Annotated in this window: 98 protein-coding genes and 3 pseudogenes (2 of these 101 running past the window's edge); 71 read left to right on the top strand and 30 right to left on the bottom strand. The window is 61.6% G+C overall.

Going from position 1 to position 115,343, the window contains the following annotated elements:
• From ACFPN2_RS22160 to ACFPN2_RS22175, 4 genes are all read right to left on the bottom strand, one after another.
• Positions 1 to 1,100, bottom strand: partial view of an MmgE/PrpD family protein gene (locus tag ACFPN2_RS22160; protein WP_380600659.1) — the 5' portion only. Its footprint begins 265 nt before the window's first position; 1,100 of the gene's 1,365 nt are visible here — the first part of the coding sequence; its start codon is at positions 1,098 to 1,100; its stop codon lies beyond the left edge, outside the window.
• Positions 1,101 to 1,239: 139 nt separating this feature from the next.
• Positions 1,240 to 1,845 (bottom strand): Crp/Fnr family transcriptional regulator, encoded by a 606-nt coding sequence (locus tag ACFPN2_RS22165; RefSeq protein ID WP_380600661.1) that lies wholly within the window; start codon positions 1,843 to 1,845, stop codon positions 1,240 to 1,242.
• Positions 1,846 to 1,964: 119 nt separating this feature from the next.
• Positions 1,965 to 2,270 carry a helix-turn-helix domain-containing protein gene (locus tag ACFPN2_RS22170; protein ID WP_380600662.1) on the bottom strand — a complete coding sequence of 102 codons (306 nt, stop codon included), beginning with the start codon at positions 2,268 to 2,270 and terminating at the stop codon, positions 1,965 to 1,967.
• Between the two features lie 439 nt (positions 2,271 to 2,709).
• Entirely contained in the window at positions 2,710 to 2,922 is a 213-nt protein-coding gene (locus ACFPN2_RS22175; RefSeq protein ID WP_380600664.1) for a hypothetical protein, read from the bottom strand.
• 189 nt (positions 2,923 to 3,111) lie between these two features.
• On the opposite strand from ACFPN2_RS22175, the gene ACFPN2_RS22180 reads away from it, so the two are divergent.
• From ACFPN2_RS22180 to ACFPN2_RS22190, 3 genes are all read left to right on the top strand, one after another.
• Positions 3,112 to 4,752, top strand: coding sequence for a M28 family peptidase (locus ACFPN2_RS22180; RefSeq protein WP_380600666.1), 1,641 nt, complete (start codon positions 3,112 to 3,114; stop codon positions 4,750 to 4,752).
• Positions 4,753 to 4,838: 86 nt separating this feature from the next.
• A complete protein-coding gene (locus ACFPN2_RS22185) occupies positions 4,839 to 5,336 on the top strand; it encodes a MarR family winged helix-turn-helix transcriptional regulator (protein ID WP_380600668.1) in 498 nt (165 codons plus the stop codon).
• Complete coding sequence (locus ACFPN2_RS22190; protein WP_380600670.1) at positions 5,336 to 6,658, top strand: S41 family peptidase; 1,323 nt, start codon at positions 5,336 to 5,338, stop codon at positions 6,656 to 6,658. Before ACFPN2_RS22185 ends, ACFPN2_RS22190 begins: the two co-directional genes overlap by 1 nt.
• Positions 6,659 to 6,700: 42 nt before the next feature.
• Here the strand turns inward: ACFPN2_RS22190 and ACFPN2_RS22195 are convergent, their stop codons facing one another.
• Positions 6,701 to 7,612: a LysR family transcriptional regulator gene (locus tag ACFPN2_RS22195; protein WP_380600672.1), complete on the bottom strand. Its 912-nt coding sequence runs from the start codon at positions 7,610 to 7,612 to the stop codon at positions 6,701 to 6,703.
• 113 nt (positions 7,613 to 7,725) lie between these two features.
• Between ACFPN2_RS22195 and ACFPN2_RS22200 the strand changes: the two genes are divergently transcribed.
• The 8 genes from ACFPN2_RS22200 to ACFPN2_RS22235 all read left to right on the top strand — a co-directional run bounded on the left by ACFPN2_RS22200 (position 7,726) and on the right by ACFPN2_RS22235 (position 18,190).
• The gene (locus ACFPN2_RS22200) at positions 7,726 to 8,787 is read left to right on the top strand and encodes an aldo/keto reductase (RefSeq protein ID WP_380600674.1); all 1,062 of its coding nucleotides are present in this window, start codon (positions 7,726 to 7,728) and stop codon (positions 8,785 to 8,787) included.
• Positions 8,788 to 8,874: 87 nt separating this feature from the next.
• Entirely contained in the window at positions 8,875 to 9,168 is a 294-nt protein-coding gene (locus ACFPN2_RS22205) for an Atu4866 domain-containing protein (protein WP_380600676.1), read from the top strand.
• 195 nt (positions 9,169 to 9,363) lie between these two features.
• Positions 9,364 to 12,141, top strand: coding sequence for a TonB-dependent receptor (locus ACFPN2_RS22210; protein ID WP_380600678.1), 2,778 nt, complete (start codon positions 9,364 to 9,366; stop codon positions 12,139 to 12,141).
• 39 nt (positions 12,142 to 12,180) lie between these two features.
• Positions 12,181 to 12,933 carry a hypothetical protein gene (locus ACFPN2_RS22215; RefSeq protein ID WP_380600680.1) on the top strand — a complete coding sequence of 251 codons (753 nt, stop codon included), beginning with the start codon at positions 12,181 to 12,183 and terminating at the stop codon, positions 12,931 to 12,933.
• A 52-nt stretch (positions 12,934 to 12,985) separates the two neighbouring features.
• The gene (locus ACFPN2_RS22220; protein WP_380600682.1) at positions 12,986 to 13,831 is read left to right on the top strand and encodes a hypothetical protein; all 846 of its coding nucleotides are present in this window, start codon (positions 12,986 to 12,988) and stop codon (positions 13,829 to 13,831) included.
• 92 nt (positions 13,832 to 13,923) lie between these two features.
• A complete protein-coding gene (locus ACFPN2_RS22225) occupies positions 13,924 to 14,844 on the top strand; it encodes a hypothetical protein (RefSeq protein WP_380600683.1) in 921 nt (306 codons plus the stop codon).
• A gap of 26 nt (positions 14,845 to 14,870) precedes the next feature.
• Positions 14,871 to 16,892, top strand: a complete 2,022-nt coding sequence (locus tag ACFPN2_RS22230; protein WP_380600685.1) for a hypothetical protein — start codon at positions 14,871 to 14,873, stop codon at positions 16,890 to 16,892.
• Between the two features lie 74 nt (positions 16,893 to 16,966).
• Positions 16,967 to 18,190, top strand: a complete 1,224-nt coding sequence (locus ACFPN2_RS22235; protein ID WP_380600687.1) for a chitobiase/beta-hexosaminidase C-terminal domain-containing protein — start codon at positions 16,967 to 16,969, stop codon at positions 18,188 to 18,190.
• Here the strand turns inward: ACFPN2_RS22235 and ACFPN2_RS22240 are convergent, their stop codons facing one another.
• Positions 18,191 to 19,282, bottom strand: a complete 1,092-nt coding sequence (locus ACFPN2_RS22240; RefSeq protein WP_380600690.1) for a YVTN family beta-propeller repeat protein — start codon at positions 19,280 to 19,282, stop codon at positions 18,191 to 18,193.
• Between the two features lie 143 nt (positions 19,283 to 19,425).
• Here ACFPN2_RS22240 and ACFPN2_RS22245 point away from each other — a divergent pair, with 143 nt between their 5' ends.
• Positions 19,426 to 20,373, top strand: coding sequence for an ATP-binding protein (locus tag ACFPN2_RS22245; RefSeq protein ID WP_380600692.1), 948 nt, complete (start codon positions 19,426 to 19,428; stop codon positions 20,371 to 20,373).
• A complete protein-coding gene (locus tag ACFPN2_RS22250; RefSeq protein ID WP_380600694.1) occupies positions 20,370 to 21,014 on the top strand; it encodes a response regulator in 645 nt (214 codons plus the stop codon). The genes ACFPN2_RS22245 and ACFPN2_RS22250 overlap by 4 nt, the downstream gene beginning before the upstream one ends.
• 40 nt (positions 21,015 to 21,054) lie before the next feature.
• On the opposite strand, the gene ACFPN2_RS22255 is transcribed toward ACFPN2_RS22250, so the two are convergent.
• Positions 21,055 to 21,963, bottom strand: a complete 909-nt coding sequence (locus ACFPN2_RS22255; protein ID WP_380600696.1) for a LysR family transcriptional regulator — start codon at positions 21,961 to 21,963, stop codon at positions 21,055 to 21,057.
• 117 nt (positions 21,964 to 22,080) lie between these two features.
• On the opposite strand from ACFPN2_RS22255, the gene purU reads away from it, so the two are divergent.
• The 14 genes from purU (at position 22,081) to ACFPN2_RS22325 (ending at position 38,348) form a co-directional block, all read left to right on the top strand.
• Positions 22,081 to 22,926 carry a formyltetrahydrofolate deformylase gene (purU, locus tag ACFPN2_RS22260; RefSeq protein ID WP_380600698.1) on the top strand — a complete coding sequence of 282 codons (846 nt, stop codon included), beginning with the start codon at positions 22,081 to 22,083 and terminating at the stop codon, positions 22,924 to 22,926.
• Positions 22,927 to 22,940: 14 nt separating this feature from the next.
• Positions 22,941 to 23,855: a methylenetetrahydrofolate reductase gene (locus tag ACFPN2_RS22265; protein WP_380600700.1), complete on the top strand. Its 915-nt coding sequence runs from the start codon at positions 22,941 to 22,943 to the stop codon at positions 23,853 to 23,855.
• Between the two features lie 118 nt (positions 23,856 to 23,973).
• Positions 23,974 to 25,749: a feruloyl-CoA synthase gene (locus ACFPN2_RS22270; protein WP_380600702.1), complete on the top strand. Its 1,776-nt coding sequence runs from the start codon at positions 23,974 to 23,976 to the stop codon at positions 25,747 to 25,749.
• Positions 25,746 to 26,927: an alpha/beta fold hydrolase gene (locus ACFPN2_RS22275; protein WP_380600704.1), complete on the top strand. Its 1,182-nt coding sequence runs from the start codon at positions 25,746 to 25,748 to the stop codon at positions 26,925 to 26,927. Before ACFPN2_RS22270 ends, ACFPN2_RS22275 begins: the two co-directional genes overlap by 4 nt.
• A 4-nt stretch (positions 26,928 to 26,931) precedes the next feature.
• Positions 26,932 to 28,260, top strand: a complete 1,329-nt coding sequence (locus ACFPN2_RS22280) for an MFS transporter (RefSeq protein ID WP_380600706.1) — start codon at positions 26,932 to 26,934, stop codon at positions 28,258 to 28,260.
• 64 nt (positions 28,261 to 28,324) lie between these two features.
• On the top strand, positions 28,325 to 30,520 hold the full coding sequence (locus tag ACFPN2_RS22285) for a TonB-dependent receptor (RefSeq protein ID WP_380600708.1): 2,196 nt from the start codon (positions 28,325 to 28,327) through the stop codon (positions 30,518 to 30,520).
• Between the two features lie 15 nt (positions 30,521 to 30,535).
• Positions 30,536 to 32,716 (top strand): 3-hydroxyacyl-CoA dehydrogenase NAD-binding domain-containing protein, encoded by a 2,181-nt coding sequence (locus ACFPN2_RS22290; RefSeq protein WP_380600710.1) that lies wholly within the window; start codon positions 30,536 to 30,538, stop codon positions 32,714 to 32,716.
• Positions 32,713 to 33,099, top strand: a complete 387-nt coding sequence (gene ligA / locus ACFPN2_RS22295; protein WP_380600712.1) for a protocatechuate 4,5-dioxygenase subunit alpha — start codon at positions 32,713 to 32,715, stop codon at positions 33,097 to 33,099. The genes ACFPN2_RS22290 and ligA overlap by 4 nt, the downstream gene beginning before the upstream one ends.
• Entirely contained in the window at positions 33,092 to 33,949 is an 858-nt protein-coding gene (locus ACFPN2_RS22300) for a class III extradiol dioxygenase subunit beta (RefSeq protein ID WP_380600714.1), read from the top strand. The genes ligA and ACFPN2_RS22300 overlap by 8 nt, the downstream gene beginning before the upstream one ends.
• Entirely contained in the window at positions 33,946 to 35,250 is a 1,305-nt protein-coding gene (locus ACFPN2_RS22305) for a LysR family transcriptional regulator (protein WP_380600716.1), read from the top strand. Before ACFPN2_RS22300 ends, ACFPN2_RS22305 begins: the two co-directional genes overlap by 4 nt.
• Positions 35,247 to 36,647, top strand: coding sequence for a vanillate/3-O-methylgallate O-demethylase (gene ligM, locus ACFPN2_RS22310; RefSeq protein ID WP_380600718.1), 1,401 nt, complete (start codon positions 35,247 to 35,249; stop codon positions 36,645 to 36,647). Before ACFPN2_RS22305 ends, ligM begins: the two co-directional genes overlap by 4 nt.
• A 7-nt stretch (positions 36,648 to 36,654) precedes the next feature.
• Positions 36,655 to 37,530, top strand: a complete 876-nt coding sequence (locus ACFPN2_RS22315; RefSeq protein ID WP_380600719.1) for an amidohydrolase family protein — start codon at positions 36,655 to 36,657, stop codon at positions 37,528 to 37,530.
• Between the two features lie 132 nt (positions 37,531 to 37,662).
• On the top strand, positions 37,663 to 37,905 hold the full coding sequence (locus ACFPN2_RS22320; RefSeq protein ID WP_380600720.1) for a type II toxin-antitoxin system Phd/YefM family antitoxin: 243 nt from the start codon (positions 37,663 to 37,665) through the stop codon (positions 37,903 to 37,905).
• Positions 37,902 to 38,348 carry a PIN domain-containing protein gene (locus ACFPN2_RS22325; protein WP_380600722.1) on the top strand — a complete coding sequence of 149 codons (447 nt, stop codon included), beginning with the start codon at positions 37,902 to 37,904 and terminating at the stop codon, positions 38,346 to 38,348. Before ACFPN2_RS22320 ends, ACFPN2_RS22325 begins: the two co-directional genes overlap by 4 nt.
• 312 nt (positions 38,349 to 38,660) lie before the next feature.
• On the opposite strand, the gene ACFPN2_RS22330 is transcribed toward ACFPN2_RS22325, so the two are convergent.
• Positions 38,661 to 39,641, bottom strand: coding sequence for an N-carbamoyl-D-amino-acid hydrolase (locus tag ACFPN2_RS22330; RefSeq protein ID WP_380600724.1), 981 nt, complete (start codon positions 39,639 to 39,641; stop codon positions 38,661 to 38,663).
• Positions 39,642 to 40,161: 520 nt separating this feature from the next.
• On the opposite strand from ACFPN2_RS22330, the gene ACFPN2_RS22335 reads away from it, so the two are divergent.
• Complete coding sequence (locus ACFPN2_RS22335; protein ID WP_380600726.1) at positions 40,162 to 40,821, top strand: hypothetical protein; 660 nt, start codon at positions 40,162 to 40,164, stop codon at positions 40,819 to 40,821.
• Between the two features lie 14 nt (positions 40,822 to 40,835).
• Here the strand turns inward: ACFPN2_RS22335 and ACFPN2_RS22340 are convergent, their stop codons facing one another.
• Together ACFPN2_RS22340 and ACFPN2_RS22345 are read right to left on the bottom strand one after the other, a co-directional pair.
• On the bottom strand, positions 40,836 to 42,371 hold the full coding sequence (locus ACFPN2_RS22340) for a PAS domain-containing sensor histidine kinase (protein ID WP_380600728.1): 1,536 nt from the start codon (positions 42,369 to 42,371) through the stop codon (positions 40,836 to 40,838).
• Positions 42,372 to 43,069: 698 nt separating this feature from the next.
• Entirely contained in the window at positions 43,070 to 43,225 is a 156-nt protein-coding gene (locus tag ACFPN2_RS22345) for a hypothetical protein (protein ID WP_380600730.1), read from the bottom strand.
• Between the two features lie 171 nt (positions 43,226 to 43,396).
• On the opposite strand from ACFPN2_RS22345, the gene ACFPN2_RS22350 reads away from it, so the two are divergent.
• A complete protein-coding gene (locus ACFPN2_RS22350; protein WP_380600731.1) occupies positions 43,397 to 44,020 on the top strand; it encodes a hypothetical protein in 624 nt (207 codons plus the stop codon).
• A gap of 25 nt (positions 44,021 to 44,045) precedes the next feature.
• Positions 44,046 to 44,714 (top strand): hypothetical protein, encoded by a 669-nt coding sequence (locus tag ACFPN2_RS22355; protein ID WP_380600733.1) that lies wholly within the window; start codon positions 44,046 to 44,048, stop codon positions 44,712 to 44,714.
• A 198-nt stretch (positions 44,715 to 44,912) separates the two neighbouring features.
• Here ACFPN2_RS22355 and ACFPN2_RS22360 read toward each other — a convergent pair whose 3' ends face one another.
• The gene (locus ACFPN2_RS22360; protein WP_380600735.1) at positions 44,913 to 45,875 is read right to left on the bottom strand and encodes a c-type cytochrome; all 963 of its coding nucleotides are present in this window, start codon (positions 45,873 to 45,875) and stop codon (positions 44,913 to 44,915) included.
• Between the two features lie 48 nt (positions 45,876 to 45,923).
• Complete coding sequence (locus ACFPN2_RS22365; protein ID WP_417774532.1) at positions 45,924 to 48,818, bottom strand: glycoside hydrolase family 9 protein; 2,895 nt, start codon at positions 48,816 to 48,818, stop codon at positions 45,924 to 45,926.
• 185 nt (positions 48,819 to 49,003) lie between these two features.
• Here ACFPN2_RS22365 and ACFPN2_RS22370 point away from each other — a divergent pair, with 185 nt between their 5' ends.
• From ACFPN2_RS22370 to ACFPN2_RS22380, 3 genes are all read left to right on the top strand, one after another.
• A complete protein-coding gene (locus ACFPN2_RS22370; RefSeq protein ID WP_380600737.1) occupies positions 49,004 to 51,412 on the top strand; it encodes an alpha-L-arabinofuranosidase in 2,409 nt (802 codons plus the stop codon).
• 27 nt (positions 51,413 to 51,439) lie between these two features.
• Complete coding sequence (locus tag ACFPN2_RS22375) at positions 51,440 to 51,643, top strand: hypothetical protein (RefSeq protein ID WP_380600738.1); 204 nt, start codon at positions 51,440 to 51,442, stop codon at positions 51,641 to 51,643.
• 138 nt (positions 51,644 to 51,781) lie between these two features.
• Positions 51,782 to 52,417: a pyridoxamine 5'-phosphate oxidase family protein gene (locus tag ACFPN2_RS22380; protein ID WP_380600740.1), complete on the top strand. Its 636-nt coding sequence runs from the start codon at positions 51,782 to 51,784 to the stop codon at positions 52,415 to 52,417.
• 66 nt (positions 52,418 to 52,483) lie between these two features.
• Here ACFPN2_RS22380 and ACFPN2_RS22385 read toward each other — a convergent pair whose 3' ends face one another.
• The gene (locus ACFPN2_RS22385; protein WP_380600742.1) at positions 52,484 to 53,431 is read right to left on the bottom strand and encodes a polysaccharide deacetylase family protein; all 948 of its coding nucleotides are present in this window, start codon (positions 53,429 to 53,431) and stop codon (positions 52,484 to 52,486) included.
• Between the two features lie 124 nt (positions 53,432 to 53,555).
• Between ACFPN2_RS22385 and ACFPN2_RS22390 the strand changes: the two genes are divergently transcribed.
• From ACFPN2_RS22390 to ACFPN2_RS22405, 4 genes and pseudogenes are all read left to right on the top strand, one after another.
• Positions 53,556 to 53,963, top strand: a complete 408-nt coding sequence (locus ACFPN2_RS22390; RefSeq protein ID WP_380600744.1) for a BlaI/MecI/CopY family transcriptional regulator — start codon at positions 53,556 to 53,558, stop codon at positions 53,961 to 53,963.
• Positions 53,964 to 53,965: 2 nt separating this feature from the next.
• A complete protein-coding gene (locus tag ACFPN2_RS22395; protein ID WP_380600745.1) occupies positions 53,966 to 55,558 on the top strand; it encodes a transglycosylase SLT domain-containing protein in 1,593 nt (530 codons plus the stop codon).
• A gap of 713 nt (positions 55,559 to 56,271) precedes the next feature.
• Positions 56,272 to 56,412 (top strand): annotated as a pseudogene (locus tag ACFPN2_RS22400) (glyoxalase superfamily protein); the annotation flags it as partial.
• Between the two features lie 6 nt (positions 56,413 to 56,418).
• A pseudogene (locus ACFPN2_RS22405) lies at positions 56,419 to 56,568 on the top strand (ClpX C4-type zinc finger protein); the annotation flags it as partial.
• 40 nt (positions 56,569 to 56,608) lie between these two features.
• Here ACFPN2_RS22405 and ACFPN2_RS22410 read toward each other — a convergent pair.
• Positions 56,609 to 57,163, bottom strand: coding sequence for a dihydrofolate reductase family protein (locus ACFPN2_RS22410; RefSeq protein ID WP_380600747.1), 555 nt, complete (start codon positions 57,161 to 57,163; stop codon positions 56,609 to 56,611).
• A 67-nt stretch (positions 57,164 to 57,230) separates the two neighbouring features.
• On the opposite strand from ACFPN2_RS22410, the pseudogene ACFPN2_RS22415 reads away from it, so the two are divergent.
• A pseudogene (locus ACFPN2_RS22415) lies at positions 57,231 to 57,392 on the top strand (type 1 glutamine amidotransferase domain-containing protein); the annotation flags it as partial.
• A gap of 155 nt (positions 57,393 to 57,547) precedes the next feature.
• Positions 57,548 to 58,357: a restriction endonuclease gene (locus ACFPN2_RS22420; protein WP_380600748.1), complete on the top strand. Its 810-nt coding sequence runs from the start codon at positions 57,548 to 57,550 to the stop codon at positions 58,355 to 58,357.
• A 48-nt stretch (positions 58,358 to 58,405) separates the two neighbouring features.
• On the opposite strand, the gene ACFPN2_RS22425 is transcribed toward ACFPN2_RS22420, so the two are convergent.
• Positions 58,406 to 59,002 carry a GNAT family N-acetyltransferase gene (locus tag ACFPN2_RS22425; protein ID WP_380600750.1) on the bottom strand — a complete coding sequence of 199 codons (597 nt, stop codon included), beginning with the start codon at positions 59,000 to 59,002 and terminating at the stop codon, positions 58,406 to 58,408.
• 199 nt (positions 59,003 to 59,201) lie between these two features.
• Between ACFPN2_RS22425 and ACFPN2_RS22430 the strand changes: the two genes are divergently transcribed.
• Complete coding sequence (locus tag ACFPN2_RS22430; RefSeq protein ID WP_380600752.1) at positions 59,202 to 60,047, top strand: hypothetical protein; 846 nt, start codon at positions 59,202 to 59,204, stop codon at positions 60,045 to 60,047.
• Positions 60,048 to 60,245: 198 nt separating this feature from the next.
• Positions 60,246 to 60,554: a hypothetical protein gene (locus ACFPN2_RS22435; RefSeq protein WP_380600754.1), complete on the top strand. Its 309-nt coding sequence runs from the start codon at positions 60,246 to 60,248 to the stop codon at positions 60,552 to 60,554.
• Here the strand turns inward: ACFPN2_RS22435 and ACFPN2_RS22440 are convergent.
• Positions 60,525 to 60,947, bottom strand: coding sequence for a hypothetical protein (locus ACFPN2_RS22440; protein WP_380600755.1), 423 nt, complete (start codon positions 60,945 to 60,947; stop codon positions 60,525 to 60,527). The genes ACFPN2_RS22435 and ACFPN2_RS22440 overlap by 30 nt on opposite strands.
• An 87-nt stretch (positions 60,948 to 61,034) precedes the next feature.
• Entirely contained in the window at positions 61,035 to 61,874 is an 840-nt protein-coding gene (locus ACFPN2_RS22445) for a LysR family transcriptional regulator (RefSeq protein ID WP_380600757.1), read from the bottom strand.
• 109 nt (positions 61,875 to 61,983) lie between these two features.
• On the opposite strand from ACFPN2_RS22445, the gene ACFPN2_RS22450 reads away from it, so the two are divergent.
• The 4 genes from ACFPN2_RS22450 to ACFPN2_RS22465 all read left to right on the top strand — a co-directional run bounded on the left by ACFPN2_RS22450 (position 61,984) and on the right by ACFPN2_RS22465 (position 65,930).
• Entirely contained in the window at positions 61,984 to 63,510 is a 1,527-nt protein-coding gene (locus ACFPN2_RS22450) for an MFS transporter (RefSeq protein ID WP_380600759.1), read from the top strand.
• Positions 63,511 to 63,565: 55 nt separating this feature from the next.
• Positions 63,566 to 64,378, top strand: a complete 813-nt coding sequence (locus ACFPN2_RS22455) for a hypothetical protein (RefSeq protein ID WP_380600761.1) — start codon at positions 63,566 to 63,568, stop codon at positions 64,376 to 64,378.
• Between the two features lie 80 nt (positions 64,379 to 64,458).
• Positions 64,459 to 65,091, top strand: coding sequence for a DUF1326 domain-containing protein (locus ACFPN2_RS22460; RefSeq protein WP_380600763.1), 633 nt, complete (start codon positions 64,459 to 64,461; stop codon positions 65,089 to 65,091).
• Positions 65,091 to 65,930, top strand: coding sequence for a DUF2182 domain-containing protein (locus tag ACFPN2_RS22465; RefSeq protein WP_380600765.1), 840 nt, complete (start codon positions 65,091 to 65,093; stop codon positions 65,928 to 65,930). The genes ACFPN2_RS22460 and ACFPN2_RS22465 overlap by 1 nt, the downstream gene beginning before the upstream one ends.
• Position 65,931: 1 nt before the next feature.
• On the opposite strand, the gene ACFPN2_RS22470 is transcribed toward ACFPN2_RS22465, so the two are convergent.
• Positions 65,932 to 66,714, bottom strand: coding sequence for an FkbM family methyltransferase (locus tag ACFPN2_RS22470; RefSeq protein WP_380600767.1), 783 nt, complete (start codon positions 66,712 to 66,714; stop codon positions 65,932 to 65,934).
• Between the two features lie 558 nt (positions 66,715 to 67,272).
• Here ACFPN2_RS22470 and ACFPN2_RS22475 point away from each other — a divergent pair.
• The 6 genes from ACFPN2_RS22475 (at position 67,273) to ACFPN2_RS22500 (ending at position 71,570) form a co-directional block, all read left to right on the top strand.
• The gene (locus tag ACFPN2_RS22475; protein WP_380600769.1) at positions 67,273 to 67,587 is read left to right on the top strand and encodes a hypothetical protein; all 315 of its coding nucleotides are present in this window, start codon (positions 67,273 to 67,275) and stop codon (positions 67,585 to 67,587) included.
• A gap of 77 nt (positions 67,588 to 67,664) precedes the next feature.
• Complete coding sequence (locus ACFPN2_RS22480; RefSeq protein ID WP_380600771.1) at positions 67,665 to 68,135, top strand: hypothetical protein; 471 nt, start codon at positions 67,665 to 67,667, stop codon at positions 68,133 to 68,135.
• A gap of 33 nt (positions 68,136 to 68,168) precedes the next feature.
• Positions 68,169 to 68,405, top strand: a complete 237-nt coding sequence (locus ACFPN2_RS22485; RefSeq protein WP_380600773.1) for a hypothetical protein — start codon at positions 68,169 to 68,171, stop codon at positions 68,403 to 68,405.
• Positions 68,406 to 68,908: 503 nt separating this feature from the next.
• Positions 68,909 to 70,378 (top strand): lysozyme family protein, encoded by a 1,470-nt coding sequence (locus ACFPN2_RS22490; protein WP_380600775.1) that lies wholly within the window; start codon positions 68,909 to 68,911, stop codon positions 70,376 to 70,378.
• A gap of 5 nt (positions 70,379 to 70,383) precedes the next feature.
• Positions 70,384 to 70,944 carry a dihydrofolate reductase family protein gene (locus ACFPN2_RS22495; protein WP_380600777.1) on the top strand — a complete coding sequence of 187 codons (561 nt, stop codon included), beginning with the start codon at positions 70,384 to 70,386 and terminating at the stop codon, positions 70,942 to 70,944.
• Positions 70,945 to 71,441: 497 nt separating this feature from the next.
• Positions 71,442 to 71,570 (top strand): hypothetical protein, encoded by a 129-nt coding sequence (locus ACFPN2_RS22500; RefSeq protein WP_380600779.1) that lies wholly within the window; start codon positions 71,442 to 71,444, stop codon positions 71,568 to 71,570.
• Here the strand turns inward: ACFPN2_RS22500 and ACFPN2_RS22505 are convergent.
• On the bottom strand, positions 71,567 to 72,025 hold the full coding sequence (locus tag ACFPN2_RS22505; protein WP_380600781.1) for a group III truncated hemoglobin: 459 nt from the start codon (positions 72,023 to 72,025) through the stop codon (positions 71,567 to 71,569). The two genes, ACFPN2_RS22500 and ACFPN2_RS22505, sit on opposite strands and share 4 nt — an antisense overlap.
• Before the next feature lie 304 nt (positions 72,026 to 72,329).
• Between ACFPN2_RS22505 and ACFPN2_RS22510 the strand changes: the two genes are divergently transcribed.
• The 7 genes from ACFPN2_RS22510 to ACFPN2_RS22540 all read left to right on the top strand — a co-directional run bounded on the left by ACFPN2_RS22510 (position 72,330) and on the right by ACFPN2_RS22540 (position 80,761).
• Positions 72,330 to 73,643, top strand: coding sequence for a hypothetical protein (locus tag ACFPN2_RS22510; protein ID WP_380600783.1), 1,314 nt, complete (start codon positions 72,330 to 72,332; stop codon positions 73,641 to 73,643).
• Positions 73,644 to 74,057: a hypothetical protein gene (locus ACFPN2_RS22515; RefSeq protein ID WP_380600785.1), complete on the top strand. Its 414-nt coding sequence runs from the start codon at positions 73,644 to 73,646 to the stop codon at positions 74,055 to 74,057.
• Between the two features lie 27 nt (positions 74,058 to 74,084).
• Positions 74,085 to 74,591 (top strand): Sbal_3080 family lipoprotein, encoded by a 507-nt coding sequence (locus ACFPN2_RS22520; protein ID WP_380600787.1) that lies wholly within the window; start codon positions 74,085 to 74,087, stop codon positions 74,589 to 74,591.
• A 163-nt stretch (positions 74,592 to 74,754) separates the two neighbouring features.
• Positions 74,755 to 75,795, top strand: a complete 1,041-nt coding sequence (locus tag ACFPN2_RS22525; RefSeq protein ID WP_380600789.1) for a glycoside hydrolase family protein — start codon at positions 74,755 to 74,757, stop codon at positions 75,793 to 75,795.
• Positions 75,792 to 76,832, top strand: a complete 1,041-nt coding sequence (locus ACFPN2_RS22530) for a family 43 glycosylhydrolase (protein WP_380600791.1) — start codon at positions 75,792 to 75,794, stop codon at positions 76,830 to 76,832. Before ACFPN2_RS22525 ends, ACFPN2_RS22530 begins: the two co-directional genes overlap by 4 nt.
• A gap of 45 nt (positions 76,833 to 76,877) precedes the next feature.
• Positions 76,878 to 79,793, top strand: coding sequence for a glycosyl hydrolase 115 family protein (locus ACFPN2_RS22535; RefSeq protein WP_380600792.1), 2,916 nt, complete (start codon positions 76,878 to 76,880; stop codon positions 79,791 to 79,793).
• A 26-nt stretch (positions 79,794 to 79,819) separates the two neighbouring features.
• Positions 79,820 to 80,761: an alpha/beta hydrolase gene (locus ACFPN2_RS22540; RefSeq protein ID WP_380600794.1), complete on the top strand. Its 942-nt coding sequence runs from the start codon at positions 79,820 to 79,822 to the stop codon at positions 80,759 to 80,761.
• Between the two features lie 52 nt (positions 80,762 to 80,813).
• Here the strand turns inward: ACFPN2_RS22540 and ACFPN2_RS22545 are convergent, their stop codons facing one another.
• The 3 genes from ACFPN2_RS22545 to ACFPN2_RS22555 form a co-directional block, all read right to left on the bottom strand.
• Positions 80,814 to 81,986: a sialidase family protein gene (locus ACFPN2_RS22545; protein ID WP_380600796.1), complete on the bottom strand. Its 1,173-nt coding sequence runs from the start codon at positions 81,984 to 81,986 to the stop codon at positions 80,814 to 80,816.
• A gap of 77 nt (positions 81,987 to 82,063) precedes the next feature.
• A complete protein-coding gene (locus ACFPN2_RS22550; protein WP_380600798.1) occupies positions 82,064 to 83,545 on the bottom strand; it encodes a sulfatase in 1,482 nt (493 codons plus the stop codon).
• A gap of 140 nt (positions 83,546 to 83,685) precedes the next feature.
• Entirely contained in the window at positions 83,686 to 86,406 is a 2,721-nt protein-coding gene (locus tag ACFPN2_RS22555; protein ID WP_380600800.1) for a TonB-dependent receptor, read from the bottom strand.
• 160 nt (positions 86,407 to 86,566) lie between these two features.
• Between ACFPN2_RS22555 and ACFPN2_RS22560 the strand changes: the two genes are divergently transcribed.
• Complete coding sequence (locus ACFPN2_RS22560; protein ID WP_380600802.1) at positions 86,567 to 87,289, top strand: FadR/GntR family transcriptional regulator; 723 nt, start codon at positions 86,567 to 86,569, stop codon at positions 87,287 to 87,289.
• Here the strand turns inward: ACFPN2_RS22560 and ACFPN2_RS22565 are convergent.
• Positions 87,286 to 87,744 carry a YybH family protein gene (locus ACFPN2_RS22565; protein ID WP_380600803.1) on the bottom strand — a complete coding sequence of 153 codons (459 nt, stop codon included), beginning with the start codon at positions 87,742 to 87,744 and terminating at the stop codon, positions 87,286 to 87,288. The two genes, ACFPN2_RS22560 and ACFPN2_RS22565, sit on opposite strands and share 4 nt — an antisense overlap.
• A gap of 236 nt (positions 87,745 to 87,980) precedes the next feature.
• Between ACFPN2_RS22565 and nosZ the strand changes: the two genes are divergently transcribed.
• Genes nosZ through ACFPN2_RS22595 form a run of 6 tightly spaced genes read left to right on the top strand, consistent with a single transcriptional unit; the run spans position 87,981 to position 96,308 of the window.
• Positions 87,981 to 89,921: a TAT-dependent nitrous-oxide reductase gene (gene nosZ / locus ACFPN2_RS22570; protein WP_380600805.1), complete on the top strand. Its 1,941-nt coding sequence runs from the start codon at positions 87,981 to 87,983 to the stop codon at positions 89,919 to 89,921.
• A 56-nt stretch (positions 89,922 to 89,977) separates the two neighbouring features.
• Entirely contained in the window at positions 89,978 to 92,806 is a 2,829-nt protein-coding gene (locus ACFPN2_RS22575) for a 4Fe-4S binding protein (RefSeq protein ID WP_380600807.1), read from the top strand.
• The gene (locus tag ACFPN2_RS22580) at positions 92,794 to 94,065 is read left to right on the top strand and encodes a nitrous oxide reductase family maturation protein NosD (protein ID WP_380600809.1); all 1,272 of its coding nucleotides are present in this window, start codon (positions 92,794 to 92,796) and stop codon (positions 94,063 to 94,065) included. The genes ACFPN2_RS22575 and ACFPN2_RS22580 overlap by 13 nt, the downstream gene beginning before the upstream one ends.
• Positions 94,046 to 94,972 carry an ABC transporter ATP-binding protein gene (locus ACFPN2_RS22585; protein WP_380600811.1) on the top strand — a complete coding sequence of 309 codons (927 nt, stop codon included), beginning with the start codon at positions 94,046 to 94,048 and terminating at the stop codon, positions 94,970 to 94,972. The genes ACFPN2_RS22580 and ACFPN2_RS22585 overlap by 20 nt, the downstream gene beginning before the upstream one ends.
• Complete coding sequence (locus tag ACFPN2_RS22590) at positions 94,969 to 95,793, top strand: ABC transporter permease (protein WP_380600813.1); 825 nt, start codon at positions 94,969 to 94,971, stop codon at positions 95,791 to 95,793. Before ACFPN2_RS22585 ends, ACFPN2_RS22590 begins: the two co-directional genes overlap by 4 nt.
• Positions 95,790 to 96,308: a nitrous oxide reductase accessory protein NosL gene (locus ACFPN2_RS22595; RefSeq protein WP_380600815.1), complete on the top strand. Its 519-nt coding sequence runs from the start codon at positions 95,790 to 95,792 to the stop codon at positions 96,306 to 96,308. The genes ACFPN2_RS22590 and ACFPN2_RS22595 overlap by 4 nt, the downstream gene beginning before the upstream one ends.
• A 37-nt stretch (positions 96,309 to 96,345) precedes the next feature.
• Here the strand turns inward: ACFPN2_RS22595 and ACFPN2_RS22600 are convergent, their stop codons facing one another.
• Both ACFPN2_RS22600 and ACFPN2_RS22605 read right to left on the bottom strand, forming a co-directional pair.
• Complete coding sequence (locus ACFPN2_RS22600) at positions 96,346 to 96,735, bottom strand: c-type cytochrome (RefSeq protein ID WP_380600817.1); 390 nt, start codon at positions 96,733 to 96,735, stop codon at positions 96,346 to 96,348.
• A 93-nt stretch (positions 96,736 to 96,828) separates the two neighbouring features.
• Complete coding sequence (locus ACFPN2_RS22605) at positions 96,829 to 99,045, bottom strand: beta-glucosidase family protein (RefSeq protein WP_380600819.1); 2,217 nt, start codon at positions 99,043 to 99,045, stop codon at positions 96,829 to 96,831.
• Between the two features lie 176 nt (positions 99,046 to 99,221).
• Here ACFPN2_RS22605 and ACFPN2_RS22610 point away from each other — a divergent pair, with 176 nt between their 5' ends.
• From ACFPN2_RS22610 to ACFPN2_RS22635, 6 genes are all read left to right on the top strand, one after another.
• Positions 99,222 to 100,985: an arylsulfatase gene (locus ACFPN2_RS22610; RefSeq protein WP_380600821.1), complete on the top strand. Its 1,764-nt coding sequence runs from the start codon at positions 99,222 to 99,224 to the stop codon at positions 100,983 to 100,985.
• Positions 100,985 to 102,883: a sulfatase-like hydrolase/transferase gene (locus tag ACFPN2_RS22615; RefSeq protein ID WP_380600823.1), complete on the top strand. Its 1,899-nt coding sequence runs from the start codon at positions 100,985 to 100,987 to the stop codon at positions 102,881 to 102,883. Before ACFPN2_RS22610 ends, ACFPN2_RS22615 begins: the two co-directional genes overlap by 1 nt.
• A gap of 23 nt (positions 102,884 to 102,906) precedes the next feature.
• Entirely contained in the window at positions 102,907 to 104,580 is a 1,674-nt protein-coding gene (locus tag ACFPN2_RS22620) for a sulfatase family protein (protein ID WP_380600825.1), read from the top strand.
• A gap of 62 nt (positions 104,581 to 104,642) precedes the next feature.
• Positions 104,643 to 105,143, top strand: coding sequence for an RNA polymerase sigma factor (locus ACFPN2_RS22625; protein ID WP_380600827.1), 501 nt, complete (start codon positions 104,643 to 104,645; stop codon positions 105,141 to 105,143).
• A complete protein-coding gene (locus ACFPN2_RS22630) occupies positions 105,140 to 106,252 on the top strand; it encodes a FecR family protein (RefSeq protein WP_380600829.1) in 1,113 nt (370 codons plus the stop codon). Before ACFPN2_RS22625 ends, ACFPN2_RS22630 begins: the two co-directional genes overlap by 4 nt.
• A gap of 89 nt (positions 106,253 to 106,341) precedes the next feature.
• On the top strand, positions 106,342 to 109,110 hold the full coding sequence (locus tag ACFPN2_RS22635) for a TonB-dependent receptor (RefSeq protein WP_380600831.1): 2,769 nt from the start codon (positions 106,342 to 106,344) through the stop codon (positions 109,108 to 109,110).
• Positions 109,111 to 109,158: 48 nt separating this feature from the next.
• On the opposite strand, the gene ACFPN2_RS22640 is transcribed toward ACFPN2_RS22635, so the two are convergent.
• The 5 genes in view from ACFPN2_RS22640 to ACFPN2_RS22660 are tightly spaced (at most 1 nt apart) and all read right to left on the bottom strand, a layout consistent with a single transcriptional unit that may run on beyond the window.
• Entirely contained in the window at positions 109,159 to 109,857 is a 699-nt protein-coding gene (locus ACFPN2_RS22640) for a fumarylacetoacetate hydrolase family protein (RefSeq protein WP_380600833.1), read from the bottom strand.
• Positions 109,854 to 110,921, bottom strand: coding sequence for a gentisate 1,2-dioxygenase (gene gtdA / locus ACFPN2_RS22645; protein WP_380600835.1), 1,068 nt, complete (start codon positions 110,919 to 110,921; stop codon positions 109,854 to 109,856). The genes ACFPN2_RS22640 and gtdA overlap by 4 nt, the downstream gene beginning before the upstream one ends.
• Position 110,922: 1 nt before the next feature.
• A complete protein-coding gene (locus tag ACFPN2_RS22650) occupies positions 110,923 to 112,545 on the bottom strand; it encodes a sulfatase family protein (RefSeq protein WP_380600837.1) in 1,623 nt (540 codons plus the stop codon).
• Entirely contained in the window at positions 112,539 to 114,239 is a 1,701-nt protein-coding gene (locus ACFPN2_RS22655; RefSeq protein WP_380600839.1) for a glycoside hydrolase family 3 protein, read from the bottom strand. Before ACFPN2_RS22655 ends, ACFPN2_RS22650 begins: the two co-directional genes overlap by 7 nt.
• Positions 114,236 to 115,343: the 3' portion of a sulfatase-like hydrolase/transferase gene (locus ACFPN2_RS22660; RefSeq protein WP_380600841.1), read on the bottom strand. 785 nt of this gene lie beyond the right edge of the window; only the last 1,108 of its 1,893 coding nucleotides appear in the window; its start codon lies off the right edge, out of view; the stop codon is at positions 114,236 to 114,238. The genes ACFPN2_RS22655 and ACFPN2_RS22660 overlap by 4 nt, the downstream gene beginning before the upstream one ends.

The following is a 115,343-nucleotide window of genomic DNA, read 5'->3' on the forward strand; positions in this document are numbered from 1 at the left end:
GGGTCCTCACGCACACTGATCTTGTCGATGACCTCGATGACGCGCGGATCCGCAAGATCAGCCTCGTCATAAGTGGCGCGCGTGATCGTGCCGTCGATCAGCGCTCTCGCCACGGTGTAGGGCAGGCTGTGATCGGCTGTTTCGCGCGTCGTGGGGCGCCACTTCGCCGGGTCCTTTGCGAGAAACTTGAAGCCTACGTCGGTCGTGTCGATCTGGATCGTGGCGATATCATCGAGGCCCGACAGTTGCTCACGCAAATCGATCGCCGCCATCACTGCGGTCTGCATTTCACCGTTGGTCGGATACAGCTTGGTGCGCGCACGCAGGATGTGAAAGTCGCCGTTCTCGCGATTGCCGAAGGCGCGCACGTCGAGCTCGAACGGGCCACTGACCTGATTGAAGAAGCCCATCTCGCCTTCGAAGATGCTGCTCGGACCCGTCATCCCATGCTTTGCGAGATAAGCGCAGAACACTGCGTTGCGCGACGCGTTCGCCGCCGAGGCTCCCTTCCATCCCGAGAGCTCGCCTGAGCGCACCTGTCGCAGCGCTATGTGTCCGTTGAGCGCCATGCCGAGCGCGTGCACGAGTTGCGTCTTCGACAGACCGAGCAGCTTGCCAACGGCCAACGTCGCGGACACGGTGACAAAATTCACATGGTCCCACCCGCGACGAAACAGCGAGGCGACATCTTGCAGGCGCATCTGAATCTCGTAGGCGATGACGATGGCGAGGATCAGGTGTTTGGCAGTCAGGCCTTCAGCCTGCGCCACGGCCAGACAGGCGGGAATGTTGTCGCTCGAGTGCCCTGGCTCGAGACTGAAGTAGCCGTCGTTATAGTCGAGGAACCGCACCATCGTCGCATTTAGAAATGCAGCTGCCTCCGGGGTTGATTTCATTCGATCGAAAAAGAGGGTGGATGGGCCCGCGGGCAAGGTGGCAAGGTAGGAACGGATGCTGCGGACCGGCTCGCTATCCATTGCTCCCAGAGCGCAACCAATGGTGTCCACGAGGCGCTGACGCGTGGCATGGATCACGCCCTCCGGAAGATCGTGGTAGCTGAGTGACACTGTGTAGTCGGCGAGACGTTCGGCAAGCAGCAAGGGAGATCTCCAAGATAGCGGGGCGAGCTCAGGATCGGCCCGACCGATGCTAACGGAGTTCAGAGGGATCGACGTGCAACCGCCGTTGCAGCTTGCGTGGAACTCGAGGTGCGATGCCGGCGCACTAGATCCTCTGGCATCATTGGGCCGCGGCTCTGAGCAAACGAAGATCCGGTACGGACCACCGATCGCCCTTTCTGCGGATCAGTCCCGCTGCGCTCAGCGCGGAGATCTCTCTTTGCACCGCCTGTCGTGTCGCCTCCACGTGATCGGCGATATCGGTATGGGAGATCGGCAGGGTGAATGTTACGTCGCCATGCTCGTCGGTCGACCCTAATTGCTCGGCAAGCGTCGCGAGCATGGTCGCGATCCGGCTGCGTAGCCGCAACGTCCCCTTGAGATCTTGTCGATCGAACTGCAGCCTGACGAGACGCGCGAACTTTCGACAAAGCGCATCCGAGATCTCGCGATGACGCGCATACAGTTCCCAAAAGTCGGTGACCGCCAGACGCCGCACGCGACTCGGTACGAGCGCGATCGTCGTATGGTCGTAAATAGGGCGTTTGGTGATGACCGCTGTTTCACCGAAAGTGCTGCCCGCACTGTACAGCACGATGAACCGCGACCTGCCGTCCGGGAGATGTCGCATCAGCTTCAGATGGCCATGCTGGACCTGAAAGATTGCGGCGGGAGCCTCACCCGCCTCCTTGAGGGTCTGTTGCTTCTCGAGCGGGATCGTCTCCATGCGCGCGAGTATTGCCTGCTGAACGGCATCGGGAACTTCATCGATCCAGCTCTCCTTGTAGATCAGACCGACGGGTCCTCCTGTCGTGCTCGCCGAGCGTGTGTTCGACAACGCTAGCGTCACGGGCGCGCAACGGCAGAACGAACGGTCCTATCCGGTCTCATCGAGTCAGGGGCTTTGAGACACCAGCGTCCTGCGCGCTTTTGCAGGATGCCAGCATCGCTCATTGCGCTCATCTCACGTTGCAGGGCCTGCCGCGTCACCTCCAGATGCTCCGCGATGTCTGTATGGCTGATGGGCACCCGGAACAAACCATCGGGCGGCTCACCCATTCTCTTGAAGGTCATTCCCGCTGGCACGTCCACCGTGCGTACTCGAGCGGGCAACTCGCCGATCCAATTTTCAGGGCTGAGAAATCCGGTCATCGCTCCCTCATCAGGGTCTTGCGCGGGGCGCGGTACGATCAAAAGTCATTTTCTCGGGGAATGCAACCTTGGTTGCAGGCGTTGGGGCGCGCCCGCGGGCAAGCTGCGAGAGCGGCCGAAAGGGGGAATGATCAATGTGCAACCCAAAGCGTGCGCTTTGCGCGACATCAACGCTGGCGCTTTTCATGGCGCCCTCAGCCTTCGCACAATCGTCGGCGGCAACGCCCTGCGATGCGCCGGCCGCCGCGAGGGATCATGGCGGACTGGAGGTGATTGTGGTCACGGCGCGTCGCCGTGAGGAGGACGTTCAGAGCACGCCAGTGACGCTGACTGCGTTTTCAGGCGAGGCCTTGCAGGAGAAGGGCATCTCTCATCGATTTCTACGATATGGAGTGTCGGCGGCGCTTGGCCACGACTTCGGCAAGTTTGCGCTGTTCGGCTACTCAGGCGGCGGCCACTTTGCAGCTTGGAAGCGGAAGCGATCGCCACGCGTCGATTCGGGTGAGAAATCGCCATACATTTGCTCGAAGACTTTCGTGCCTTGCCCGTCGTAGACAGCGACGCCCATGGGTACGCGATGCTCGTTATATGTCTCGCGAGCGGCGCTGTCCACGTCAGTGAATGCGCTGGGAATGATGGGCTCGGACGGCACATCGTCATCGCCGCCGCAACCGGCAACGAAGCGGCCTGCGTAGTCGCAGTAACGTGTAACGCAGCAGCGAGCCGCAGGTTGACCCAGTTCGCGCCGATTGCGTAGTTGCAGGGAGTCGGCCGTTACTGCGCGAGCGCGTCGCGCGCGTATGCAAAACTAGGCACTGCTCATACGAGAAGGAACGACGACGTGGTCGACAACCCCGGACTTCATGCAATTCTCGCAATAGCATTCGTGTTGATCGCCCAGGCGGTAATGGCCGAAGCCGCGACGGTCTCGGGCGCGGCGATCAAAGCGCACACTGCCTTTCTTTCCGACGATCTGCTGGAAGGCAGAGAAGCAGGCACGAAAGGCTACGACATCGCGGCGGCGTATGTTGCCACTCAGTTTGCGTTATACGGCCTGAAGCCTGCGCGTGCGAGCTCGGACTTTTATCAGAAGGTGCCATTGCGTCGACGATCGCTGCAGCCTGATGGCGTGCGCTTCGAGTTACGAACGAAGAGTGGCACACAGCTGTATCAGAATGGCCGGGACATCGCGGTGGATGCCAGTCCTAGTACGCTCGAGGAGGTTATCGATGCGGAGATGGTTTTTGTCGGATGGGGCATCCGAGCTCCCGGTCTGCGGCACGACGACTATGCCGGGCTGAACGTCAAAGGCAAAGCCGTCGTGATTCTGGAAGGAGCGCCAGCCAGCTTTCCTGGTGCGCTACGTGCGCACTACAGTTGGATTCAGCAAAAGGAACGTATGGCCGCGGCGGCCGGCGCAGTCGCTCTACTGACGCTCAAATCACCGGAACGTGAACAGTTCTCGCCTTGGGAGCGGGCACGTCAGGCTCGGCCTTTGCCGGCGCTCGGATGGACCGATCGAGCGCCGAGCGTGAACGGACCGGCGATCAAGGCGACCATCACTCTGGGGCCAGAGGTGGCGCGATCGTTGTTTGCTCGAGCTGGCCACGATATCGATGAGATTTATCAGCAATCGACTTCCTCGCCGCCGCGCGGCTTCAATCTGCCGGCGTCGATGCGGCTGTCTCGACGATCCGTTCACGAAGACTCATCGACTGCGAACGTGATCGGCGTGCTGCCCGGTACGGATGCCAGGTTCAAAGACGAATATATAGTCGTCGCTTCGCACCTGGATGCCTGGGTAGGGCCTAAAGGGGGGGCGGACACCATTTACAACGGCGCAGTGGATAACGCGGGGGGCATTGCTGCGATGTTGGAAGTGGCGCGAGTGTTGAGCACCGGCGACGGCGCAAAGCGCTCAGTACTGTTCTTCGCCACCGCGGCCGAGGAGAAGGGGCTGTTCGGCTCGGAATATTTCGTGGCACATCCTCTGGTTCCGCTGGACGATATCGTTGCGGTCATCAGCGTGGATGGCCTCATGGCATTCCATGACTTCGCGGGCATCGTCGCGCTGGGCGCCGAACATTCCACGTTGGAAGAGATATCTCTTGCGGCCGCCCGATCTGTCGATGCGATCCACATGCCCGACCCGATTCCCGGTCGCGGCAATCTGGCCCTAAGCGATCAATATCCTTTCTTACGCGTCGGCATTCCCGTGTTGTTCCCCAATCCGGCGCGTGGCAACAGCCGGAACGGCAGTGAAGATGTAGCAACGTGGGATGATTATGAGTCTCGTCACTACCACCAGCCTTCCGACGACATGAAGCTGCCTTTGCGCTGGGACGTGGCTCAGCGATCGGGTGAATACATCTACGCCGTCGTTGCCGGCGCGGCGAACAGGCCGCATCGACCTCGGTGGTACGAGGGCGACGAACTCGCGGCCGTATTCGCTCCCACGGCCGATCGAGCTAAACGCCCATAGTCGCTCCACGCCCGGTATGCATCTGAGTATGGCGCGCTTGGCTCCTTACTCTTGCGAAGATGTAACAGTGCTTGTACATTTCCAGCATGCCCGCTCGCCCCACCCCCACGCTGGGTACGTTGCTGAGACATCTGATCGAGAAGCTCGACGGAGCGGTCGAGCAGAGCTATGTCGAATCGGGATTGGCGTATCGCCCTCGCTACACACCTGTCATGCGCGCCTTGATGGAGTCTGGGCCGACCTCGATCCGAAGCATCTCGCGCAGCGCCGGAATCACACATTCCGCCGCTAGCCAGACTGTCGCGCAGATGGTCGAGAAGGGGCTGGTGCAATTGGAGCCGGGTAGCGACGCCCGTGAGCGTATCGTCGCGCTCACACCGGTCGCGAAGGCGATGATTCCCAAACTCGAGCAACATTGGCGCGCCACCAACGACGCCGCCCGGATGCTCGACTCGGAACTCTCGACACCGCTGTCCGATCTGTTGCGGGAGGCCATCGCCGCGCTCGATCGTGCATCGTTCACGCAGCGTATCGATGCGGCGTCGCTGAAACACAAGCGTTCCAAAAGCAGGAAGAAAGCCTGATGTCGACTGTTCCGTTGAATCGTTTCAGCGCGGTGTTGGCCATATGCTGTCTCATTTGCGCCGCGACGCTGGCAGAGCCTCAGCCCGCTCAACCGCAGCTATCGGCTGCCGAGCGAGAGGCGGCACTAAAAGGCATCGTCAGGGCGTTCGAGGAAAAGTATGTATTTCCAGAGATGCGCCCTCGCATCGTCGAACGGCTGCAGGCAGCGGAACGCAGCGGTCGCTACAAGACGGATGATCCTTTAGTTCTGGCAGAACGAGTGACCGAGGATTTGAAGGAGGTGAGCCGGGACAAACATCTGTCGCTGAGCTTCGATCCCGCCGGATATGCCATCGCGAGCAGCAGTGAGGCGGAGGATGGCGGCGAGGAGGCGCTGTGGCAGCGGCTCGCGTTGCGCGAGCATCACGGGCTGACAGAAATGAAAGTCCTTGGCGGCAATGTCCGGTATCTGAGAATCAGCCGATTCGATTGGCTCACTGATCAGACCGGTGCCGCGTACGACGAGGCGATGCGGTTCCTGCGGGACGGGGACGCGGTGATCATAGATATCAGAGGTAACGGCGGCGGCGCCCACGCCGCGGTTCGCTATCTCGTGAGCCATTTCATGGATCCCGACGTATTGGAGATGACCTTCTTGGAAGGGTCGGAAACGCCGGCGCAATCGCGAACGCTGGAACACCTGCCGGCCGGCCGAATGAAAGGCAAGCCTCTGTATGTATTGATCGATCTCAGCGCGGCCTCGGCGGCAGAAGCCTTCGCCTATGACGTGCAACAGTTCAAACTCGGCGAGTTGGTGGGGACGAAGACTGTCGGTGCCGCCAACAACAATACGCTGCTGCCGATCGCGCCAAATTTTATTCTCAGTATCTCGTATGGCCGACCGGTTCATCCCATCAGCAAGACCAACTGGGAAGGAGTGGGGGTCACTCCGAGCATCCAGGCCAGTTCAACGCAGGCGCTGGAAGTCGCGCACTCCGTGGCGCTCGAGCGGCTCATCGAGAAGGACGATGTCAGCGCAGAGAATCGCGCCGAGTACGCGTGGGCCAAGGTCGCGGCCGATGCGAAGCTGAATCCTGTGACGATCCCGCCAGCTCATTTGCAAAGGCTGGCGGCGCGCTATGGGACGATGCGTGTCGAGTACCGGGACGGCACGCTATGGCTGACCCGACCGGATCGCGAACCGGCCCGCTTGTTGTCAATGAGCGTCGATGGCTTGTTTGCAGTTGAAAGAGTGGATGGCCTGCGCGTCAGGCTCACTGGCAAGACAATGGAGTTGCTGCGCGTGGGGGTGGCAAAGCCGCAAGTGGTGCCTCGAGGATAAGTTCGCTCGTGACCTGGCCGGGCTCGGTTGAACGAAACTTCGTTACTTCTTTTTCTGAGCCGACGCGCTCGAGTAACGAACGTGATTCACCAGCGTGCGTAGCTTGGGCGCTAGATTTCTGCGATCCGGAAAATACAGGTAGAAGCCGGCGAAAGACGGGCAGAAGCGTTGCAATAGCGGTACCAGCTCACCGCGTTGCAGATAGGGTCGAAATGTTTCTTCCATCCCGAAGGTGAGACCGCCGCCGGCGACTGCCGTGCGTATCATGACCCACATGTCATTCGTCGTGATTTGCGGGTTCACCGCCACATCGAACGCTCGTCCGTTGTCCTCGAATTCCCAACGATAAGGCTCGGCACGCGGGGCAGGGCGCCAGCCGATGCAACAGTGCTGCGTCAGTTCGCTCGGATGTTTCGGCGCACGCCGGCGCGCGAGATAGGACGGTGCGCCCACGACCAGCTGGCGTTGTTTCGATGAGACCGGCACGGCGACCATGTCCTGCTCGATGACTTCTCCGAGCCGAACGCCCGCGTCATAGCCCTCCGCGACGATATCGAACTCCTCATCGGTGATGGTGATGTCGAGCTGGATGCCGGGATGGCGCTCGACGAAGCTCGCGAATAACGAGCCTGAGATGAATCGCTCCGCGATCGAGGACACCGCAAGCCGTAGCAGGCCCGAAGGCGCAGCGTCGCGGTCCCGTGTCGCTTCGAGCGCAACGCTGACTTCACTGACTGCCGGCGCGACGCGCCGATAAAGCGCTTCGCCCGCTTCCGTCAGGCTCACGCTGCGACTCGTGCGCTGGACCAAGGCAATCCCCAGTCGATCTTCCATCCGACGAATCGTCTGACTGACCGCGGAGCGGGTCACGCCAAGGCGCCTGGCCGCGGTGGTGAAGCTCTTTGCTTCAGCCACCGCCAGGAATACTGCAACTCGATTCAGATCGACTGACATTGGTTAGCGAAACTTACCGGAGCGTCCAGCACGCGGCAAGTTCTCTTTCCCGCCCGTGCGCTCTAACTTATCCGCACAGGACTTGATGTCCGGCTGCTATTGGAGAACTGCAGATGACTTCACTCGATCACTATCGTTTGCTGGGCCGTTCCGGACTGCGCGTCGCACCGCTCGCGCTAGGAACCATGACCTTCGGTAAGGACTGGGGGTGGGGCGCCGATGCGGCGGAGGCGCGCCGCATCTTCGACCTCTACCTCGACCGCGGTGGCAACTTCCTCGACACGGCGGTGAACTACACCGATGGCGCCTCCGAGCGCTTGCTCGGCGAATTCCTGAAAGACAAGCGTGAGCGCGTGGTGCTCGCCACGAAGTTCACGATGGCACGTGAGCCTGGCAATCCCAACGCCGGCGGCAATCACCGCCTGAATCTGCTGCGCTCGGTGGAACAGAGCCTGCGCCAACTCGGCACCGACCGGATCGATCTCTTATATCTGCATGCCTGGGACTTCACTACCCAGCCTGAAGAAGTGATGCGAGCCCTCGATGATCTCGTGCGAGCGGGCAAGATCGTCTATGCCGGGATTTGCAATACGCCCGCCTGGCGCGTCGCGCAGCTCCAAACGCTCGCCGACTTGCGGGGTTGGTCGGCTTTCATCGCGCTCCAAATCGAGTACAGCCTGGTCGAACGGACCGTTGAGTACGAACTTCTGCCCATGGCGCAGGCGTTGGGTCTGGGGGTCCTGCCCTGGTCGCCGCTGGGCGGCGGCATTCTCACCGGCAAGTACGGTCGCGCCGATCTTTCTAATGAGAATGAAGCCAATGTTTCTCAGACCCGGAAGGGCGTGATCGCTTCGACCGGCCACCTCAATGAGCGTTCGCTAGGTATTGCGGAGGTGGTTGGCACGGTAGCGACGGAACTGAACGCATCGCGCTCTCAGGTCGCGCTCGCGTGGACGCTGCTCAATCCCGCGGTTGTGTCGCCGATCATGGGCGCCCGCACGCTCGAGCAGGCGAAGGACAACTTGGGCGCACTGGAGATCTCGTTCAGCGCCGACCAGCGCGACCGGTTGAACCATGCCAGCGCGCTGCCGCCCATCTTTCCGGAGCGGTTCATCGGTCGACCGATGGCTCAACAGCTCATCTTCGGCGGAACGACGATCGAAGGTCGGAGATAACGCGTGGGCCGATGGTGATGACGTCATCATCCATTCGATCGGCGAAGGCGTCGCCCGCGACGGCCGTCCTTATCGGAGCCGCTATGTGTGGATCTTCCGAATGCAGTACCTCACAGCAATGAGAGAGAGAGATCAATGTCACAACAACACCCTTATGTCGGCATGTGGGTCACCACGGACGGCCACATTCGTCAGCAGCTTCTACCGAATGGACGCTATGACGAAGCGCGTGGGTCTCGTGAGAGTGCCTACCAGGGACGATACGAAGTCAAAGGAAGCCACATCGACTACTGGGACGACACGGGCTTCACAGCGGACGGCACGTTCGTCAGCGAGGACGAGCTGCACCACGGTGGAATGATATTCAGGCGGGAGAAGTAGGTGGCATGAGACGAACCTGCTCCGGGGGCGGGCATCGGCAATGCGGCGGCATGACTGCCGGTGTTGCCCCTGTGTCGTGACGGTCAAGGAAAGTTTCCCATCTTCTTCGGGAATTTCTCCGTGGCTTGTCCAGGTGCGGGATGCTTAGACTGCCTGCCACAAGACCTGGGTCGACCGCTGCACAAGGAATGCACGATGTCGGAACAATGCCGGGGAGGGCCGATCGCGGTTGGCTCGCTTCCTTCTCCGATTGCAATTGCGTTCGTGTGCTACGGCGTCGTGCTTTCGGAGATCGCGGCGGCTCAACCATCCGACGATGTCTCGAGCGAGGTCAAACCCGATGTCATCGTGGAGGGCGTGCGCCCGACCGATGCCGGGCCCATGCCAGGCTTGCTGCTGAACCAAGACCAGATCCCTGGCAACGTTCAGAGCTTGGGCAAGCGAGAGATTGCCGAGTCGAGGGCGCTCAGTGTCGGTGAGCTCATGAACGAGAAGATGCAAGGGGTCAGCATCAACGACTACTCGGGCAATCCCTTTCAGATGGATGTGAACTACCGAGGCTTCACGGCCAGTCCGCAGACGGGCACGCCCCAGGGCCTTTCGGTATTTTTCGATGGCATTCGCGTCAATGAGCCGTTCGGCGATGTCGTGAACTGGGATCTGATTCCGATGAATGCGATCGAGCGGCTCGATGTGTTTCCCGGCTCCAACCCGCTCTTCGGACTCAACACGCTCGGTGGCGCGCTCTCCGTGCGTACGCGTAGCGGGTTCTCATCGCACGGAATCGAAGCGAGCGGTCTGACGGGATCTTTTTCCCGTCAGCAGGGACAACTGACGGTGGGCGCGAACAACGGTGTCCTCGGTGGTTTCGCTGCTCTGAACTTTTTCGAGGAGGACGGCTGGCGTGACCATTCACCCTCGCAGGTCCGGCAATTCTTTGGCCGAGCGGATTGGCGAGGTCGGCTGGGCGTGATCACCGCCTCGGCGCTGCTCGCCGACAACGATCTCATCGGCAACGGCTTGATTCCAAGCGAGCTCTATGACGAGCGCCGGGAATCGGTGTTCACCTCACCCGATGAGACTCAAAACAGACTCAGGCAGTTTGCGCTGAGCGGGGCGTACGATGTCTCTGAAGCTCTCAACATCACCGCGCAGGTCTACCGCCGCAGCAGCGATCGGGATGCGTTGCACGGCGATGCCTATGAAGGCTTCGATGATTTCAGTTTCGACCACGATGCGGTCGCGGACCTGACGCAACCCGGACGGTTTCTCGCGCGCAACGGCGCGGTGCAGACACGTCTGGTGGGCGGTATCACCTCGGGTTCGGGCGTGGTCGATGGAACACCGATCGGGCTCATGACGCCGACTACGCTGAGCCAGACGACCTATGGCGGCGCCGTGCAGGCGAACTGGAATCTGCCGAGTCACAAATTCATGGTCGGTGTGTCGATAGACCGCAATCGAGCGGCCTATCGCATGGTTCAGCGTCTGGCACTCATCGACGCCTCGCACCGGGTGTACCTCGATCCATCCAACGTCGCTCCTCAGTACTACGCTGCCGCGAACGATGTGCCTGGCAATGATTTTCGAGGCACCGGGACGACCCGCAGCGCCTATTTCAGCGAAACGTGGTCGATGCTGCCGAGCCTGCATCTGACGCTTGCGGGCCGGTACAACAGGACGGGCGTCGATAGCGATCTGCTCGTGCGTGCAGCGCTGGATGACTTGCACGAGCTGCGCACCGGCAGCGCCATCATCGACCAACTCGTCAACGACCAGACGCGCACCAAGGAATCGTTCGACTACAGCTCGTTCAATCCGCAGGTGGGCATCAATTGGCTGCCGGTTCCCTCGATCAATCTTTACGGGAATGTCAGTCGCGGCGCTCGCGTGCCTTCGGTGGTCGAATTGGGATGTGCGTTCGACGACACGCTGGTCGACATCCCGTTCGGAAATCTCACTTCGCGAGCACCGCGGAGCCTGGTCTCCCCGGGGTGCAGTCTGCCGACCACGCTCTCCGGCGATCCCCATCTGCCGCAAATCCGTTCCGACTCGGCGGAGGCCGGTGCGCGCGGCACGCTGGGACGCCGGTTTCAGTGGAATGCGAGCGTGTTTCGCACCGATCTCCAAGACGATATTTATTTCGTCGGCGTCGGCGATGGCAAGAGTTACTTCGACACGGTCGGCAAGACGCGGCGTCAGGGCTTCGAAGTGGGCGTGGCGGGCGAGGTGGGAATGCTCGAACTGAGACTCGCGTACTCCTATACGCAGGCGACGTTCCAATCGACGTTCTACACGGTGAGTCCCCACAACAGCAGCGCGGACTTCAATCAGAACTCGCAGGCGTCGACCAATCTTCCGGAGCTGGGGGCGTTCAATTCGCTGCCCTCGCCGACAGCGAGCGCCAACGGTGGGCGCGGCACCTATCGCATGATCCGCATCGATCCCGGCGCACGCCTGCCAGGTATTCCCGAGCACAACTACAACGGCACATTGACACTGAATCTCACGCCAGCGTGGAAGATCGGCCTCGAGGCCACCGCGCATTCCTCCTCCTACGTGCGAGGCAACGAGAATAACTTGCATGAGCCCGGCGGCACGGATCAGGAGACCGGGCTCTACTTCTGTTCTCTGGGCGGCGGCTGCGCGACGACCGGTCTCGAGCAGACTTTCGTGCGTCGTGGCCGGCCGTTCACCAACGAGGGACGGACCGAAGGCTTCATCGTCTTCGATCTCGATACGAGCTACCGGATCGGCGAGCGCCTGGTGCTGTTCGCGCGGATCAGCAATCTCTTCGACGAGGATTATTTCAGTGCCGGCCGCCTGGGCGTGAATCCATTCTCGCCCGCGGTCAACGGCGCGATCGGTCCGAGCGGCTGGAACTACAACTCGAGCGAATGGCAGAACTCGACCTATGTCGGGCCCGGAGCGCCGCGCGGGATCTGGTTCGGCTTCACGTATGAATCGAGATGAGGACGTTGCACTAGCAATCACAAGAAAAGGAGCGAACAGATGAAACGGAAGATTCTTTACGGAATGATCGCATCGAGCGCGGGGCTGTGGCTCGCGACAGGCCAGGCGACGTTAGCTGCGGGCTTCGAGCCGCTGTCGAAGGTGGGCGATTCGGTCCTCACCCAATGCAACCCCACGAGCTCGAGCTCGAACCAGCACTGCAAGGTGACGAGCCTGCCCGGCGAGCCGGGCTATACGCTGGTCGCATCGCGTTCGGCACCGCTGATCTACAACGATATCGAAATCGGTACAGTGAACGAGCGGGTCTGGCGCAACGTCGCGAAGCCGAAGCTCTACATCTTCGGCGTGCGCGCGATCATGAATGCGAATCAGTGGGACTCGAGCGGCACCGCATTCAATGTAAACGATCTGTTCCGCCAGACGCGGCCTGGAAAGGCCGTGTCGGTGGCCTACTTTCTGGACGGCGCGACCGAGGCATTGCACGAGGCGGGACGTACCGTACAGGGCCTGAACGAGTTCGAAGGCGATGAGCCGGAACGCGACAACACGTGGGTCGATTTCCGCATCGACGCCAACGCCGCCGATCCGGACGGCACGAGCAGCGCACGCTCGCCCTGGTTGTTGACCAAGACGCGTGCGCCTACCGGGTTCTCGCTCAACGCGCTGGGTCTCAGGGTGTTGAACTCCGATGTCGACGATCCCTTCGATGCGGTCGATTTCTACACGACCAGCTATCAGCCGAACGGCGTGCCGCCCCCAGAGGATGACGACGAAGAGGAGGGCGACGACTAACGCCCTTCGGCGTGCAACGACGCAAGAATTCTCTACAGGAAGGAGACGTACCGTGAACACATCAGATGCTTTGTCATATGCGCTGGTCCTCGGCGCGAGCGCGGCTTTGTTTCATCAGGCGCCGGCGCGAGCGGCCGAGTGCGTGCTGCCCGATACGGGCGAGCCGATCGTCACCGTCAATCCCAAACCCTTCACCGTTCCACCGCCGTCGACGTGTCTCGTGGGTGGCCTGCCCGGCGGGACCGGGGGCCTGGCGGGCTATATTCTGAAAGCCACCCGTACGGCCAACATCACCGTGAGCGGAGTCAACGTCGGCACTCTATACGACCGTGTTTATTGTCTCGGCACTGCGTCCACGTGTGATGCGACCAATACGTTCATCCTCGCCACGCGGGTTCGTATGGCCGCGACGCCGGTGAACTTTCCGGCGCGCAATCCCAATTGCCCGCTATGGAGCGGGACCAGCAACGATTGTTTCGAGATCAACAATCTCTTCCGCAACATCCGCGGTACCGGCGTATCGCTGACAGCTTCGGTCAGCTATTGGATGGGGAGCGGCAGCACCACGGGGACCGATCCCGACAACTCGCTGGCCGTGAAATATCTCGAGTACACCGGCAAGACCTACAAGGGCCTGAACCAGGTCGTGCCGCCGGGAGCCGCGGCCGATCGGGACAACGGCAGAGTGATGTACTGGGCGGACACCAACATCTTCGATCCAGATGGTGTGAACAGCGTTTGGTCGCCATGGCTGTTCGTGAGTCAGAACTGCCCCTTCGGCGGCGCCACCGACCACTACGTACTGACGAACTTCGCCATCAAGTACTGGCAGGGCGGCGAGGAGACGCAGATTCCAACCAACATCCAGGCGCAAGCGTACGCGTGCAAGACGTCCTGATCGGTTGAAGCGGGCGGGCGCCGTCGCCGAACGACGCCCGCCGACTTCGGACCGGACTTTGCCTCGAGGAGATCATGGCTGTGCAGAGGTCAATGCGAACATGGATCGTGCCGTTGCTGGTGGGGACTGTAGCGATCGTCGCGCTTGCTGTTACGAAGCAGGGCGAGGACGTTGAACAGCATCCGATCAACCAGTCCGCCATCACGGCGCGCACCGAACGGATCGAGTCGGCCCCCGCGATCGTCGAGACATCGAAGTCGGCGCGTTCTTGCGCCGGCCAGCAACTCGAAATCGCGATGAACGAGACCATCGAGCCCGTGTGCATGGGCACGTTCGTCACAAAACACAACGGCAGTGTACGCGCCCATCAAATCTCCACGCTCACCGTGCCACAGCGCTGGCTGCGTGTCGAAGTCGCCGGCGGCACCATCCTTTCAACTGCTTGGGGCAGTCACGTGCGGCCGGAGTTCCACTGCCAGGCCGGAGGGTGCAAAGGCATCACGATCAGCAGGCGCGATGCTCGAGGAGTTCGCATGATGACCTTTGAGCATACTGCTTTGATGCCAACGAGCTCGAACGCAACGCCCTCAACGCGAGAGTCTCTGCGCTTGAGCGGACGGATCGAGATCCCTGCGGAGGAACTGTCGGAACTTGCGTGTCCTGACCAGGGCGTCAGCATCGTCACCAGCGACAGTTCCTCGCAGACCTTCTGTCCGCAGGGAGGCGCGGGGTTCGAGGTCGCCGATGACGGCAGCAAGCGCTATCGCTTCAGCAACCTCGATGGCGAATCGATCCTGGTCGCGACCGATCAGAATCAGCAGATCAGGCGGGTCCAGTTCGAAGGCGAGGTTTCGCTGGCATGCCGGACCGGCGAATGCGGCAGCGTGCGAATGTCTGTCGCAGACGCCGAAGGCGCACGCCGCTTCACTTTTTCCGGTACCACATTGATCGACACGGAGAGCGGCCAGAGCAATGCCGTGCTGAACGGGTCGCTCATCCTGCCGCCGATGTAGGCGTCAGTCTCCCGGAAATGAATCACATGCTGGACACAAAGCACGCCCGGCGCTTTGGATCGATTGTCATGGTGTTGGCGATGTTACTCGTCGGGTGCGGCGAAGACGCGCCACCGAAGCAGACCACCGTCGCCACTCCGACACTCACCGGGACGGCTGCGTACGATGACAGAGTCACGGCGGGCCCGGTCACGGCAAAAGGGACCGCCGGCCTGCCCCGAACCGCCAGCAATTCCAGCGGGACCAATCGCTACAGCGTGGACCTGTCGCAGCTCGCCGGGCCCTACGCGTTGCGCTGGATCGGTCCGGACAAAAGCGACCAGCAGGTCTTCCTGTATTCGGTCGCCACACAAGCGGGGACGGCGAACGTCACACCGCTCACGACACTTCTGTTCGCACAACTCATGGGGCAGGACCCGACGGCGGCGTACGCGGCCTTCGGCACCAATGGCAGCGAGATGGTGACCGATGAAAAGATCCGGGCCGCGCAGGCCAAGGTCACGGCCTATCTGCGGGATGTGCTGGGCGTGACGGTCCGCTCGGGCGACGCAAGCTTCATCACCTCACGCTTCGATGCAATCCCTGGCGATCCGATGTTCGATACCATTCAAGCGATCGATGCGGCGTTAGCCGCCCACAGCAGCACGTTCGCGACGCTCACTCAACAGGTCGCCTCGCTGGCCCGCCTGTGTATCGAGGAGCGAGTTTTAATCGACGTCGCAGGAGTGCAGCGAGAGTTCTGCCCGGCGATCAAAACTGCGAATCGCGAAGAGGACGACAACAGCATCATCGACTACGTCTTTTCGGCGCCCACCAATGACACGCTCACCGTCAAGGTACGGGGCGACGACATTCTGAGTGGAGAATACGTGAACGCCGGCCTCAGCTATTTCTGTAGCGGCAGTGCCTGCGGAGGAATCGTGCTGGGCGTCCCCGCCAGCGATCAAACGCGCTCTTTCAATTTCACGACTGCCGCCCTGACGAGCGCCACCGGTAGCGCCGTGCTGGATGGCGTCCTTACCGGGGCCATTCCCGGCGTTGAGCTGCCGGTGCTCCCGTGCACTACCAACAAGTTCTTCGCGATCCTGGAGGACAATACGGTCATCGCCCAATGCGTCGATGCCTTCGATCCCTTGAACGTCGGCGGCACGCTGAACACATCGCGCGGCGCGACGCCTTCACGCGCCGTCTATGTGTTCGCCGACACGAGCGGAGCGGACCCAGCCTATCCGCAAGTCGAGCTGGTGATGGATGGCAACGATGCGGTCGTGAGCGTCTATTTCTTTCAGTACGACCCGGCGACGCTCATTCCGGCCCTTCGTTTCGCGTGCGAGGCGGAGGCGTGCAATGGAATCACGCTCGGCCCCGTGAGTGTCAACACAGATCTGGGTCCGGATCTGCCCGTGCTCGTTCGCAACGTGAGCTTCGCGAACACGATTCTTTCGGGAATGACTGACACGGGCGCGCCGACCGGCACGACTGCGACGCTCAAGGCATCTTTCACGACCGTGTACTTCGTCGATCCCAACACGCCGCTGCTATTTCCATCGCTCGCGGACTGCGATCCAGCGTCCGACACCGTCGCGCTCGATGTGCTGTCAGGGCCTTTCAACTTTTGTTCGGCGGAAGCGAATCGGGAGACGTCGGTGCCGACCGACGCAGATCTGAAGCTCGAGATGCTGGATGATCAGAGTTTCGCGCCGATCGAAGTCGTCCTGCGCGCCGGGTCGGTGGTGAGCGTGACTTACAACACTCCGGTCAGTCAGACTTTTCGTTGTGACGCCGAGTGCCAGGGAGTGTCGGTTTCGCTCCCGGATAATCTTGGCCGCCGCACGGTGACGTTCGCAGGCACCGTGTTGCACGAGGTCCAGTCCTTCCCGCTGCCCGGCACGAGAACGGCCACACTCAACGCCGGTCCCATCGTGTTTCACGCCAGTGACCCCGTGAGGACCGTGTACTGTTCTATCCTGAATATACCGATTCGTGCCGGCTTCCGATGGCTGCGTGGTTCCAAGCAATGCCTCATCGAGTTGTTGCCTATCTACTAGCGGTTTTGGTCGCGGGTTGCACGCATGGATTGCCCCCTGCGTCCTCACGTCTTCCCTCGAAGCCCTGGCTCGACATGCCGGATAGGGCCAGCGGCAACATCCCGCCGGTGTTGTCGCGGACCGGAGTCTTTGCCGAGCTGGGGCAACTCGAGCCCGCCAAGACGTTGCTTCCTTATGATCTCGTGGTTGCGTTCTGGTCCGATGGCGCGCTGAAGACTCGTTTCGTCGCCCTTCCCGAGGGCAAGGTCGGCTTCTCATCGAGTGGCGATTGGACCTTTCCGCCCGGCACGGTCTTCGTCAAGACCTTCGAGTTGCCGACCGACGCAGCCCAGCCACGCCTCAGGCGACGGCTGGAGACGCGGCTACTCGTGTTTGATCGTGCAGGCGGTGTCTACGGCGTCACTTACAAGTGGCGCTCAGATCTGAGCGATGCCGATCTGGTGCCAGCCGAAGGTTTGCACGAGGACATCACGATCCGCGACGCTACCGGAACCCATGTCCAATCCTGGTACTACCCCAGCCGCAAGGATTGCCTCGAGTGTCACAACAGCCACACCTCGGGCGCACTTGGACCCAAGACGCGTCAGATGAATCGCGACGTGAGGTATCCGGATGGGGCGAGCGAAAACCAGCTGCGTCGCTGGAATCGACTCGGTCTGTTCGAGGCCTCGTTGAACGAACCTGACATCGCATCGTTTCCGACGCTGGCGCGCTCGGACGACACGACCCGCAGTCTGGAAGACCGGGCGCGCTCCTGGCTCGATGCCAACTGCGCGAATTGCCACCGCCCCGGCGCAACGGTGGCGAACTTCGATGCGCGCTACGAAACACCGCTGTCGGAGCAACAGCTCATCGACGGTCCCGTGTTGATCGACCAGAACGTCGACCGCGCGCGTGTGATTTCGCCACACGATCCATGGCGCTCGGTCGCCCTGATGCGCATCGATACCAACGACGAGATTCGGATGCCGCCCCTAGCGCGCAATATCATCGATACCCGAGGCGTGAACCTGATGCGCCAGTGGATCGAGAGCCTGCCGGGCCGTGACGTGCTGTCCCCGCCGTCGATTTCACCCAGCGGGGGCACTTTCGAACATCCCGTAAGCGTGACGCTTGCGAGCGACGAACCGGGTGCCGAGATTCGCTATACGCTGGATGGCAGCGTGCCGGGCCCGAAGGATGCTCGCTATGACGGTCCGATTCGCATTGACGGTCCGGCGGTAGTGCGTGCGCGAGCATACAAGGAAGGATTCACACGCAGCATCATTGCGCAGCAGGTCTATCTAATCCGTCCCTAGTCACCTGGCGGTCTTGACGACCGCGAGACCCCAGGGACTGTCGCCTGCCTTCACCTTGGCAATTTCCCGGCGGGCTGCGAGGTCCACGACCGACACGTCGTTGGAAGGGCCATTGGCGGAGAATAAATATTTGCCGTCCGGTGAAAGCACGATGCCCCACGGCCGTTTGCCCACGGTGATGTTGTCGAGCACGGCAAAACTCCTGGCATCTATCACTGCGACCGTGCCGCCGCGACCTGTACTCGCGTAGAGCTTGCTGCCATCGGCAGACGCACGCAGGCGCATCGGGCGCGAGCCTTTGGGCAGAGCGACCGTTTTGACGACCTCGATCTGAGACGTATCGATGACATAGAGATTACCCGCCGATTCGGAGGGGACGACGGCGAGCTTGCCTCCCTCCAGAAACGCGACCGAACGCGGGCGGGGGCCGACCTTGACGTGACCCTTCACCTTGAACGTGGCGACGTCGATAAAGAACACGTCGCCACCGGTCTCGCAGGTGACGATCAGGGTCTTGCCATCGGGAGAGACGGCCACGCCCTCGGGTTCCTGAGTCAGCGGGACGATGCTCTGGACTTTCCCGTTCGCGATGTCGACGGCGCTGGCGGTCTTCACGTCCTCGTTCGAAACATACAGGCGTCGACCGTCCTGGCTGATGTCGAACTCTTCAGGATCCGAGCCGACGGAGATCTTTTTGCGCAGCTGCCGTGTCGCCACGTCCACCACGCCAACGCCGTCGGCCGTTTTATCGGCGTCAACGTCATCGTCCTCGTCCTCGTCCTGATCTCGCTTGAACACAGGATTGCCCTGGGCATCCAGCTCTGGCGGTCCTTCGATGGGCGTACCGCTGAGCGCGACGTACACCGTCTTGCCGTCCGGGCTTGCATGGATGCCACGCGGGCGTTTGCCGACGGGAAATGTCGCGACCGCCTCGAGACTGGCTCCGTCGATGACCGTAACATCGCCAGAGCGTTCGTTGCTGACGAAGATTTGATAGCTCTCCGCCGCCCGCGCCGGGGTGGTCATTGGCAGCAGGGCCACCAGGGCAATGGTGACTAGCAGACGTTTGGTTTTTTGTTGGGTTTCGATCATGGCGAGATCTACATATTGCCGGATATATACATTCGAAAGGCTGACACCGTCTGCCGTAGAATTTCACATCGGGACAAAGAAAGAACAGGGAATTCTTCCCGATCGCGCGTACGCAACCACCTACTCTGACGGGGGATACGGCAGTGGAGTCCGACCTGGACCGAGGTTCGCTCTGGGGAGATCTGTTGATCGTTGCGCTCGTGGTGCTGGCCGCGGCTGGGTTGTTCAGCCAGATCGAATTGAATGAGTGGCTGTTCGCGAGCACGCGAAGATGGGAGGCGTTGCAGGTCGATGAGTTGCCGGCGGTCCTGGTGGTCCTCGCCACCGGCCTGGGCTGGTTTGCGTGGCGAAGATACCGCGACGCGCGTGCCGAAGTCCGCAAGCGGCAAGTCGCCGAAGCCCGGCTCGAAGCACTGTTGCTCGAGAACCGCCGTCTCGCCCAACAGTATCTACGAGCACAGGAAGCCGAGCGGAAGTCGCTCGCTCGCGAGCTGCACGATGAGCTCGGCCAGTACTTGAACGCAATCAAGACCGACGCGGTCTCGATCCAGGATCGGCTGGACGCAGCCCAATCGCAGGCAGTATCAGCCATCATCCGGCACACGGATCATTTGCATGCGGTCGTGCGTGATTTGATCCGAGAGCTGCGACCGGTCGCACTCGACGAGCTCGGTCTACAGGCAGCCCTCGAACACTATTTGGATCATTGCCAACGGCGCATGCCGCGGACGCGAATGAGTGTCACGCTGAACGGCGATCTGGATTCGCTCGGTGAATTGCTCAATCTTGCAATATACCGTCTGACGCAGGAAGCACTGACGAACGTGTCCCGGCATGCACAGGCTGGACACGTCGCAGTTCGCGTGTCGCGCAGCGGCCCTCCGGTAGAGGCGGCCGATGCGGTGACATTCAATATCAGCGACGACGGTCGCGGTGCCGACCTGATCCAGACCCATGCCGGGCTCGGCTTGATCGGCATGCGTGAGCGCGTCGAAATGCTCGGAGGGCTGTGGCGAGTTACGACGGGTCCCGGGCAGGGCTTCAGCCTCTTCGCGCGTATTCCCGTCAGTATTCAAGGTGCGATGCCATGAGTGCGCGAACAACAGTATTACTGGTGGATGATCACTCCGTCGTGCGTGAAGGATACCGACGACTGTTGGAAGTCAGCGGAGGCATCACGGTTGTCGGCGAGGCGGCCTGCGCTACGGAGGCTTATCACATGTTCTGCAGTTTGATGCCGGATGTCGCGGTCATGGACATTGCCTTGCCCGGGGTGAGCGGCATCGAAGCGCTACGCCGGATTCTTACGCATGAGCCCAAGGCACGCGTGCTGATGTTCAGCATGTATGAGGACGCTATCTTTGCGCGGCGTGCGCTCGAAGCTGGCGCCGCTGGCTATCTGACGAAGGCGGCTGCGCCACGCGTGCTGGTGGAGGCGGTGGCCAGCGTCGCATGCGGCCGCCGATTTCTCAGCCCCGACGTGGCACAGACACTGGCGCTGCAGCCGCTGAGTTCGCAGCAAGGCACGCACGACCTTCTTTCGGCGCGGGAGTTCGAGGTTTTGAAGCTTCTGGCGGACGGTTGTGCTCCAAATGAGATCGCGCAACAGCTGGGCTTGAATCCGAAGACGGTGGCCAATCATCAGTCTTCGATCAGACAGAAGCTCGGTGCGGAAACCGGAACACAGCTGCTACGGGCGGCTATTCGACTCGGGCTCGTGCCGCGGATCTGATGTGCCCATTTCGGCGTCGAGCAGGGCTCCGCCGGTACATTCAGCTCCGCGTCTGAAACAACTCGGCCGTCACCATTCGCAGCCACCGGCTGCGGGGATCGTGATGAAACTTACGATGCCAGAATTGTCGCAGCGGAATGCGCGGCGAGGGGAAGGGCAGGCCGACCACGCGAACCTGGGGCGAGGCGGCCGAAAAATAATAAGCTAGCGGCTCAGGCACGGTGACCATGAGATCGGATTGCGCGACCAGCACCGGAGCGCTGCCGAAGTGGGGCGTTGTGAGTACGACACGGCGCTGGATGCGCTTGCGCTTCAAGTAGCCTTCGATGACCTCTTCGCTGCGGCTCTCGGCGCGAACGACCGCATGCTCCAGTTGCAGGAACTGCTTCAGGCTGAGTTTCTTCGCCGCCATCGGATGGTCGGCGCGGATCAGACCGACGAAGCCATCCGTGAACAGCACCTGCTGAAAGAAATTGTTCTTCTTGAGATCGGGGAAATAGCCCATCGCGAGATCGACGGTGCCGGCTTCGAGCCCTTCGGCGATTTGGGCCGCCGGCAGGCTGACCGCGTTGATGCTCGCCTGCGGCGCGAGTCGACGCAGATCCTTTAGCAGCTTCGGCAGAAACACGATCTCGCCCACATCGGACATGGCGAGGGAGATCGGCCCGGTCAGGGTCGCCGGATCGAAGACAGGGGCGGCGATGATGTCGGTGCCGACGCTTCTCAAAATGCCGCGCGCCGACTCGACGATGCCCCGGCCGCGAGGGGTGGGCTGCATGGTGTTGCCGATGCGCACGAACAGAGGATCGTCAAAGAACCCGCGCAGCTTGCCGAGCGCGGCGCTCACGGCGGGCTGGCTTCGATGCAGTTTGATCGCCGTGTCGCTGACGCTGCGGCAGTCATCCAGGGCCACCAGGACGTAAAGCAGGTTCAGATCCAGCTCGCTCATGGGGACGGCTCTATTTGTTTCATGGATAGAGACAATACTCCAAATCGTGTTGCCGGATGAGGGGCCGGGCGGGAGCATAGCTCGGGTTGGGGGATACCTCGAGAAAAGACTCACTGCATGCCCCGTTACATCCTCAGGCTTTCCTGTCCGGACCGCAGAGGCATCGTCGCGGCCGTTGGGAGCTTTCTGCTCGACCATCATTGCAACATCGTGGAGAGCGCGCAGTTCGGCGATCAGTCCCAGCGGTTCTTCATGCGGGTGTGCTTCGATAGCGAGCAGGCCCACCAGGCCGAGGCCCTGCAAGCAGCCTTCACGCCCATCGGCGAGAAGTTTTCCATGCAGTGGAACTGCTACGACCTTGCGAGCAAGCAGCGGGTCGTGCTGATGGTCTCCCGCTTCGGCCACTGCTTGAATGACTTGCTGTATCGCTATCGGATCGGCGCCCTTCCCATCGAGATTCCGGCGATCGTCTCGAATCATCGCGACTTCTACCGGCTCGCCGCCGCCCACGACATTCCGTTTCATTACCTGCCGGTGAGCCCGGAGAACAAACAGCGCCAGGAACAACAGCTGCTGGAGATCGTGGGTGAGGCGCGGGCGGATCTGGTGGTGCTGGCCCGGTACATGCAGATTCTCTCGCCGGCCCTGTGCCAGGCGCTCGAGGGCCGCGCCATCAATATTCATCATTCGTTCCTGCCGAGCTTTCAAGGGGCGAGGCCGCATCAGCAGGCCTACGATCGAGGCGTCAAGCTGATCGGCGCCACGGCCCACTATGTCACCCAAGATCTCGATGAGGGGCCGATCATCGAGCAGGACGTGGCTCGCGTCGATCACGCCATGAGCGTGGAGGATTGCGCCGCCGTCGGACGCGACGTGGAGTGTGCGGTACTGGCGCGTGCCGTGAAATGGCACGTCGAACACCGCATCTTGTTGAACGGCCATCGCACCGTCGTCTTTCGTTAGAGCACAAGCCTCCCATGACCCAACCCAAGATCGAGGCCCGAGTGCCCTCCATCGTCGAGCAGACCGCCATCGCCCGGCTGGCGCGAGAATGTTCCATCGAGATGAACGTCCAGGATGCGCGCGATCTGCGCCGGGCGCGCGGCCTGTTGCCCTCGGGGAAAAAGGTCTATGTGAGTCATCTGCCGAAACAAACGTGGCAGCAGACACTCGATGCCTGTCGCGAGGTGAGAGAAGTTGGCTTCGATCCGATTCCCCACGTGCCGGTGCGGCTGCTGGACAGCGAGCACACGCTCGATGCGTTTCTGCGCCAAGCTGTAAGCGAAGCGCAGGTGGCGGAGATCCTGCTGATCTCTGGCGACTATCCGCAGGCGGTGGGACCGTACTCGAGCGTCGCCGATGTGTTGCGCGCCGGTCGGCTCCACGAACATGGATTGCGCGGGGTGTCGATGGCAGGTCATCCCGAAGGCCATCCGAAAGTGCCGCTCGCCGAGATTCGTCGCGCTGAGCGTGAGAAGGTGACGCTTGCGCAAGCGGCGGGACTGCAAACGACGCTACTCACGCAGTTCTTTTTCGAAGCGCCGCCGTTTCTCAAGTGGGCTGATGAGCTACGCGCCGATGGGGTCTCTGCGAGACTCGTCGCTGGCTTGTCCGGCCCGGCCAGTATCGCGACGCTGCTTCGCTATGCCGTGCGTTGTGGCGTCGGTCCCTCGATTCGTGCGCTAGGGGCGAGGCCCACATCGCTTACGAAGCTGATCGGCGATCACGGACCGGAGGCGCTGGTTCGAACGCTGGCCGACGTGTCACCTGATCGGTACGACGGACTGCATTTCTTTACGTTCGGCGGATTCTTGCGCACCTGCGAGTGGCTGCAGCGCGTAGACCAAGGGGCGTTCACGCTCGATGAGCACGGCAGTTTCAGTGTCGGCTAGGGCTCTATCAGCAAAGTTTATCGCTTAGCCGCGGTTCGGTATTGGCGCGAGGCGCCGTGGACTCTCACTATTCGAGCGACGAGATCGACTACAACGAATCAAAGTTTGCGGGGATGGAGTGGACACAAGGCTGGGTCCCTACGCAGGAGTGGCTGAGCGACGCATCGATGGATGCTGGTCGCTGCGTTCCCTCGATCCGCTGCGTCCCTATCCTCGGCGCTTCACTGAATACCTCGCGCGCTGGGCGAAAGAACGTCCCGAAGCCATCTGGCTGGCTCAGCGCGATGCGCAGGGTGAATGGCGCAAGCTCAGTTATGCGGCCGCCTTCCACCAGATCCAGCGAATCGCCGCGGGCCTGCTGCAACGGGGCCTGAGTGCCGAGCGACCGCTCGCGATCCTCTCCGGCAACAGCATCGAGCATGCGCTGCTCACATTCGCCGCCATGCATATCGGCGTGCCGGTCGCGCCGCTATCGCCGGCATATTCGCTCATCGATCCCGAAGCCCGACGCGTCGAGCATGCGATCTCGTTGCTCACGCCGGGACTGGTATATGCCGAGGACGCTCAAGCGTTCGACCGGCCGGTGTCTCTGGCGGTCCCGGCGCAGACGGAAGTGGTTGCGCTCCACGGCGACTTTACTTCCCGAACTCACACGCCGTTCGAAACGCTGACGGGCGAGGCGAGCGTCGACGTCGAACGCGCCCACGAAGCGGTGACCGGCCACACGATTGCGAAGTTCATGTTCACCTCCGGCTCCACACGGATGCCGAAGGCGGTGATCAACACGCATCGCATGCTCTCGTGCAATCAACAGATGTATGCGCAGTGCTATCCGTTTCTCGAAGAGGAACCACCGGTGTTGGTGGACTGGCTGCCCTGGCATCACACCGCCGGCGGCAACGCCAATATGGGCACGGTGCTGGCGCATGGGGGCACGCTCTACATCGACGCAGGCAAGCCAACGCCAGCGGGGATGGCGCAAACGGTCGCGAATCTGCGCGAGGTCGCGTCGAGCGTTTACTACACCGTGCCGAAAGGCTTGGAAATGCTGGTTGAGGCCATGCGCCGTGACGAGGCTCTGCGCACCCGGTTCTTCAGCCGCATGAAATTGATCTTTCCTGCCGGTGCCGGTCTGCCGAAGCCGGTGCAGGATGCGATCGATGAGATGTCGATCCAGGTGCGCGGTCGCAAGACGCCGATGACGATGGGACTGGGCATGACGGAGACGGCGCCGTTTGCGATCTCGGCGCATCTGCCGACGTGGCAGCCGGGCGTGATTGGACTTCCGGCGCCAGGTGTCGAGGTCAAACTTGCGCCTGTCGCCGACAAACTCGAAGTTCGCTATCGCGGGCCGAGCATCACGCCAGGCTATTGGCGTCAGCCCGAGCTCAGCCGAGAGGCCTTCGATGATGAAGGTTTCTTTTGCAGCGGCGATGCCGCGGTCTTCATCGATCCGGCGCAGCCGAGTCTCGGGCTGCGTTTCGATGGCCGCATCGCCGAGGATTTCAAACTCTCGAGTGGCACCTGGGTCAACGTCGGCGCGATGCGTGCGGCGGTGCTGGCCGCAGGCTCGCCGTATATCCACGACGTCGTGTTCGTCGGCCAGGATCGCGATGAGCTGGGCATGCTCGTGTTTCTCACCGCCGTCGCCACACGACTGTCCGATGTGAAGACGTGGCTTGCCGATCTGCTCGAGGCACTGTCGCATCGGGCCGGCGGCGGCTCACAGCGCGTGACGCGTGCGCTGATTCTCGACCAGCCGCCCTCGATCGCCGCCGGTGAAATCACCGATAAAGGCACGATCAATCAGCGCGCCGTGATCCTGGCACGTCAAGCGTTGATCGAGCGGCTGTATTCCGCTCATCGCGAGCCCGACGTGGTGGTGCTGTCATGACCACGCTCGTGCTGATCCCGGGCTTACTGTGCGATGAGTTCGTATGGTCGGAACAGAGGCGGGCGCTTGCGAGCCACGCACGCATCTGGGTGGCTGATCATGGCTCGCTCGATTCACTGACCGACATGGCTCGGGTCATCCTGCGCGATGCGCCGGCTGAAACATTCGCACTGGCGGGACATTCGATGGGCGGCCGGGTCGCCCTCGAAGTGATGCGACTTGCGCCTCACCGCATCGAACGCCTCGCGCTGCTCGATTCCGGCTGGCAGCCGCGCCAGCCCGGCGCCCGAGGCGAACAAGAACAAACATCGCGCCTCGCGCTCCTCGAAGATGCGCGTCGCAACGGCATGCGTGCCATGGGGCGACGATGGGCGGTGGGCATGGTGCATCCGAAGCGCGTCGACTCACCGCTGTTTGACTCCGTCGTCGACATGGTCGAGCGCAAGACGCCGGAGATTTTCGCCGCGCAGATTCGAGCGCTGCTCGCAAGGCCGAACGCGATGGAGCAGCTGCTCGCGATCGATTGTCCGACGCTCGTCGCCTGCGGGCGGCAAGACAGCTGGAGTCCTTTGTCGCAACACTTGCAGATGGCCGTGATCGTGCGCGGCGCGCGTCTGCGCATCATCGAGGAAAGCGGTCACATGAGTACGCTGGAACAACCGGGGGCCGTGACGGCCGCGTTGGCGGAATGGCTGAGCGGGCCGGGCGATATTCCGGTGGGGCAGCGACCCATCGCGTTGTTGGAACGTGAGCTCGCCGAGTCCGCGTGTCGCGACGTGGTCCGTCGGGCCGCGCTCAGCCTCGACGCCAACGATCTCGATAGCTTCGGCGCGTTCTTCACGCGCGATGCGGTCGTCGTGCGACCGGGCAAGGAACCGTTGCGCGGCGTCGAGGCATTGCTCGAGTCCTATCGATCGCGACCGGCGTCCCATGTCACTCGTCATCTGGTAGCCGGCAGCGTCGTCAATCTGCGTGCGCCCGATGAGGCGCACGCGATCAGCAACGTGTTGTTGTGGACCGGCACGACCGATCAGGAGATCGGGGATTTCGGCCGTCGTGCGCAGTCCCGGCAGGTGGTCGGCGAATTCGAAGATACCTTGCGATTGTGCGCCGACGGACGCTGGCGCATCGCGCATCGTCTGGCGCGTTTCCTCCTGCACGTTGAGAGCGGTGGGTGAGGCCATGACGCAAGCCGATCCCAGTGCACAGCTGCGTCGCGAGCCGATGAGCTCGTTTCAGATCGTCGCGGTCGCGATCTGTGTCGCGCTCAACGCGCTCGATGGCTTCGACATTCTTGCGATCACGTTCGCTGGACCGGGCATCGCGCGCGAGTGGGGCTTGGGGCCGGGTGGACTCGGCATCGTCATCTCCACGGGCCTCGTCGGCATGTCGGTGGGATCGCTGTTGCTTGCGCCGCTGGCGGACTCGCTGGGCCGCCGTCCCATCATCCTGGTGTGTCTGGCGCTCATGACGGTGGGCATGTTGCTGTCCGCGACGGCAGACGATGTCATCGCGCTGTCGCTGTGGCGTGTGGTCACGGGGCTCGGCATCGGCGGCATGCTCGCGTCCATCAACGCGATGGTCGCCGAATATTCGAATGACGCTCGCCGGGACTTCTGCGTGAGCCTCATGACCATCGGCTATCCGTTGGGCGGCATGCTGGGCGGCATGGCCTCGGCCTGGCTGCTGAGCGCATACGACTGGCGCTCGGTTTTCGTCTTTGGCGGTGGGGTGTCGACGTTGGTTCTCATCCTCGTGTGGTGGCGCCTGCCAGAGTCCATCGAGTTCCTGGTGTTCCAACGTTCTGCGCAGGCATTGACCCGCGTGAATACGATCCTTCGTCGGATGGGCCGAGCAAACATTTCGGACATGCCCTCTCGAACGCGACAGCCGCGCATGAATGTTTGGGCCGCGTTCGACAAGGAGCTCATCTCGCAGACGGCGCTGATCTGCGCGGCCTATTTCCTCTACATGATGACGTGCTACTACGTGCTCGGCTGGATTCCTTCCATCGTCACGGCACTGGGCTTCACTGCGAGCGTCGGTGCCGAGGTGTCGGTGTGGACCAATTTGGGCGGAATCATCGGCGGCGCGCTCCTCGGGTATCTCGCCCGGCACATTCATCTGAAGCCGCTTGCGAGCGGCGCGATGCTCTTCACCGCGCTGTCGCTCGCCGTCTTCGGCCGCACCCAACCCGATTTGTTTGCGTTGAAAGCTGTCGCGTTCGTTCTGGGCGCGTTTCTGTATTCCTCGGCAGTTGGGTTCTACGCGACCTTCGTTCGTGTGTTCCCGACGCACCTGCGCGCCACCGGCACGGGGCTCGCCATTGGCCTGGGCCGCTTCGGCGGCATGTTGGGGCCAGTGCTCGGGGGCTGGCTGATGGCGGCGGGAACGAGCCGCCCAAGTGTCGCCGCGATCATGGCGCTGGGTGCGGCGCTGTCCGCGATATCCATTTGGTTGTTACGAGGATCGATGCTGGCCGCCCCGACGCGGCTGGCGCTGAGTCGCTAGAGAGGTCGAATAAACAGGGTCGATACGACAGGGGGCTGCCGTGTATTCATCAAGACGAGTTCCGATGATGGCTGTGGCATTGACGTTGACGCTGCCGTTGACAGCGCATGCCGCCGAGCTTGAAGAAATAATCGTGACGGCGCAAAAGCGCGAACAATCGCTGCAGGACGTGAGTCTGGCGGTCACGGCGGTGTCGGCGGAAGATCTTCTTCGCAGCAACATCTCGAGCCTCGAGAACCTGCAGCACCGCGTGCCGGGCGTGACCTTCGGCAACGACTTCGCGTTCGCGAAGCTGTTCATCCGCGGTGTCGGCCTGAACAGTTCGTTCGCCGGTATCGATCCGTCGGTCGCACTCCACGTCGATGGCGCGGTGGTCGCGCAAGCAGCCGCGCAATTCGCCTCGTTGTTCGATCTCGAGCGGGTCGAAGCGCTGCGCGGTCCTCAGGGCACGCTATATGGGCGGAATGCCACTGGCGGTTCGATCAACCTCGTGACCGCGAAGCCCACGCAGACCTTCGGCGGCTATACGAATGTGTCGATCGGCGGCAGCGATCTGAGCTACGGCCTGGATTCCGCGTTGAGCGGGCCGCTCACCGACAGCGTGCTCGGCCGCGTCGCCGTCCACTATCAACATCACGACGGCTACGGCAAGCACACTGGCAGTGGCAAGGACATCGACGATCTCAACGTGATCGGCACGCGTGGCCATCTGCAGTTCAAGTTCGGCGATGGCGTGGATCTGTTGTTGAGTGGCGAGTACGCCAAGGAAGACGATCACACCAAGTCGGTGCACTTTATCGGCCCGATGTTTCCCGATCCGCCGCTGCCGAGCCTGCGCGCGACGGGCCTGCCGAACGTGTCGCCGAACTCGCGTAACGCCGGCGGCGACTTCCGTCCGACCTTCGAAAGCGAAACCTGGGCGGCCACGGCGACATTGACTGTCCGTATGAGCGATGCGACCTCGTTCAAGTCGCTGACCAACTATCGCGAGTTCGACGATCAGTTGACCCAGGACTTCGATGTGTCGGACACGGTCAACGGCAACTTCCCGCCAGCACCCACGTCGACGACGCAGCTGCAGGCCATCGGCGATGATCAGTTCTCTCAGGAACTGCAGTTCATTTACGAAGGCGACCGGCTGCACGGCATCGCCGCTGCCTATTATCTGACCGAGTCCATCGACAGCCTGGTGCTGCTGGGTCGTGACCCGGTGGGACAGCCTGCTCGCTCTCGCGTGATTGTGCCGGCCACGCTCGATGTGGATGCGTGGGCGTTGTTCACCAACTTCACGTACGACCTGACCAAGCTTTTTTCTATCAAAGCGGGCGCTCGCTACAGCGCCGAGAAACGCACGATGGAAAATCATTTCGCGGTGGCGAGCCCGGTGGATCCGGCTGCCGTCTACGATCCCGAGCGTCGTGCATCGCGCGACTATTCCAATTTCTCACCGGAACTCGGTGTCGAATTGCGTCCCGCCGATGGAGTCATGCTGTACGCGACGTACTCCGAAGGCTTCAAGAGCGGCACGGCGAACCTGGGCGAGCGCGTCCCCAATCTGGTGAACCCCGAGACCATCGAGAACATCGAAGCGGGCCTGAAGAGCTGGCTGTTGAAGGACTCGCTGATGCTCAACATCGCCGCCTTCAAATACAAGGTCGAGGATGCGCAGTACGATCGTACGTATGCCATCACGGCGCCGCCGTTCTATGCGGCGCGGCTCGAGAACGCGGCGACCACCGATGGCAAGGGCGTCGAGCTCGAGACCAGCTGGATCGCGACCGACCATTTCAAGATGTCGTTCGCCGGTACCTATTATCACATTCGCTTCGACAAGTTCCTGTCGCAGAACCCGATCAACCCGGCGTTGTTCGGGCCGGGCGGTTCGAGCTTGCCGCCGGAGGATCTGACGGGCAATCGTCCTCGTAACACGCCGGACTGGACCGCGGAGCTCTCGGCGACGTACGAGTGGCCGCTCACGAGTGGCGCGTCGCTTGCGTTGACGGGTGCGGTGTCGAGCCGGGACAAACAGTACTACACCGAGTTCAATGACGAGGTGACCGGTCAGGATGGCTTCACGCTGTATGACGCGAACCTGTTGTACACCGGTGCCGGCGGCAAGTTCACGCTCAACTTCTGGGGCAAGAACCTCTCCGATGAGATGATCGTGTCCGGCATCTATGTGACTTCCACGGCGCGCACGATCACCGGCACCTATCTACCGCCGCGGACGTATGGCGTGACCGCTGGTTATAAATTCTAAGGGAGCGAAGGATCGATGCCGCCCGAGGCCGTTCAGTATCAATGCAGGAATCAGGTCGCGTTCCTGCTGATCGACTATCCGCCGGTGAACGTGCTGGCGGCACCGGTTCGCGTCGGCCTTGCTCGGGCGCTCGAGACCGCGCTTGCTGACGCGTCGGTGCGGGCAATCGTGATTGGCTGTGTCGGCAAGACGTTTTCGGCCGGCGCCGACATTGGCGAGTTCGACGGGCCGGTGGCCGAGCCGACCCTGCAAGCGGTGTTCGCGTCGCTCGAAGCATCGACCAAGCCCATCGTCGCAGCGGTGCATGGCCTGGCGCTCGGCGGTGGCGTGGAGCTTGCGCTCGCGTGTCACTATCGAGTGGCGACGGCGGATGCGAAACTCGGCTTGCCGGAAATCACCCTGGGATTGATTCCAGGGGCCGGCGGCACGCAGCGTTTGCCGCGAGTCATCGGTGCGACGGCGGCACTCGACATGATTGTTTCGGGTGCCCCGGTCGATGCAGCGGCGGCATCAAAACTCGGGCTGATCGATGCGATCGTCGAGGCGGATCTGATGCAGGGAGCGCAGCGCTTTTGTGAGCAATTGATCGGGCAGGGCGGACAGCCGCGTCCGACGGGCGCTCGAGCGGTCGATGCCACAGGCTTCGATGAGGCGGGGATCGCCGCGCTCTTGAGCAAACATTCGCGGGCCCTGAAAGGACGAACGACTCAGCAACTCGTCATCGAAGCGCTCACTGTAGCCACGCAGTCGAATTTCGAGACCGGGCTCGCCGCCGAACGTCGCATCGCTGACCGCTCGATCGCGACGTTGGAAAGCCAGGCGCTGCGCCACTTGTTCTTCGCCGAGCGACAGGTATCGAAGGTGCCCGGGGTCATCCCGGAGCTCTCGAAAGCGATCGGTCGCCAATCGACGGTCGAACGCGACGGGGCAGGGTGGGCCAACAAAGCGCCGATCGCCCGGGTCGCGGTCATTGGCGCGGGGACGATGGGCAGCGGCATTGCCACGGCGTGCGCTGATGCGGGCATCGCCGTCACGTTGATCGATTCGCACGCCGAGGGCCTTGAACGCGGGCTGTCGTTGATCGCATCGAACTATGAGTCGAGCGTGGCGCGCGGACGATTGACGCATGAAGAAGCCGCGCGTCGGCGCGAGCGCATCGTGGATTCGCTCGACCTGGGTGCCGCGGCCGAGGCCGATGTCGTGATCGAGGCGGTGTTCGAAGACCTCGCGCTCAAGCAACGTCTGTTGTCGACGGTCGCATCGCTCACGCCCGCGTCGACCTTGTTGGCATCGAATACGTCGACCTTGTCCATCGCCGAACTCGCACGACCCTGCCGCGATCCGCAACGTGTGGTCGGTCTGCATTTCTTCAGTCCAGCGCATGTGATGAAACTCCTCGAGATCGTGCGTGCGCCGACGACCGATCCGGCGGCGGTCGGCCGTGCGCTCACGCTGGCGAAGCAGTTGAAGAAGATCGGCGTCGTGGCCGGCGACGCCTTCGGCTTCATCGGCAACAAGATGATGCTGGATGGCTACTGGCGCGAAGCGGAGCTGTTGATGCTGGAAGGCGCAACACCCGAACAGGTCGACAGTGCCATGGAATCGTTCGGTTTCGCCATGGGCCCAGCGCGCGTCAGCGATCTGGGTGGGACCGATGTCGGCACCAAGACGCGTATCGAGTTGTTCAAACGCGAGACCCGAGCCGATCCTTACTTTGTCATCGCCGATGCGCTGACGGCGATGAACCGCCTCGGGCAGAAGACGCTCGCGGGCTTCTATCGGTATCGGCCGGGTGAGCGACAGGCGCTGCCGGATGAGACGGTGGCAACGCTCATCGAGACCCTTGCCGCCGAGCGCGGCATCGCCCGGCGGTCAATCGACTCCTCCGAAAGCGTCGAACGATGCTTGCTACAACTCATCAATGTCGGTGCGCAGGTGCTCGACAGCGGGGTCGCGATGCGTGCAGCCGATATCGATGTCGTATGGGTGCATGGCTATGGGTTTCCAAAGCACCTCGGGGGCCCGATGTTTCATGCCGATAGCCTGGGACTGAAGCATGTCCTCGAGCGCTTCGAGCACTACGGCGCACGCATGAAGAATCGAAACGATTACTGGCGGCCCGCGGCGCTGCTCGAAACACTCGCGCGACAAGGCCGCTCGTTTGCAGATTGGGACCGCGAGCGTAGCGCCTCATGAATGAGTACGACGACATCCCCGGAACCTTTGTGTTCGATGCCGAGCGGGCCCGTCAGGGCTATCCCTTGAATCGCTTTTGCATGTCACTCATGCGCGAGGAGAATCGCAAGCGGTTCAAGGCCGACGAGGCGGCCTACGTGCGCACGTTCGGCATGAGCGAAGCGCAGATCGATGCGGTGCTGAGCCGTTCCTGGAATCGCATGCTGGCGCTCGGCGGCAATGTTTATTTCATGGCCAAGCTGTTCTTCACCGATGGCCGCTCGGTGCAGTTCGCGTGCGCGCAGATGGCGGGCATGACGCAGGAGGCGTACGCGAAGATGATGTTGAGCGGCGGCCGCTCGCCGGACGGAAACCGCTACAAGTGCGAGCGCAACGATGGCTGAGGTATTCGCCGCATTGACCACCTCGCACGTGCCGGCGATGGGCGCGGCCGTCGACCAGGGCAGGACTCGAGATGAGTACTGGCGGCCGGTGTTCGAGGGCTACGAGTTCGCCCGGCGCTGGATCGAGCAGGCTCGGCCCGATGTTGTCATCCTCGTTTACAACGATCACGCGACCGCGCTCGGTCTCGATGTCATTCCCACCTTCGCGCTCGGTTGTGGCGCTGAGTTTGAGCCGGCCGATGAGGGCTGGGGCCGCCGACCGGTGCCGATTGTGAAGGGCGACCCGCAGTTCGCAGCCCATCTCGCACAGTCGCTCATCCTCGATGAGTTCGATCTGACGCTGATCAATCGCATGGATGTGGATCACGGCCTGACGGTGCCGCTGTCGATGGTGTTCGGTCAGCCCGACGTCTGGCCCTGCAAAGTCATTCCGCTGGCCGTGAATGTCGTGCAGTACCCACCGCCTACAGGCAATCGGTGTCTGCATCTGGGTCAGGCGCTGCGCAAGGCGGTGGCGAGCCACGATCGCGATCTGCGAGTGATGGTGTGGGGAACCGGAGGCATGTCACATCAGCTGCAAGGGCCACGCGCGGGGCTCATCAATTCCGAGTTCGACGCTCGCTTCATGGACCTGCTCATCGAGGCACCCGAGCAGGCCGCCGCGATCCGGCATGTCGATTATCTGCGGGAGAGCGGTTCGGAAGGCATCGAGCTCGTGATGTGGCTGATCGCTCGCGGGGCGCTCACCGAGAAGGTCCGCACCGTGAGACGTTTTTATCATGTGCCCGCGTCCAACACCGCAGTCGGGCATCTGATCCTCGAGAACGCGTCGGAGAGTGGGGGGCCATGAGCAAACAAGCCGCATCCATCCTGTTGCATCCGAATGCCGTGCGCGAGCAATCGCGGCCATTGCCCGCTCGTATCGATCCGAACATGCGACAGCTGCGTGCGCTGGTCGCCGTCGCGCAGGGCGGCTCCGTGCACAAAGCCGCCTCGCTGATGCACGTGACACAGCCCGCCGTCACGCGTGCGATCCATGAATTGGAGCAGGCGCTCGGCCTCGAAATGTTCGCGCGTACGCCCAAGGGAATGGTCCCGACCACCGTCGGTGCCATTCTCGTCGAACGCACCCAGCGTGCCTTTGCGCAGCTGACTCAGGTTGAGCAGGAGTTGACCGACCTGGGTGTGTCCCGCCGTTCGACCGCGAGCATCGGGGCGAAGGTCACCAATCGGCACTTGCGAACGTTGGTGGCGATCGATCGGCATGGCACGGAGACCGCAGCGGCGCAGGAGCTCGATGTCTCGCAGCCGTCGGTGACCCAGACGCTGCGTCAGCTGGAGCGCATCGTCGAGACCAACCTGTTTATTAGAACGGCGCGGGGCATGCTAGTGACGCGCGCGGGCGAGATCATGCTCAGGCGAACGAAGCTGATGTTTCATGAGCTGCAGCTCGCGCGTGACGACATCGCGGCCCAGTTCGGCAACATCAGCGGTCGCATCGTCGTCGGCGCGTTGGCGCTGGCGAGCACGCTGCTCGTGCCACGCGCGGTGACGCGGTTGAAGCAGGAATATCCCGACCTGCAGATCACGCTCCTGGAAGGCGCGTACGAGTCGATGCTCGAGAGTCTGCGTTGTGGTGACGTGGATCTCCTGGTCGGCGTGCTGCGCTATCCGATTCCTTGCAGCGACATTGTGCAGGAGAAGCTATTCGAGGACCTGCTCTCGGTGGTCGGTCGGAAAGGGCATCCGTTCGCGCAGGCCCAGTCGCTGAAGCTCGCCGATGTGATCGATTGCGAGTGGATATTGCCGTACAAGGCCGCGCCTTCGCGCAAAGCGTTCGAGCAGGTCATGCTCGCGGCTGGGTTGCCGCTACCCAAGAATGCCATCGAGTCCAATGCCCTGGTCGCGCTGCGCGCCTTGCTGATCGAGAGCGACCGACTCTCGATCCTCTCGCGCAACCAGATTCATTACGAGGAACTGCACGGCATGTTGTCGGTGTTACCCATCGACATGCGTGGCAGCGAACGCCCGATCGGAATCACGACCCGCGCCGACGCCAAGCGCTCGGTGGGTTTACAGGCGCTACTGCGCCACCTGCGCGCCGTGGGCGATGAAATGAAAGACGGCCACACTGTGGAGACGAGACGATGAAGCCGACAAATCTGGACGGGGTCTTGAAACAAGCGGGCAACGCGGTGGAGCTGCTGCGGAACTCGAAGATCGGGGCGTACGTCTATCCGGTCGTACCCTACGAGTTCACCAACTGGCGCGATGAGCAGCGGGGCTGGCGTGAAACCGCGGTGCTGTTCGATCAGACGCACCACATGGCCGAGTTCACCGTGAAGGGGCCCGATGCGCTCAAACTGTGCTCGTATCTCACCATCAACAGCTTCAACAATTTCCAGCCGAACCGCGCCAAGCAAATGGTTCCGTGCAGCCACGACGGTTACGTCATCGGCGATGGCATTTTGTTCTATCTCGACAAGGATGAGCTGCTGTTCGTCGGACGCGCGCCGACGGTGAACTGGATGCAATTTCACGCCGAGACGGGCGGCTTCAATGTCACGACGATCCGTGACGATCGATCTCCGTCGTATCCGCGCGGCAAGGCAGTGACGCGGCGACACTATCGGTACCAGATCCAGGGGCCGAAGGCGTCGCAGATTCTCACCAAGTTGAATGGCGGACCGCTGCCCGACGTGAAGTTCTTTTCGATGGACACCATCAAGATCAAGGGCCAGCCGGTGCGTTGCCTGCGACACGGGATGGCGGGCGAGCCGGGGCTGGAGCTCTGGGGACCGTACGAGCAGTACGATGAGATTCGCGAAGTCATCCTTGCGGCGGGTGAGGAATTCGGTCTCGTGCAGGTGGGCGCTCGTGCCTATTCAACAAACACGCTGGAATCCGGCTGGATTCCGTCGCCGCTGCCCGCTGTTTATACCGGCGAGAAGATGAAGGCGTATCGTGAGTGGCTGCCCGCCAACGGGTACGAAGCCACGGGCTCCATCGCCGGCAGCTTCGTGTCCTCAAATATCGAGGACTACTATCTGACGCCGTATGCGTTGGGTTACGGACCGTTCGTGAAGTTCGATCACGAATTCGTCGGCCGCGAGGCGCTGGAGAAATTGCAGCACCAGCCGCAGCGGAAGAAAGTCACGTTCGAATGGAATCCGGAGGATCTGGCGAAGATCTATCGTTCCATGTTCGATCCCTCGATGCCGAGCTACAAGTACATGGACATTCCGAACTTCAACTACGGCTCCTCGTCCTACGACGCGGTGCTCAAGGGCGGCAAAGTGGTGGGCTTCTCGATGTTCGGTGGCACGAGCTTCAACGAACGCCGGGCGCTGTCGCTGGGCGTGGTCGATGCGGACATCAATGTCGGCGACGAGCTCACGCTGTTGTGGGGCGAGGAGAACGGCGGCACGAATAAAGCCACCGTCGAACGCCACACTCAGCTCGAAGTGCGCGTGAAAGTTGCGCCGGTGCCGTACGCTCGCGATGCTCGCGAGGGTTATCACCAGGGCTGGCGTAGCAAGCAGGGATGAGCGGCCCATGACGTCCTTCAAGCTCGATGAGCTAATTGCGATCGACGTACATACGCACGCCGAGGTGTCCTGCCGCTGCCCCATCGACGAGGTATGGCAGGAATATGAGAAGGCGGCGAACGTGTACTTCAAAGCCGGCAGCCGCCGGCCGACCATCGCCGAGACGGTGGCTTACTATCGCGAGCGGAAGATCGGGCTCGTCATGTTCACGGTCGACTCCGAGCATCAGATCGGCGCGCGTCGCATTCCCAACGAAGAAGTGGCGGATGCGGCACGCGAGAACGCCGACATGATGATCGCGTTCGCCAGCATCGATCCCCACAAGGGCAAGATGGGCGTGCGCGAGGCCAAGGCGCTGTTGAGGGACGGCGTCATCCGCGGCTTCAAGTTTCATCCGACCGCGCAGGGATTTTTTCCGAACGATCGCATGGCCTATCCGTTGTATGAAGTGATCGCAGAGCACCGACTACCGGCGATCTTTCACAGCGGCCACTCGGGCATCGGCACCGGCATGCCGGGCGGTGGCGGACTGCGGCTGAAATATTCCAACCCGATCTACCTCGATGATGTCGCCGCGGATTTTCCTGAGATGAATGTCATCATCGCGCACCCGTCCTGGCCGTGGCAGGACGAGGCGCTATCGGTGTGCCTGCACAAGCCGAACGTCTATATCGATCTGTCGGGCTGGTCGCCCAAATACTTTCCGCCGCAGTTGATTCAGTACGCCAACAGTCAGCTCAAGCACAAGATGCTGTTCGGCTCGGACTTCCCGCTGATCACGCCGGATCGCTGGATGAAGGATTTCGCGGAAGCCGCCTTCAAGCCGGAGGTGCGACCGCTGATCTTGAAGGAGAATGCGATTGAGGCGTTGCGCTTGCGGTGACGGCGGGTTCGAAAGAAGAGTGAGTGCGCTTGCTTGCGTCACACTCCAATGGAGCATGCATTGCACTCCGCCGTTGCCGGTTGCACCGACTGGGCACCTGATGTAGTGTTGAGCACTACATCGGAGGCGATCATGAAGACCATCTCGGCCGCGGAGGCAAATCGACATTTTTCCGAAGTGCTGCGCGAGGCGACGCGTGGGCAAACCATTCTGATTACCTCGCGAGGCAGGCCTGTAGCGACGTTGGGGCCTGCTTCGGAAAGGCCCCAGATCCGTGCGGCGGCCAAGGCGGCATTGCTCGCACGTCTCGGCAAACGGAAGGTCAGCGGTGCGCGCAACTGGACGCGTGCAGACCTGTACGGCGACGAGCAATGAAAATCGCGTTGGACACGAACGTCCTCGCGTACGCTGAGGGCGTTGGAGAGGAGGCGAAGCGTCGGAAGACCCATGACTTGCTGAGTGCCTTGCCTGCAGACAACGTCGTTTTGCCTGCTCAGACGCTCGGCGAGCTGTTCCGAGTTCTGACTGGCAAAAGCGGCATCGCCCGAGCCAAAGCTCGCAGCATCGTTCTGAGCTGGTCGGACGCCTTCGGTGTTCACGATTCGACGCATACAGCATTCCTATCGGCTTTCGACCTGGCGGCCGAAATGTCGATGCAGATCTGGGATGGATTGATCCTATCCGTGGCTGCCGAGGCGCGTTGCCGACTTCTGCTGTCGGAAGATTTCCAGCATGGGTTCACTTGGCGTGGTGTCACGGTCGTCAACCCGTACACGGACGAGGTTCATCCCCTCATCAAGGCGCTGTCCGATCAATAGAGCGGAGCGGCCAAGCGCTAATACGAACGCGTGAGACGATCACCGGGCAGCTGAGCACATGCCGCCCTCCTGCGGGATACAATGGCGAATGAATCAAAGAGTGTTTATCCGCTGATTGAGCGCCCCCTCGCAGCCATCTGAGGAACGCCCTCGGATCCCGGTGATTGCGGCCATATGGGGCGGCATCCTGCTTCGCGAAAATCACCTCAAAGATTCCACAATTGGAACTGAGGTCTCGGTCGGTAACCCTGATTCCATTTCCAACGTAGTTGACCGAGCACGAAGAAGATGGCGGGGCGTCCACGCTGCGCCTTACGCGATCGGCTCACCCGCGCCAGTTCTTTCCGTTATCAGCCGGTAGTGCTCGGGTCTGCGGTGCTTTGCGAAGTTAAAGACATGCTCTCGGAAATATTCACCTATCGAGAGATCTGCCTTCACTGAGATGACTTCATCTTCCTCGGATAAGCTACGGGCGACGATCTCTCCCGTGGGCGCTACGATAGCGGAACTGCCGATCATGTGGTGACCATCTTCGCTGCCACATTTCGCCGCTGCCGCGACCCAAATCCCGTTCTGATAAGCGTTTGCCTGCAGCGAGATCAAGTGAGTCGTGGTCCGTAGGTGCGTCGGCTCGTTCCAATGGATATTCACCGACGGGGTGTTGTAGCCGAGGACCACGATTTCGGCGCTCTGTAGCGCCATGACCCGATAGGTTTCCGGCCACCTTCGATCATTGCAAATGCACATTCCCATGCGCACACCGTCCGTGTCGAATACGCGGAATCCAAGGTCGCCGACGGAAAAGTACTTCTTTTCGAGGTGTTGAAACGGCGCCGCCGGCATGTGATCCGAATGACCGGGCAGATGGATCTTACGATACTTCCCAACGATCTCTGCATTCCGATTGACGATGATCGAAGTGTTGAAGGGGCGACCGTCGGAAGTCAGCTCAGCATAGCCGAGATAGAAGCCGAGGTGCAGCTCAAGTGAGGCTCGGAAGATAGGCTCGGTTACAGGACTGGGCATCGAAAGCTCGAAGAATCGGCGACGAGCTTCATCTTCTGCCATCCAATAACGCGGGAAGAATGTCGTGAGAGCGAGTTCTGGAAATACGAGAAACTCAGCGCCCCGCGACTTGGCCTCTCTCATCATTGCCACAAGTCGAGCGACGACAGATTCGCGCGTATCGTTGAGTTGAACTGGCCCCAGTTGGGCTACGGCGAGCCCGAGAGTCCGTTTCGGCTTGGAGTTGGCCGAAATGCTGGCCTCGGTCAATGTCCGTTCATTGTTCATTCGTCACGTCTCCAAGGGGATGCACGTCGCCGCGGCGGTTTTCTGCCCCGGGCCCGCCAACGAGACCCGGGCACGGCCAGTGTGTCGCGCCCATAGCCCCGGGGGCTAGCCTCGGCTATTGCAGCTCCGTCTCATCACGATGAGCTATCGCCCTTATCCGGCCGACACGCGACGAACGTTGATTCCTTACCGTTCGCGAATCTTACTGACACACTCGCTTCATACAGCACGACAACTGAGGCGTGCAAAACGGACAGTAACCGCAAGTTTTGAGAGGGTTGACGCAGCGGTGACAGCGGGTCCGCAAGGATGGGGCCGACATCAGGAGTAGTAGCAGGTTTAAATCTGCCGAAGGGATTTTTAATGTTCCTGAGCGACGTACACCGCAGGATGAGATGATCGAGATCAACATCGACGGTGCGCCAGGATCTCAGTGAAGTTGCATAGAAATACACAAGATTGACGTTTCCATCGAAGTCACCATAGACTCGGCGCACCCTCATCTGACAAGGAACGTCACGTGAAGAATGCATGCTTGGCTCTGGCCTCATTCCTCCTGGCCTCGTTCGCAAGCGCCGACCCGGTGATCATCGACCCGGATGGGCTCGCTGAAGGCACCGACATCAGCAATGCATTTTCGGGTGTCACACTCCGCCACTACTCTGTCATCAGGGATGTGAGCGCCCCGGACGGCGCCAGGGTGGTGGTGGACAATGTGTATGTGAAGGAGTGCCTGAGCCCCTGGGATCCCAGTACGAAGTGCGGACAGCTCGGCACCGGTCACTTTGGGTATCAACATCCGACAGGCGCCATCGCGAGTAGCTTCATTGCGCAGAGCATCTACAGTATCAGCTGCATCACCACAGCCAATCCGGGCCCCTGCAAGTGGGAGAACCATGAGTTCCTGGACGCTAGCTTCGATTTCGTTGTCGAGGCGGTGACGATCGATGCCACGCATCTGTCGGACTGGCCAACGGCTTGGGCCTTCGATGCCGCCGTCAATCAGTTGCAAATCAATCGCGACATCACGTGGCATCGGCAGTGCACGCCGACTTCGCCCCCCGGGTATTGCCATCAAACGTTGACCGTCACGGCGGTGACGGGGCAGATCAGCCGCGTCGTATTCGCGGGCCTCGGCGGCTACGTGCTGCTCGACAAGCTCACTTACACTTTGCCCTGAATATTCGTCGCGGCCTAGCTGTCGAGCGATTGGCAGATCCGTTCGTACAACTGCGCCCGCGTAAAGGGCTTCGATAACAAGGGGATCTCCATCACGGCACTGGTCATCGTAGGTGAGGGCATCTGCGCATAGCCGCTGGTAAATAACAAACGGACCCTCGGGTATCTGCGCTGTACCGTCGCGGCCAACTCGCGTCCGTTCAACCCCGGCAGCCCGATATCCGTGAACAAGAGGTCGACGCTTCTATCGCGATCCAGGATCTTCAGCGCTTCCGAGGCATCGACTGCTTCAATGACGCTGAAGCCAAAGTCGCGCAGCGTGTCCGTCGTAAAGCTCCTCACTGCATCGTTGTCCTCGACCACGAGGATGGTTTCCTCGCGAGTTCGACTGCCTGGACTCGGTTGGCGCCTCGCAGCTGGCGAGACCTCGGCATCCTGCAATTGGGGCAGGTAGATCTTCACGGTCGTGCCGTGTCCCGGACGGCTATAAAGTTTGATGTGCCCGCCCGATTGCTTCACGAACCCAAATACCTGGCTCAATCCGAGGCCAGTGCCCTGGCCCATGGGCTTTGTGGTGAAGAAGGGATCGAAGGCGCGGTCCATCACTTCCTGCGTCATTCCGCTGCCAGTGTCCGTTATGCAAATCAGGACATAGGTCCCCGGCTTGAGATCAGGCAATAGCCGTACCTCATTGTCACTGATATGCGCGGTCGCGGTTTCGATCGTGAGCGTGCCGGCTCCCGCCATCGCGTCTCGGGCATTCACAGCGAGATTGAGCAGTGCGCTTTCGAGTTGGTTGGGATCGACCTCCGCCATTCCCACCGTAGTGTCTTCGATTCGGCGGACGTTGATGCTTTCCGGCAGTGTGCGACGGACCATTTCCGTCCACGCCTGAAGCGATCTGTTGATGTCCACCGGTTTGGGCTTGAGCGGCTGGCGACGTGCGAATGCCAATAGTTGTTGCGTGAGGCTGGCCGCTCGTTCGCCCGCTCGCAAGGCCTGGTCGACGCAGCGTTGCCAGCGAGGTTGGTCGGCGGGAAGGATCTGAGAAAGGGTGTCGAGATTGCCCAGCATCACAGTCAGCAGGTTGTTGAAGTCGTGAGCGACTCCGCCTGTGAGTTGACCGATCGCCTCCATCTTTTGCGATTGATGCAACTGTTCCTGCATGAGGCGTCGCTCGGTCATGTCTCGCGTCACTTTCGCGAATCCGAGCAGTTCGCCGCTCGGCCCGCGTAGTGCGTCGATTAGCACGATCGCCCAAAACTTGGTGCCGTCCTTTCGGACGCGCCAACCTTCGCCCTCGAATTTGCCCGTCGCCGCTGCGGTGGCCAATGCTCGCGCGGGCAAACCATTAGCGCGGTCTTCCGGGGTATAGAACTCGGAAAAACTGCGCCCGACGATCTCCTCGGCCACATATCCCTTGATCCGTTCCGCGCCCGGATTCCAGGAGACCACCATGCCGGCCGGATCCAGCATATAGATCGCGCAATCTCGAATGCCCTCGATCAAGCGCGCAACGTGTTGGCCGCTGCTGTCGAGGCTGGCGATCATGGGAGTTGAGCTTTCAGGCCCGCCGCCGGCGGGACCGCCGCGCTTTCGTGTCATCTCGCTAGGAATCCGGTACCCTTAACTCGAATGAATGCTCGGGCGCTAATAAAGTTCCGGCGGGAACGATATGGCTCGGAAGGACCGGGGCCACTAGCTCCAGTTACGTACATGGTCTCGCTTGTTGGAGAACGATGCGCGGGTCCGGCGCAGCGGGACGCTTGCGACTACTTCCTGATCATGTCGGTGCGGTGGCGGTAGCTGGAGGAGCCCGAGCTGCTCCGCTGTGGCTGTAGCAAAGATGAAACAATCGGCTGCCATGCTGAACATAACGTTCAGCATTCAACAATCAGAACAACAGGGACGGCAGCGGCGTCGAAGATGGAGCTTGAGGATCAGAACGGGCCGGTGCGCCCGCGTGCGGACGATACGCCAGGGTTCGAAGACGCAGTCTGGCTGCTTTCCACGGCCTGTACGTTGAATCAATCGGCGTTCGATGCCCGATTGTTCGCGCAGCGGTTCCCGCCGCCGCTAGGGCCCGATGCGCTTGGGGCCGCCGCCGACGAGCTTGGCCTGAGGATCGAGCAACGGCGCGGCTCGCTCGCCGCCGTTCTCGCGTGGCGTCTTCCGCTAGCTGTCAAGATTCGGCAGCTCAACTCGCCGGTTTCCACAACCGCCCCGGTCTCGCACCGTGCTGCCGCTGTTTACGCATCCATTACCCCCAGACCACGTTGATCGCGCTCGGCATCGCGATGTTCCTGTTCCTGGTTTTCACCGGCAATCAGGCGTTCATCACGGAGTGCGTGGCCGAGCAGCTGAAGATGCTCGCGGGTGCTGCTGGTGGGTGCCCGGACCGTCATGCACTCGAACGATTTTTACGTGAAGATCGCGCAGCCCGAGGAGGCCGGCATCGTGCGGGATATTCTCGTCGAATGCGGAAATCATAGAAGGTCGGCGCAGCGTGCTGGAGTATGTGCTGTCGCCCGTGAGGAAGGTCACGGATGAGGTAGCGAGAGAACGATGAATGCTAGATGTGTGTGCACAACGCCTTAAATTTTCTTGAGTTGGAGCGAAGCGTGAGAGCCATTGGGATCTGTCTGGCGATGCTCGTACTCGCCGGCTGCCAGAAGAAACATTTCGAGTGGACCGAAGAGGTGCGGCTTGCCGACGGCTCGAGTGTGCAGATCGAGCGCAGCACCCGCTACGGCAAAGTGTTGACCGAAATGGGCGGCCCCACCTCAAGGTGGGTGTCCGAGGCCACGATCACCATCATTGAGCAAGCACAGAAGTTGCCGACGTGGTCGCATGCAATGGAACCCATGTTGCTTGACAAGGATCCGGCGACAGGTCACTGGCGATTGCTGGCGAGCGCGGTGGACTACTGTGAGTATGCCAGTCGCTTTGGCCCACCGTATGTCACGTTCCCCACGTTCGAGTTGAAGGGCACGCAGTGGGTCTATATCGGCATGCCGGAGTCGATGCTGAAGCGTAGGGCGAACTTGCTTGTGGGTGCTCCCAAGGCCGAACTTGGGCGGGAACCGCATCTGAGCGCAGAGGATATCGCCATTTCCAACAGACGGGTGGGGGAAGCGAGCTGGGTCCGGCCAGAGATGGCGGATTACTGCGCCGTCCAACTCAAGCTGTGGAAGAAGTGACAAATCGACGAAGGGAACCGCGCGCATGGATCGAATAACCGAACTCGCCCACGTATCCACCCCTGCCTACAACCGCAACGAGGTCAACCGGGTCGGTATCCCGCCGGGCTGGCAGATTGCGCAACTCGCCATAGGTATCACGATGCTCATGCTCGCCGGCTGCCAGAAGAAACATTTCGAGTGGACCGAAGAGGTGAGGCTTGCCGACGGCTCGAGCGTGCAGGTCGAGCGCAGCACCCGCTACGGCAGAGTGTTGACTGAAATGGGCGGACCGACCTCGAGGTGGGTGTCCGAGGCTACGGTCACCATCGTCGAGGAAGGACGCAAGTTGCCGACGTGGTCGCACGCGATGGAGCCCTTGGTGCTCGATAGAGATCCGGCTACGGGGCGCTGGCGGTTGCTCGCGAGCGCGGTGGACTACTGTGACTATGCCCGTCGCTTTGGCGAACCGTACGTCACGTATCCCACCTTCGAATTAAAGGGTACGGAGTGGGCCTATGTCGGCATGCCGGAGTCGATGCTGAATAGGCGCGCGAATTTGCTCGTGGGGACGCCCAAAGCGGAGCTCGGACGGGATCCGCATTTGAGCGCAGAGGATGTTGCCATCTCCAACGCAGGCTTGGAGAGGGCAGGTCTGGTCCGGCCGGCGATGGCGGATTACTGCGCCGAGCAGAACAAACTGATGAAACGATGACAGGCCAGCGAAGGCAGACGGAATGGAACCGCGTGCGACCGTCGCTAGCGGAATTCCGCGCCCGCGAGCACAAGCTGAAGAACAAAGTGACTGATCAACGAAGGTAACAGCGCTCGCGCTCCGCGCAAGTGAAATGGTCCATCAAGGCTCTACGCACCAGGGTACTTGTCTGTAGGAATTCTGTAGCAGCTCAATAGATCAATCCGTTCGACTCGCCAAGTAAGCCGCTATCGCCACCATATCCGCATCCGTCAGGTGCACGACGACGGGTTTCATCAGCTCTGAAGCCGCTCCCGTGCGTGTAGCACCGCGCATGTCGTACAGCTGTCGAAAGAGATAACTCGGAGAGCGGCCGACAATTCGCGGTACATCAGCCACCCCCTTCAGATCTGCGCCGTGGCAGGCCGCGCAGGGCAGGGTGCGTCCTGAACTACCTGTGGCGACTAGATCGGCGCCGCGCGCGAGGCTTCCTGTCGGTACATATGCAATGTATGGCGTGCGCGAATCGCGGTTCTCGAAGCGATCAACGTCCTCGGCCAACTCGACAATCCGATCACCGATCGGTTCGGTGTTCGAGCCGGGCGCCTTGTTGAGCATCCAACCGGCGACTATCGTGCGCGGGGCGGTTGGAGACTCTACGACCTTGATGAAGGACACCGGAGTCAACGAGGCAAAGTACGTTGCGGATTCTTCGATTTCGAGATCCGTCAGCTCCTTGGCAAGCGCGATCATATTAGTCTGAGGTGCGCGTCTTGGCTCTGAGCCCAACCGCTTGTCCTCGCGGAAGGCCGTGATCTGGGCCTTGATATAGTTGGCGCTCAATCCGGCGAGGTTGGTGTTTTCAGGGCGTCCTGCGCCATTGGGTAGATGGCAAAAGGCGCAGGCATAGACCCGAGGTTCACGGCTGCGCCCTACGATGCCGGGCATCGCTGGATGTTCCTCCGGGTGCCAATCGGGCGGCTGAGCGGTAATCGCCGCGATCTCGCGGCGAGTGAAGCTCGCGGTACTGTCAGGAACTCGTTGCGGCTTCTCGTCATCGATGGCCGGCTGCGCAGCGGGGGGATTCAAAGCATAGGCCCAGGCAGGGACTTCCGCATCGACCGTGCCAGAGACCGATGCAAGCGCGGCGAGCAGAGCAAGTGCCTTGATGGAATGTTTCATAGGACCGTTCAAGCGGCGCGATGCTCGATTCTATGACAGAAATCTCCATCAGAACGTACCAGACGCAGTGAAACTCTGGCCTCCGCTCGTGTACGTCACTGTATAGGTGTCTCCGCTGGTTGGATGCACCGTGCCCGTGCCGCTCATTTGGGCAGCAAAGGTACGATTCGTCCCCGGCCCCAACGTTTGCCCGGCGGACAACGTGTATTGATACGTGATGGTGCCAGCCGTGCTATTGCTGCTCTGGCTAATACTCGAGCCGACGGAATTGTACTGGCCAGAGTACGCGATGCCGGTAGTGCGCTGAACGGTGATGGTGACCGAGAGCGCGGTTAACGTTCCTGTGTTCGCGATCCGCAGTTGCTCCTCGACAAAGTATCCGCCGCTGCTCGTGACGGCCGGTGTCACGGTGACGGTGCCATCGCCGCCGGGTGCGGTCACTGTGAGCGTCATGGTGGCGGTTCGTGTCGTTGAGCCCGACGTGCCTGTCACAGTGACTGTAGCTGCGCCTGCGGTCGCGCTGCTCGCAGCGGTGAGTGTGAGTGTCGAGCTGGCGCCTGTTGCCGACGCTGGGTTGAAGCTGGCGGTGACGCCGCTCGGTAAACCACTGGCGCTCAAGGCGACCGCACCAGTGAAGCCACCGGTACGTGTAATCGCAATAGATACGGTGCCACTCGAGCCACGAGCAACGGAAAGCGTGCCAGGAGACGCAGCGATGGCGAAGTCCTGGGTTACAGCAGTAGTGGTTGCGCTGACCGATGCGCTTGCAGCGGACTGTTTACCCGACGCGTCTTGAGCAACGATCGTGTAGGAGTACGTCGTGTTGGCGGTGAGTCCGGTGTCCGTGAACGTGGTCGATGTCGCACTCCCCGCCAGAGTGGTGCCGCGGAAGACTTGATAGCCCGTGACGCCCACATCGTCGCTCGATGCATCCCACGCGAGAGAAGCAGTTGAGCTCGTCGTCCCGGTCACGCGCAGATTCGTTGGCGTTGTCGGTGGCTGAGTATCTACGACCCCGCCGCCCGGTTCGCTTCCAAAGACGCGCACGCCATTGTCATAGACCGGAATGCGCTGTACGAGCACGGGCGTCGAGCCCGGCGTCGTCGATACGCCCGTGAACGACCAGTCGTTACTTGCATCCCACGCACCGGAGCTCGCAATCCGGAACTGCACTTCTTTGCGATAGTGCTGCTGTCCGCCCGGATAGATCTTGGTGCCGTTGCAGCTCACCGTGACGTAATAGATGTTGCCTGAGTGTTGCGTGGGGCCGGTCGGCGGCGGGCATTGGTTGTAATTTGCAGTCAGCGCGATCTGGCTCGGGCTCACGCCAGGTTCGAGCGTGAAGTAGTAGCGGAATGAAAGCTTGTCCGTGACACGAGCCGGCCAGCCGGATTGATTGTTGAGGAGCAGCTTGATCTCGGTGAAGTTGGAACCCGACGCGTTGATGGACGCCTCGGGGAAGATTTCATTGCCGACGACCGGCTCCGGCGTCGGGAAGCTCGCCAATGGCGTGCCACCGAATTCACCGACGAGGCGCGCCAGCGCACTGGTGAAACCGGCGTTGTAGTCGGTGGCGACCTCGTTCATGGTGTAGTCGGAGCGATCGTCGGTGTACTGATCATTCGGCGAGGTTGGGCCACCGACCAGCGCGCCGTAGAGAATGTGGCGGCTGATCGTCGGATTGGTGATTTGATCCGTCCAGGAGCCGTGCGCGGTTCGATGGTGGGGATTCCGAGGTGGATTCGTCCCGAAGCCCACGACGAAGCTACGGTTCAACGGATTCTGGCCGAGCGCGTAGTTGATCTGGCGCACGGCAAAATCGTGATAACGGGCTTTCAGCGTTGCATCGGCGATGGCGTCGGAATAAACGAGGGCTGCGAACGCGGTATTCGCCGCATAGCGCAGCGATCCCCAACGATCGAGCACGGCTTGCCCGCCCGGGCTGTAGTTCACGCGCGTGCCATCGGCGCCAAAGGCAGTGCCGCCCACGGTCCACCAGTTGAGCCAGCGCTGTGAGTCCTCGTGGTAGCGCGTGGCGCCTGTGAGCTTCGCGAGTAGCACATAGCTGCCGTAGGATTTGTCGTCCCACGCGTGGGTCCACTTGTATGACTTGACGCTCGTTTGCTGCTGGTTGGAAAGATTTGCGTAATAGCTCTCCGCTTTGGTGAGGAACGCGGCCTCGTTGGTGGCCCGGTAGAGCCAGATGGCGCCCCACACGAGCTCATCGTTGAAGCCGCTCCAGGAGTTGTAGAACGACGCGGCATCGGTGATGCAATCGGAATACTTGCCTCGGTAAGTGTCCGCGAAGGAATAGAGCTGCCGCGCGTGTGTGAGCAGCGTGTTTGCGTACGTGGGATCGCTGGGTCGAAAAGCGATGGAGGCTGCGGCGAGCGCCGCGGCGGTCTCACCCGCCAGATCCGAGCCCGGGCAGGCGGTTGTGATGCGGAAGGAGGGCCGCGCCATCTGCATGACTTCTGCCGGCCCCCACCACGCGTGATCAGCATTACCCGCGCCAATCTGGCCATAGAGCTCGTTCGGCGAGGGATGCGCTTTGATGAAATAATCCGTTGCCCATCGCAGTTGATTGAGCGCCTCATCGAGTTGACCGACCTGCACGTAGTTGGCGCGGTACTCGACGATTCCCCAAGCGAGCATCGTGGCGCTTGCCGCCATGGGCAGGCCGAACTTCACGTGATCGCCTGCGTCGTACCAGCCACCGGTGAGATCGCGTCCGACGTCGGCGCCGTCCTGCATTCCCGAATCGCCGCGCCAATTCACCCGGTTGGACGCGGGCAAGTCGCCAGAGCGCTGTGCTTCATAGAAGAACAGAGACTTTTGCAAAGCCTCCGCGTAATTGAATGTTTGCGCCAGCAGCGGCGGCGAGAAAAGGACCAGGCACGCGACGATAAAGCTCGCAGCGCGCAGCAGTGCGCGATGGATCATGTGTCACATCCATGTGTCGACGTTCCACGGGTTAGTGGACGTGGATGCCACCATACTCAAAAAGACATCGCTGTCAATGCCGAATTTCTGAATGCACGCCCACGGCGACCTCCATATTGGATGCATCCCATGTCTGTGTTATCTAGTCCGTAAAACGGATTTCACAAACGCCGCCGGGGGAAAGTATGGAAGCTTTTAGCGGGCGTGCACGTGCTCGATATATTCCGAGCCTCATCGCCACACTGGCGGCTATCGCTGCCTTCTTCATCAGCACTGCGCGTGCAGATATCGTCATCTACGACGATGCCATTGCGCCGGGTTGGCAGAATTGGAGTTGGGCCGTCACCGACACGGCTTCCGCGGCCGCTGTGCATACAGGGGCTGCTTCACTGGCAGTGACACCAACAGCGTGGTCGGCTGCGTACCTTCGATCCGCCGCCGCGCCGGTCGATACTCGAGGACTGCTCAACCTGACTTTCTGGGTGAATGGCGGCGCCACGGGTGGGCAGCGCTTGCAGGTCGTCGCAGTGGTGAACGACGTGGCGCAACCTGGCATTCCGATCGAAGTGCTGACAGCGAATGTCTGGCAGCGAGTCTCCGTGCCGTTGAGCGCGCTCGGCGCGGACAGTCGCAACGACGTCAATGGATTCTGGATTCAGGAAGGGGCCGGCCAGGACTCAGCGACGTTTTATGTGGACGATATCGTGCTGGAATCGGGCACGCCGCCGACGCCGCCGCTGCGCATCGACGGCATGGGGATCTATGACGATGCTTTGATCAACGGCTGGCAAAACTGGAGTTGGGCATCGGTCAATCCCGCGAGCACCGCCAGCGTCCATACGGGATCGACTTCCATCGCCGTGACGGCGGGGGCGTTCGCGGCGCTTTATCTACAGCACAACGCATTTCCAACGCTGCCGTACGCATCGCTGAAGTTCTGGATCAACGGCGGACCGCAAGGCGGGCAGACACTCAATGTCATCGCGCTGTTGAGCGACGTTGCCCAACCCGCCGTGACCCTCGGACCGCTTGCGCCGAATTCGTGGCAGGAGGTCACGATTCCCCTTGCGGATCTCGGCGTGGCGAATGTCGCGGCACTCACGGGCATCTGGTTGCAGGAGAATGCGGGCATCAACCAGCCGACCTTCTATGTCGACGATGTGGGACTGCAGTTCGCGCCGCCGCCGAGCGTCGTCAACGTTCGCGTGGATCCGAAGCGACCGGTCCGTCTCGTGGATCATCGCTTGTTCGGTGTGAACGCCGCAGTATGGGATGCCGCTTTCTACTCGCCGAACACCACTGCGCTGCTCAAGGAGCTCAACAACAAAGTTCTGCGCTTCCCGGGCGGATCGTTGTCCGACGTGTATCACTGGAGCACGAACACCAGTGACGGTGAGACCTTCGAGTGGGCGACGAGCTTCGATGAGTTCGCAGAAGTGGCGGTCGCAACGCAGGCCTCTGTCTTCATCACGGTGAACTACGGTACGGGCACACCTGAGGAAGCGGCCGAGTGGGTCCGATATTCGAACAAGTTCAAGAAGTACGCGTTCAAGTATTGGGAAGTCGGCAATGAGAATTACGGTACCTGGGAGGCCGATAACAACGATCGGCCGCACGATCCGGTCACCTACGCGAATCGGTTCCGTGAGTATTACCAAAGGATGAAGGCCATCGACCCGAGTATCAGAATCGGGGCCGTGGTTCAGCGAGGCGAAGACTCGGAGGTCATCTATACCGACCATCCCGTCACGAATCCTCGCACGGGGGCGGTCCATCACGGTTGGACGCCGGTCATGCTGACGACGCTGCGCAACCTCGGCATCACGCCGGATTTCGTCATCTATCATCGCTATGAGCAGGGACCGGGCGGCGAGAGCGATTTGTTTCTGTTGAACTCCGCGGCGAGCTGGTCCAGCGATGCGACCAACCTCCGGCAGATGGTCGACGACTACCTGGGCGCCAGCGGCCGTCGCGTCGAGTTGATTTGCACCGAGAACAATTCGGTTTACAGCAATCCTGGCAAGCAGACGACCAGTCTGGTCAATGGCCTGTTCCTCGCCGACAGCATCGGCAACATTCTGCAGACCGAGTTCAAGGCGATGGTCTGGTGGGATTTGCGCAATGGCCGCGAAGCCGGCAACAACAATGGCTCGTCGCTGTATGGCTGGCGCCGGTATGGCGACTACGGCATCGTCAACGAGGCGGATCCGGCCGGCCCCGCCGATCGCTATCCGACTTTCTACGTTTACAAGTTACTCCAACACTTCGCGCGCGGCGGAGAGTGGGTCGTGCCAGCCCAGAGCGATTACACCAGTTTGGGTGTCTATGCCGTCCGCGAGGGCGGTAAGTCGTTACGGCTGTTGTTGATCAACAAACATCCGAGCGCCAGCCTCGAGACCGCCATCAAGATCCCGGGGATGAAGAGGGGAAGCAAGGCCCGCGTGTACAGCTATGGGATTCCACAGGACGAGGCCGCGCGTACCGGCGAGGGGTCAGCCGATGTGCAGCAGTCCAATCTGGTGATCTCAGGCTCGACGTTGCGTTATTCGCCGGCACCATACTCTGCCACGGTGATCGACCTCGTTCTCGACTGAGGACCGGGCCAAACAGGAGGATGAGAGATGCGTACACGGAGTGTGCGAGCGTGGATGGCGGTTGCGAGCGTGGCGCTGTTCGCCAATACCGGGCTGGCTCAGAATCAGAGCGCGGGTGAGCTTGAGGAAGTGGTGGTCACTGGCGTGCGCGACTCGCTGCAGATCGTCGATTTATACACACTTCTCGCCTCGGGACTTTCTGAAGCATACAGGCCCGGCCGCCGCGATTGACTTCATCGAGCTGACCGCGCGCTTCCGATTCTGAGGCCGTTTGGACGGGAGAGAAGAATGAACGTCACCGTCGGCCGTCTTGTTTTGGATCGCAGGGAGCTGCATCATCGGTCCGAATCTCACATCGGATAGATGATCATGTCGTACGGATTTTTAGATGTCGCCATCACGCCAAGCGTCCGTGCCGCACAGGTCGAGCTTGGAGCTGATCGCATCTGGCGGAACTTCAAGGGTCATCGGGAGTTCGATCGCTTCACCGAGAACGAGATCGCATTCATTGCGGAGCGAGACAGCTTCTACGTGGCATCGGTGTCCGAGACGGGCTGGCCGTATGTCCAGCACCGCGGTGGACCGCCTGGCTTCCTCAAGGTGGTCGACGACAAGACCCTGGCGTTCGCCGACTATCGAGGCAACCGTCAATTCATCACCATTGGAAATCTCGCGGCGAACGACCGGGCTTGCCTCTTTCTGATGGACTATCCCGAGCGCGCGAGGCTCAAGATCTACGCGCACGTAGAGAAATTGGCGCTCGACGCGGACCCGGCGCTGACTGAGCTGGTCACGGACGTCGCCTATGGAGCGAAGCTCGAGCGGATCCTGCGGGTGCGGCTCGAAACCTTCGACTGGAACTGCTCGCAGCACATCACTCCGCGCTTCTCCGAACAGCAGGTCGCCGAAGCGGTGCATCCGCTGCATGAGCGCCTTGCCCAACTGGAGTCGGAAAACGCGGCATTGCGTGACCAGATGAGCGCGAACAGGCTCGCGAAGAAATAGTCGGGCAGGCATTCGTCTGAGAGCACGGGTGCAGGAACTCAGTGCACCGTGCGCGACGCATGGTTCTCACAGTCTCAGCTCGTCCATCCGGCGGCGTTCGTAGACTTCGTCTTCTCCCGGATAGCGCAGCACTTCGGCGAACCGGCCTGACTGCTTGGCCAGCGCCCAAAGAATGCTTTCGCCGGCCGGCAAGATGTGCGGCTCGGCGGCGAACAGCGGGTCCTGAAACGCCGTTTCGGCATCGATGATGCGCCAGCCACGCTGCACGTACATTTGCAGTAGATCTGGCAGAAACAATGCCGCAGCCAGGTTGTGATGAATCAGAAGCGTGTGCTTCACCGGTCGCTGCAGCACTTGCCGGGCGAGGCGGTCGTAGAACTGCGTGCGATCCCACAGGTGCTCGAGATAGAACGCGCGATAGACGTCCAATGCCGCATGCGGGTCCTCAGCCAGGCGCTTACGCAGCCGCGCATCGATTGCCCAGTCCGAGGCATCGACGGTCACGTAGCCCATGCGATAGCCATTGGCTTTGAGGAACGCTCGCATTCGGTCGCGTTGCTCGGCAGTGGCGCCTTCCTTCAGATACGGGAATCTGAACCACTTGCGGAACGTTGGATACGACGCGATCACTGCTTCGGCTCGCAGCACGTCGGCGGCAAAACGATCGAAGTCGGTTTCGGGATAGTGCCAGTGCGAGTACGTGTGATTGGCGAGCATGTGACCGGCATCGCTCCACAGCGCCAGGCGCCGCCTGCCGTCGGGATTGTCGACCCGCTTGCCGCAGACGAACGCGGCTGCCTGCACGCGCATTGCCCGCAAGGTGTCGAGTATCAGCGAATTTCTCTCTTCGGGATCGAGTAGCGGCGTCGACGCATTGAGGTCGAAATCGTCGATGGTGATTGCGATCTGCGGCGGAGAGGCCGCTAAGGCAGCCGAGCCGCGACAGCCCAGCAGCGCGCTCATCATCATGCCCATGCAGGTGCGTCGGCTGATGCCGCGGTAGGGTGCATCCATGTGTTCGCCTCATCTGATCCGTGGAGTGCGCCAGAGCCGGCGCGGGCGGATCATGACTAAACTCTTAGTTGCTAGCAACTAATTCTTTAGTTACGATGCCGGCATCACGTCGCAACCGAAGCTCATGGTCAGAAAATCCCGGGTCTCGCGTATCTCACAGCCCAGCGAGAAGCCGCTGACGGCGACCGAGCTGGAGATGATGAATGTCATCTGGCGCATCGGTCCTTGCTCGGTGCTGCAAGTCGTCGAACAGCTGCGGCCCGAGCGCGAGCTGGCTTACACGAGCGTTTCGACGATCGTGCGCATTCTGGAGCAGAAGGGCTACGTCTTCAGCTCGAAGGAGGGCCGCGGGCACGTGTATGAAGCTGCTGTTTCCAAGGAGGACTATCAGCGCAGCACCGTGCAGCGGATGGTGACGAGCGTGTTCGACAACACCCCGGCGCTCCTCGTGCGCCGCCTGCTCGATACTGAGTCGCTCAGCTCTGACGACCTTGCTGAGATCCGCGCGCTGTTGGGGAAGAAAGGAAAGTGACCATGACCGTGCACGCGGTGAACATGTATTTGGTTGCGAACCTTCTGTTGCTGCTTGCAGCGATTGGAGTGGCCTGTCTGCGTGGCGTTGGCGATCGCTCGATCGCCGCAATCGCGTATCGACGCCAGCTGCAAATTGCATACGTGCTGACGATTGCGGCGGTGACGCTGCCGAGCGTATCGCTGCTATCGCAGAGCGAGGAATGGCTTCCTAGAAACGCGCAGATCTGGTCCGGCGCATCGATGCGTGATCTCACTCACAGCTCCGGAAATACGCATCGAATTGGTATTTCCGTCGCGTCGTCGGAAGTCTCAGCGCCTCTGTACGCAGTTCGCGCGGTCACGCTGAGCTTGTTCGTAGCAGGCGCAGCTGCCTTTCTCACAGGGCTTTTCGCGGAAGCGACGCGAATTCGTCGCATCATCATCGATGCGCAGACAATCGCGACGCGCCGGCGCGTGCGGGTGCTGTCCTCTCAGACAGTGCGCGTGCCGTTCTCGCTGTGGATACCTGGAGTGCACTTCATCGTGCTGCCCGCAGACTTGATCGTGTCGCCCGTCGATGTTCGCATGGCGATTCGGCACGAAGCTCAGCATCATCGACAGCTCGATACGCGAGTGACATACGCTTACCAGCTGCTGCGCCTGCTGTTTTTCTGGAATCCGGCCATGCATTGGCTGCACAAGAGCATTGCGGAGCTTCAGGAGTTTTCGTGCGACGAGGCGCTGATCGGATCTCGGAAGCTCTCGCCCCAGGAATATTGTCGCTGCCTGCTGCGAGTCGCCGAGTCGGCGGTGGACCCGCGCGTTACGTCGATCTGCGTGAGCATGCTGGGTTCAGGGGCGGGCGGCATTTTGAGGCGCAGGGTCGAGGCACTTCTGACGGGACGAGTGGCAAGTAGTCGACGCTGGCCGGCGGCGATGCTCGGCGGTGTAGTGCTGGTAACCATGGCTGGTACCGCCATGGCATTTTCCTCGACGATTCAGGATCGGAGGATCTCGCCCGAGGAGGCACAGCGCATGTTGGCAGTCGCTCGGCGCGGCAGTGACTTTCCGTTCGTCGCGAACGAGCGGGTCGTGGAGCAGCTCAATCGTTTGCTCGGCACGCCCGACGGCAGAGCCTTCGTGCGCGCGAGCCTGCGGCGCATGCAAGAACACCAAGCGCTGATTACGGCAGCGATCGCGCATTACGGACTGCCGTTGGAGCTGATGGCGGTGCCGTTGGTCGAATCGGGATATCGCAATCTGCCGCCCAGCGATAATTTGCGACAGGGGGCCGGGCTGTGGATGTTCATCGAGCCGACGGCCCGGCGGTTCGGACTCGCGATCAATGGCGATATCGATGAGCGCCTCGACGTCACGTTGGAGACCGACGCCGCCATGCGCATGCTTGGCGGCCTCCACGAGCGCTTCGATGATTGGGGGCTGGCCTTGCTCGCCTACAACGCTGGTGAGCGCATGGTAGACGAGGCGATGCGTGCGACAGGCTCACGCGATCCGTGGCAAGCAATCGAACAGGGCTTCGAGAATGATGCTGACTATCTGGCGCGTGTAATGGCCATCGCGCTCATCATGAAGAATCCCGCGATGATCGAATGAGACCGGTGTCGCCCGATGTCGACAGCTTGGTGTTCCAAATTGTTTTACAACCGCTACGGATGAGCTAGTCGAGGTGCCGCCAGGATGGAGTCCGCTCGCCAACAGCTACTTCGGCTGTTCTCAATCAAGGTTGATGTCGATGAGCCGGACGGTGATGTAGCCGTTTCCCTATACGCGATGCTTTGGGGAATGGAAGACATCGTCGTCGATGGCTGGGCGCTGTTTCGAGTGGTTCGCGAATCAGAGAGCTCATTGGAAGCGCTCGGGTTGATGACGCTCTTGCCCGACGGCTCCGTTCCAATAACTGTGAGCGTCACAGCGGACGAGAGTGGACTCGCCTGGTCGGCACGGGTGGGCATTCAGGATGAGCGGTGGCTCGGCTTGTCGAAATCAAAACGGTGGAATGAGGTCCACCTCTGCGCCACAGATGAACGAGACGAGCCGCGGTGGGCGTGGGGAAAGGAGTATCGAGGTTACAAGGCTGCGAACAGCGCATGAATTCTCGAAAGGCTGCATTGAGCCCGTCCAGTTGACACCGTTGATCCGATAGCAGTACGTTGTCGCCAGGCTCGGTGCAGCCCGCCGCTTGCGCCTCCCCCCGGGAGGAACGGTGAATGCACTCATCTCAGAGGATCTGATCTCTAACCGAATGGCGAATAGATCAGCAATGCAAGCGCTGATCGATCATGTTCGCCATGAACGGAGGATCAGTGATGCCCACCTACAACGATCCCAAGGCGATGGCGAAGTCCCTTCGCAGCGCTCTGGCTGCCCGCCGCGTTTTCCTATCCCATAGCGAATGTCTCGAGATCGTGGCGAAGCAGTTTGGCTTCGCTGACTGGAACACGCTCTCGGCAAGATTGAACGTGGGCTCGGGTCACTCCCCGGAGCAGCTATCTTGTTCGTTCTGCGGCAAGTCGCAGCACGAAGTACGAAGCCTCATTGAAGGAGGGTGCGGCAGCCGGGGGGCATCACGGTGCGTTTTCATCTGCGATGAATGCGTTGCTCTCGGCGCGCAAGTCAATGCCGATACGGCCTGAGGCCAGAGAGCTATGTTCTCGGCTGATAGCGCAGCGCCACCGCGCCCGAACCGAACTCCTGCCGGCTCACGAGCTTCAAGTCGATATACTTCGATAGCCCCGAGAACAACGTCGGCCCATGGCCCGCCAGCCTGGGCAGCACGACGAATTCATACTCATCGATCAATCCCATCTGCGCCAATGCCAGCGGCAGCTTCACGCCGCCCACGAACAGTCCTTTACCCGGCTGCTGCTTGAGTTGCTGAACAGCTTCCCTCAGATCCCCGCGCACGAGCTCTGAGTTCCAGTCGACGCGGTCCAGGGTGCTCGACACGACGTATTTCTTCGCCGCGTCGATTGTGCGGGCGAACGGTTCCATCCAATCGGCCATCCAATCGGGCCTCACGCCCGCCCGCAGCCGCCACGCTGCCTCCATCATTTCGTAAGTTACCCGACCAAAGAGGAGGGCATCGGCCCGCGCCAGCTGCTCGGCCCAGTAACGATGCAATTCTTCGTCGGCGATGCCTGCATTGTGATCGCAGCACCCGTCCAACGTGACGTTGATGGCATAGCGAAGCGGTTGCATGACGTGAGCGTACCCGATGATCGTGCCTGCTTCCATTTTCCGGCGCCGGGTGTGTTCTGACCTCGAGGAGATCGAGGACGCGTTGCGGGCACAGGGCGCCGAATATTCCTCGACGACCAACTGGCAACCGCGCGTGATTGTCGATGGGCGACTCATCACCGGTCAGAATCCCGCGTCGGCCGGACCGTTGGCGAAGGAGCTTGCTGCGGCACTGAAGAAGAAGGTCTGAGTCGTGAGCGCGAGTCGTTGTACGTCGGCGGTTCGCGCTTTATAGCTGCAATACTTTAGTTGCCTCTCGGCCTCGCGCCATCGTAAGGCGACCCATGTCACGGTTAACCACCCGGAGGCTCACTAAACTCGTCCATGTCACAAACGGAGCCGCACATGGCGAAGCGACGTGAATCACTGGCTGACGTGCTTTTGGTGCTTCCGTGGTGGGTGAGCGTTGTCGTCGCTGCAGTCGCATATGCCTTGTTTGCGTTTGTCGCACCTCTCTATCTGGCGGGTAACCCGTTCTCAGCTGGAATTGCCGTTGTGGCCAAGAACAGTGCCGCCTTTCTGGCAGGGCTGTTTCTTTTCATCGGTGTATTGAGCTTCGCTCGAGCTTTTCTCATCAAGCGAAGATTCAACGAGCTTACAAGCATCGAGCAGGTGCGACAGCTCGCGTGGCGACAGTTCGAATCGATCGTTGGCGAGGCGTTCCGCCGCCGCGGATATGCGGTCATGGAGAATGCAGTGGACGGGGCGGATGGCGGTGTCGATCTGGTGCTTCAGAAGAACGGTGCGAAGTTCTACGTCCAGTGCAAGCAGTGGAAACTAACAAAGGTTGGCGTGAAGCCAATCCGCGAGCTCAACGGTGTGATCGCGGCTGGCGATGCCTCCGGTGGCTTCTTCGTGGCCTCGGGTGAGTACACGAATGAAGCGCGTGATTTTGCGCACAAGTGCGAGATTGAACTGATCGACGGCCCGGCACTCGCCGAAATGATCGCGCAGGCCCGCGAGCCCGAGCCCTACATGGATCCTACCATCGGCAAGCACACCAACCCTGCCACTCGGGCTGCCACTGTCGATCCGACATGTCCTGCGTGCGGCGGCGCTATGATGCGGCGGAAGGCGACCCGCGGGCCGCATGCTGGTCAAACGTTCTGGGGCTGCAGCTCTTATCCGCGCTGTCGCGGAGTTAGGTCTGCTTGAGACGTGACTGGACCAGGATGAAAGGATCGAGGGCCTGAGCAGACTATTTCAAGGGATCGGCCAGGCAAACCGATCAAACGGGCGTGACAGTACTTCGACGACGTCCTCGCGTTGTACCCCAAATCGTTGGGCGACCCGCAAGGAACGGTTGTTCTCCGGATGAATGAGCGAGATCACGCGCGGGGCCTTCAATACATCGCGTGCATACTCGAAAACGCAGCGAGCGGCCTCGCTCGCGTAGCCCTGTCCCCAGCTATTCCGGTGGAAGGTATACCCAAGCTCCCGCTCAAATACGATCTGCGCATCGGCCGGCGCGTCATCGCGCTGATACCACCCTCGTGGCACGGCGGCTGCGCGGGCTCGGGCTTCCACCGCCAAGTCACTCAATCCGCAGCGACCGATCAGCATGCTGTCGGACTTGCGTAGCACTGCCAGCTGCCCCAGTTCGAAATCCTCGTAAGTTCGGAGAACGGACTGAAGCCACGCGACCGACTCTTGAGGAGCGCGAGGCCTTCCGTGCGAGAGATATCGTGCGACTTCCGGATCGGCATGGACCTGGGTGAAGAACTCAAGATCATCGGGCTCAATTCTTCGGAAGATAAGTCGCTCGGAGTCAATTCGGTGGGTATCGCGGGCAAGGGTCATGGAAGGAGAGTCGGGCCAAAGGATGAGTCTTTCGCTCCAGTCTAACTTGTTAGAAGGAAAGCATTCGATGGGCGGCTGAAAAAGCCTTCACACGCTCGACGTTGAACTGTCACGTCTGCCAGACTCCGGCCGCCGACAAGTAGCGGCTTGTGGGCGATGAATAAGTAAAGTCTTGGGTTGCAGTCCAAACGGATGTTGAGTGGGAGGCGTAGCTAGCTCGGGCGGTTTCACCATCCAGCTCCAACAAAGCAGCGTCCTGCTCGAATATCGCGAGGGAGCGCCGACGGTAGCTTCAACATCCGTCACCGCCACCTGGCGAGGCACGCCACCCAATCCGTTGTACATTGTCGCGGCCGTAGAAGGTCCTGGCATCGCCGCGCCAAGCATCACGGTCAATCAAGCGGACGCACGCGCGACGATCACCGCCTTACGCATGGCTGCAGGCGATTACAGCGGTCGCATCGTGATTCGCGCCTGCCCGGATCCAGCCTGCAGTTCGACGGTCGGCGGCACCCCGATCAACCTGCCGTACACAGTGCGAGTGACGCCCCCGTTGTTCTCAGTGGAAGGCGGCGACAACTCGAGCGGCGGAACCGCATATATCGATCATGTGCTGGGACAACCCGCCCCGACGCGAACGCTCAATATCGCGGCCAACTCCGGTGCGTGGACAGCGACCGCCACCCAGCCTTGGATCGCGCTGTCGCGAACCAGCGGCACCGGTGGGGCAGCTTTGGTTGTAACCCTGAGGCCCGAGCTGCTGTCGATCACCCAGCGATTGGAGGGTTCTGTCACTGTTTCGACCGGCACGCAGGGCGCACAGACGTACAACATTGCCGTGCTGATGAGCAGGCCGGCGGTTGAGTCCTCACCCGCGTATGTGTCAGTCAGCGGCGTCGCAGGAGCTCCGCTTTCCCTGTCTCAACAAGTGACGCTGCAGCTCGGGGCCAATGGAACGTTGCCCATCGCGTCGGTCACCGCTACCGAATGGCGTAGGAGTGCTGCTGGACGAGGCTGGCACAGTGCATCTGGCGGCAACGGGTGAGTCCGTGGGTTCCGGGCCGGTCGGGCCCTTCGCTGTGTCCGGCGACGATCGCCTGATGTTCGAGGGCGACGTGCGCTACTCCTTGGATTTCAACCAAGCGCGCAAACGATTCGTCAGGACGCAGACTGGCATCCTCAACGCCGGCGATAACTGGTTCCTGCGATACGCGCCGCCAACTTCGACGGGTCGCGGGTCTACATGACCCGATCCCCGCTCAATGCCGAGCGGCGCTTCATCATGTTCAACGGCCAGACCCTGGGGTCCATCGTCGAGCTGATGCGTATGACACAGTTTCTCCCGGATCCGAAGTTCACGAGTCGCGATCAGATGGTCATGTTCGGCTCGGGGATGGACGACGTGAGGGTCTACAACCCGGACAATTCCCTGGCGCTCAGCGGCGTCAACTTCCCAGAGTTGGACTTCGACAGATCGTTCAGCGGCGACGGCAACTTCGTGCTGGCGTCGACCGTCGGCAATTCAGTGTGGATCATACCCATCCCGAGGTGATGACCCGCGAGCGCGCCATTCCCTCAACACGCCTGCGATCCACAACAGGACGCAGGCGAAGAGCAAGTGGCCGAGGCGATTTTCACCGGCGAGTGTTGGGTCGTAACCCGGCACGCCGACACAGGCCAGGGCAAGCAGCACGAGGGCGGAGCCACCGGCAACGGTGGCGAGGAATGCTTGGGTGCCCGTTCTGGGTTGAAGTGAGGCGGTAATATTCCGAGCGATCAGGGCGCGGCGAATCGCGGGGACCAGCGGCAGGATAAAAACCGCAAACAAAACCCCCGCGATGATTCCTTCGGCTCTACCCGATAACAACAATGCGACAAGTTGCACCAGGGCCACGCTGGCCAAGACGGCGTGAACGGTCAGTGCGATCGCGTCGATCATCGACATAGAGCCAATCGTGACTTCGATGGAATGATCTTACCGCGCGCCGATGGAGTCGCGCTGTCACTGGACAGCAACAAGTCATCCGTAACGTCACGGAAGCAGCAGTCGTCCGAATTCTTTGGCGGCCGGTGCGATCTCACCTGCGCGCCATATCAAAGTGAACTCCGCTTGCGGTAGCGCTGGCAAACCAAACTGCCCATCGACGATCTTCATTCCAGGTTTCAGGCTGCACCGGGTCTGCACGGTGATGGCGAGACCGGCGAGGACCGCGGCGGAGATGCCTTCATTGCTCGGCGATGTGAAGGCGACGTGCCAATCGACCGGCGTGTCGGCCAGTGCGGCGATGCCGATCTGTCGATGAACGCAGGGCGCGGGCGCGAAGGCCAGGGGCAGGGAGGCCGCACCCCGCGACGCGAATGTTTCCGAGCCGACCCACACGAATTGTGACTTGCGCAGCACGGTGTTGCGATGCTCTTCATGGGGTAACGACAGCGCCACGGCGAGATCGAGCTCGCCCGCATCGATCATCGAGCGCAGATCGAAATAGGTCCCGACGTTCACGTCAAGTCGCACCGAGGGAAAAGCGTGACTGAACCGGGCCAGGAGCGGCGCAAGCCGCTCGCCCATGAAAGTCTCTGGCGTTCCGAAACGAACCACGCCTGCTGTCATGGACGACTGGAAGCGGCGAGTCAACGCATCGAGAGACGTGAGGATCTGCTGGGCGTGACGCAAGAATTCACTGCCGTCCTCGGTCAAGGTGAGCTTGCGAGTGGTTCGATAAAACAGCGGCCGCCCGATCTGTTCCTCCAGTCGGCGAATCTGATGGCTGACCGCCGACTGGGTCAGATGCAGGCGCTGAGCTGCACGAGTGAAGCCGCCGGCGTCGTGGACGGCGACGAAGGCGCGCAACAGGGTGGGGTCGAAGTCCATGAGCATCGATTCATGAAGGATGACACTGAATCATAGGAAATGAATTCACTTCCGTCACGAGGCTCGCGTGCCCAAAATTCGGGCTCCGTTGTTGCCTCGTGAGGCCAGGATGATGACTGTTGCAGACCGGCTCGCTCTCACGGCCGTGTGTCTGGCCTCGCTGATGTTCGGGCTGGAGATATCGAGTGTGCCGGTGATTCTGCCGACGCTCGAAGGCGTGCTGAAGGGGGATTTCAAGGATCTGCAGTGGATCATGAATGCGTACACCATCGCCTGCACGGCGGTGCTGATGGCCGTTGGCTCGCTGGCCGATCGGTTTGGCAGAAAGCGCATGCTCGCGCTCAGTGTCATCGCGTTCGGGCTGGCATCGTTGGCCTGCGGTCTGGCGCAGAGCACGCCGGTACTGATTGCGAGCCGCTTCCTGCAGGGCGCGGCCGGAGGCGCGATGCTGATCTCACAGATCGCCGTCCTTTCATCGCAGTTCCAGGGCGCGCAGGCGCGGGGCAGGGCGTTTGGTGCCTGGGGAATCGTGTTCGGGCTCGGTCTCGGTTTCGGTCCGACCATCGGCGGTGCGATCGCTGCGGTGCTGGGATGGCCTTGGGTGTTCCTCGTGCACGTGCCGATCGCCGCGATCACGACGGTGCTGGTGCTCGCCTTCGCGGTTGAGTCCCGGGATCCAGCCGCAGGAAGGGTCGACATCGGCGGCATCGTCACGTTGTCGCTTGCGGTGTTCGGGTTGACCTACTTCATCACGCAAGGCGCCGAACTGGGATTTGCCAGTCCCGCCTCGATCGCAATCCTCGCTGTGACGATGGCAAGCCTGATCGCGTTCCTGCTCATAGAACGTTGGAGTCGCCAACCGATGTTCGATTTCGCGGTATTCCGCATTCGAGCCTTTTCCGGGGCTTTGGTCGGCTCCGTCGGTATGAATCTCAGTTTCTGGCCGTTCGTGATTTATCTGCCGCTGTATTTTCAAAGCGGGCTCGGCTACGACAGCACGACGACCGGCCTTGCGCTACTCGCCTATACACTGCCGACCTTGTTGTTGCCGCCGCTCGGCGAGCGGCTCGCCCTGCGTTATACGCCAGCTCGTGTGATTCCCATCGGACTGTTCACGATCGGCTTCGGCTTCATGCTCATGAGATACGGCAGCCTGGTCGAGCACGCGAGCTGGCGCACGATGCTGCCGGGATGTTTGCTGGCGGGCATCGGGCTCGGCATCACGAATACGCCTGTCACCAACACGACCACCGGCGCGGTGCCGACGGCGCGTGCGGGCATGGCATCGGGCATCGATATGAGTGCCCGATTCATCACGCTTGCGATCAACATTGCTGTGATGGGGTTGATCCTGACCGCTGGCATCGAGAATGCGTTGCGTAAGCTTCTGGATGAGTCCGTTATGACAAGGTCACTGCAGTTACTGGCAGAGAAGATCGCCGCGGGTAACTCGCTCGCTGCGGTGTCGCTGGGGGATAGCATCGCTCACTCGGCGCTGGTCAGCGGATTCAGTTCGGTGATGATGTATGGCGCAGTGGGCGTGTGGATCTCGGCCATGATCAGCGCCATGATCTTTCATCGTGGCGAGGAGCAGGCTCTGTTCGAATGCCAGCATCGTTCGGATTCACGGTCGTAATGGCGCGAGGTTGTTGAGCGGACGCCGATGTTTGCTGTGGTACATTTCGTTCACCATGTCCAGAGCAAACACCAAGCTCGCCGCGATTGCCAAGCGCCTGCCGAAAGGCGCGGAACTACCGGCCGAGTTTCCAGCATTCGTTTCCCTCGTCACCCATGCTACGAATGCGCGTCAAGACGCGCTCCGCGTGGCCTGGTCCGATTTCACCGAACTGCTCAATGTCGATAAGGCTGCCGTAGCGGAGTTCTTGCCATTTCTGAAGCGTGCCGATGGCGGCGGCGTTGCCTTCTGGATGGACGGCGGCAATCAGCACATTGCTGTCTACGACAGCGAAGGTGGGTATGAGATTGTCGCGGTCGATTTCCGTGATTTCCTCGCGCGCCTCGGCACTCCCACCGAGGAGTTCCGCGAGCTCATCGAGCTCGATGTGGACCTCGACACGAGTGAGCTCATCCCGGCGACGACGCCCAAGCCGGTGCCTGAAGCGCTCAATGACAAGCTCAAGGCCTGGATCGAGTCGCACTCGCTCAGCGCGCCGATTCTGAAATCGGCCGAGGGCGAGGAGCTGCGCAAGACGCTGGTGGCGATGGCGGAGCGCATGGTGGCCGATGGACTCAGCAAGGTCTACACGCCGCGCAGTGTGTATTGGAAGATGGATCTGGTGCTGGAAAAGCAGGGCGAAAGCTGGCGGGCGACGTATCTGGACTACGGCAAATGGCGCGACCTGCCCGCCAAGTACGAGCTCATCGAGCGGATGCCCGCGCTCTTGCCATTAATGAAGTCACGTAAGGCGCGCTACGCGTTAAACATCATGAAAGGCGGCGAGGTGTTCGCGGATGGGGGCAATGAGCTTGCCCTCGTGCCCTGAGAGATCGAAAACCCGCTTCCGATCCGCTGCAGTCGGCGTATCGTAGGGCCGGGCAACCAGCCCAACAGCGGGAGAGTGCGATGACCGACCCGATCGCATGGCAACTTTCCGGTGACTATTTCGAGAATTGCAGTTGCAGCGTGCTGTGTCCGTGCCTCATGTCCACGGCCGCGCCTCTGACTGCGCAACCCACCGAAGGCTTTTGCAACGTGCCGCTGGTCTTTCATATCGACAGTGGCCGCTACGGCGACGTGGTGCTCGATGGGCTCAATGTCTTCGTGATTCTGCATGCGCCGGGCGTCATGGCAGAGGGAAATTGGTCGCGGGCCACTTATATCGATGAACGTGCCGACGAGGCGCAGGCCGAGGCACTGTCCGCGATTTTCAGCGGCGCTGCCGGCGGTCCCATGGCGGCGTTCATCCCGCTGATCAGCAAGGACCTCGGGGTGAGCAAGGTCCCCATCGCTTTCCAAATCAACGGCAAGACTCGGTCGGCGGAAATTCCGAATATTCTGCACATGTCCGTCGATCCGTTGCCCACCATGCATCCGAGCGGAGAGATGTGGGTAAACATCGGCCATCCGGTGAACGCCGACAGAATGGCGTTGGCGGTCGGGGCGTCGGGCAATACCTTCAGCGATCGCGGCATGCGTTGGGATAATTCCGGCAAGAACGGTCTCTACGCGTCGATCCGCTGGTCAAACTCTTCGTAATGGTCATCGCGCAGCGCTCCAGCGACACCCTGGAATCCGTGCTGCGGCGAGATCGCCTCATCGTTGCAAGCGCGCTCGGCGTGATCGCTGCGTTGGCGTGGGCCTATGTGCTCTGGCTCGCCGCGGACATGCAGGGCATGGACATGAGCGGGTTCCGCATGGTTCCTGCGGGGCTCGGGATGATGACGCCGGCCGCCGCGCCCTGGAGCGTTGTCGAGTTCGTCTTCGTGTTCGTGATGTGGGCCGTGATGATGGTTGGCATGATGGCGGCCTCGGCGGCGCCGATGATCCTCATGTATGCCCGTGTTGCTCGGCAGTCGCGCGTGGCACAGGAAGGAATCGCAGGCCAGCCGTTTGCCGCGACCGGTTGGTTCGCTGCCGGTTACTTGCTGGCCTGGGTTGGCTTTTCGCTCGCGGCAACGGTTGTTCAATGGATGTTGGAGCGGGGCGCTTTGTTAGATGCCCGCATGGCCAGTGCAAACATCCTGCTCGGCGCGACTGTGCTGATCGCGGCGGGCATCTATCAGTGGACGCCGATCAAGAACGCTTGTCTCGTTCAGTGCCAGACGCCGTTTCGGTTTCTGATGAGTCACGGCGGATTTCGCCGCGACGTTCTCGGATGTTTACACCTCGGCTTTCTGCACGGAATCTATTGTGTCGGCTGCTGCTGGGTTCTGATGGCGCTCTTGTTCGTGGGCGGCGTCATGAACGTGCTTTGGATCGCGCTTCTCGCGGTACTGGTGCTGCTGGAGAAGGTTGTGCCGTGGGGACGGTGGGTTGCTCGCATCGTCGGCGCCGTCTGTATCGTTGCAGGCGTCTGGATGGCGTGGGCCGGCTGACTCAAGCGTGCCGGCGGCGAATGTTACGCAGAATGACGGTATTGCCCTGGGCGGTGCGTTGGTAATCGTAGTCGCTCATCGCCGCTTCGAGCGCCGCTGTGCACCCCGGACGATAGCGATCGTGCAGCTCGATCATCAGATTGCCGACCTTGCTCAACCAGTCGGCGTTGTGAGTCAGCACTTCCAGCTCCGCGCCTTCGATGTCCATCTTGAGAATGTCGATGTGATCGAGGCCATGCAGTTGCATCACATCGGGGATCGACACCGCCCGAATGTCCGTTGGCTGGTCGGACTCGAGCACGCGAAAACTCCAGGTCGCCGCGTCGGGATTTTCGATTCGTAACCAGGTGCTGCGGCTCCAGAGCCCCGCACGCATCGGCCGGACTCGGGGATAAGCGCTGACGTTCTTGCACAAGACGTCGAAGTTGGTTGCTTCCGGCTCGATGGAGATCACCGTCGCGCCGCGAAATCGCTCGGCAAAGAACACCGTGGCCAGGCCGATGTGAGCACCCGCATCGAGGATGACGGTCGCCGTGGGCACATCGATGTCGTACTCGCGCCGCACGAACACTTCATCGAACACGCTCTGGTCGGCCGTGCCCGGACGGATGGCGAGGGCATGGCGCGTTTCGGCGGCGGCCGCTGAGATGAAGCAAATGTCCGGGTGCAACAGCAGGGCGCAGTAGCCGGTGAGTGCGCGCAATATTCCGAATCGCCCGCGATACCAGCTCAGCCAAGACCACTGCGATGGACTCACCAGTTGTCGAGCGATGCGCTTGATCACGGTGGCGTGGGTTGATGAGATGTTCCGCGCGATATATCCAAAGATCGCGCCCCTGGCCCTCATAAACATTAGACAGAATGCCAGCGGTCGATGACCCCGCTGTGACAAGGACCGAGGAATCTTATAAAGCCCGCTTGCCGCTGGGCACCTTAAGAAATCGTAACTCGCCATTCAGATAAGGCGGGACGAAGCGGTTGCATCAGCGCGGACGGATCAATATTTCACCCTCGCGCTGCTCGACGATCAGATCCGAGCCCTTCGCGGCTTGAACGGAGGTGAGCAGCACCCGGCCTTCGAGGACTGACACACGGGTATCACCTGTCTCTCGCGCATAGACATTGGACGCTCGACTATCGCGTCGATCCGCAACATCTGCCGGCAGCATTGACTCGCGCGTGGGCGGGCGAGGGGTACGCCACCTTTAGCAACTCGGACTACTGCACGGCCTATCACGAGCGCGCTGAAATTTATTCCATGGTTCGGAAGGAGAGCATCACAGTCTTCGCCGCCGTCTGTGGAGATCGCCACAGCTTCTGGGCCGGACTTGCGGCACCGTCCTTGCAGCCTCGTTCCTTCACGCCGGTGGGAGTTGCGTTGGTGACCGGGTCGCTGTCCACGCCCGGGGCCTTTGAGATGATGGAGCACTTGTCATTCGTCGATCTCGGTGGCCACGGCTATGCGACGGTGCGCGTCTCGAGCGATGTGCTCGAGTGCGAATTCGTCTGCATTCCACGGCCCATCGAGCGCATGTCGGCAGTGGACGGCGGACCGTTGCTCTATCGAGTCGTGCATCGCGCGCCGCTATGGAAGCCAGGCGAGACGCCTCGGCTGGAGCAGCGCGTGCTGGAAGGTAATCCTGCGTTGTCGTTGTAGCAGCGGGCCTTCGAGCGCTGAGGCGCGGCATGGTAGCCTTGGGGTTCTTGGGAGAACCTGTGGCCCAATCGATGCAAATGAATACTCTGACTCGCTACGTCCTTGCTCAATGCCTGTTGCTGTCTGCCGCTCTTGCGCACGCCGCGGCCGATCCCGGCGCGGCCATTGCTGATTGTCGCGCCAAATTTGCCGATCACCCACCGGAGCATATCGCCTGCCTGGAACGGGCATTGAATGCTTCGGGCGGCACACGGGAGGAAACTGCGCCTCCCAGTATCGGGGACGAACAACTCAAGTCAAAGCGCCCGCAGGAGACTGTCGATGAGGCCACCGTCGAAATTGCGAATGTGACTTACGGATACGATGGGATGGGACTGTTTCGCATGTCGGACGGTCAGGTCTGGAAGGCGACGGAGAGCACGCCCCGCGAGCAGCGCCTCGAATCGGGCAGAACCTACAGCGCCCGCATCGCGCGCGGAAAAATGGGCGGCTACCGAATGTACGTCGAAGGCGCGTCGCGAATGATCCGGGTGACGCGCACGCATTGAACGCGTCGCCGATCCTCACGGATGGGCAATAGAATGCTACGCGTCGTCCAGATCGGACTGTTCGTCATCGCTGGGATTGGATTCCTCATCCTCAGCGTCGCTTTCGAGATATACCGGCGCGAGGGCGGCGTGCCCACGCGGCCGCACTTCGAAGTGCAGCGGACGCCTCGTGAGCGGCAACTCGGGAAATGGTACCGGGCCGGCAGCCTGATCTTTGGTGGGGCGGTGGGCGTGCTCCTGCTGATAGATATCGCGTTGAGATACGCTTGATGAGGGGCGGTATGAACCTTTCGTGACAACGGAAGGATCCGCCGCAGCGGTTCGTCTTGAACTCCGAATCGCTTTACTCACCGGCGTTTCAGACCGATGCGTTCCAGTTGCCCGCAGGCGCGGTGGGTTATGCGCTCGGCATTGAGTGCTGAAAGACCCCAATGACCAGGCCACGCTCGCGGCGGTGGACAAAATCCTCACGGGCCTGGCGGCCGATGCGAAGACCGGCATTGCCGCTATGTTGCGAGGGGCCGAGGCCGTCGCGGAACGTGCCTTGCCTCAGGCGTCGTTCCTGGTGGGCCGGGTATCAAGGCCGGCAAGAACCTGGGCAAGATCGACATCCGCCAGATCGCCCCGACGCTGGCGGAGGAGCTGGGCGTGGCACTACCGACCGCGAAGATGGCGCCGCTGCCGTTGCGTTAAGGCTGAGTGCCAATTGCGCTCGAGTACCGGGCAATTCACTATCGGGGGAACGTAACTGCCGAGAGTCGAGAAGCCAGACGATGAGCATGAGGAAAACGGGGGCGCTGAGCCTGTTGCTGGTGTCCCTGATCTGTTCTGGATGCGCGATGAACGGTAGCGGGGGTGAAGAGGAGCCGACGCTGATCGACGCGGGAGGCGAGGCTCCGGCCGAAGTGGCGGCGGCCATCGAAGAAGCGGCTCCCAGCGGGGACAAAGGTTCGAAGCAAGAAGAGGGCGAGGTTCCCATCGCCGTTGCCGAGACGGAGCCGCCTGCCGAAAAGCCCGCCGAGAAACCCGAAGAGGTCATCGTCCAGGGCCGCAACCTGAACCGTCACCAGGTGATCCACGATCTGGTGGCCGAAGCGCAGACCGTGCTTCGTGACGTCGAGCTTCAATACGTCTTCACCGGCAAGGGAAGGAAAGAGGTGCTGCGTGGCCGCCCCGTGGCCTTTGCGCTGTGGAACGATGCGAAGCAGGAGTGGTCGGTCGCCCAAATCGAGCTGCCGCGACCACCGATCAAGTGGACCCCCGGTCGCAGGCCCTTGCCCTTTCGATCGCTCACGCCCGGCATCCAGGCCAAGCACGTGAAGGGCACCGGTGCCGAGCGGCTGATGTTCTCCTTCTCCCAGGACGGCAATCCGTTGAAGGTGTACGGACGCAAGTTCCCTGTGTTCGATAACAACCTGATCAAGCGCCGGCAGTGGCGCGCCGTCGCCCAGACCGCGAAGCCGATCGTCTATCTGCCGTTCACCGAAGACACGTTCGACCCGGCGTTCGTCGACAGCGGCAAAGAGTTTCTCGCCGCCACCGCGCGTCAGGCGATGGAGGAGCTGCGTCTCGCGCGCGTGCCAAGCGCGGCCTTTCCTGGACAGCTGCTCGCCGATTCCATTCCTCTGTCGGTCATCATGACGCTTGCGGTCATCGAACAGACCGATGACGCCGACTACATGGAAAAGGAGAAGGGGGCTTTCCACGAGGTGTTGAGCCAGTACGGACTGAAGCAGGAGGAGGCGTATCGATACAGCGTGTCGAGCGCCAATGCACTCGGGCCGATGCAATTCACCAACCGCCGGGGCAACGGAACCTATTCGCTCGTGGTCAGGCGCTGCCCTCGCGCCAAGCTCGATCCGGTCTTCGAACGAGGCGCCACGAATCTGCTGAATGCGATGAAAGCGGCCGTGTGCCTGCTGGATCTGGAACTGGCGGGAATGCGCTCGGACATTCGCCTTGCCTATCGATCCAATCCGGCCGTGCTCGGCATCTTCCCGGTCGCCGCGTACAACGGCGGCCCCCGTAATGTCACGAAGCTCTACCGTTCCCTGACGCGAATGAAGGTCAAGCTCGACGAGCTGAGCCGTCCGGCGCTGCACCTCATGGAAACATCCGTGACGTGTCCCTGTGTCTGGAAACTGGACGGCACGAATGTTCGGCCGGTGGCGATCCCGAGATACAACAACGAGAACCGCTGGTATATCGAAAAGTACCAGAGCATCGTCAGTCTGTTCGAGTGACAACGATGAGAGAGTTGATTCTGAAGATGTCGATCACGGTCGATGGCTTCGTGGCCAGCGCGGACGGTGGCGCCCAATGGGTGTTCGACACTCGCGACGAGAAGGCGGTGGCGTGGGGCGTCAAGCATGCCTGGGATGCGGGCTTGCTCATCATGGGCAGCCGCAGTTTCAAAGTCATGGCGGCCTACTGGCCGACGTCGACGGATGCATACGCGGCGCCAATGAATCAGATCTCCAAAGCGGTCTTCTCAAAACAAGGCACGTCGATTCTGCCGAAGACCAACGACAGCTGGGGGCAAGCGTACGTCGCGACAGGAGACTTGAAGGAAGAAATCACGAAGTTCAAAGCCCAGGATGGCAAGCCCATCATCGCCACCGGCGGCGCCAGCTTCGCACGCAGTCTCGTTGCCTCGGGCCTGGTCGATCAATATGTCCTGATGGTGCATCCCGTGGTCATTGGCAAAGGCCTGCCGCTGTTCGCCGATCTGCCCGCGCCACAAATCCTCAAGCTTGTGAGTTCCACGACGTTCCCGCGGGGCGGGGTCGCGCAGATCTATCGGCCATGAGAATCCTATCTACGGCACTCATCTTGTTGTCGGTCATGGCCAGCCCTACAGCGGTAGCCTGCTCATGTTTCCGCACTGACACCGACAAGAGTCGGTTCGAGGAGGCCACTCACGTTTTCACCGCCCGCATCACCGGCGCAAGGGAAGTGAGAGGTCGACAAGGTGGGCATATTGCAGCGACGTTCTCTGTCACCGAGGTCATCAAAGGTCAGCCAAAAACGCTCAAGCAACTTTGGTCGCACATTCCTTTCGGAGCAGGCTCGAGCTCATGCGCAGTGGTCTTCTCAGTTGGAGAGCACTACATACTGCTGGTCAACGACGATGGCCTCGTCGAGTATTGCTCGGGCTCAAAACAATACAATCCGGCATTGGAGAAGTCCGCGGTGGAGGCATTGCGCGTCCTGGCTCGCGCCAAAGGGCCGTAACGTTGCGCAGGTCTCCGGCTGCAGACCGGGCCGGGCTGTGATAGGGTCGGCGTAGTCTTCAGGAGGTGTCAGATGACAACCGGCGAAGAAAAGGTGCTTTGGCGCGGAGTCGCTGCTGGCACGATGGTGGGTTTAGCCATCGGCGGCATGATCGCGTTGGTCATTGCGATGAAACCGGAGCTCTTTGCAGGACTGATCTAGCAGCGGTGGAATCTTTCGCCGCTGCCAAGTAGCACGCCGTGGCTGCTGGCAATGCCGAGCTCCAGGCTCATGGCGATACGACGCGCGCGGTCTAGGAAGTACTCCGCGATCTTGTCACTGAACAGCTCGCGTGCAGTCTGTTCGAAGAGACCGAGCCAGTGATCGAAGTGTCGGGCGTCTACGGGCAGCGGCAGATGCATGCGCATCGGTTGACCGTGATAGACACCGCTCGATAGCACCACGGAAGACCAGAACGCGCACATGCGTTTCAGGTGCGGATCCCAATCTTGAATACGCGAGTTGAAGATGGGCCCCAGCAGATCATCGGCGCGGATGCGCGCGTAGAAGCCGTGAACGAGCTGCTCGATCATGCTTTCGTCGATGCCGGTTTGCTCGCGCATCTGCTGAACTATCGCCGCGCGCCGTGCTTCGTCAGTCAAGGTAGGGTCGGACATCCGTCTCGGGGGTCACCGCAGAGGGTTGAAGGATAGAGCCTGGAGGTGGGGCGTGCGTTGATCCAGATCAAGATCAACGGGCGATCTTTCTGCTAGGCAAAGAACTCCTAGGATGGCCGGGCCGTGGCACTCGCTGATATTGACAGGGGACCCTGCTTTGCTGTGGGATAGCGCAGTGCGCTTGGGGCGCCACCTGTCCGCGGCAAGGGAGCTAGCTCCCACCCATTCGGTTCGACCGTCGTCGATAGAAACTTTCTTCCGGCCTGGGAAGCGGACATCAGGCGTTTTTCGGAAGGAAGGTTGTATGCCCCGGTCTCTTTCTGCCTTGTCCAATCTGGACGCCCTGCGCGGCGAGGCCAAGCGCTGGCTCAAAGCAATCGCTGCTGGGGACGACGCATCCCTTGCTCGCTTTCGTCGGGTCTTTCCTGAACACAGCGGCGTCCCGAAACTTCGGGAGGTCCAACAGGCGCTGGCTCGCGAGTATGGCCTTTCATCCTGGGCAGCCCTGAAGCAGGAGATCGAAGATCGGGCGCGCAGCTTCGCGGACCGTGTCCGTTTGTTTCTCGAGAAGTCGGTCAATCGGTACGGCACGGACCCTGCGACCCAGAAATGGGGCGACTACGAGCGCGATGGGGCTGCACGCGGCGCCGTTGCCGCTCGTCTCCTGGAGCGCCATCCCGAGATTGCCCGCGCCAGCATTCACACAGCTGTGGCGGCTCACGACCTCGAGGCCGTGCACACGTTCCTGCGCAAGAATCCGCGCGCGGTTCATGATCGCAGTGGGTTCGATGGATGGACGCCGCTCGTGCGGCTGGCCTACGCGCGCCTGCCGATTAAGGCGGTGTCCAGCAACGCACTCGAGATCGCGAATGTTCTGTTGGAGGCTGGCGCCGATCCGAACGCCGGCTGGTCCGATGGCGCGAATGATTTCAACGTGCTGGTCGGCATCATTGGTGGAGGCGAGGGCGGGCAGGTCGCGCATCCATTGGCGGAAGACTTCGCGCGCTTGCTGATCGCCCGCGGTGCCGATCCGTTTGCGCCACAGGCGCTTTACAACACATCGCTCGGACCGGACTCCACGTTCTGGCTCGATCTGCTCTGGACGGAATCCGAGAAGCGCGGTGAAACTCACAAATGGACGGGGCCGGCGCCGAATGAATTGGGCGGCGAGAAGGTGCCGAGTGCGCTGGCCTATCTTCTCGGCAATGCCGTGCCGGATCACATTCAGCGAACCCGCTGGTTGCTGGAGCACGGCGCGGATGCGCGCGGGACCAATTTCTATTCGCGCCAATCTCTAATAAAGCACGCTGTGCTGGCAGGGCGCGAGGACGTGGCGGAATTGCTGGTCCGTCATGGCGCAGAGCGGCCGCAACTCACCGAGAAGGAAGCGTTCCTAGCCGCGACAGCCGCGGGCAACGTCGAAAGAATGCGTGAGCTCGCCCTGAAACATCCGGAGTTTCTTCAGAGCCACGAACCGATGTTTGCAGTCATCCGTTTGAAACGCACCGACATCGCCGAAGCGCTGCTCGATCTCGGCATGTCAATCGACGTGGGCGATGACAAGAATTTCCGGGCCCTGCACTACACGACTCACTGCGGAGCGGCGGAGATCGCATGATTGCTCATCGCGCGCGGCGCGAAGGTCGACCCATTCGAGCTGCGCTATGGCGGGGCGCCGCTCACCCATGCGGTCTATCATCAGCAGTTAGATATGGTGAAGTTCCTCGCAGCTCACAGCCGCAATTTCCGCGGACTCTGTTTTGCCGGTGCGGTCGACAGGCTGAGAGAGTTACTTGCCGAAGCGCCGGACCGTGCCAATCGCGAAGATCGCCCTGGCGAGCCGGCGTTGTTCTGCTTGCCGGCCGAGGACGACGAGGCGGTCGAGATTGCGGAATTGCTGCTGTCATTCGGTGCCGATCCGACCTTCCGCAATCCGCTCGGGCAAACGCCCGCCGAGGCTGCGCGGCGTCGGGGCCTGGATGACGCTGCGGCACTGCTGGAGGACGCGGCCAATGCAGAGCCGCACGGGTGATCAGGAACGCTCACAAAGGAGTCGCAAATGGTTTGGATTCGAATGGCCACTGGGCTGGCGATATGTGCAGGACTGACCGGATGCTCCATCACCCGAACCGTCATCCCGATCGAGTCTGCGCAAGTCAGCCAGGTCTGCGTCCTGGAAAACCGGGACATTCTCATGGATGAGTTCCAGCCTGAAATCCAGCGGCAGATCGAAGCGAAACAAATTCCCACCAAGGTCTACACCGGTACGAGACCACAGGAGTGCTCTCACTACCTCGAATACAAAGCGAACTGGCAGTGGGACATGGGAATTTATCTGAAGTACGCCGCGTTTCTCGTCTACGACGACCGAGGCCTCGCTGGCTCTGCCTTCTATGACGCCCGCCGCGGCGGCTCACGGTTGGATAAGTATGGCCACACCGCGGACAAGATTCGGCCGCTGATCGATGAGTTGTTTGGCTCGGTGAGTGTCGGGCCCGTCCCAGCACCCGTAGCAGTGCCGGTACAAACTGAATCGGCAACCGCACCGTCGATGCCCGATCGATGAGCGATCGCAGCAGACTCGACCGTGCCGACCTATTGAGCTGTCGTTACTCGAAATTGGCCTGACCACAAAGCCACGATAAATGAGTCAAAGGGCTTTATTGGCCTGACCAATCAAGGTAGGATGATTTATCCTATAAATCGCACGATGGTCGATGGGGGGCTCTTTGAAGAAGATCTTGTGCCGTCTGCTCCTTGCCGCCGGCATCCTTGCGGCTGCGAGCGTCTGCGCGCAGCAACCCGACCCGCCAGGTCAGGTGCATGAGGGGCAGAAGCCTGTAAATGAGGCCTATCTGTTCGCGCACATGACCCACGCCGACTATGGTCGGCTTTACTACAGCGTGAGCCTCGACGGTCTGCACTGGGATCGGCTCAACGAGGGCAAGCGCATCACCGATGATTACCGGGGTCATCCGGATATCGCTCGGGCCCCCGATGGCACGTATTACTTGGTCGGCAACCGAGGCGTGGTCATCGAGATCTATTCGTCTCGCGACTTGATCGAGTGGCAACGCTACAGCAACTTCACGCCGGACCTGAAGTCGACGCCCGGCTATTCACAGGCGATGCCGAGCGTCGGCGCACCGAAGATCTACTTCGATGAGCCCTCGAAGCAGTTCGTGATCACGTGGCACACGCCGCACGTCAAAGGCACCAAGGAAGATGCCGAGCGCTATTGGACCAGTCAGCGCACGCTGTATGTGACATCCAAGGATTTGAAGGAATTCTCGGCGCCGCCCAAGCGTCTGTTCGACTGGGAGATGGGCACCATCGACGTCTTTTTGCGCCAGGCCGAAGGTAAATATTGGGCCATCCTCAAGGACGAAAGGTACCCGACGCTCGACTGGGTGACCGGCAAGACCGTTCGCATTGCCAGCGCCGACTCGTTGCTCGGCCCGTATAAAGAGTTGAGCGCGCCGATCAGTCCGAACTTTCGCGAAGCGCCGACGCTGATTCCCTCGCCGAATGGCGAGATCTGGTACCTGTACTACGAGCAATATCCCGGCCTGTCGTATGGCGTGTCGGTCGCGGACAAACTCTCCGGCCCCTGGTATCAGCTCTCCGGCTACACGTTCCATCGGAAATGGGACAAGTACAGCCTGCCGCCGAAAGTCCGCCACGGCATGATGATGACGATCTCCCGCAAGCAATACGACGGGCTCGTGCAACGCTTCGGGGTCGATCCGCCGACGAAACAATCCCCGTGAGAAAGCAAATGATGAAAGTGATGATCGGGTTGACGAGCGGGGCGCTCGCCATGGGCTTGCTCGCCCTCGCGCCAGCGTCCCTGGCAGAAGAGGCGCCGAAGCAGGCCAAGCTTTTCACGCAGTACTCGGACACGAGCCGCATTGGGCAGCCCTATGCGAAGGACCCGTCGGTCGTCCGTTTCGGCGAACGTTTCTTGATGTACTACTCGATCCCGCCGGCGCGCGACAACAAGCAGGGCGCGGACGGGTTTCCGACCGGTTGGGCGCTCGGCATCGCCGAGAGCCGCGATCTGCGTAAATGGACCAAGGTGGGCGAAGTGTTGCCCGTGCAGGAAGTCGAGCGCAACGGTATCGCCGCGCCCGGCGCCATCGTGATCCGCGGCAAGGTGCACTTGTTCTATCAGACCTATGGCAACGGCCGGCGTGACGCGATCAATCACGCCGTCTCGAGCGACGGGCTCAAGTTCGAGCGTGATCCGGGCAATCCGGTGTTCCGGCCCACCGAAGCGCCCTGGAGCGCCGGCCGGGCGATCGACGCCGAGCCCTTCGTTCACGGCGACAAGCTGCTGCTCTATTACGCCACGCGTGATCCGGACATGAAGATCCAAATGATCGGCGTCGCCTCGGCGCCCCTCAGTTCCAACTTCGGCGCGGGTGACTTCACCAATCTCAGCAAAGACGGCCCGGCGTTGCAGCCGACGCTGGACTGGGAGCGCAAATGTATCGAAGCGCCCAGCATCATTCGGCGCGGCGACAAGCTCTATATGTTTTATGCCGGCGGCTATAACAACGAGCCCCAGCAGGTCGGCGTCGCGATCAGCACCGACGGCGTGAGCTGGAAGCGCCTGTCCGAGCAGCCGCTGCTCACCGATGGACCGCCCGGCAGCTGGAACGATTCGGAGTCCGGGCACCCGGCGATCTTCGAGAATGACGGCCGCACCTTGCTGTTCTTCCAGGGCAATCCGGACCGGGGCAAAACCTGGACGCTCGCCGCCACCGAAATCGGTTGGAACGAGAGCGGCCCGTACCTGAAATAGCGCCGCCCGCGCCCCAAAAAACTAGTTGAGAGAGGAAAGAGCAGGATGGCATTCGTCCGCATTCTGGCTGCGTTGAGCTTTGCAACGCTCGTTCTCACCGTGACGCCCGAGCAGGCGGTGGCGCAGCAGGCGTCCACACCTGCTAAAACATTCGATCTGGTCGCGGACGGCGTCGCGCCGACGATCTTCACGAGTCCGAACGACGCACCGGTCGTCGCGATCGCCGCGCAGGCTTTCGCAGGCGACGTTGAGCGCGTCTCGGGCATCCGTCCCAAGGTTTCGCAGGGAACACCGGAAGGAAAGCTCGCGATCCTTGCAGGCACCATCGGCGGCTCGACATTGATCGATCAGTTGATCGCGAACAAACGCATCGCTGTCGACAAGGTCATCGGTCAGACCGAGGCCTATACGATTGCATGGGTCGAGAATCCTGCGGCGGGCGTCGCTCGTGCGCTCGTGGTGGCCGGCGCGGATCGTCGCGGCACGGCGTATGGAATCTTTCGGCTCTCGGAACAAATCGGCGTGTCGCCCTGGGTGTGGTGGGCCGATGCCGCGCCCACGCGCCGCTCTCGCTTGAATCTAGGCACGGAGACCATCGTGCAGGGCTCGCCGTCGGTGCGCTATCGCGGCATCTTCATCAACGATGAGGACTGGTCGCTGCGCCCCTGGGCGGCGAAGAACGATCCGAGCGGCGATATCGGACCGCAGACCTATGCAAAGGTCTTTGAACTGCTGCTGCGGTTACGTGCCAACTTTCTGTGGCCGGCGATGCATAAAGTCACGGCAGCGTTCAACCAAGTGCCGGGCAACGCCGAAATGGCGGATCGTTATGCGATCGTCATGGGCGCAAGCCACGCGGAGCCCATGCTTCGTGACAACGTCGCCGAGTGGAATTTCGACGCGCGTGGCGAATACAACTATCACCAGAACGGCCCGCAGGTGCTCGACTACTGGCGCGAGCGAGTGAAGCTCAATCATCAGTACGAGAACGTCTATACGGTCGGCATGCGTGGTATTCACGACAGCGCGGTCGAGGCAGGGCGGGGCGTGGACGGCGTCAAGTTGCTCGAGCAGGTGGTCGCCGACCAGCGCGGGTTGTTTCGTGAGGTGGGTCAAGATCCGGCGAGCGTCCCGCAGGTGTTCGTTCCCTACAAAGAAGTGCTGGATGTTTATCGCAAGGGCATGAAAGTGCCGGAGGATGTAACGCTCGGCTGGGTTGACGACAACTACGGCTACATTCGCCAGCTTTCTACGACGGCAGAGCAAAAACGTTCCGGCGGTGCCGGCGTTTACTACCACATCTCCTATTGGGGCGTGCCTAACGACTATCTGTGGCTCGATACCACGCCGCCCGCGCTGATCGCCGAAGAAATGGGCAAGGCCTGGGCCACCCATGCGCGGCGGCTGTGGGTACTCAACGTCGGCGACATCAAGCCAGGCGAGCGGGGCATGAATTATTTCCTGGACCTCGCCTACGACTATGAGGGCACCGCGAAGCTCGGACAGCGAGGCTGGCTGAAACACTGGGCCGCCGAAACATTTGCGCCCGAGCAGGCCGATGCGATCGCGGCGCTGCTCGATGACTATTACCGCCTCAACTTCGCGCGCAAGCCCGAACACATGGGCTTCAACGATGGCGAGACGACACCGCGCACCACGCCGTTCTCTCCCGTCGCATACGGCGACGAAGCAGGCCGTCGCATCGCTGAGTTCCGCGCGCTCGATACGCGAGCGGAGAAGATCGCGGCGGCGCTGCCAGCGGACAAACGCGATGGTTTCTATCACTTGGTGCAGTATCCAGTACGCGGGACCGCGCTGACGAACATCAAGATCCTGAGTGCCGATCGCAGCTTCCTTTACGCGCATCAGGGCCGCGCCAGCGCGAACGCGCATGCGCAGGTTGCCCTCGAGGCGTTCCAGCGGATCAAACAGGCAACCGAAGCTTACAACGCCATCGGTGACGGCAAATGGGCACGGTTCATGGATGATGCGCCTCGCAACCAGTCCGTCTTCTACATGCCGCCGGTCGGCCGCGTGACGCCGTCTGCGACGCCCTCGCTCGGCGTAGCGGTGGAGGGCTCCGTTGATTCCTTGGTCGTGCGTCCGGCCAAGGCAGATCAGCCCATCGACTACGCGCTTCGAGCCAAGCGCTGGCAAAACAACCGCGCACCAGACCAGCTGCCAACGTTCGAGCGCGCGACCGACGTTCGTCACTACATCGATGCGTTCAACACCGGCGCCGGAACGTTGGACATCGATGCGAAGGTATCGGCGCCCTGGATTCGGATCGAGCGCGAGCTACAAGCAGGCGACGATCAACGGTTGTGGGTGTCGATCGACTGGAGCAAGTTGAAATCAAATCAGACCGCAAGCGGCACGGTCACTGTCTCTGCTGCCGGCGAGAGCCGCGCAGTCAAAGTCGAGGCGCGCAATGTCAGCGCCCCTGCGGGCGCGCTGGTGGAAGACAACGGCATCGTCGCGTTCAGCGCCGGCCGCTACACCACGCTTCGTGCGGTGAATGGCAGCGGATGGCAGCGTGCACCGGAGCTCGGGCGATCGGGTAATTCGCTGATGAGCAGCGTCGGACTCTCCAGTGTGACCGATGCCGCCAAGGCGCCCTATGCCGAATATCGCTTTCGCACCACGAGCACCGGCGAGGCGAGCTTGCACGTCACGCTACTGCCCAGCTTCGCGCTGAATCGCGAGCACAAGCTGCGCTACGCAGTGTCGATCAACGACGGCCCGGTTCAAGTCGTGGACGCCGAGGCCAAGCGCGACTGGAGCGACGGCGTCCAGCGAAATGCAATGACGACGATCACTGAATGGCCGATCGCGAAGAGTGGCGAACAGCGGCTCAAAGTCTATGCGATGGATCCGGGCGTGGTCGTCGACTCCTTCGTGGTCGATTTCGGCGGCCTGGCGAAAGCGTATCTGGCGCCGCCGGAAACCATCGCCAAGTAACAAGAACTAACAACAAGGACACAACTATGGACGTCATCCGCAGATCATTGCTGATCGGCATGGCCGCAGCCGCGGCGCTGCCGGTGCCCACTCTCGCTGCCTCGTTAGAACGATTTCCGATCTGGCCGAAATCGCCGCCGGGCGGTGAGGGGATCAATGTACGCGACGAATGGGTCAAGCGCAGGCCCGACAGCGCTGCCGACGACATCGCTTGGCCTCATATCGCGACACCGATGCTCACCGCTGTGCCGGCGGAGCGGCCCAACGGAGGCGCGATCCTGCTGATTCCAGGCGGCGGCTATGCTCGCGTGGGTGTCGGACGCGAAGGATCGAAGATCGCATGGGCGTTCGCGGCGCGCGGCTTTACTGTGTTCGAACTGCTTTACCGCCTGCCGCACGACGGCTGGGCTGCCGGCCCCGACGTGCCACTTCAAGATGCGCAGCGAGCGATGCGGCTCATCCGTGCAGGCGCTGCGAAATGGAAGATCGACCCGGCCAAGCTCGCGGCGATCGGTTTCTCTGCTGGAGGCCATCTTACGGCGCGACTCGCGAGCCGCTCGGGTCTGAAAACATACGAGCCCGTCGATGCCGCCGATGAGCAGCCAGCGCGTCCGACCGTCGCCGGACTGTTCTTCCCCGTGATTACGATGACGGAACCTTCCGCCCACGCGCCTTCGAAACGGGAGCTGTTGGGGGCGGATGTGACATCGGAGTTAGTCGTTCGCTATTCCGCCGAGAACGAGCTGCCCGCCGACATGCCGCCGACGTTTGTCGCGCACGCCGCGGATGATCCAGTCGTCAATCCCGCTAACAGCCTGTTGATGTTCGCGGCGCTCCAGGCTGCAAAGATTCCCTCCGAGCTGCACATCTTCGAGAAGGGGGCGCACAGCTTGCCGTTGAAAGAAGCGGGTAAGGATCACCCTTGGCCGAGCCTGTTCGAGCGCTTCGCTCGCAACCATGGAATGTAGCTCGCTTGGCGGCACTGCGCAGGCGGTGCCGCCAAGGAGTCATACAAACATTTCAGTTGATCGGCCCCGACCCGTAATACATGTCGCACGCATTGGTGGCGCTATTCAAGCGCGACGTGATCTGGACCAGGTTATAGCCCGATCCGGTGTTGACCCATTGCAACGCTGGCGAGAAGCCCACGCAGCCGGTCGTTTGCGGATTGGGCAAGGTGACGGGTGCATTCAACGGCTCCCAGGGGCCGTCGGGATTGCCGCTCGGGCTCTTGAACAGAATCTGCCCATTCGCCTGCGAGAACGTGCCGTCGGCCAGGCGCAGAAACTGTCCGATCCATAGCAGCGTGCCATTGGGCACCGTCTTGTTCACCGGAGTGGCGTTGAAATAGCGCCCGGCATGGCCAGTCATTTGTGTACCGATGGTGTTGGCGGCGCCATAGTTCCAGCCGTCGGTCGAGGTCTTGTAATGGCTGCGGCAGTTGTTTGCGCCGGCCACCCCGCAAACTTCATAAGTCATCAGATACCGTCCGGAGCCGTCGGTCAGCTTGGTCACCACCGGCATGCCGGGACGCAAGGGATAATTTGGATCGGTATTGTCGCTGGCGCCGAGGGCCACCAGATTGGTGCGATCGACCCAGGTGGTGCCCAGGTCGTAGCTGCGGATCTTCATCAGCTTCTGGCTGCAGCAGCCGCTGGTTTCATCCGCATACGTCAGCACCAGCCCGCCATCGGTCGCGATCGAGAAATTCGGCTCCCAAAAGCCCTTGCTGTTCGAGGCGGTCACCGGCGTCGTCACATAGCTCCAAGCGCGACCGTTGTCAGTACTCCGGTAAATCCGGATGTGGCTACGACAAGTCGCGCATTTCGACGTATCGACATTGATCCCGAGCAGCAGATCGCCGTTGGGAAGCACGATGAAGTCGGGGCTGCTGGTTCGCAACGTCGGAAAGTCCGGCTCGCTGACCATGCCGACCGCGGTCCACGTCGCGCCGTTGTCGAGGCTGGAAAACACCTTCACGCGATAGTCGTTCGGGAAGAGCAGGACGGTTGCGATGAGCTCACCGCTCTGAAGCATGCGCACGCGGGGATAGCGCGCATTGGTTTGAAGTAGCGTCTCCGCCTCCGTCTTTGCCGGCAGACTAGTCGCGGCGACAGCGCCCAGCGCTGCCAGAAGGACGGCACTGCTGAACGTACGTTTGCGGATATGCCGAATCTTGGATCGACCGATCATAACGTTCTCCTTTGATATGAAATCCTCTCCATCTCCACGCAGCGGTGTCTCGTTGCCGGAGCAACGGACACGAGCAGTCATTGAGGTCGATGTTTCTTGGGAGCCGGCGGTCGCGGTTTGAGCTGGGCGTCCAGATACCGCTCCAACTCGACGCGCACCTTCGGCAGCGCCGCGACCACGTTGCGGGTCTCACCGGGGTCGGCTTCGAGATCGTAAAGTTCGTAAACAGAGTCACCGCCGGTGTTCGACACCCAGCGCACCAGTCGATACCGCGCGGTGCGAATTGCCTGTCCCACTCGACCAGGGCGGTTGTAGGCGTGATAGGCATAGGGCCGTAGCACGCGAGTAGGATCGAGCAGCGTGGGTGTCAGATCGATGCCATCGATCGGCTGCATGTTCGAGGGCAGCGTCAAGCCCGCGAGCTTCACTAGCGTTGGATAAACATCAACCGTCTCTGCGATCTGCGCGGGTGCCTGTCCCGGCCGCCCCGTCCCGGGTCCCGCGATGATCAGCGGCTGCCGGACCGCCTGCTCGAAATTGGTGTGCTTGGTCCACAGCCCGTGATCGCCCAGGTGCCAGCCGTGATCGCCCCACAACACGACGATCGTGTTTTCCTCGAGTCCACTTCGTTTCAGTGCCTGGAGCACTTTGCCGATCTGCGCATCGACATAACTCACACCGGCGTAATAGCCGTGAATGAGCTTGCGTTTCAGCTCGTCGGGATAGTCCGCCCCAGCGGCATTCTCGGGCACCGGTTTGTATGCGGTGATTTCGCCACCGACCTTGCCCGCGAAGTCAGGTGCGCCTTCGGGAAGGCGTTCGAAGGTGGGCATCGGCAGTTTGGCTGGATCGTATCGATCCCAGTAACGCTTGGGCACCGAGAAGGGCAGGTGTGGCCGCGCGAAGCCAACGGCCAGAAAGAAGGGTTTGCCGAGCGTTTTGAGTTCAGCGAGACGGTTGCTGGCGCGGGCGGCGGTGCGGCCATCTGCGTAGGCGTCGTCGGGCACGTCGGGGCTTTCCCAGGCCGCGCCCCGTCCCAACGTCTTGGCATAGATCCAAACGTCGCCTTCGACAGGAACCTCGTTGAATAGCGCTTCTTCGCGCGTGGGCTTGCCTCCCGTGCTGTCAGGGTCGAGATATTCGATGACGTGATCTTTGACCGGCGGCGCGGACCAACTGGCCAGGTCGTCATGCGTGTTATGGCCGACGTGATAAACCTTGCCGTAGCTCTCGGCGATGTAGCCGTGACGCTTGAACAGTTCGGGCAGAGTGACGGCATTCGGTATGTAGTCGCGCAGATCCATCCCGAACTCATAGATGCCGGTTGAGGTCGAGCGCCGGCTGGTCATCAAATTGATCCGGCTTGGCGCGCACACTGCTTGATTGGCGTAGGCGCGCTCGAAGCGGCTGCCACGCGCTGCAAGCTCATCGATGTTTGGACTGATCGCCGTGCGGTCGCCGAACGCGCCGAGCGTCGGCTTCAGATCGTCGACCATGATGAGAAGAACGTTCGGTGCACCGGCAGCGAATGATGGCGTCGCGCCGATGAGTGCTGTCATGGTCAGCACACATAAGGTCCGTTTCAAAATCGAAGGGATGAGCATCGTTGCCACCTTGCTTCAAAGGCAGCCGTCGCGTCCTTCCTGGACGCGACGGCTCGATGGACACCTGCCAGGGGGCTGGAGGTGCCAAGGCCGGATCAGTAGCGGAAGCGGATGCCGAGGCGATACACCGTCTCGAGATAGCGCACCTGCCACGGGTAGCTGTCGCCCTGCGTGTTGAAGATCCGCGAATTGCGCGCCGGGTTGCCCAGCAGGTTCGCGACATTGAAGTTCACGCTGAGTTGTTCGGTGAGGTTGTAGCCTCCCGAAATATCCAGCGTGCCGCGGCCTTCTTCCTTGGTCGGCAGGGTCGGTTGAGTGCCAGTCACCGCCGGATCGGTGACTGCGCTATAGGTCAAGTAGTGAGAACGATAATTGTATGAAGCACGCAGTGAGAAAGTCTGGTTCTCGTAGAACACGGACGCGTTCGCAAGGTGCGTGGATGTATTGGTAATCGGCTGCCTGCCTGGCAGGGTCGCGGCGGCCGCAGGCGAGAGCTCAGAGCCATGGTCGAGGTAGGTGTAGTTCGCGAGTACGCCTAAGTTCCTCGTCCATGCCGGCAGAGACTGAATCTCCAGGAAGGTGCGGTAGCCCACCTCGACGCCGTCGATCCGGCCGCTCTGGCCATTCTCGGGGCTGTTGATGTTCAGCCGTCCGAGTTGCGGGTCATCGATGAATCGGGTCGTGTTATTGATGAACCCGTCCACGTCGCGACGGAACAGCTGGATCGTGGCCGAGCCTGAGCGCGAGAAATAATATTCCAGCGACGCGTCGTAGTTGGTCGACTCGATCGGCTCGAGCTCCGGATTGCCGCCGTTCGCCGTGCGATAGCAGGTCGTGGTATCCGCAGGGTTGCTGCAGGTCGCGGTGCCATTGACCGTCAGTGTCGGATTGAGCTGGCCGAAGCTTGGTCGCGTGCGTGTCTTGGTGAAGGCGAGGCGCGCCTGCAACTCCGGTGTAATGCGAGCGCGCACACTGAAGTTAGGGAGCACATCGGTATATTCATTGTCGCGCGAGTAGGGCGTGGGCGTGGTCGTGCCTACGGTGAGAACTCCGTCGACCTCGTCGCTCGTGCGCACGACGCGAACGCCGATCTGTCCGTCCAACGGCAGCGAGCCTGCGTCCAGCTCATAGTGGACCTGCAGATAGGCCGCTTCGGATTTTTCATTCGCACTGTACTGTGGAACGCGCGTTGGAAAACCCGTGGGTCGGCCCGTCAGCGCACGAATGAGATCTTCATTCTCGATCACGCTTCGGCGGGTCGGCGAAACCCAGGTGGTGGGATGATTCGAGGAGTCTCCGGCAAACGCAGAGTGCACGTATGCGTAGTCCAGCGGAAGTGCAGTGAACTGCAGCGCGTCCCGCTGAGCCGCCGTCGTCGCGGGCGCGACGTAATTCGTCGCAGGATAACTTTCGGTCTCCGAGTCGCGATCGCTGTAACGGATGCCGGCCTGGAGCGAGTCGAAGATCGACAGCGCGATCGGAATATCTGCATCGAGGCGCCCCTGATAGCTTTCGCCGTGCGCCTGCGAGCCGTTCTCCGTGTAGCCCGTCATGCGCCAGGATGCGGGATCCATCAAATCGACGCCCAACACCTGGGCATTGCCGCCACCGCCGCCCGAGGAATCGTCGAAGTTGAAGATGCGGGTCGGAATGACGTTGGTCTGGGTATTCATCTGAAAATTGGTCGACGTGAACGTCGAGTCGGTCCAGGCGACATCGCCAGTCACTTTCGCCTCGCCGACATTCCATTTGAAGCCGATGCCGCTCTGATAGGTATCGGTGCCCGACCATTGGCCGACTTGATAGGCGCTCACCGGATTGCCGCCGGTGGCCGTCATCTGACAGATGAGCGTGGTGCTGCCGTCGCAATAGGTCACATCGGAGATGGTCGCCGCTGTGCCGGCCTGGACCTGCAACGCGCGGGACTCGCCGCGGCCTCGGAAGCCCTGAAACAGGAAATCGGCATAGACCTCCAGAGTCTCGGTGGGGCGCCATTGGATGGCAGTGGAGGCCGACGGTCGCTGCCGCATCGAGGTCGGATATTCGAAGGTGACGACGGCGGGGTAGCGGCCGCCCGGATAGGTCGAGCTCGCGGGCCGCAGCTGGATGGTCGGGTTGTTGGTGCGGTAGGAGTCGACGAAGTTGTTGTCGGTGTAGGAGCCCTCGAGCAGCACGCCAATTTCACCGATCCCGGTGTTCCAGCGATTACTGAGCAGCATATTGGCGTCGAGGCCGAGCTTGTCAGATTGCCGCCAGCCAAGGCCAGTGACGCCGCCAGCAGCGCGGGCGCCCTTGAAATCGAAAGGCTTGCGCGAACGCACGTCGATGGCACCGGCGATGCCGCCTTCGATGAGATTGGCCGAACCCGTTTTGTAGACGTCGAATCGCGAGATAGTGCCGGAGGGGAAGTCTTGAAGTGCGACCGAGCGACCCTCCGCCGTGAAGATTTCGCGGCCGTTGTAAGTAGTCGTCAGGTCGGGCAGGCCACGCACGCGGATATTGGCCGCCTCACCGTTCAAGCGCTCGACAGACACGCCCGGTACGCGTGCCAGGGATTCTGCGCCGGTTGAGTCAGGCAGCTTGCCGATGTCCTCGGCGACGATCGCATCGACGATCTGATCGGCGTTCTCCTTGATCGCGGCCGCCGTCTCGAGACTCTTGCGGTAGCCCTGAACCACGATTTCTTCGAGCTGTGGAGTGGCCTGATCGGTCGACGCAGGCGGCACGGTCTGTGCAAAAGTCGCGAGCGGTGCGACCAGCAGCGCCAGTTCCGAAGCGCCAATGAGCCAATAGGACTTCGAGATCACAATGTTCATCCCCCGGTGATTGCCGGCGTTCGCACGCCTGTTTGTTATCAACCATATTTATCATATTTAACTGGCCTGACAAGTCAATCCTATTTATCATATTTTTGGCTTGGCAGGTTTTACTGGATTGGTCAGGCCAATTAGCGGTCGCCAGGATCCTAGGATGGCCATGAAGAAACCCAAAACACCGCTCGAGACGGCGCCGGCGCTGCGTCTCGGGCGCAATCTCACCTACGGATTACTCGACGCGATCGGGCGTGCGATCGTGGTGGGCGATTACAAATCCCACGATTTTCCCACCGAAGGTGAGCTCGCCGAACAGCACGGCGTGAGCCGGCAAGTGACGCGGGAAGCGGTAAAGATGCTGGCGGCCAAAGGGATGCTGAGCGCCCGACCGAAGCACGGTACGTTCCTGCAGCCGGATGAGAATTGGAATTTGTTCGATCAGGATGTGCTGCGCTGGTTGCTGGATCGAAAGTTCTCGATCAGTACGCTGCGGCACTTCAACGAATTGCGACGCGCCGTGGAGCCTCAAGCCGCCGCGCTCGCTGCGATTCGCGGCACAGCTGCCCAGGTGTCCGCTATAGCGGAGGGACTTGCCCGCATGCGGACCGCCGAAAAGGGGCTCGGCGATACGCTCGAAGCCGATATCGCCTTCCACGTGGCAGTCCTGCGCGCCTCGGGCAACCCGTTCCTGGCTCAGTTCAAGGACGTCGTGACCACAGCGTTGCGAACTTCGATTCGCTTTACCAACCGGATCGCCGGCCGAACGGCCTCCGTTGCCGATCACGCGGCAGTGTATAAGGCCATCGCGAGGCACGACGCGGACGGCGCGAGTCGAGCGATGAAGCATCTCATCGACGAAGTGCTGACGCTCATCGAGAAGAGCTAGTCGCCCTGCGCCTTCTTGCAGTCACAAGCACTGCATCCCTTGTCGAACACGACACGCCAGGTGCCATCCGCTTCGCGACGCCAGACTGAATTGAACGTTCCGACTCGCTTGCCTTTGGGATCGAGCACGGGGCCACTGCTGTAGGCGAGGGCGCCGGAGTCGAGCACTTCGATGTTCTCGGGTGCCCAGGAGAACGGGGGATTCGGACCCTCGTAGTACGCCTTCCACGCGGCTGCGATCGCCGCTTTGCCCCGCATCGCTTTCTCACCGTCGAAGAACACGGCGTCCTCTGCAAGATGTCGCGTGAAGGCGGCGTGGTCGCGAGCCGCCATGCTGGCCGCAAAGGCTTGCTCGGCCGCGCGCACCTCTTTGGCGAGTGTTGCCTGATCAGCGGCGGCCAGACCGGCGAAGGCGAAGAGGGCGATGAAGCAGGTGAGTAAAGTCTTGAAGCTCATGCGCGGTGTCCTCGAAGGAATGCGCACGAACGATACCCGCAAATCGGTCGCGAGCAAGTAGACCGAAGTCGGTGTCGAACAGCCGCGTCTAAGCAACAACCCCGACGCGCCCCGTAGAACTCGCGAGCGGTCCGTGACAACAGGCGGTCTGTAACTGATCTAGATCAGGTGCCTCGGGGTGCGGCACTCCTACCATGCGCCAGTCCGGGACAGGTGTCCTCCACTGGAAAACAAACGTGACCAAAGTCAACGAGCCGAGCGAAACCGAAGTTGTAACCGTTCCTGGGCGCAGGAAATTCCTGAACACCGCCGCGCTTGCGGGCCTCGCAGGTGCTGGCATGTCGTTAGGTGTGACCGCCTGCAAATCCGAAAGCCAAAGCGGCGCAGCCAAGCCCGCCGCCGGCGCGGACGCCGCGCCCGATTACAGCAAATACGAGGTTCACCCCGGCCAACTCGATGAGTACTACGCCTTCTCGAGCGGCGGCCACTCGGGCGAAGTGCGCGTCTATGTGCTGCCCTCGGGCCGATTGCTCAAGCGCATTCCAGTTTTCAATATCGACTGTCTGACCGGTTGGGGCATCACCAACGAGTCGAAGCAGATCATGGGCACCAACCCGGACGGCACGTTGAAGTACTGGACCGGCGACACGCATCACGTCCATCCCTCGTACACCGACGGCACGTATGACGGCCGCTATCTGTTCGTGAACGACAAGATCCACGGTCGCATCGCGCGCGTGCGACTCGACACGATGGAGTGCGACCAGATCACCGAGCTGCCGAACGTCCAGGGCTTTCACGGCATCTTCCCCGACAAGCGCGATCCGGTGGATGCCAGCATCAATTCCAGTACACGCGTGTTCTGTGGCAGCGAGTTCCACATTCCGCAACCGAACGACGGGCGCGATCTGGACGATCCAAAGCGGTACTTCTGTCTGCTCACCTGCGTCGATGTGAAGACCATGGAGCCGCGCTGGCAATGCAAGGTCGACGGCAACATGGATCTGATCGCGACCTCGTACGACGGCAAGCTGGTCTGCTCGAATCAGTACAACTCAGAAGGCGGCGCGATCTTCGCGGAGATGATGTCGGTGGAGCGCGATGCGTGCGTGTTCCTGAATGTCGCTCGCATCGAAGCGGCCATCGCGGCCGGCAAGTCGTTCACGATCGGCGATTCGAAAGTGCCGGTGGTCGATGGCACGCGGGCTGCGAACACCGATGCGACGACTGCGCTCACGTGCTACGTCCCCGTGCCAAAGAACCCGCACGGTGTGAACATCAGCCCGGACGGCAAGTACTACGCGTGTTCGGGCAAGCTGTCGCCGACCGCGACGCTGATCGCCCACGAGAAGGTGCTGCATTGGTTCGAAGGTCACATCAAAGATCCACGCGATGCCGTGGTCGCCGAGCCTGAGATCGGCCTCGGTCCACTGCACAGTGCGTTCGACAACCGGGGCTATTGCTACACGACGCTGTTCCTGGACAGCCAGATCGTCAAATGGAACATCGAGGCGGCCATCAAGGCCTTCCAGGGCGACAAGGCTGCGCAGGTCGTGGTCGATCGTATCGATGTGCACTATCAGCCCGGCCATGGCTTCACCTCGATGGGCGAGACCAAGGAGGCGGACGGCAAGTTCTTCATCTCCGATAACAAGTTCTCCAAGGACCGCTTCCTTCCCGTGGGCCCGCTGCATCCGGAGAACTCGCAGCTGATCGACATCAGCGGCGAGAAGATGAAGCTGATCCACGATACGTCGGTCTGGTCCGAGCCGCACGACTCCATCGTCGTTCGACGCGACATCATCAAGACCAGGCAGATCTACTCGATGGACGACTTCCCCAACGCGGTGAAATCGCCCAAGGATTGTCGGGTCGAGCGCAACGGCAAGAAGGTTACCGTGTACCTCACTTCGCAGGCGCCCGCGTTCGGCATGACGGAGTTCAAGGTGAAGCGCGGCGATGAGGTCACGCTCATTCTCACCAATCATGACAAGGTGGAGGACCTGACCCACGGCTTCGCGATCCCGAAGCACAACATCAATTTCATCGTCAATCCGCAGGAGACCAAGTCGGTGACGTTCAAGGTCGACAAGCCGGGCGTGTACTGGTGTTATTGCACGCACTTCTGCCACGCGCTGCACCTCGAGATGCGCTCGCGCATGCTCGTTGAAGCCTGAGCGTCGACGAAGCTGGACGAGGGGAGTCGCCGCAAGGCGGCTTCCCGGTGTCGAACATGCATCTGCTCATCCGTCGTTGGAGCGCGCTCGTCGCGTTCCTGATCCTGATTGCTTGCGCCGGCAGTACTGTCGCGAATCAAGTATACGAGGCGCCGCTGCCGCCGCAGCTCGTCAACGATCCTGACTTGTGCGCCTATGCGCCTTGTCAGGACGTGATGCCGACGGCGCAGCGATTCTCGGTGCGTAAGGGACGTCCGGCTTACGTCGAGGCGTACCGCGACGAGGCGCTCATCGGTTACGTGTTCCTGTCGACTGATGTGATCGACATTCCCGGTTACTCCGGCAAGCCCATCGTCACCTTGATCGGGATGGACACCGCCGGCGTCCTCCGTGGCGTAAAAGTGCTGCGCCATTCGGAGCCGATCCTGTTGTTGGGCATTCCGGAATCCGACCTCGATACTTTCATCGATCAGTACGTCGGCAAATTCGTCGGCCGCAAGATCGAAGTCGGACGCAGCCGAGCCGATGCGTTGGGCGTGGATGCGATCACCGGCGCGACCGTGACTGTGATCGCCGAGAACCAAGTCATTCTCCGATCGGCGCGAGCGATTGCGACCCAAGTCGGCATCATCGCGCCGACCGTGCGACCGCAGGTCAAATTCACACCCGCGGGTGAGCTCGCCGACTGGGAAAGTTTGGTGAAGCAGGGCGCCATCCGGCGCTTGACGGTGCGTCCGCAGGAGATCGGCAAGCCGCCCTCGCAAGAGCGTTACATCGATATGTATTTCGGCTACCTCAATGCGGAGCCGATCGGTAAGGCCATCCTCGGCGAGGGCAACTATCGGCGCCTCATGGCGGATCTGAAACCGGATGAGCACGCCATCTTCATCGTCGCCAACGGCATGGAGTCGTTCAAAGGATCGGGCTTCGTGCGCGGCGGGATCTTCGATCGACTTCAGGTCATGCAGGGGACGGACAGCTTCACGTTTCGCGATCAGGATTATCTCAATCTCTATGACGTGCGCGCAGCGCGGGCGCCTGCCTTCCATGAGTCGGGCATCTTCATCATTCGAAGTGCCGCCTTTTCACCGGCGTTTCCGTGGAGCCTGGTGTTCCTCGCGAACAAGATCGACACGAGCACGGGCGTGCGTGCCTTCGTCAGTTTCGAACAAGAGTACTGGCTGCCGGGTGAGTACATCGTCGGCGGGCGACCGGCTTACGAGCCGCCCGAGCCGATGTGGCGGAAGATCTGGCGCGATCGTGCGCTGGAGATCGGCTTGTTTGTGTTGGTGCTTGCCGTGGCCGGTGTGCTCTACGCCTCGCGCGATGGTCTCGTGCGACGCTCGAACCGCAAGGACAAACGTTGGGTCTCGTGGCCGAAATACGCGCTGTGGGCGGTGAGCATCGGCTTCATCGGTTTCCATCTGATGGCGCAGCCCTCGATCACGCAGGTGCTGACGTGGTTTCACGCCATTCTGTTCCAATGGGAGTGGAGCCTGTTCCTGAGCGATCCGTTCATCTTCCTGTTCTGGTGTTTCATCATCGTCACCGTGTTCTTCTGGGGACGCGGCATGTTCTGCGGGTGGCTGTGCCCGTATGGCGCGTTGAGCGAGATTGCATTTCGCCTCGCCGGCGCGCTCGGCCTGAAACGGTTCCAGCGCAAGCTGCCGCAGAAGCTGCATGACAAGCTGAAGTGGACGAAGTACCTGGTGTTTGCAGGTCTCGTGGCGGTGTCGTTCTACTCGATGGGCATGGCTGAGAAGCTGGCCGAGGTCGAGCCGTTCAAGACCACCTTCCTGGTCGGCGTGTGGAATCGGTCCTGGCCGTTTGTCGTCTTCTGGTCGGCGCTGTTCGCGATTGCGTTGTTCATTGAGCGGCCATTCTGCAAATATCTTTGTCCGCTTGGCGCGGGCCTCGCGATTCCATCGACGTTTCGATGGTGGGGGCTGAAGCGCAAACAAGAGTGCACCACCTGTCATGCCTGCGCCGTGGGTTGTGACGCCCAGGCCATCGATGCGCGCGGGCGGATCGATCAGCGAGAATGTTTGCTGTGCCTGGACTGCATGGTGCTGTACTACGACGACCATGCGTGCCCGCCGCTGGTGAAGGAGCGCAAGCAGCGCACGAAGGCTGGTCTGGCGCTGACGCCGATTGGGGCGAATGGTTATTACATTCCTATCAAGGCAATTCCGGCCGTCCCCACGAAACAGGCGATTGCCACGAAGTCCGCCCCGTCGGCGGCCGCGAAACCATCGCTCACATCGGAGCAAGGGGCAATGGCGCCCGCAACGCAGGCGGCCACATCGAAGCAAGGGACAATGGCACTCGCGACGCAGGCGGTCACATCGAAGCAAGGGACAATGGCACTCGCAACGCAGGCGGTCACATCGAAGCAAGGGACAATGGCACTCGCAACGCAGGCGGTCACATCGAAGCAAGGGGCAGGGGCACCCGCGACGCAAGGAGTGATATCCAGGCTCGGCCCGGGGGCCTGGCTGCGCCGCGAGCTCGTCGACCATCTGTTCCCTTGGAATCGCGAGTTTCTGACCTATCCGTTTGCCTTGCGCGCAGCCGGCATTGCGCTCGCCGTGCTCGTGACCTGGGTGTGGTTGCTTGGTGCCACGGGCCGGCTGGGGCCGGGCATCGTGCTGGGTTGGTGGCTCGCGTGGAGCGTGTATGAACTGATCGTTCGGATGCGCTGCAAGCCCTGGGTCAAGGAAGGTCCTTGGTGGGGACACACGCTGCGGCCGGCGGGCTGGGCCGATATGGCGGCGTATGTCTCGATGAAGAACCTGCTCATCGGCGCGGCCTTGTTCCTGCTGATGCGAGGCACGGGCGTGCTCGACTTCCTGCAGGAGTTGCCGGAGTTGCAATGGCTCTACTAACGCGTCCAAGCGCCGCTGCATTCATGTCAGTGCTGCTGGTCGCAGGTACAGCGGCAGGCGCGGAACTACAGGTGCGACCCGGCCAATCGATCGCCGCCGCGATCTCACGAGCTGCCCCCGGCGACGTCGTTCTCGTAGCGCGCGGTCGTTACGAAGAGAATCTGTTGATCGACAAACCGCTCACGCTCAGGGGAGTGGAACGGCCGACGCTGAGCGGCGGGCTGCGGGGAGACACCATTCGAGTCACATCCGCCGATGTGACGATAGAGAACTTCATCGTCACCGACAGCGGCGGCGATCTCACGGCACAAAACGCTGGCATCTACATTCAACCCGGCGCCGACCGCCCGACGGTACAACGGTGTGACATTGCCTACAGCCTGTTTGGGCTGTGGGTCGAAGGCGTGAAGGACGCGCGCATCGTCGACAACCTGATCACGGGCAAGCGTGACTACGCCTCGGCGCAACGAGGCAACGGCATTCAGCTCTTCAATACCACCGGCGCGCACATCGTCGGCAATCGCATCAGCTTTGTCCGCGACGGCATCTACGTGGACGTATCGCATCACGCGATCTTCCGGGGCAATAGGATTCATGACACGCGCTACGGCACGCACTACATGAATTCCTATTACAACGTCTGGGAAGACAATGACGTGTATCGCAATCGCGGCGGGCTGGCGTTGATGGAGACGCGCAATCAGATCGTGCGTAACAACCGCGCCTGGAACAACAGCGATCACGGCATCATGCTAAGGACGATTCAGGATTCGACCATCGAGAACAACGTCGTGGCCGGCAATCAGCGCGGCTTGTTCATCTACGACGCCGAGTACAACGTTCTGCGCGACAACCTGATCGTCGGCAACGACGTAGGTGCGCATCTGTGGGCGGGATCGATCCACAACCAAGTGGAGCGCAACGACTTCATCCACAACCGCCAGCAGCTCCGCTACATCGCGACTCGCGATGAAGTGTGGGGCGCGGAGCAGGGCAACTACTGGAGCAACTACGTGGGCTGGGATCGCGATGGCGACGGCCGCGGCGACGTGCGTTACGAAGCAAACGATGTCGTGGATCGGCTCGTGTGGCAGATACTGGCCGTCAAATTGTTGTTGAACAGTCCGGCACTGCAGAGCCTGCGGCTCATCGCGCAGCAGTTTCCGTTGCTGCGAGCCCCGAGCATCGTCGATCCGCAGCCGCGAATGCAGCCGCGCCATCCCAATTGGAGCGAATGGAATGACTCAGCCCGTCATTGAAGTGCATGGCGCGGTCAAACGCTTCGGCGCCGTCGATGCCGCCAGCGGCGTCGACCTGACCATCGAGGCCGGTGAGATCTTTGGACTGATCGGTCACAACGGGGCGGGCAAGAGCACGCTGTTCAAGATGATGCTGGGTCTGATTCCCGCCACGGCCGGAGAAATACACATCAATGGTTGCCCGGTGCGCGGCCCGATGTTCCGTGAAGTGCGACGTCACCTCGGCTATCTGCCGGAGAACGTCGTGCTCTATGACAACCTGAGCGGGCTCGAGACGCTGCGATTCATCGCATCGTTGAAGGGCGTGCCAGGTGAGGAGTGTGGCGCGATGCTCGAACGCGTCGGCCTCTCGCACGCGGGCGACCGCCGCGTGAAAACATATTCGAAAGGAATGCGGCAGCGACTCGGGTTCGCGCAGGCGCTGCTCGGCAATCCGATCCTGCTCTTTCTGGACGAGCCCACCAATGGCCTCGACCCCGAAGGCATTCGCGAGTTCTATCGCATCGTGCGCGAACAGCGAGACCGCGGTGCCACTATCGTTCTCACGTCGCACATCCTGGCCGAGATTCAGCAGCGCGTCGATCGCCTCGCCATCATGAAGAACGGCAAGCTTCAGGCGCTCGGGACCGTGTCATCGCTGCGCGAGTCGATGCATCTGCCACTGTGGTTCGAGCTACGTGTCGCGCCCGAATCGCACGAGGCGTTGCGATTGGCGTTGGCGAGCATCGCAGGGGTCGAGATCGAGTTCATCGATGAGCGCGCGACGGTGCGATGTGACCGCGACGCCAGGATGACCGTGCTGACGGCATTGTCCGCGCTAGGGGACCGGGTGACGGAGTTGGGCATCCGCGAGCCCTCGCTCGAAGATGTCTTCCACGGCTATTGCGAGCTGCGAGAAGTATCATGACCGGTCTCCAGTTCAAACCGATCGCCGTGCTGGCCGGCAAAGAGCTTCGCGATTGCATCCGTAATCGCTGGGTGCTCGCGGTCACGGTGATCTTCGCGGCCTTTGCGCTCGTGATTGCTTATTTCGGCGCCGCTCAGCAGGGCGCAGTCGGCTTTCGCGGCATCGAGGCCACCATCGCCAGCCTGGTCAGTCTGGTCATCTATCTCGTGCCGCTGATCGCGCTGATTCTCGGTTTCGACACGGTCGTCGGCGAGCGCGAGCGGGGCTCGCTCGATCTGTTGTTATCCATGCCACTGACGCGAGTGGAGCTGCTGCTGGGGAAATTCCTCGGGCTGTCGGCGGCGCTCGCGTGCTCGACGCTGATCGGTTTTGGCGTGGCGGGCGTCGTGCTGGTGCTCTCCGGGCCGGCCGGCGCGTTCTATCACTATCTGGGCTTCATGATCAGCTCGGTGCTGCTGGGCATGGCGTTCCTGAGCTTGTCCGTCATGGTGTCGGTGTTCGCCACGGACCGAGGGCACGCGAGCGGCGCGGCCATCGCGGTCTGGTTCTTTTTCGTGCTGGTCTACGATTTGTTGCTGCTCGGCGGGCTGGTCGTCACGGGCGGCGCGGTGGGCGGCGATGCGCTGCCTTATCTGCTGTTGCTCAATCCGGCCGACGTGTTTCGCATCCTCAACATCTTCGGCATGGATGACGTGCGCACGTTGTATGGCCTCACCAGCATCTTTCCGGACCGCCTCGCGAGCCCAGCGCTGCTATCAACCGTCATGCTCGGGTGGATCGTCGCGCCGCTTGCGCTCGCTTCCTGGAGATTCAGAAAATGATTCGGCATTTCGCTCGTCGCCTGGCGCTCGTCCTCGTCTGCGCCAACGTACTCGCCGCATGCAGCGATACCGCCCGCACGAGCACCGGTCCGCTCATGACCACCAGCGATTCCTATTGCAGTCTCGATGGCATGTCGCTCGCCGACTATCCCGGTCCGAAGGCACAAATTCACTACGCGCAGGGCGAGCCGGAGCTGTTCTGCGACACCGTGGAAATGTTCTCGACCTACCTGCAGACCGTCCAGCAGAAGTCCATCGTAGCCGTCTACGTGAATGACATGGCCCATAACGATTGGGATCATCCAGACGGCCAGTGGATCGATGCTCGCACGGCATTCTATGTCGCAGGATCCAAGCGACGTGGCTCGATGGGCCCGACGCTCGCATCCTTCTCGCAGCAGGCGGACGCCGCGGCGTTTGCATCTAAGGAAGGCGGGGAAGTGCTCGCGTTCGATCAGGTGACGCCCGATCGGGTCACTCTCGATGGCGGCGTGCTCAAGGATCGCGCCATGTGAAGAGGAGGAGAGCGGTCGATCTCCTCCTCGAGTGTGGTTATTGAGATTTGGAGATGATGTAGTCGACCGCCGCCTTCACGTCATCCTCTGACAACGAAAGATTGCCACCCTTGGCGGGCATGACGCCCTTCTCGCCGTTGAATCCCTCGATTGCATGCTTGTGGAGCGTGTCCTTGCCCTGCGCAACGCGCGGCGCCCAATCCTCCCGAGCACCGAGCGTCGGCGCGCCACCGGCGCCCGAGCCGTGACAAACAAAACACGTTTTGTTGTAAACGCTGGCACCCGCATCATTCGCAGCGGGTGTACTCGCAGCCGCTTCCGCTACGGGTGGCGCTCTGGCTGGCGTGGGCGCGGCCGGCGCGTGCTCTTTACTGCAAGCAGTCACAGCCAGCGCACACAGGGCGGGCGCCAGAAATCGGATCAGCATTGGTTCACCTCATCGACCTACAGACGGAATGTCGAGAGGCAGGATAGTCACCTGCCGCTCGATGTCCTTGATGCAGATCAGGAAGAGGTGCGATCAATCTTGCCAGCGGGACGACTTCATCTTAGCGGTCACGCGCGTGCCCAGAGCCTCGGCATGGTCACCGAGCGCGAATTGATAGTCGCCCGCCGGGATCTGCCACGAACCCTCGCGCCAATCGGCGAGCAGCCGACGATCGATGGTGAGCGTGACTTTACGAGACTGGCCGGGCGCCAGCTCGACGCGCTGGAAGCCGACCAAGCGTTGCTTGGCTTCGCCGCCGCGCGAAACCAGATACAGCTGCGCCACGGTCGCGCCGGCACGCTCTCCGGTGTTTTTCACGTCGAAGCTGGCGGTCGCGCCGTTGGTCTTCAAGCCCGAGGTCACAAAGCTCGTGTACGACAGGCCGTATCCAAACGGGAATAGCGCGGTGTGGTTCTTACGCGCATTCCAGCGATAACCGAGGTCCGAGCCCTCGATGTCATAGTCGACGGTGAGGCGCGCCTCCGGAGTAGGAGGGGTGCCCAGGAAGTTCGGTTCGAACGTGTCGAAGCCATCCAGCTTCGGCCGCGGCAGATCTTGTTCGCTCGCCGGGAACGTGATGGGCAATCGGCCCGACGGATTCGCGTCGCCAAACAACACCGCGGCAATCGCTTCACCGCCACGCGCGCCGGGATACCAAGCCTGCACGACGGCCGCGGTCCGTGCGAGCCAGGGCATCAGAATGGGACCGCCGGTTTCCAGCACGACGATAGTGTTCGGGTTCGCTTCGGCGACGGCGCTGATCAACGCATCCTGTCCATGAGGCAACGTCAGGTCCGGTTGATCGAAGCCTTCGGCAGACCACTGTGTCGCGAACACGATTGCAACGTCGGCCTGCTTCGCCTGCGCGACGGCTTCGGAAACATAGCGCCCATCGCGGAAACGCACGTCGGATTGTTTCGTGGCCGCTTTGATGGCATCCAGCGGCACCGAGCGGTGGTATGACTGAGCGAGGAAGGCCGCAAAGGGGCCGCTGCCGCCGAGCGGGATCGAGACCGCCGGTCCACCTTCGCCCTGCACTTGGCTCGAGCCCGCACCCGACATCACGCCGGTGTCGGCGTAGCCGCCGATCACAGCGATACGTTGAGCGGAGCGACGAAGTGGCAGCACCTTGCGCTCATTGCGAAGTAGCACGATGCCTTGTTTCGCCACGTTTTCGGCGACCGCTGCGTTGGCCTGCACATCGATGGCGCCGCCTCGAGTGGCGGGATTGGAATCCAATCCGTTGGCGTAGATTGCGGTGAGCACGCGCTTGTTCATATCGTCGACGCGCGCGGCATACAGGGGATCGTTCTCCATGATTGCGGCGAGCGAGTCAGCGAAGAACACTTGCGGATCGAGCTGCGCGCCCGACTGTTGATCGAGGCCGTACAGCGCGGCCTGCATGTTGTCGACCGCGCCCCAATCGGACATCACGAAGCCCCGATAGCCCCAGTCCTGCTTCAGGACCTTGTTGAGCAGCCAGGGGCTGCCGCAAGCCTGCTGTCCGAGCACGCGGTTGTAGGCGCACATGACCGAGCCAGGCTGGCCGATCTCGATGGCGATCTGAAAGGCGAGCAGGTCGCTCTCGCGCGCGGCGCCTTCGTCGATCTTCACGTCCACGAACTTGCGGCCGGTCTCCTGGCCATTGAGGGCGAAATGTTTGATCGTGGAGATGATGTTGTTCGACTGGATGCCCGCGATCGACGCGCCCGCCAACGTGCCTGCAAGCCACGGGTCTTCGCCGAAGTACTCGAAGTTGCGACCATTGCGCGGATCGCGCATCAGATTGACGCCGCCGGCGAGCAGCACGTTGAAACCCTTGGCTCGTGCCTCCGAGCCGATCATGCGACCGCCTTCGCGCAGCAGTTCCGGATTCCACGTCGACGCCATCGCGAGGCCCGAAGGCAGGGCGGTCGCGCCGTCCTTGCGTAGCCCGAACACATAGGAAACGCCGAGGCTCGCATCCGATTCCTTGAGCGACGGGATGCCGAGCCGGTCGATGCCTGGCACATAGCCGGCGCCGGGGATGGCATCCGCAGGAATCGGCGGCGGATTGGGACCGACCGGCAACGGCATGATGCCGTGAGTGAGGATGGTCTTCTCTGCGGCGGTCATTTTCTTGACCGTGGCGGTGGCACGTCGTTCGGCATCCGCCCAGCGTGCTTCGGTCGAGGTGCCGTCGGCGTGTGTCGAGGTCGCGGTCGACAGGCCGAGTGCGGCGATCAGCACCGGAAACGCCTTGAATTGCATGTGCATCTGCCCCTGAGCTGATGTGAAATGGATCAGCGAATATTTGTTCGTGCCTGCGCAAACAGCAGGGCCAACCGGGGAAGAGTGTCGGCGTGACAACTTTGGGCCCCCGGCTTGACTTCCAGCGCCGCGCGAACGAATTTGCGCCGACGAAAGAATGTTTGCTCGGGGGATCGATGCGTCATGCCATGGTATCGCTGGCCTTGCTGTTCCTTGCCCAGCCGTGTCTGGCGGCCAAGCCGGCTGCCGAGGATCGACGGCCGAACATCGTGGTCATCCTGCTCGATGACGTCGGCTATTCGGACATCGGCTCATTCGGCTCAGAAATCCGCACGCCCGCGATCGATGCCATCGCCGCCGGCGGACTGCGCTACAACCGCTTCGATACCAAGGCAGTGTGCTCACCGACGCGCGCTGCATTGATGACCGGTCGCAATCCGCAAACGGTGCGGATGGCCGACCTGCCTGCGACCAAACTCGATACGAGCGATTTCACGCGCGATCGAGGCGAGTTGCCGCAGAACGCGCAAACCATCGCGCAAGTATTACAGCGTGCGGGCTACGCGACGCATGGCTACGGCAAGTGGCATCTCGCGCCCGAAAGCGAGGACGGATCCGCAGGCAACAACGCCTCGTGGCCTATGCAACGCGGCTTCGATCAGTTCTATGGCTTCTTTCTGGGCTGGACCGATCAATATCGTCCCAATCTCATCGAAGGCAATCGGCGCATTCCCGCGCCGGACACCGCGGGTTATCACTTCTCGACCGATATCACCGATCATGCGATTGCGGCGTTGACGCCCAAGCCGGACCAGCCGCGGCAGCCGATGTTTGTTTATCTCGCGTATGGCGCCGGTCACGCGCCCATCCAGGCGCCCCGGCAATATGCCGATGCGTATGCAGGCGTCTACGAAAAGGGTTGGGATGCGTTGCGCGAGGAGCGGCTTGCGCGTATGAAACAGATGGGCATCGTGCCGGCGAATACCGTGCTGCCGCCGCGCAATCCGGGCGATCGCGCCTGGAGCGATCTCACCGACGCGGAGAAAAAAGTCTTCGCCCGCTTCATGGCGGTCTATGCGGGATTCATCACGCACACCGACGAGCAGATCGGTCGGCTGGTCGCGCACTTGAAACAGACCGGTCAATACGACAACACGCTCATCGTGTTCTTCTCGGACAATGGCGCCGCGTCCGAAGCAGGCCAGAAAGGTTCTTTCGAACAGCTGTATCGGCCCAACACGCTGACGCCGGAGCAGATGCTGGCGCGGCTCGATGAGTTGGGCACGGTCAAGACGCAGTCGGAGTATCAGCGGCCCTGGGCGATGGCGGGTGTCACGCCATTCCGGCGCTACAAGCTCTGGCCGCATCTCGGCGGTGTGCGCACGCCGTTGATCGTGTCGTGGCCGAAGGTTATTCATGACGGCGGCGCGATTCGTAAGCAGTATGTCGATGTTGTCGACATCGCGCCGACGCTCGCTGCGGCGGCGGACACGAGTTTCCCCACATCCCTCGACGGTCGCGCCGAGATTCCGGTAGCCGGTAAGTCGATTGACGCCAGCTTCAGATCGGCCAATGCGCCGAGCGCACGCACCGTGCAGTTCTTCGAGCTGCGCGGCAATCGCGCGATCACCTCGGGGAAGTGGCGTGCGTTGGCCGTTCACAAGCAGCTCGCAGATTTTGCGACCGACCGCTGGGAGCTGTACGACACCGAGAACGATTTCTCGGAGACCACCGATCTTGCCGATCGCTATCCGAAGAAGTTGGAGGAGTTGAAAGCGCTGTGGTGGAGCGAGGCGCGCAAGTACAGCACGCCGCCGCTGGCTGAAGCGCCGGAGCGGTTTCGAGTGCGCGAACGTTTCGATGACAGTGCCGATCGTGCGCCGATGCCGCCGCATCTCGTGCCGCCGCCCGAGCCGACGGCCACGAAGGAATCGAATTGATGCCAGCCTCGCGCCGAGACTTCCTGAAGCGAGGAGCGCTGACCGCGGCCGCGCTGGCCTCGAATGTTTCTCTCGCTCGTGCTCAGGAAGACGCGCAGCCAAATTTCTTGTGGCTGGTGAGCGAAGACAACAACCCCTTCATTCACGCGTACGGTGACCGGCTGGCCCGCACGCCGAACATCGATGCGTTGGCGAGCCGGGGATTGTTGTATCGGAACGTGTATTCGAATGCCCCCGTGTGTGCGCCGTCGCGCTTCACCATTCTCACGGGCATGTATTCGCAGACCTGCGCGCCCGCCAATCACATGCGGGCTGTTGCGAAGTTGCCAGCGGTGCTTCGGACCTATCCGGAGTTGTTACGGGCGGCCGGGTATTACTGCACCAACAACGCCAAGACCGACTACAACTGCGATGCCGATCCCGGCAAGCTCTGGGACGCGAGCAGTCGCGAGGCGCATTGGAAACACCGGCCCGAGGGGCGGCCGTTCATGGCGGTGTTCAATTTCGAGACCACGCACGAATCGCAGGTGTTCAAACCGACGGCAGGTCGGATCAAGCCGGAGGATGTGCGCATTCCCGCTTACCTGCCGGACACGCCGGGCATGCGCGAGAACTACGCGAGCTACTACAACCTCATGGAGAAGATGGATGCGCAGATCGGCGAAAAGCTCGCCGAGCTCGCGGCGGCCGGGCTTGCCGAGGACACCATTGTTTTCTATTACTCCGATAACGGCGGCGTACTGCCGAGGTCCAAGCGCTATTGTTACGACGAGGGGCTGCGTTGTGCGCTGGTCGTGCATATTCCAGCCAAGTGGGCGCATCTCGCACCCGTGGCGCCAGGAGTTGCGCTGGATACGCCGGTGACATTTGTCGATCTCGCGCCGACGTTACTCTCACTGGCCGGGCTGGCCATTCCGCCCACCATGCAAGGCAGGGCGTTTCTCGGGCCGGCGGCAGCCCAGCCTCAGCAGTATGCGTTCGGCATGCGCAATCGCATGGACGAGCGTTATGACTTTGTGCGCACCGTGACGGACGGCCGCTATCGCTACATCCGCAACTACATGCCCTTTCTGCCGACCGTGCAGAATCAGGCGTTCGCGTGGCTGGCGCGCGGTTATCAGGATTGGGATGAGCTGGAACGTGCGGGCAAGCTGACGCCGGTTCAGCGCCGAGCGTTCGAGCCGCGTCCGTACGAAGAGTTCTACGATCTGAGCGCGGACCCCGATGAGATCGACAATCGTATCGGCGATGTTGCATTGGCGGGCCACATCAGGGCAATGCGCGATGCGTTGGATGCGCACATGATCCAGATCAACGATAACGGCTTCATTCCCGAAGGCTCGACGCTCGAAGGTTACGAGGCGAGTCGCGTCAAAGGCGCGTATCCGCTTAGGCGCGTGATGCGTGTGGCGCAGGCGGCGGCGCGTCGCGATCCTCGCAAGCTTGCGACCTTGCGCAAGGCGCTGGCCGATCGGGACGACGTCGTTCGTTACTGGGCTGCCCTGGGACTGTTGATGCTGGGAATGCAAGCCGCGCCCGCGACTAGCGCACTCGAAGCGGCGATGCGTTCCGATCCATTCAAGCAAGTGCGTATCGTCGCGGCGGAAGCGATCGCCATACTCGGTGACAAGGAGGAGAGTGTCGCAATGCTAGCCTCGTTACTGGAGCCGACCGAGAGCATTCCGGTGCGACTGCAGGCGGTCAATGCACTGACGCGAATCGGTCCTGCCTCGCGCGCCGCCTTGCCCGGCCTGCGCAAGATGACCGAGGGCGAGGACAGAAATGAATATCTCAACAATGCCGCGACGTATCTGATTCAGACGCTCGACGGCAGTTACGACCCGCACCGGCCGATCTTCGATCTGGAGCGGCTATTACGTGGCTCGAGCCGCGCTTGAGGATTTCCGCGATGAAGAGTTCGATGAAGACTACCTTGCTTGGCGCGCTGCTCGGCGTCGCCGCCACGCTGAGTTTCAGTGCGCATGCCGAGCAGCCCAAGTCCCAGGCCAATGTCATTTTCATCTTGGTGGATGACTTGCGCTACGACGGCATGGGCTTTCTGCAGCCGGGCCTGAAGACGCCGAACATCGACCAACTGGCGCGCGGTGGCAGTTACTTCCCGAACACCGTCGTCACGTCCGCACTGTGCTCGCCGAGTCGCGCCACCATCCTCACCGGCCAGACCGCGCGCAATCACACGATCGTGGACAACAACGACGCCTCAGAAGACGGGCTGATTTTCTTCCCGAGCTATTTGCAGAAGGCGGGTTATCAAACCGCCTTCATGGGCAAATGGCACATGGGGCAGAGCTCGGATGCGCCGCGTCCGGGGTTCGACAAATGGATCAGCTTCAAGGGCCAGGGCTCGTACTACCCGACCACAGGCCTGTCGCCCGACGCGGTGAAAGCCGGGCGCACTCACATGCTCAATGTCGACGGTCGTGAGGTGCCGCAGAAGGGCTATATCACCGACGAGCTGACCGACTACGCGCTGCAATGGCTGGATAAGGAACGCGACCGGAGCAAGCCGTTTTTCCTGTATCTGAGTCACAAGGCGGTGCATTCCGATCCGCTGCCGGCGACACGCCATGCGCATCAGTACGATGACTTCGACTTCAAGATCCCGGCCAGCGCCGCCAACACGCCGGAGAACTACGCCGGCAAGCCCATGTGGGTCTTCAACCAGCGCAACACCTGGCACGGCATCGACTTCTTCTACAACTCCGACATGAAGATGACGGAGTACCTGCGCTATTACTATTCGACGCTCTCGGCAGTCGACGACAGCGTCGGGCGGCTGCTCGCGTGGCTGAAGAAACAGCGACTGGAGAAGGACACGTTGGTCGTGTTCACTGCCGACAACGGCTTTTTGATCGGCGAGCATGGCCTCATCGACAAGCGCAATGCCTATCAGCCATCGGTGCGCGTGCCGATGGTCATGTATCGGCCGGGCACGGTGCCCGCCGGCGTGACCAACGAAGGGCGCATTCGCAATCTCGATTTCGCACCGACGTTCCTCGACATCGCCGGTGTCGCGAGCCCACCGCAGTTCGAAGGGCGCAGCGCCTGGCCGTTGATCAACGGCAGCGTGGCCTCAGCCCAATGGCGGCCGCAGGATTTCGTGTACGAATACTATTGGGAGTGGACGTTCCCGATGACGCCCGGCACGTTCGCGATCCAGCGCGGCGACCTGAAGTACATCCAGTACTACGGCATCTACGATACCGATGAGCTGTACGATGTCGCGAAGGACCCGGACGAGATGCGCAACCTGATCAACGATCCTGCGCACCTGGACGCCAAGATCGAGCTGCGCAAGGCGCTGTACGAGCAACTGGCCGATCGCAACGGCCGTCACGCGATTCCCTACACTCAACGTCTGTCGATCGGCAGTGTCCGTCGCAACCGCGAAGGCACCGGCGCCGCGCCGTATCCGGAGTCGTGGCAGGTCGAGCCCAATCGACTCGATCGGCTCGATGATGTCCTGCCCGATAGCCGTGCCAAGCAGTCGGCGCATGACCAAGGCAAGCCCTTCATGCCGCTGCCGGTCGTGGGGCGGGGCACGAACGCGGTGGAACGCCCAGCAAAACGCTGAAAATCGCACCCGGGGCCCAAAGTTCGCGATTCCCGCTCTACAGTAGGCAAGGGCGGGACCTCATGGGCAATGGCAACTTATTAATGACCTGGCGGACGCGTTGGAATCGCAACTTGTTGCGGTTCCTGGGCAGCCGCGCCCGTAAACAGGACATCGAAGACCTGGCGCAGGAAACCTACCTGCGGCTGTTGCGGGCCCGAGACTTGGATGACGTCCACAATCCCGAGGCCTACCTGATCAGCGTCGCGAGTCATGTGATTTCGGAATGGAAGCAGCGCCAGCAGCCCTTCGACAGCGCGAGCTTCGACGAGACCAGCCTGGCTGCCGAGCGAATCGACCTGGAAGCGGAAGCGGACGCACGCACGTCGCAACGTCGGATCGACGAGGCGCTCGCCGGCGTTTCGCCCATGATGCACGCGGTACTGTTACTGCGACTTCGCGACGATCGCAGCTGTAAAGATATCGCCCGGGACCTTGGCCTCAGCGAGCGTCAGGTGAAGCGGCAGCTGGCCCACGGTTACGAGATCCTTCGGCGTGCGCTACAGGAAGTGTCGCCATCATGAAGCGCCTCAACTCAGCGGAAGCGATCGAATCGGCGACGGTGCCCGAGCAGGCGGCGCACTGGTGGGTCGTGCTCCATGAAGACACGTGCACGAGAGAGGATCGCGAAGCCTTCGCTGCCTGGGTGCGACGCTCGCCGGAGCGCGTCGAAGCTTACCTGCGCCTGAACATGTCGATGGGGACGCTGCAATCGAAGCAGCGTGCGTGGTCGGACATACCGGCTGAAGAGCTGATCCGCAGGGCGCGGGCTTCTTCGGCGGAGATCATTCCGTTGGCGCGCTCCCAGCCGGCGGCTCTCGCGCCTCGACCGTCTGCCTTTGCGGGTACACGCATGTTCACGTTCGCCAGCGTGGCGGCAATCTGCTGTGTTCTGGTCGTGGCCTGGTTTCTGTGGTTACCGGAACGTTACCAGACGGACATCGGCGAGCAGCGCTCGGTGCTCTTAGGCGATGGCTCGCTGATCACGCTGAATACGGCGTCGGAGATCGAAGTGAAATATACCGAGGGGCGCCGCTTCATTCGTCTGGTGCGTGGTGAGGCATTGTTCGAGGTGGCGCACGATCCGCAGCGCCCCTTCGATGTCGACACGGGCAAAGCGGTCGTGCGTGCGGTCGGCACACGATTCAACATCGATCGGCGCGCCGATCGCACGACGGTGTCGGTCGTGCAAGGCAAGGTGCAGGTGATGAGCGAGCAACCGAACACGAGCTCTCGAGTGCCACGCCATGACTCCGCCGTGCCCGAGACGCAGCCGATGGAAGTCCTGGTCGAAGCACAGCGGCTGGTGGTGACGGAGGCGGGCATGAGCGAACCCGAGCGCATCGCGGACATCGCGCCGGTGACTGCGTGGACCCAGCGCCAACTGGTGTTCGAGAATCGCAGCCTGGGCGAAGTGGCCGAGGAGTTCAATCGTTACAATCGCCAGCACATCCTGATCGAGTCGCCGCGACTGCGCGCCGAGTCGGTCACCGGAGTGTTTCAAGCCAACGACTCGGCCTCGTTTCTGGTATTCATTGCTAACATTCCGGGGGTGCGGGTGACGACCAACGCGGAGGGACATCATGTGGTGTCGCTCATGGATGCGGGGGAGGGGCCCAAAGTTTTACGGTAGCGCTCTACGGGTTGGAGAGCGCAATGAGTCGGGTTCACCGAACACGACAGGCGACGACGAAGAATGATCGATAACAGACGGTAGGGGATATGCCGCGACAGACCCGTTTCACGGTCGGTGCGGTGGCTTGCATGGCTGCCTGGCTGCAGCCCGTGGCGACAGCCGCGGCGAACGATGCCACCAGTCGCGAGCACGACCTGCAGATCGAGCGCCAGCCGCTGGCGCGAGCGCTGCAGGCATTCGCCAAACAATCCGGTATCCAGATCATTTTCTTTTCGGATGTCGCCGACGGCCGCGAGGCATCGCCTCTGGTCGGGCGGTTCACGATCGCGGCAGCGCTCGAGCAAATGCTCATCGATTCGCAGCTCACGTTCCGCCAGATCAGTGCCAACACCATCGAGATCTGTCTGCGGAGCTCGCCGCTGTGCTCGGGAGCGCAACCCAATCCGGAGACAGAAATGAAACAGCATTCGAGCGTGTACCTGGCGGGGAACGGTCGCAAGTTACGGCGCATGAGCACGCTTTCCAGCGCACTCATGTCCGCGGCGGCGATGACGGCGGCGGCGCAAGACAAGCCGGCGCTGGAAGAGGTCGTGGTCACGGCTCAGAAGCGCGAGGAACGTCTCCAGGACGTGCCGGTGGCGGTCACCGCGTTGTCCGGCGATCAACTGGCGAGCGCAGGCGTCAACGACACCGCGAGTCTGACCAACATGACGCCGTCGCTGACCTTCACCGAAGGTGCGCATCCGGCCAACAAGAATTTCCGTATCCGCGGCATCGGCACCGCTGTGTTCGGCCAGGGGCTGGAGCCTTCGGTCTCGGTCGTTGTCGATGGCATCGTGCTCGCCCGTGCCGCGCAGGGCTTTTCCGATCTTGCCGATATCGAGCGCGTCGAAGTGCTGCGTGGCCCGCAGGGCACGCTGTTCGGCAAGAACTCGATTGGCGGTGTCGTCAACGTCGTTACCAAGCGGCCGTCCAACACGTTCGAAGCCAACATGGACGTGACCGTAGCCGAAGATGACGAGTATCGCGTGCGAGGGTCCGTGTCGGGGCCGTTGAGCGACACGGTCGGCGCGCGGCTCACCGGTTATTACAACGATGTCGGCGGACACATTCGCAATATCACCGTGGGTCGCGACGTGAACGGTCACGAGGACCTGGGCTTCCGCGGCAAGCTGGAATGGGACCCGACCGACCGGCTCAATCTGTTGTTCATGGCGGACTATCGCGAGAACGAAACCACCTGCTGCTCCAGCCAGATCATCGCGGTGGAGAATCCGCTGCTCGCGCAGTTGATGTTGCCGGTGGTCGCGAGCTTCAATAACCGGCTCGAAACCGACAACCGTATCGCGACTTCCAGCACCGACCAGACCACGCTGTCGCTCGAGGCGAACTATGAGTTCGATGCGGTCACACTGACTTCGTTGAGCGCCTATCAGGATTTCTTCGTGGAGAACGATCAGCCGGTGGACCGACTCAATACACCGGTGCCGCTGTATCTGCCCGCGACCAACGGCTGGTTCGACATCAACGACGGTAGCATCGACATTCAACAATTCACGCAGGAATTCCGGCTCACATCGCCCGGCCACGAACGTTTCAACTACGTGGCGGGCTTGTATTTCCTGGACCTGGACCTGGATCGCCGGTTCGAGCGCCGCGTCGGCAATTGCGCGCCAGGTGGCGAGCCGGCGTCGTATGGCCTGCCGTGCAATGTGCCTCTGTATCGCTCGCAGGCGGGCTTCCTCGCGAACACGACGACTCGCAACGTCGCGCTGTTCGGTCAGGCGGATTTCAACATCGTGGGCAATTTGTCCGCGCTCGCGGGCGCACGAGTCCAGTACGAAGAGATCACTTATGACGGTCGCCGTACCGACGCGCGCGTCGTCGCGGGTGATCTGGCGCTGCCGGGATTCGCGCCCTCGGCGGGCACTGGCAAGTCCGACGACACGGCGATTACCGGCAAGCTCGGCTTGAAATATGAGTTCAGCGACGCCGCGCAGACCTATCTGACCTGGTCCACCGGCTATAAGGGCGCCGGCTACGAAGTCGAATTCGCGACCATTTTCGAGAACCAGCAGCCGATCAAGCCGGAAGAGGCCACGTCTTGGGAGCTGGGCTTCAAGTCGCAGCTGTTCGATGGGCTGTTGTCGCTCAACACCGCGCTGTTCCATGCGGAGTATGAAGACCTGCAGGTGCAGGCCAATCGCGGCAACCCGGACCTCGGCATCGTGAGATTTGCGACCACCAATGCCGGTAGCTCCACCACACAGGGTGTTGAAGTCGAGTTTGCGTTTCGTCCGCTCGGCGGTTTGTCTCTGAGCGGCGGCGTGACCTATCTCGATAGCAGCGTCGATATCGACGGACTGAACTGCCCGCTGTCCGCACAGGCGGCGGCACCGGTGCTCACTGGCGCGCACCCGATCAATCTCTGCTATCGCCCGGCGACGGGTGCGAGTCCGATTCAAAACGTCCGCGGTGGCGATCTGCCCAGCTCACCGGAATGGCGTGGCAATCTCACGGCGCGTTATGACTTCGATGTGCCGGGCACCGGCTGGACCAGCTTCGTGCAGCTGGCGGGCAATGCGCAGTCGAAGATGAACTTCGTCATCGAGCAGGATCCGCTCACGGTGCACGACAGCTACACCATCGTCGATGCGAGCATCGGTGTGCGCGATCCGAGCGAGCGCTATCGCGTGACGTTCTTCGTCAAGAATCTGTTCGACGAGCACTACGTGACGTCGATGGGGCGCACGGCCACGCTCACCACGGCGCTGGTCACGCCGAACAATTTGCAGGCGACGGTTCCCAAGGAAGCGAACCGCTACTTCGGCGCGACCTTCGGTGTGTCGTTCTGACGGAAGGGACCCAGGAGCCAGCGCTCGCCTGAGCGCTGGCTTCTTCGATCAGGGAGCGATCCTGGCGCCGACGCGAACGACCGTATCGCTGAGCTTCGCCACCGACACTACGATTTCATCACCTTCGACCACCGGGCCGACGCCGGCCGGCGTGCCGGTATAGATCAGATCGCCGGGCTCGAGCCGATATAGTTTCGATGCGTAGGCGATCACGTCCTCGACCGGCCAGATGAGCTCGCGCACGTCGGCACTCTGTTTGACCTGGCCGTTCACCTTCAGCTGAATCGCGCCGTCGGCGATGTGGCCGACCTCGGCAACGGGATGAATCAGCCCGAGCGGGGAGGCTTGTTCGAAGTTCTTTCCCGTATCCCAAGGCCGGCCTTGTTCTCGTGCCCGCATTTGCAGGTCGCGGCGAGTCATGTCGAGACCGGTCGCATAACCGAACACATGCGCGAGCGCATTGTCCCGTGAGATGAATCGTCCGCCGGTGCCGATGGCCACCACCAGCTCCGCCTCGTATTGAAAGTCGGCGGTTTCGCTGGGATACGCGATCGTCGTGCCCGAGGGGACCACCGTCTCCGCCCACTTGGTAAAGAAGAACGGCGGCTCGCGATCCGGATCGCGGCCCATCTCGCGAGCATGCGCGGCGTAGTTGCGGCCCACGCAAAAGATCCGACGCACGGGAAAGTCCTCGCCACGAGTGGTCTTGGCCAGGATCGGAGGTTGCGGTTGAAACACCAGGGTCACGATCTGCTCTCTCGATAAAGGTTGAGTTTCTGTTGAGCGGCGGCGTCGGAATAACCGAACACCACCAGAGTGCGGTTGGCGCGTAACGACAAGCTCTGCCACGAAGGCACGACGAACAGGTCGCGAGGTTGCAGGCTCAGCGTGCGATCGCCGACGCGCGCTTCGCCCGAGCCCTCGACGACGACGAACACGGTGCCGTCGGTGGAACGGCGCGGCTTTGTTTCAAAGCCGGCCGGCAGCAGTCGCACATGCGCCGAGATCGTTTGCATGATCGGTCCGCCATCGGCCGGATTGACGAACTCCAGCGCGTGGCCGAGGTGCGGGTCGATAGCCGCGTTCGCCGCGAGCGAATCCAGCGATGCACGCCATTGTGAGTATGGATAATGAAACAAAGCCGAGTTGCGCGGCCGCGTGTCGGCAGTCGAGCCCGACAGGGGACGCAGGTTGTTCCCGTAGCGGGCGAGGGTGTTGCCAGGGGGCGCCGTTTCCGGATGCGCGTCTTCCTCGAGGCGTTCGGCGAAGCCCGCATCGAACAGACGCACGATAGGAATATCGAGTCCGTCGAGCCAGATCATCGGCTGATCGGTGGGATTGCCGTGATCGTGCCATTGCCCGCCTGGAGTGAGCACCAGGTCGAACGGCTGCATGATGGCTTTCTCGCCATCGAGCGCGGTGAATGCGCCGCTGCCTTCCATCACGAAACGTAATGCGCACTGACTATGACGATGGCAACGCGCGACTTCGCCGGGAAGAATCAACTGCAGCCCGGCATATAAACTGGGCGTGATTGCCGATTGGCCGGGAATGCCGGGATTCTCCAGGATCAGCACGCGTCGCTCGGCTTCCGCCGCACTGATGAGGGAGCCCGCTCGCATCAACGAGTCGCGAATGGCGCCGTAGGACCACAGATGAGTCCTAGCGGGCGAGGCGGGCTCGGGCGGCACGAGCGAATGCAGGCTCTCCCAGAGCGGAGTGAGATGATCGCGCGCCATCTCCACATACAGCCGTTTGAGCTGTTGGTTGCGCGCGGCCGAGGCGGGATCGAGTCGGGTGGCTGTTTCCATGTCAATGTCCGGCGTTCGGTGGCGGGAAGTAGGCTTTGCCTTCGGCGGTCGCTTTGGCCTTGGCGGGTGAGTCAGGAAACATATTGTTCATTTTGCTCGGCAAGTTCGGCGTCACGTACCACTCGGGCGGGTAGTCCGCGGCGCGCGGTCCGTTGCGATCGCGGTCGACGAGACCGCTGCTAGTCTTGCGTGTGTAGGGAACGACGTGCGCGCCCTGGCGATTCGGAAGCTGCTCGTAGAGGCGATTGCGCAGCTCGATCTTGGTGTTGAGCAGAGCCGGCTCTTCGATGAGATTGTGCATCTCGTCGGGATCGCGGTTGAGGTCGTACAGCTCCTCGGTGTCCCAGACGCCGTGATACTGGATGTACTTCATCCGATTGCGCTCGATGGCGAACGTGGTGGGTGTCTGCGGCAGCGTCCACTCCCAGTAGTACTCATAAATGAAATCGCCGGCGTCCCAATCGGCGGACGCCACCTTGCCTTGCGCCAGTGGCACCAGACTCTTGCCTTCCATCTGCGAGGGAATCTCCACGCCGGCGAAATCGAGAAACATCGGCGCCAGATCGAGATTGCGAACGACGGCGGGATTGGTCACGCCCTTGGGCAGCAGGCCCGGCGCGGACACGATCATCGGCACGCGGATCGAGCCTTCGTACGCGTTGCGCTTATCGATCAGGCCGTGGTCGCCGATCAAGAAGCCGTTGTCGCTGTAGAACACCACGACCGTGTTCTTATCTAACCGGTTCTTGCGCAGGTACGTGAGAATGCGACCCAAGCTGTCATCGACGGAACTGAGCGCGCGGTAGATCTCGCGCACCATCTCCGTGATGGACTGATCGGTGTGGTAGGGGAAATCGGCGCCGTGCCAGCTGTTACGCTGGTTGCGTACCCACAAGGGTTTGCCAAGATTGTTTTCCGGCGTGTTCGCCATGCTCGCCGGCAGCTTGATCTGCAGGTCGGCATATTGATTGGCATGCCGTTCCGCCGGCTTGGCGTCTGAGTGCACCGCCTTGTGACTCAGGTACAGAAAGAACGGCTTGGTGGGATCGCGGCCGTTCTGCAGCCAGTCAAGCGCGTAGTCGGTCAGTTCGTCCGTGATGTAGCCGGTGCGTTTCACTGGCTTGCCGTCGACGTTGAGCATCTGTCGTTCGCCGGCGGCGAGTTGCTGCGGGCTCAGGCGCTCGGTGGGGAAGTAAGTCCCTTGGCCCTTGAAGCTCACCCACTTATCGAAACCGGGGCGGGGCGCATCGGTATCGAAACCCATGTGCCACTTGCCGATGAGCGCAGTTTGATAGCCTGCACGCTGCAAATAGCTCGGAAAGAACACCAGCCCGTCTTCTGAAGAGTTGTTGTTATCGATCACGCCGTGATTGCGCGCCGACATGCCGGTGAGAATCGTGGCCCGGCTCGGCGAGCACAGCGAGGAGGTGACGACTGCATTCGGAAAGTAGACGCCGTTTTTGGCCAGTGCATCGATGTTTGGCGTCTGCAACCCTGGCGTCACGAAGCCCATGGCGTCGTAGCGCAGATCATCGACCAGCACGAAGATCATGTTCGGCTTGGCGGCCAGCGCTACTGACGAGCAGAGCGCCATGGCGACAACGGCGAGTAGCCGGATCACCATCGCAATTGCTCCAGTCCGCAAAAAGCATCGACGGGACTCACGCCGCTGAAACTGGCTTCGCCGACCAGGCGTCGCGCCAGCTCGATCTGCTGATCGGCGAGCGAACAATAGCCGTTCACGTAAGTCTGGAAGTTCGGCGCGTCGTACAGAAAGTAGGGCTGGCCGAAGGAGATCAGCATCGTCGGCAGCTCGCGATTGAACTGACGCATGGCGTTGCGGCCGCCGGCATGCAGCTTGGCGAAGTCGATATAGATGTGACTTGCGGTCGGGGTGGCTTCCTGGCCGAGCACATACAGCACCAGGTCCGCATTCTCGCGCGTCGGAACAGCATGTGGATCGAAGGCACGAACCTCGAAGCCCCGGCGGGTCAGCTCATCGCACAGTGGGGCGAAACTGCGCGCGGGCGCGCCGGCGAAAAAGTTGCTACCGGCATCGCTGATGATCACGACGCGACGATGACGGGTCGGATCCAGGGGCAGGAGCTGTTGCGTGTCCTTCACGAGCGTCAGGCTGCGCCCGGCCGCCTCACGCGCCACGGCGCGATGACTGACGGTTTGCAACTGTGCTCGGACCTGTTCGAGCGGCGCCAGTCTCGACTCCAGGCTGGCCGTGTGCAGCCCGAGCGATGCCTTGAATGTAAGCACGCGCGTCACTGCTTCGTTGAGGCGACGCTCCGAGAGTCGGCCAGCGCGCAACCCGTCGAGCATATGCTTCATGTCGCCGGCCGCGTTCCGGCTGAACAGGAACACGTCGCAACCATTTTCGATGACCGCGGGTACGGCCGTGGCGCGATCCATCCAACTCGTGAGCCCGCCCATCGCGGTGGAATCGGAAACGATCAGCCCGCGGAAGCCCAGGCGATTGCGTAACAACTCTTCGTTGAGCAGCTTCGAAACGGAAGCGGGCTCGAAGGCGCTGCGTCCCGCATTCGGCAGCATGGAACGGATGAACGCCGGAAACGCGATGTGCGCCGACATCACGCTGGCGACGCCTTGGTCGATCAGCGCACGGAAGATTCGTCCGAAGGTTTGCATCCATTCATCGAGCGTCTGAGAGTTCACCGTGGTCGCGACGTGCTGATCGCGATCGTCCAGCCCATCGCCGGGCCAGTGTTTCGCGGTGGCCGCGAGGCCGTGTGCCTGCAACGTGCGGACATGCGTGCAGCCGTGCTCGATGATCTTGTCGACGTTCGAGCCGTAAGAGCGGGTTCCGATCAGAGCGCTACGAAATGCGCGGTTGATGTCCACGACAGGGGTCAGCGACCAGTTGTAACCGAGCGCTCGACTCTCGACAGCGAGGACTCGTGCCAGCGCTTCGGTGAGGGCCAGGTCGTCGCAGGCTGCGATCCCCATCTGATTGGGAATCTGGGTGCAAAAGGGATAACTGATCGTGCCCCCTTCGATATCGCCGCTCAGGAGCATCGGCACTTCGCTGCGGGCCATCACTTCGCGCGTGGCGTACCAGGCGCGATCCAGGCTCTCGGTCGGAAAGCGATGGATGCCGCCCGGTTGGACGCCGCACAGCTCGTCGATCTCCGCGTCCGTGTCCTCACGGCTGGAGAGCACGAACAGCTGTGCAATCTGTTGCTCGACGCTGAGATTGTCGCGAGTGCGGTTCACCCACGCTTGAGCTTCGGCCGAGATCGACAGCGGGTTCGGCGTCGAAGCGGTGGGAAAAGTCAGCTCAGCACTCATTTCGTCAAACCCATCTTGCGTTGAAACCAGGAGTAATCGAAGCTCGGATAGCCGGGCTCGTAGGTACCGTCGAGCACCGCGGCGAGATAACGGCCGGTGGTGCGCATATAAATTTCGTCTTCCTCAGCGGCGGCACGGATTTGCGGTAGCGCGCCGCGCGCGGCTTCACCGATGAAGGTCAAGGCGTTGATTGCCTGCAATCGGGCCGTCAGCGGCAGCTTGCTTCCCAGAATGTCCGCGAGGCGTTGCACAGCCGGCGCGGGATTGCCGAGTTTCACGACGGCCTCGGCCGCGACGATTTGCACGGCGGTGGAGGGATCGGCGCGCAGTGTCGTTTCCAACTCAGTTCTTGCGGCAGCCGCGGCCGGGCCGAGCATGAGCAGCCCCTGAGCGGCCCAGTAGCGAATGACTTCGTTGCTGTCGGAGAGCCGCGCACGAAACAGCTGCAGCTTGCGTGGATCGCGCCTGGCGGCGGCCGAAGCAAGGCTCATCGCTTTCTTCAAGGGATACAGGTTGCGATCGCGGCTGCGCTCGTAACCTTCGGCTGCACCGCCCTCGGGGATGAACCCGTTGTCATTGATCGTCACCATGTGGCGATCCAGCGCCTGGCGGAACTGCCCGATGCGAGCGCGGTGCTGAGGATCTTCGATCAGATTCACGACCTGATCGGGATCGCTTTGCAGATCGTAGAACTCCTCGAAGGTTTTCTCTTGAAAGAAGCGCGCTTGCGCGGCGTTGAGCCGCCCGGCGCGAAACTCACGTTCCCAACTTTGGAACGATGCCATCATCCAGCAGTAGCCGAGATTCACGCCCCACGGCCGGTGCGGCATGTAGTTACGAATGTATCGATAGCGACCGTCCGCCACAGTGCGGATCATGTCGTAGCGCTCGTCCATGCGATCGCGCATGCCGAACACCCAGCGCCGGCCGCGCAAGGTGTCGTTACCGAGCAGCGTCGAGCCTTGCATCTGCGCAGGCTTACGCACATCGGCAAGCGCCAGCACGGTGGGCGCCAGGTCAATGAAGCTCACAGGTTCTTTGACTTCACCGCCTGCCGACGCCGGCAGCAAGTGTCGCCATCGCGGCGGCGCCTTGATGATCAGG

Source organism: Steroidobacter flavus, from assembly GCF_042651805.1.
Lineage (GTDB): Bacteria > Pseudomonadota > Gammaproteobacteria > Steroidobacterales > Steroidobacteraceae > Steroidobacter > Steroidobacter flavus.

Bases quoted from the DNA above. Each gene is read 5' to 3' on its own strand.
- ACFPN2_RS22340 (WP_380600728.1), bottom strand. From the start codon at position 42,371: ATGATCGCCAGCCTCGACAGCAGCGGCCAACACGTTGCGCGCTTGATC.
- ACFPN2_RS22375 (WP_380600738.1), top strand. From the start codon at position 51,440: ATGCGTACACGGAGTGTGCGAGCGTGGATGGCGGTTGCGAGCGTGGCG.
- ACFPN2_RS22360 (WP_380600735.1), bottom strand. From the start codon at position 45,875: ATGAAACATTCCATCAAGGCACTTGCTCTGCTCGCCGCGCTTGCATCG.
- ACFPN2_RS22215 (WP_380600680.1), top strand. From the start codon at position 12,181: ATGAAACGGAAGATTCTTTACGGAATGATCGCATCGAGCGCGGGGCTG.
- ACFPN2_RS22445 (WP_380600757.1), bottom strand. From the start codon at position 61,874: ATGGACTTCGACCCCACCCTGTTGCGCGCCTTCGTCGCCGTCCACGAC.
- ACFPN2_RS22495 (WP_380600777.1), top strand. From the start codon at position 70,384: ATGAGAGAGTTGATTCTGAAGATGTCGATCACGGTCGATGGCTTCGTG.
- ACFPN2_RS22620 (WP_380600825.1), top strand. From the start codon at position 102,907: ATGAAGACTACCTTGCTTGGCGCGCTGCTCGGCGTCGCCGCCACGCTG.
- ACFPN2_RS22250 (WP_380600694.1), top strand. From the start codon at position 20,370: ATGAGTGCGCGAACAACAGTATTACTGGTGGATGATCACTCCGTCGTG.
- ACFPN2_RS22420 (WP_380600748.1), top strand. From the start codon at position 57,548: ATGGCGAAGCGACGTGAATCACTGGCTGACGTGCTTTTGGTGCTTCCG.
- ACFPN2_RS22395 (WP_380600745.1), top strand. From the start codon at position 53,966: ATGACCGTGCACGCGGTGAACATGTATTTGGTTGCGAACCTTCTGTTG.
- ACFPN2_RS22460 (WP_380600763.1), top strand. From the start codon at position 64,459: ATGACCGACCCGATCGCATGGCAACTTTCCGGTGACTATTTCGAGAAT.
- ACFPN2_RS22535 (WP_380600792.1), top strand. From the start codon at position 76,878: ATGGCATTCGTCCGCATTCTGGCTGCGTTGAGCTTTGCAACGCTCGTT.
- ACFPN2_RS22225 (WP_380600683.1), top strand. From the start codon at position 13,924: ATGCGAACATGGATCGTGCCGTTGCTGGTGGGGACTGTAGCGATCGTC.
- ACFPN2_RS22300 (WP_380600714.1), top strand. From the start codon at position 33,092: ATGGCTGAGGTATTCGCCGCATTGACCACCTCGCACGTGCCGGCGATG.
- ACFPN2_RS22655 (WP_380600839.1), bottom strand. From the start codon at position 114,239: ATGAGTGCTGAGCTGACTTTTCCCACCGCTTCGACGCCGAACCCGCTG.
- ACFPN2_RS22170 (WP_380600662.1), bottom strand. From the start codon at position 2,270: ATGACCGGATTTCTCAGCCCTGAAAATTGGATCGGCGAGTTGCCCGCT.
- ACFPN2_RS22350 (WP_380600731.1), top strand. From the start codon at position 43,397: ATGTGTGTGCACAACGCCTTAAATTTTCTTGAGTTGGAGCGAAGCGTG.
- ACFPN2_RS22650 (WP_380600837.1), bottom strand. From the start codon at position 112,545: ATGGTGATCCGGCTACTCGCCGTTGTCGCCATGGCGCTCTGCTCGTCA.
- ACFPN2_RS22585 (WP_380600811.1), top strand. From the start codon at position 94,046: ATGACTCAGCCCGTCATTGAAGTGCATGGCGCGGTCAAACGCTTCGGC.
- ACFPN2_RS22370 (WP_380600737.1), top strand. From the start codon at position 49,004: ATGGAAGCTTTTAGCGGGCGTGCACGTGCTCGATATATTCCGAGCCTC.
- ACFPN2_RS22485 (WP_380600773.1), top strand. From the start codon at position 68,169: ATGCTACGCGTCGTCCAGATCGGACTGTTCGTCATCGCTGGGATTGGA.
- ACFPN2_RS22555 (WP_380600800.1), bottom strand. From the start codon at position 86,406: ATGAACATTGTGATCTCGAAGTCCTATTGGCTCATTGGCGCTTCGGAA.
- ACFPN2_RS22165 (WP_380600661.1), bottom strand. From the start codon at position 1,845: ATGGAGACGATCCCGCTCGAGAAGCAACAGACCCTCAAGGAGGCGGGT.
- ACFPN2_RS22450 (WP_380600759.1), top strand. From the start codon at position 61,984: ATGATGACTGTTGCAGACCGGCTCGCTCTCACGGCCGTGTGTCTGGCC.
- ACFPN2_RS22480 (WP_380600771.1), top strand. From the start codon at position 67,665: ATGAATACTCTGACTCGCTACGTCCTTGCTCAATGCCTGTTGCTGTCT.
- ACFPN2_RS22615 (WP_380600823.1), top strand. From the start codon at position 100,985: ATGCCAGCCTCGCGCCGAGACTTCCTGAAGCGAGGAGCGCTGACCGCG.
- ACFPN2_RS22455 (WP_380600761.1), top strand. From the start codon at position 63,566: ATGTCCAGAGCAAACACCAAGCTCGCCGCGATTGCCAAGCGCCTGCCG.
- ACFPN2_RS22550 (WP_380600798.1), bottom strand. From the start codon at position 83,545: ATGACAGCACTCATCGGCGCGACGCCATCATTCGCTGCCGGTGCACCG.
- ACFPN2_RS22315 (WP_380600719.1), top strand. From the start codon at position 36,655: ATGACGTCCTTCAAGCTCGATGAGCTAATTGCGATCGACGTACATACG.
- ACFPN2_RS22255 (WP_380600696.1), bottom strand. From the start codon at position 21,963: ATGAGCGAGCTGGATCTGAACCTGCTTTACGTCCTGGTGGCCCTGGAT.
- ACFPN2_RS22490 (WP_380600775.1), top strand. From the start codon at position 68,909: ATGAGCATGAGGAAAACGGGGGCGCTGAGCCTGTTGCTGGTGTCCCTG.
- ACFPN2_RS22565 (WP_380600803.1), bottom strand. From the start codon at position 87,744: ATGAGCTTCAAGACTTTACTCACCTGCTTCATCGCCCTCTTCGCCTTC.
- ACFPN2_RS22275 (WP_380600704.1), top strand. From the start codon at position 25,746: ATGACCACGCTCGTGCTGATCCCGGGCTTACTGTGCGATGAGTTCGTA.
- ACFPN2_RS22560 (WP_380600802.1), top strand. From the start codon at position 86,567: ATGAAGAAACCCAAAACACCGCTCGAGACGGCGCCGGCGCTGCGTCTC.
- ACFPN2_RS22595 (WP_380600815.1), top strand. From the start codon at position 95,790: ATGATTCGGCATTTCGCTCGTCGCCTGGCGCTCGTCCTCGTCTGCGCC.
- ACFPN2_RS22435 (WP_380600754.1), top strand. From the start codon at position 60,246: ATGACCCGATCCCCGCTCAATGCCGAGCGGCGCTTCATCATGTTCAAC.
- ACFPN2_RS22630 (WP_380600829.1), top strand. From the start codon at position 105,140: ATGAAGCGCCTCAACTCAGCGGAAGCGATCGAATCGGCGACGGTGCCC.
- ACFPN2_RS22355 (WP_380600733.1), top strand. From the start codon at position 44,046: ATGGATCGAATAACCGAACTCGCCCACGTATCCACCCCTGCCTACAAC.
- ACFPN2_RS22500 (WP_380600779.1), top strand. From the start codon at position 71,442: ATGACAACCGGCGAAGAAAAGGTGCTTTGGCGCGGAGTCGCTGCTGGC.
- ACFPN2_RS22190 (WP_380600670.1), top strand. From the start codon at position 5,336: ATGTCGACTGTTCCGTTGAATCGTTTCAGCGCGGTGTTGGCCATATGC.
- ACFPN2_RS22545 (WP_380600796.1), bottom strand. From the start codon at position 81,986: ATGATCGGTCGATCCAAGATTCGGCATATCCGCAAACGTACGTTCAGC.
- ACFPN2_RS22280 (WP_380600706.1), top strand. From the start codon at position 26,932: ATGACGCAAGCCGATCCCAGTGCACAGCTGCGTCGCGAGCCGATGAGC.
- ACFPN2_RS22365 (WP_417774532.1), bottom strand. From the start codon at position 48,818: ATGATCCATCGCGCACTGCTGCGCGCTGCGAGCTTTATCGTCGCGTGC.
- ACFPN2_RS22390 (WP_380600744.1), top strand. From the start codon at position 53,556: ATGGTCAGAAAATCCCGGGTCTCGCGTATCTCACAGCCCAGCGAGAAG.
- ACFPN2_RS22600 (WP_380600817.1), bottom strand. From the start codon at position 96,735: ATGCTGATCCGATTTCTGGCGCCCGCCCTGTGTGCGCTGGCTGTGACT.
- ACFPN2_RS22625 (WP_380600827.1), top strand. From the start codon at position 104,643: ATGGGCAATGGCAACTTATTAATGACCTGGCGGACGCGTTGGAATCGC.
- ACFPN2_RS22580 (WP_380600809.1), top strand. From the start codon at position 92,794: ATGGCTCTACTAACGCGTCCAAGCGCCGCTGCATTCATGTCAGTGCTG.
- ACFPN2_RS22265 (WP_380600700.1), top strand. From the start codon at position 22,941: ATGACCCAACCCAAGATCGAGGCCCGAGTGCCCTCCATCGTCGAGCAG.
- ACFPN2_RS22230 (WP_380600685.1), top strand. From the start codon at position 14,871: ATGCTGGACACAAAGCACGCCCGGCGCTTTGGATCGATTGTCATGGTG.
- ACFPN2_RS22330 (WP_380600724.1), bottom strand. From the start codon at position 39,641: ATGAACAATGAACGGACATTGACCGAGGCCAGCATTTCGGCCAACTCC.
- ACFPN2_RS22240 (WP_380600690.1), bottom strand. From the start codon at position 19,282: ATGATCGAAACCCAACAAAAAACCAAACGTCTGCTAGTCACCATTGCC.
- ACFPN2_RS22345 (WP_380600730.1), bottom strand. From the start codon at position 43,225: ATGACGGTCCGGGCACCCACCAGCAGCACCCGCGAGCATCTTCAGCTG.
- ligA (WP_380600712.1), top strand. From the start codon at position 32,713: ATGAATGAGTACGACGACATCCCCGGAACCTTTGTGTTCGATGCCGAG.
- ACFPN2_RS22285 (WP_380600708.1), top strand. From the start codon at position 28,325: ATGATGGCTGTGGCATTGACGTTGACGCTGCCGTTGACAGCGCATGCC.
- ACFPN2_RS22635 (WP_380600831.1), top strand. From the start codon at position 106,342: ATGCCGCGACAGACCCGTTTCACGGTCGGTGCGGTGGCTTGCATGGCT.
- ACFPN2_RS22540 (WP_380600794.1), top strand. From the start codon at position 79,820: ATGGACGTCATCCGCAGATCATTGCTGATCGGCATGGCCGCAGCCGCG.
- ACFPN2_RS22210 (WP_380600678.1), top strand. From the start codon at position 9,364: ATGTCGGAACAATGCCGGGGAGGGCCGATCGCGGTTGGCTCGCTTCCT.
- ACFPN2_RS22385 (WP_380600742.1), bottom strand. From the start codon at position 53,431: ATGGATGCACCCTACCGCGGCATCAGCCGACGCACCTGCATGGGCATG.
- ACFPN2_RS22425 (WP_380600750.1), bottom strand. From the start codon at position 59,002: ATGACCCTTGCCCGCGATACCCACCGAATTGACTCCGAGCGACTTATC.
- ACFPN2_RS22465 (WP_380600765.1), top strand. From the start codon at position 65,091: ATGGTCATCGCGCAGCGCTCCAGCGACACCCTGGAATCCGTGCTGCGG.
- ACFPN2_RS22610 (WP_380600821.1), top strand. From the start codon at position 99,222: ATGCGTCATGCCATGGTATCGCTGGCCTTGCTGTTCCTTGCCCAGCCG.
- ACFPN2_RS22590 (WP_380600813.1), top strand. From the start codon at position 94,969: ATGACCGGTCTCCAGTTCAAACCGATCGCCGTGCTGGCCGGCAAAGAG.
- ACFPN2_RS22505 (WP_380600781.1), bottom strand. From the start codon at position 72,025: ATGTCCGACCCTACCTTGACTGACGAAGCACGGCGCGCGGCGATAGTT.
- purU (WP_380600698.1), top strand. From the start codon at position 22,081: ATGCCCCGTTACATCCTCAGGCTTTCCTGTCCGGACCGCAGAGGCATC.
- ACFPN2_RS22290 (WP_380600710.1), top strand. From the start codon at position 30,536: ATGCCGCCCGAGGCCGTTCAGTATCAATGCAGGAATCAGGTCGCGTTC.
- ACFPN2_RS22575 (WP_380600807.1), top strand. From the start codon at position 89,978: ATGCATCTGCTCATCCGTCGTTGGAGCGCGCTCGTCGCGTTCCTGATC.
- ACFPN2_RS22305 (WP_380600716.1), top strand. From the start codon at position 33,946: ATGAGCAAACAAGCCGCATCCATCCTGTTGCATCCGAATGCCGTGCGC.
- ACFPN2_RS22380 (WP_380600740.1), top strand. From the start codon at position 51,782: ATGTCGTACGGATTTTTAGATGTCGCCATCACGCCAAGCGTCCGTGCC.
- ACFPN2_RS22510 (WP_380600783.1), top strand. From the start codon at position 72,330: ATGCCCCGGTCTCTTTCTGCCTTGTCCAATCTGGACGCCCTGCGCGGC.
- ACFPN2_RS22185 (WP_380600668.1), top strand. From the start codon at position 4,839: ATGCCCGCTCGCCCCACCCCCACGCTGGGTACGTTGCTGAGACATCTG.
- ACFPN2_RS22195 (WP_380600672.1), bottom strand. From the start codon at position 7,612: ATGTCAGTCGATCTGAATCGAGTTGCAGTATTCCTGGCGGTGGCTGAA.
- ACFPN2_RS22520 (WP_380600787.1), top strand. From the start codon at position 74,085: ATGGTTTGGATTCGAATGGCCACTGGGCTGGCGATATGTGCAGGACTG.
- ACFPN2_RS22200 (WP_380600674.1), top strand. From the start codon at position 7,726: ATGACTTCACTCGATCACTATCGTTTGCTGGGCCGTTCCGGACTGCGC.
- ligM (WP_380600718.1), top strand. From the start codon at position 35,247: ATGAAGCCGACAAATCTGGACGGGGTCTTGAAACAAGCGGGCAACGCG.
- ACFPN2_RS22320 (WP_380600720.1), top strand. From the start codon at position 37,663: ATGAAGACCATCTCGGCCGCGGAGGCAAATCGACATTTTTCCGAAGTG.
- ACFPN2_RS22235 (WP_380600687.1), top strand. From the start codon at position 16,967: ATGCCGGATAGGGCCAGCGGCAACATCCCGCCGGTGTTGTCGCGGACC.
- ACFPN2_RS22410 (WP_380600747.1), bottom strand. From the start codon at position 57,163: ATGCAACCGCTTCGCTATGCCATCAACGTCACGTTGGACGGGTGCTGC.
- ACFPN2_RS22325 (WP_380600722.1), top strand. From the start codon at position 37,902: ATGAAAATCGCGTTGGACACGAACGTCCTCGCGTACGCTGAGGGCGTT.
- ACFPN2_RS22440 (WP_380600755.1), bottom strand. From the start codon at position 60,947: ATGTCGATGATCGACGCGATCGCACTGACCGTTCACGCCGTCTTGGCC.
- gtdA (WP_380600835.1), bottom strand. From the start codon at position 110,921: ATGGAAACAGCCACCCGACTCGATCCCGCCTCGGCCGCGCGCAACCAA.
- ACFPN2_RS22605 (WP_380600819.1), bottom strand. From the start codon at position 99,045: ATGCAATTCAAGGCGTTTCCGGTGCTGATCGCCGCACTCGGCCTGTCG.